The following is a 112,159-nucleotide window of genomic DNA, read 5'->3' on the forward strand; positions in this document are numbered from 1 at the left end:
ATAAGCATGACCGGGCAATCTTCGCCTTCAGCGAAAGATTGCGACATCTTTGTTTCAGCGGAGCATTCGCTAGTCAAGTTCATCGGAAGTAAGGCACGCAAAGCGCACGATCACTATTCGATGTTCATCGGAATCAATGCCCCGCCAGGACACATTTTTAGAATAGAGCCAAAGGTGACCACATATGCGGAGAGTTTTATGGTGCAACTTGCTGACATAGTTGCGTTTACCTGTAGCCATTCGGGTACGACCTTGCCGCAGAATGCCTTTTACCGTGGCCTGTTGCGCATCTACTCAAATGCAAGATGCTTACCGTACGACCTGCAGTATGACCCGTCGCTCGCGCATGACTAGGAATAATGCGCCGCATCCTTAAGAGGCGTTTCGTCGTCTAGCTGTTGCAACAGTCTCCACCCGCGTAGTCGGAAAGTCACACAATCATCAAGGAACACACATGAGTGACCCAGCATCCGAGAGTGCCAAAGCAGCGCAGGAAATAGCAAAAACATCTGCAAAGGTCATTGATGCTGCAAGGGAAGCTGGCGGTTTCATCGCCAAGTTCATTCAAGGCCCGTTAGAACAAGCAGCGGGCATCTGGACCGACAAGCTCAAATACGTCAGATGGGAGCAGCAAGTAGACCTGATGAGTCGAGCCAATGCCAAGATGGCTGAGGTGGGCCTCGACAATCCCTCCCGACCACTTCCGCTAAAGCTTGCCATCCCAATCCTCCAAGAGGGATCGATGGAGGATGAAGAGTTCTTGCGTGACCGATGGGCGAACTTGCTTGTGAACGCCGCTAACGGTAGCAGCGGCATAAAGGTCCAGCCGATGTTCGTGAGCATGTTGAAAGACATGACCAGTCTTGACATCCAGAATCTCATCGCGATTTTCGCAGTCCCTATACCTGCCGACGCGATACACGCGTATGTGTGGCCTGGAGACCTGCCGTCCTCCGCTCGTGTGATGGACACCGCTGTTGACAAGGCCGACGCCGCCGTCAATTCCATGAGTGAGGAGGTGATTTTGTCGCTTGCAAATCTGATGCGCCTTGGTTGCATCACGACTGGTCTGGCATATTCAGGCGGTCGCCTTGACGTGGGCTGCCTTGTTACCTTGCCGCTTGGACGTGCGTTCATAGATGCCTGCACGCTTCAAGGCAAGCGATCTGACGCGAAGTCCGGCGAATCATAGTTGTAATGCTGGCACGACAGTATCCCGCACCCTCATCACTGTCTGCCTACTCGTCTTCATATCTCAGGCAACTGCGGCAACGGCGTCACCCGCTTCCAGGCGAGCAATTGATAATTGGCACAAAACAAAGGGAGACGCTATGTCAGGAGCTCTGGGCCGCCGTTATGAACGACTTATGTTGTTGACCGCGCCAATGACGTTCGCAACAGGACTATTGCTGTTCGTTGCGTTAGCGTTAAACAATCAACAAGAAATGGTGCGTGCAAACTGCCTTAACGAAGGTGCTTATGCCCTTGAGAAGAGTGCTGATGTGAAAGCAAAATGGGAGGGAGCTAGGCCTGTCAGCAACAATTACGCGTGGGGAATTTACTACAAGATAGCGCTTTCCGCCGCCCTGATGGACGTGCCTAGAATCCCAAGCGGCGTATCAGAGCAGAACTGCAAAAAATACTTGGAAGGACTTGTCGAAACACGTTTCAGGGCCTCACCAGCAGAAATAATAGCGAAGCTCCGACAGGAGGCAAGGGGGGCCATAGATGCTCCTTTTGAGTTCTATGGAGTGGAGTTGCCAGAGAAGGCATCTGTGGGACTGCTAGGTACCACCATTAAGTTCAGGTGGTCGCAGCTATCTTTGCTTCTAGTTGCCGTGCTGGGTCCCCTAATGATGCTTTGGTATGCAAGCATCTACCAGACTCGCTATCGAGAAACACAGTTAATTGCAAGAGCTAAAAGCATCTGGGAGGTCTTTCCGCATAGCGTAAACAACTATCCAGTTATCGAGGTTCCCACGTTCAGGAAAAAAACGTTCGGAGCAAGATACATCCCTATATCCAATGCTGTTTTCGCATTTATTTACCGCAGCATGGTGGTATCAATGTGCACAGCCCCTCCCTCAGCAGCGTATCTTCTCAGTCTCTATTACTTAGGAAGTACTGAAAACTACAGCTTTGTGCTTTACGGAACAATTGGAATTCTTGTGGGCTTCTTCTCCCTAGGTCCTGTGTTCCTCGAGTTAATGCCCTGGCACTTTATGAAGTCCTTTCCCGCCAGGATGAAGTACGGGCAGTGACAGCTTCCCGGTATTCCTCGGTACGCAACACTAACAATGTGGCCGGGACACCTTAATGAGGCAGCGAAGTATCTGTATGTGCCTAAGGGGGCCTTGGAAGGGCCAAGGGGGAGCATTGCGCCGTTCAGCATCGAGGGAGTGCTGACAAATTCTTCCTAAAAAACTTCGGTCGCGGACTATGAAAAGGGGATGAGAAGATGGCGAAGATCAATTTTGTTGCAAAAGATGGCACGCGCTATTCATTCGTAAACGTAGTACAAGTTTTGGAGTTTGTGACTTCTGAACTTGCTGCGTGGAGTTGGCTTGTTCGTTTCGAGGGTCATGGGCTGGTCAGCCCTTACATGAATGGCGTCATCCATCCATTAAGAAATGCCCAGACTCAGCTTTCACAAGCCCCGCCTGACCTTGAGTCGGCGAAAAGTAATCTTCAGCTCTACCTAGACTTCACCCCTCAAGCCCACTCTAAGACAGCCTTGCGCGGGTGGATTCAGAAATTCTCGGAGGCTCATCCAATCCGAGCCGCGTATGCGTTGGCGTACCTTGTGCAAGATGCTGGTTTCATTCCAACCTTTCCGGACACCTTCGGCGGACAGTCTGATTGGGTCATAGGCATTGGGGAGGCAATGGCTTTTCAGAACAGCTGGAAACCCGGCGAACGGGCCTCTGTTGCAAGTGAGCAAGCTACGCAATCTTCTAAGGATGCCGCCGCCGCCCTAGCTGAGGCGCGGGATGCGCAAGTCGAGATCAATGACCTGGCGGAAGACATTAAGAAAATTGAAGAGATTCGAGAGGTCGAGCGTAAAGCGTCCGACACCGAATTAATTAGGAAAACGGAAGACCTAGTGAAGGAAATGGAAGCGAAGTTCAGTGAAAAATCTGAGGCCTTGGATAAAGAATGGACTCGTTTCACTGCAGAGTTCACGTCCCAACTCGCACTCAAAGCACCAGCCGGCTACTGGAAAGCAAAACATCGTAGTCACACGAAATGGGTATTGTGGCTTGGCATTGCACTTTCCATTAGTGCCGCGAGTGGTGCATGGGTCCTGCACGAGATGGCTTGGGAAATATTCGGTCCGTTACGGTTTAATCAAATCCCAAGCTGGTTCCAGGTCATCACTTTCTCTCTAGCCACGCTGGTTTACGTACTGATCCTGCGATCAACCCTACGCATCATGATGAGCCATATTCATTTGTCGCTCGATAGCGCTGAACGTCAAACGATGATTGTTTCTTACCTTGCGCTGGTTAGACGTGGCGGAATCAAGGAAGAATCGTTGGACAAAATCCTTAATTCAATCTTCCGACCTACCGGCGATGGGATAGTGAAGGACGAGGGCATCCCCCTTTCCGCTCTTGCAGAGTTGTTCAAGAGGAACTGACGAGGCCACTTAGATAGGCCTGAAGGGCTCCCATGCGATTCGTTTAGACCTCTTGCGCGTAGGACGCTCATGACCAAAGTTCTGGGCTTCATCCACTCCCAGCAAACTCCGTTCGGGAACAAGTCCATCCAAGCATGCGAGTAGCTTACTTACCGAGCGTTGCCCATCATTGGTTAGAAGCACCGCTTTGGTCCGGTCATCTTTTTCGAAGCCAGCGACTAGTAATGCTGGCACTCTGAGGTTTGCCACTCGCAAGGCCTTGTCGTGTCGCGATGTCGAGGCCGAAGGAGCCCCAGAAGACTCCGCGAGTTGGGTCACGCTGAGCCCTAGCTGAATCGCCACACGAAGCAAAGTTACCGCTCGCGCCGCTGCCAGAAACCGTTGGGTAAAGGCGCCATGCCAATGCTTTCATAAAACCCAACCGATTCCGGAACAGAACTGAGGATCAGGCTCACATTCGGTCCTAAGTGCTTGCGTGTTGCCTGAATCAAGCCAGCGCCTATGCCCTTGCCTTGTGCCTGACGGCTTACCGCCAGATCAGAGAGGTAACAACAAAACGCAAAGTCAGTGACCGACCTGGCAATGCCCACCAGAACGCCGTCTGTTCTGGCTGTCACCACCAGGTTGGCATTCCTGAGCATGGCCTGAAGTCGCTCGGGCTCATCCACGGGCCTGCGCACCCCCAGCCCCGACTCCGTCAGCAGCACGCGAAACTCTTCAACAGAAACCGTTGTTTCAACGGCGTAAATCGGAAGGCTTGATGTCACTACGTTGTTCCCTGGGTAAACAAGAAATTTTATGTTGAAGATAAGTGATCCAACTTATCCAAACATACTTCAACGCGTGAGCGTCTTTCAGAGGGTAACGCACATGCAAGCCAGCGCAGCAAAAGGACTAGATGACGAAAAGACTGGGGTTTTTCTGAGGCCTCTTGGGGCCTTATCCGCTACAGCTGCTGCTCGACGTGGCGCATCAGCCCCTCGCAAGCATCCTCCACCAGGTCCAGCACATGCTCAAAGCCGTCCTTGCCGCCATAGTAGGGATCGGGCACGACCGGGCTGTCATGCTTTAAACAAAACTCCGTGAGCCTGCGCACTTTATGGAGATGCGCAGCGGGACATTCGTCCTGGACCAAAGCCAGGTTGTCCCAGTCCATGGCCAGAATCAAGTCGTGGCGCTCAAAATCCGCCTCCGCTATCTGCCGGGCTCTGAGGCCTGAGAGGTCATAACCCCGCTTCGATGCATGGGCCTGGGAGCGTTCGTCGGGCGGGTTGCCGGGATGGTAGTTGTGGGTGCCGACCGAGTCGACCTGCACTTTTTCGCCAAGGCCACGCGCCATGACTTTGTGCAGAAACACACCATGGGCCGTAGGGCTGCGGCAGATATTGCCCATGCAGACAAAGAGGACGGAATAAGGTTTCATGTGAGGGGTGTGGGCCGAAAACTGCCCCGCGAGGCCGGCCCTGCGGCTAATCTACCAGAGCGGTTTCAGGTTTTCCGCCCTGCCCCGCGTTCACCCGAGCCGCCGGGCCTGCCGAAAGGGCCATAGCCACAGCCACCCCATGCGTATACAGTCCACTGAACAGAGGACAACAATGCCATGCTGATGACCTGCATAGGGGGCCCGCTTCACGGGCTGCAAGTGGGACTTGCCGACGACGCCCGGGTGTATGAGGTGCAGGACGGCAAGCCGCGTGCGCGTTATTTGCGGCAGGTGCCGTCGCAGCACTACGACCCGCAAACAGGCAACGCGGGCTCCACGGCCTTCTTTGCGCTAAGTTCACTGAGCGGGATGGAGGTGACGAACCTGATCATCACCCACCTGGAAGGCTTTCGGCCCCGGGTTTTGCCGGTCGCGTCAAAGCCCGTCTGACGCACCCGCGCCCACACCCGGCAAGAAAGATCCATCGAGCGCGGCCGGCCGGCTGGCCTGCATCCCCGGCACCACGGCCGCAGGGTGGTCGCGCTCGGCGCGTTCCTGCATCAGCGCCAGGTGCAGCTGGTGCAAGGCGTCCACGCACTCCAGCACGATGGACTGGACCATTTCCGCGGCCTCGCCGGCCTGCGACCTTTGCGGGGCCGCGAGCTTTTCACCGACGCTGAGCATGAGCCTGACCATGACGGCGCGAAACAGCAAATCCCAGTCGGTGATTGCGATGTCCAGCGGGTAGTCGGGCAGGAGCGCCTCAAACTGCCGCGCGCGGCGCGAAGCGAGAAGGGCATCGTGGCCGCGCTCGCCGTCGCCTGCGGCCCAGTCGCGCAGGACGTCCAGCACAGCGGCGCTGGCACCGGGCACCTCACGCCGGGACTCCGTCAGGAACCTGGTTGAATTCAGCATGGCCAAGGCCGAGCGTGCCAGCAGCTTGGGGTTGGGGGCGGGTGAGGAAGCAAGTCGGATCATGACAAACCTCGCGAAACAGGGCTGCCGCATGGCGCTGCGGCAAGGGGCGGGTGATGCGATGCGACCCGGCCCGGTTGGATTGGGCTGGGCGATCACCTTTGTCCTTTGTAGGAGGTCTAAACCTGCCCGTCGGTGCGCTGCCGCACATGTGGCGCAAAGGTTTTGAAGGCCGCGGCGGAAAGTGGCCTTTCCCAGTACAGGCGTCAGTGCAGCAGCTGGGCGTAAGTCTGGCGGTCCGTCGCGTAGCAGCTGCAGGTCGCGGCTTCCAGGCCGGGGCGGTCCAGCACCGTCACATCGCCGCGGTGGTATTCGATGAGGCCGCCGCGCTGCAAGGTATTGGCGGCAGCCGTGATGCCGACCCGGCGCATGCCCAGCATATAGGCCAGGAATTCGTGCGTCACGTGGAAGTGGTCGGAATGCGCGCGGTCCTGGCTCATCAGCAGCCAGCGGGCCAGGCGCTCGGTGGTCTGGTGAAAGCGCAGGCAGGCGGCCGAAGCGGCCTGCTGCGCCATCAGCACATAGAGATAACGGTTCATGCCGCGCTGCAGCGGCAGGCTGCGTGCCAGCTGGAGCCGGAAGGCCGGTGTGCCGATTCGCCAGGATGCCCCGGCCCCCTGCACCACCGCATGCAGCGGCGCGGTGACGACGCCCAGTGCGAGTTGCGCGCCCAGCATGCCTTCGCGGCCCACCATGCCGACTTCCACACCGGGGCTGCCTTCGACCAGGGCCACCAGCGAGATAAAGCTGTCGACGGGGAAGTAGACGTGGCGCGTGGGTTTGCCGGGCTCACAGAGCACCTCGGCCAGCACGAGTTCTACCGGCTCGCAGACGGCCAGCAGGCGCAGGCGGTCCTTGCGGGGAAGGAGCTCAATGAGGTGGTTTTCGACAGGGGCCAAAATGGCTCTCCAGTTAAGAACCTGTTCACGGCCTAAACGGCGCCGCGCAAGCACCTTCTCGGGATGGGATGCAAGGCGCGGTGCGCCAGCCCATAGCATCGCTATGGGCCAGCGCCGCAACGCCGCAGACCGCCCGAGAAGGCGCTTGCCCTCCGGGTTGGGGTGAAATCGGGCGATTGAGCCACCCAGGCCCTTGCATGGGCATTAGCCCATGCGGCGTTCCCGGCCGGCCCACTCATCCCGATTGCACCCTAACGCGGCTCCGTTTAGGCCGTGAACAGGTTCTAGGACATCCCGGATGTGCCGGGCCAATGACAAGGCCGCGCTACTGTCGTCAGTTCAATTCGGTTCCCCAGTATGCACGATGCACCGCACATCGCACCGTGTGCCAGCGAACACAGCCCGCAAGCAGGCCAGCTAGGCCGCGGGCAGCAGCCGGTCGTATTCCTTCTTGACCACGGCATAACATTCGCAGGTGCGTTGCTCCAGGCCCGGGCGGTCCAGCACGGTGATACGGCCGCGCGAATAGCGGATCAGCCCGAGGTTTTGCAGCTTGAGCGCGCCTTCGGTGACGCCCTCGCGGCGCACGCCCAGCATGTTGGCGATGAGCTCCTGCGTCATGACGAGTTCATTGCCCTGCAGGCGGTCAAGGCTCAGCAGCAGCCAGCGGCACAGCTGCTGGTCCAGCGAATGGTGGCGGTTGCACACGGCGGTTTGCGCCATCTGCGTGATCAAGGCCTGGGTGTAGCGCAGCAGCAGGTGCAGCACCGGCGCGCGTTTGAATTCTTCCTTGATGGCATCGGCCTTGAGGCGAAAGCCCTGGCCGGCGCTTTGCACCACGGCGCGGCTGGGGGTGGATTCGCCGCCCATGAAGAGCGAGATGCCGACCACGCCTTCATGGCCGACCACCGCGATCTCGGCCGAGGCGCCGTTTTCCATCACATAGAGCAGGGAGACGATGGCCGTGGTCGGAAAGTACACATGGTCCAGGGTGCTGCCCGATTCGTAGAGCACCTGGCCGAGCGGCATGTCGACCCACTCCAGTTGCGGCGCCCAGCGCTGCCACTCTGCATCCGGCAAGGCGGCCAGCAGCTCGTTCTTTTTGGGGTCGGGGGAAAGGCTGATTGCGAACTCCGGGCGGATCTGGCTTCGAGTCGGCCTCTGACAGAGGTCTCGCACCGTTTTCGGAGTATAGGCAATAAAGGACCCCCGGTATGTACGCTAGCGCACAAACGGAGGAAAACCGGCTCCGGGCTCCCGGGAGGTATCCCGGCCTACCTGGCGGCCTCTTCAATCGCCTCTGTCGTCTGCAGCGCATGCTGCGCAATCTGCGCCGATGCCAGGGCCAGCGAGGCCAGCGCATAGGTGCCGCTGATGATGCCCTTGTAGGCCACTTCCGCCCCAATAGCGTCCTGGCCCAGGCCTTCGGTGGCGGCGATGATGCAGGCCTCGACGCTGTCCAGTCCGGCGTCGCCAAACAGGTCTTCGCCTTCGTAGCTCACGCGGTATTCAAACTCGTCCTGCATCATGGGTTCGATGTGGAAACGGACAATCATGGCTTCTCCTTTTTCATCAGCTTTTTGATGACAAGCCGAAGTGTGCAAGAACGCCCTGCCCCGCTACGCGGCCGCTGGCAAAACAGGCGGTCAGCAGATAGCCACCAGTGGGCGCTTCCCAGTCCAGCATCTCGCCGGCGCAGAACACGGGCTGGCCTGGGCCTTTGAGGTTTTGCAATTGCAGTTGCAGGTTCATGGCTTCGAACATCACGCCGCCCGCGGTGCTGATGGCTTCGTCAATCGGCCGGGTGGCGGTCACGCGCACCGGCAAGGCCTTGATGCCGGCAGCCAGGCGCACCGGATCGGCAATCGCGTCCTTGCCCAGCAGTTCATACAGCATGGCGGCCTTGATGCCGTCCAGGTTGAGGCGGCTTTTCAGGTGGCTGGAGAGCGAGCGCGAGCCGCGCGGGTGGCGCACCTCGACCAGCACCTGTTCGGCGGATTTGTCCGGCAGCAGGTCCAGCATAAAGGTGGCGCTGCCGTGGGCGGCGATCTCGTCGCGCAGCAAATTGGAGGCGGCATACACCAGGCTGCCTTCGACACCGGTGGCGGTGGCGATGAATTCGCCCTTGCGGCTGAAGCTGCGGCCGCGCGAGTCGGTGAAATGGATGGCGACCGACTTGAAGGGCTGGCCGGCGAAGCGGCTGGCGAAATGTTCGGTCCAGCCGGTGTGGGGCCGCGGGCTTTTGCCTATCAGCTCCTGCAAAAATTCGCGGCGGGTTTCGCCGGCATCGGCGACAGCCTCCTGCAGTTGCGCGGGGCTGTCGGGCCGGGCCGCGACCTCAAAGCCGCAGTTGGAAGGCAGCAGCGGCGCAATCGCCACGCCGCGCGCGGCCAGCAGCGGCACCCAGGCGCCGTCGGAGCCCAGCCGCGCCCAGCTGCCGCCGCCCAGCGCCAGCACCACGGCATCGGCCTGTACCAGCACTTCGCCGGTGGGCGTTGCGAATTTCAGTGCGCCGTCTTCGGCCCAGCCCAGCCAGCGGTGCCGCATGGAAAACTTGACGCCGGCCTGGCGCAGGCGCTGCAGCCAGGCGCGCAGCAGCGGCGCGGCCTTCATGTCCTTGGGAAACACGCGGCCCGAGCTGCCGACAAAGGTTTCCACGCCCAGGGCTTCGGCCCAGGCGCGCAGCTCGGTAGGGCCGAAGGCGGCCAGCAACGGCTGCAATTGCGCGGCGCGCTCGCCGTAACGGCCCACAAAGGCCTGCGGCGCTTCGGAATGCGTGAGGTTGAGCCCGCCTATGCCGGCCAGCAAAAACTTGCGGCCCACCGAGGGCATGGCGTCATAGACCTCGACCCTCAGGGCCGCGCCGGCGCCGGCCAGCACCTCGGCGGCCATCAGGCCGGCGGGCCCGCCGCCTATGACGGCCACACGCAATGCGGCGGCCGGGGTGGAGTCAAGAGAGGATGCGCCAGATGTCAAGGAGGTTCCGCATGCAGCGGCCACAGGTTAAACAGGAAAATCGGAAGGTTCGCGGTCGCGAACACAAAGCGCCTCAAACGGGCGCGGCTCGGCGGAACAGGATGGCCTGATTATTACAGGGAGAGGCCGCTGGGATAGCGACCGGCCACCGGTCCTTACATGGGCGGCGCAAAACCATTGCGCCCGACGATCACGCGCAGCGCGGTCGGCTTGCCGCCCTGCTCCTGGGCGGTGATCATCACTTTGGCGCCGGGCACCAGCAGCGCGTTTTCATCGGCCTTGCCGGGCTTGAAGGACACCACGGGAGCATCGGGCGGCACGATGACGGTTTTTTCGCCGTCTTTGTACTTCAGCGTGAGCTTCTGCCCGCCGGGCACCGATGTGGGCGCGGCGGCCAGGTCGGCCACGGTGGCATTGGTCATGGTGCTTTCGGGCCGCAGGTCCCAGGGGCGGTGGCCTTCGCCGGTGCCGCGCGCGGCTTCGGGGAACACCACGACTTCGAGCGCCAGCTGGCTGCCGTCGGCCTGCGGCATGGCGGCCGTGCCTATATAGCTGCCGGGCTTGATGTCGGCCAGCGCGAGCGGAAAGACTTCCGAGACGTCCATCGCGGCGGGCCGCGCCAGCGTGATGACTTCGCCGCTGCGCTCCCTGACGGTGAGGCTGGTGGCATCGACTTTTTCAATTGTGGCGCGCAGGCGCACAGTGGGATTGGCCGGCGCCGGGCTTTGCGCCAGCGCCAGCGGCAAGGTGGCCGCCAGGGCCAGGGAGGCGAGGAATTGCTTGAGCATGGGAATCCTTTCGGCAGGCATGGAGTGGAAGGAGTAGGAATAGGAATAGGAATAGGCGCCGGACAGGCCCGGTGTGATCAGTCAACCAGGACCACAGTTCCCTGCCCCGTCAGAAAAGCCGCCTTGACCGGCGCGCCCGGGTAGATGCGCTGCACCGCCGCGCGGTAAGCCTGCAGCTGCACGACCAGCGCGGGCTGGCGCTGCGGGGCGCTGGCCGATTTGTAGTCCAGCACCCACCAGTGGCCTTCGTGGCCGGCGTCCTTGCGCTGCACCAGGCGGTCCAGCCGCAGCGCCTGGCCGGCGTAGACCAGGTCGACTTCATTGCCCTGCCAGGCCAGTACCTCGGGCCGCCAGGCCCAGCTGCCCTCGCCGGCCAGGATGCGGCCGGCCAGTGCGGCCGACTGCGCGGCCTGGGCCGGGCTCAGGCGGAACTCGCGCGCCGCGGCCGCCACTTGTTCGGGCAACAGGGCGCCACCCCATTCAAGCAAACGGTGCATGGCCTTACCTATGCGGGCCTTGAGGGAGTCTTCATCGAGGCTCTCCACGGCGGGCGGCTGGAGCATCAGGGCCTGGGGCAGCTCGGGCAATTCGGGCAGGTAGAACACGCCGGCATCCGCCGCGTCCGGGCGCCGGCCCGCCGTTTCATCGGCCACGGGCGCGGGCAGTTCGCCCAGCAGGCCCTGCAGGCGCTGCCACCAGCTTTCGGTGGTCACGCGGTGCGGCTCAATCGAAGAGATGACCAGCGTGTGGCGCGCGCGCGTGAGCGCCACATAAAGCGCATTGAGCTCTTCGCGCTTGCGGGCGGCCTGCTCGACGGCCAGGGTGTCGGCGGCGCAGGCCGGAGGCCGGCTTTCGCTGACCAGGAAGACAAACTTGCGCGGCTCGGTGGCCTCGCCGGGCCAATCGACCAGCACACCCATGCTGTCGGCATTGCGCTCGACGGTGTCGGTGTCCAGCAGCAGCACGGCCTCGGCCTCCAGGCCCTTGGCGCCGTGAATCGTCAGCAGGCGCACGGCTTCGCCGCTGACAGTGGCCGGCGCCTGCGTGCCGCCGGCCTTGAGGGCGCGCACAAAACCATAAGGCGTGGCGTAGCGGCCGCCGTCCAGCTCCAGCGAGACGCCCAGCAACGCGCGCAAATTGGCCAGCACCGCGCCGCGCTGGGCCGTGGGCGCCGCGGCGCCAAAACGCGCCAGCACGTCGCCGTCGTCGTAAATGCCTTGCAACGCGTCGTGCGGCGGCAGGCTGTCGAGCCAGCTTTTCCAGCGCGCCAGCGTTGCGCCCAGGCCTTGCAGTTCGGGCGCCAGCAGTTCTTCTTTCTGCAGCAGCTCGTACCAGGGCTTGCCGTGTTCGCGCTGCAGCAAAGCCAGATGCACCAGGCCGTCATCGGACAGACCGAACAGCGGCGAGCGCAGCGCGCGCGCCAGCGACAAGTCATGCTGCGGCGACACCAGCACGTCGAGCAGCGCCACCATGTCCAGCACCTCGCAGCAGTCAATCAGCTCGGTTTTTTCGCCAACCTGGGCGGGAATGTGCAGGGCGCGCAGCTCGTCCTGCAGCGGCAGCAGGCCGGCGCGCTTGCGCGAAAGCACCATGACGTCCTGGGGCCGCAGCCCGCCGGCGATCTGCTGGGATATCCAGGCGGCGGCCTGGCGGGCTTCGCGCGTGCGCAGGGTTTCCTCGGGCAGTTCGCGCGGCGTGGTCAGGCTGTCGCGCCAGCCGGCGGCCAGCGGCGAAGCCTCTTCCTCGTCCTTGTTGCGCGGGATGGGTGGCAAGCGGCCCACGGCACCGGCCAGGCCGGAGGCGGTGGTGTGCTCGCGAAAACCGTCGTACGCGTCGGCTTCGCGCGCCGTCACCATGGCAGCATTGACGGTGTCTATCACGGCCTCGGCATTGCGGCGCGTGTGGTCGCAGCTGAGCAGATCGCCGCCCAGGCCGTGCACCACAAAAGCCTGCGCGGCGCGAAAGACCTGCGGCTCGGCGCGGCGGAAGCGGTAAATGCTTTGTTTCGGGTCGCCCACCAGGAACACGCTGGGCGCCGTGCCCGCGCCCGAATAACCGATCAGCCACGAATACAAGGCCTGCCACTGCAGCGGGTTGGTGTCCTGGAACTCGTCGATCATCAGGTGGCGTATGCGCGCGTCCAGGCGCTCCTGCACCCAGCCCGAGAGCACGGGGTCGGCCAGCATCAGCAGCGCGGCGCGCTCGACGTCGTTCATGTCGACCCAGCCGCGTTCGCGCTTGAGGGCGGTGAACTGGGCGATCAGCACGCGGCTCAGGCGCGCCATGCGCTGCTGGTGCTGCCAGGCGTCGTGCTGCTGGCGCGCCGCCATCACACGCAGCACCAGGTCCTGGGCGATGCGCACCTGTTCGATGCCGATGATTTTTTCGCCGAACTTGCGCGGCGTGCCTTTTTCGGTCAGCAGGGCCGCGATGGCCGCCGGGAAGTCGCCGGCCGTCAGCGCCTGTTCGAGCTCCACGCCCTTGGCCGAAAAAGTCGGCGCGCTGGCGCGGCCCAGGGCCATGGCGGCGTCCCTCAGGGTCTGCCGGTGGAAGCGATTCGTGCTGAGAAGTTCTTCCGGTTCATCCAGCCCGCCGAATTCGGTGAACTGCGCCGCGAAGGGCTGGACCGAGGCAGCGATCACGCCTTTTTCGTCGGCCAGCGTGAATTCGGTGCGCTTGTCGAGCGCAGCCTGCAAGGCCTTGTCGGTCTGGAAGCGGCCGTGGGTGAGCACCACGGCCTCGAAGTCGGCCTTGAGCGCGGCGTCAAGCGCGACCGCCGCGTAAAAACGCCGCCAGACCAAAGCGCGCGCGGGCGCGTCGTCTTCAAGCAGCTCGTAGTTGACGGGCAGCTCCAGCCGCTGCAGCACCGCGACCGGCGCGCTGCGCAGCAAGGCCGCGAACCAGCTGTGGAAGGTGCGTATCTGCACGGATCGCCCGCTGGCCAGGATGGAACGGTAGAGATTGGACAGCTGCTCGCGCAGCTGCTGCGCGGCCTGCCGGCCCTTGGCGCCGGCCAGGTCCAGCTGTACACCGCGCATGTCCAGCTCGCGCTGCAGCGTGGCATCGTCGGCATGGGCAAAGGCCTTGAGCCAGTCGTCCAGGCGCTCGCGCATTTCGCCGGCGGCTTTTTTGGTGAAGGTGATGGCCAGGATTTCATGCGGCAAGACCTGCTGGCCGGGCGCGGCCGTGGCGCCGTCCAGCAGGGCGCGCACAATGCGCGAGACCAGCATCCAGGTCTTGCCGGCGCCGGCGCAGGCCTCGACCGCGACGCTGCGCCGCGGGTCGCAGGCAATCGCATAAAAGGCCTCGGCCGAAACCGGCTCGCCGTTGCATTCGTAGGCGGCGGTGTGGGCGACCAGCGTATTGGGCGGTGAGGTCATGCGCCCTCCTCCCCGGCCGTGGCGTCCTCGTCCAGACTCCAGAAGTCCTTGCGGCATAAACCACGCGCCGCGCAGTAATCGCAGGCTTTGCCTTCGCCCAGCGCCGGCAGCGCCGCGCCGCGCGCGATGCGGGCCATGTCGGTGAGGATGCTGTCTATCAGTTCGTCGCGCAGGCCGACGATCTCGGGTTGTTCGTAAGTTTTGGTCGGCTCTTTTTCACCGAGGTTGACATAGGCCGCGGCCAGGGTGTCATCGCTCATGAGCGCGGCGTAGAACGCCAGCTGGGTGTCTTCCTGGCCGCCCTTGATGCGTTCGGCCGTGGTGGCGCGCGGCTCGGTCTTGTAGTCGATCAGCAGCGCATGGCCATCGGCCTGGCGGTCTATGCGGTCCAGCTTGCCGAGCAAGGTCAGTTCGCCCAGCGGCATTTCGCGCCAGACCTCGGCTTCGTCAAAGCGGGCCCCCGTGGCTTCGTGTTCGGACAGCCAGGCCAGGTAGCCTTCGCGCACGCCGGGCCAGGCAGCGGCAAAGGGCAGGAATTCACTTTCAGTGAGCGCCAGTTCCTGGGCGGCGCGGTCGGCGGCCGTGTCCATCATGGTGGCGCGGACGGCCGGGTCGTCGGTAGGCTGCGCTTTCAGTGCTTCATGGAAATGCCGCAGCAGGCCGTGCAGCCAATTGCCGAAGTCGCGCTTGCCGAGTTCGCTTTCAAGCTCCTCGGGCTCCTGCAGCTTGAGCTGGCGCAACGCGAAGAAACGATAAGGGCAGCGGCGCAGGTCTTCATAGGCGCTGGCCGACAGGCGTGTGAGGGGCAAGGCCTCGCCGGTCGGGAAGGGGTGCGGTGTGGGCTGGATGTCCACGGCGCGCAGGCTGCGCGGATCGGCGGCGGCTTGCGTTTCTTGGAGGGCGTCGTCCTGCGCCAGCAGCAGTTCCTGCACAAAACCGCTGGGGATCAGGTGTTCGCCGGCTTCGCTGCTGCGCCACAGCACGTCGACCCGGGGCGCCTGCAGGGCGTAATGCCAGGCCTGGCGAGCCGCGGCGGCCAGGGTCTCGCGCGAGGGCAGGCCCAGCAGTTCGCGCTGGGCGGGCGTCCAGGGGCCGGCGGGCTCGGGCGAGACCGGCAGGCGGATCTCGTCGCAGCCGGGCAGCACCACGGCGCGCATGGGCCGGCCCAGCAGCTGCGGCAACGGCAGGATCACAACCTGCTCGGCCGCCGGGTGCGGCGGCGCGAACTTGCCGCCTTCGAGTGCCTGGTTGGCCCATTGGGTGAAATCATGCAGGCGCATGACCGGCGAGGCCTGGAATTCAATCTCGGCGCCCTCGTACAGGCGCAGCACCTCGAGCACGGCCTGGCCGGCTTCGTCTTCGGCCAGCGCGTCCCACTGGCCGGCCGCCTGCAGCGCGGCACGCAGGTCGCGCAGCCACACGGCCAGCGGGCGGGCACGGGCCAGGGGCGCGCGCAACGCATTGGCCTGCAGGGCCAGAGGCTGGGTGGCCATAAAGGCCGGCGGCACGACGTCTTCGGCGGCAAATTCCGGCAGGTCGCGCCAGGCGCGCACGCCGACGCGGCGCAGCTCGGTTTCGGCGGCGGTCACCAGCATGGGCTCAAAGGCGGGCGCGTTCTTGAGCCAGTCGAGCACGGCGTCGGTGGAGGCATCCCAGGGCAAGGCGCGCAGCAGGCTCATGAGGCCGGCGGCGGCGCGTGTGGTGGACAGCTTCCAGCCGGTTTCGTCGCGCATGGCGATGCCGCGCTCGGCCAGCATGGCGCCCACGCGGCGTGTCAGCTGGCGGTCCTGCGCGATCAGCGCGACCGGGCTGCGGCCTTGCGCCAGGTGGGCCAGCACGCAGGCGGCGGCGCGGCCGGCTTCGTCCTCGGCGTCCTGGGCGGCATGCAGCGCGGGCGGCGGGCCGGCTTGCAGGGGGATGCACAAGGGGATGGACAGGGACAGCTCGCCGAAATGGGCCTTGAGCGCCTCGGTCAGCGGGTCGGCCTGGAAGCCTTCGAGCATGGCGAACAGCAGGGGCCGGGCCTGGAACAGGCGGTCGGTTGGATAGGCCGAGGCCGCGGCCCAGGCCAGCGCGATGCGGCCCACGGCGGCTTCGAGCGCCAGCACCGGGGAATCCAGGCCCGCGCCCAGGGTCTGGGCCAGCCCTTCGCTCCAGGCGCGGCGACGTGCCGGCATGACGGCGGCGGCCACGCCGGCCAGGCTCCAGGCGGCCTCAACCAGGCGGCCGGCCAGCGCGTCCTGCTGGCTGCCCAGCCCGGCGCGCTCCAGCAGCGAGGCGGCGGTGAGCATGTCGACGGCCACATCCATGCGCAAATCGTCACCCGAGGGCGTGAACAGGCCCAGCGTGCCACCCAGGCCGCCGGCCCAGTTCATGGTGGTTTCAAAACGCGGCACAAAAAAGGTGTCGCCGGCCTGCGCGGCCCAGGCCTGGCGCGCCTGCTGGATCAGCTGGGCATAGGGCAGCAGCACGACGCATTCGGCCGGGTGCACGCCGCGCGCCTCGATGGCCGCGGCCAGCGCGGCCATGGCCTGGCGCCAGCACCGCGCATCAGGCGGGGCGGCGGTGTCGGCAAGGTCGGCGATGGAAGCTGGTGGCATGAATAGGGTTTGCGACGGGCGACAGGGGGCAACTTGGGACGGGCCGCGGACGGATTGAGCGGATGGCTATCAGGGTGATAGCCCCTGCCCGCCCGACCCAGCCACTTGCTTTCTGCCACAATGACTGCAACTTTAGCCCTACGTATCGTAACCATCCTAACCAAGACAAAGGAGCCGCCATGGCGAGCGAACTGATCAAACATACCACCGATGCCACCTTCGAAGCCGATGTGCTGCAATCCACCAAACCCGTGCTGGTGGATTACTGGGCCGAATGGTGCGGTCCGTGCAAGATGATCGCTCCCATCCTGGATGAAGTGGCGACCGGCTACGACGGCAAGCTGCAGATCGCCAAGATGAACGTGGACGAAAACCGCGACATCCCCGCCAAGTTCGGCATACGCGGCATCCCCACGCTGATGCTGTTCAAGGACGGCCAGTTGGCCGCCACCAAGGTCGGCGCCATGAGCAAGGCCCAATTGACCGCCTTCATCGACCAGCAACTGGCCTGAAGCTTCGCGCCGGAAAAGGAAGCACGGCGCCCTGCCGCTTCCTGACCGGCGCCCCTCCCCCGGGGCGCTCGCCCCGCACGCATGAAATTAGCCCCCGTTTCCCGCCTGAATTTCCTGTCATAATGTGCCTTATTCACCGGTACGGCCCGCGCCGCCCGGTTCGAGTTGCCGGTTTGTAAGCCACCTTCTGCGGCTTCTTTTCAAACCTCCCCCGTTTTCCATCAATGAACTCCGCAAGGAGTAATTCCATGCACTTAAACGAACTCAAGGCACTGCACGTGTCTGAAGTCCTCAAGCAGGCCGAAGCCCTTGAGATCGAAAACGTCGGCCGCATGCGCAAGCAGGAGCTGATGTTCGCCATCATCAAAAAACGTGCAAAAACCGGCGAGACCATCGTGGCCGACGGCGTGCTGGAAGTGCTGCCCGACGGTTTCGGCTTCCTGCGCGCCCCTGACTCTAGCTACACCGCGTCCACCGACGACATCTACATCAGCCCCAGCCAGATCCGCCGCTTCAACCTGCACACGGGCGACATGATCGAAGGCGAAGTGCGCACCCCCAAGGACGGCGAGCGCTACTTCGCGCTGAACAAGCTCGACAAGGTCAACGACGGCCTGCCCGAAGACAACAAACACAAGGTCATGTTCGAGAACTTGACCCCGCTGTTCCCGCGCGAGCAGTTCAAGCTCGAGCGCGACATCAAGGGCGAAGAGAACCTGACCAGCCGCATCATCGACATCGTCTCGCCCATCGGCAAAGGCCAGCGCGCCCTGCTGGTGGCGCCGCCCAAGTCCGGCAAGACCGTGATGATGCAGAACATCGCCCACGCCATCACCGCCAACTACCCCGAAGTGGTCATGATGGTGCTGCTGGTGGACGAACGCCCCGAGGAAGTGACCGAAATGCAGCGCAGCGTGCGCGGCGAGGTGATTTCTTCCACCTTCGACGAACCGGCCGCGCGCCACGTGCATGTGGCCGAAATGGTGATCGAACGCGCCAAGCGCCTGGTAGAGCTCGGCAAGGACGTGGTCATCCTGCTGGATTCCATCACCCGCCTGGCCCGCGCCTACAACAACGTGCTGCCCTCCTCCGGCAAGGTGCTGACCGGCGGCGTGGACGCCAATGCGCTGCAGCGCCCCAAGCGCTTTTTCGGCGCGGCCCGCAACATTGAAGAAGGCGGCAGCCTGACCATCATAGGCACGGCCCTGGTCGACACCGGCAGCCGCATGGACGAAGTGATCTTTGAGGAATTCAAGGGCACCGGCAACTGCGAAATCCACCTGGACCGCCGCCTCTACGAAAAACGCGTGTTCCCGGCCATCCACCTCAACCGCAGCGGCACCCGCAAGGAAGAACTGCTGCTTGCACCCGAAATCCTCCAAAAATCGCGGATTTTGCGTCAATTCATGTACAACATGGATGAAATCGAGTCCATGGAGCTCATGCTCAAGAACATGAAGGCCACCAAGAACAACCACGAATTCTTCGACATGATGAGAAGGGGTGGTTAGCCCCCACGCTTTTCACTTCGCCTTCGGCTCCGTGTAATGCGCTGCCCCCCGAGGGGGCGCTGCGCCTGCGGCCCGGCGAAGCCGGTTCCGCGGCCCCGGCTGGGTTAAAACCCGGTTCTTGACCCCTCACAGCGCTGTTTTAGGCACAAAGTCGCCTCTCATAAGGCCGAAATTGCGCTAAGTGCTTGATTTCATGCCATAATCTACGGCTTAGCGGAAAGTGCCCAGGACTGGCTTGTGTGGCTCCCGCATCGAACAAGGAAAGATCATGAAAGAAGGCATTCACCCCAACTACCGCGAAGTTTGTTTCCTGGACCTGTCCAACAACTTCAAGTTCGTCACCCGCTCCTGCGTCAACACCAAAGAAATGGTGACCATGGAAGACGGCCGCGAACTGCCCCTGTACAAGCTCGATACGTCCAGCGAATCGCACCCCTTCTACACCGGCACGCAAAAATCCGTGGACAACATGGGCGGCCGCGTCGAGAAATTCCGCAACCGTTTCGGCAAGACCACCGCCGCCGCCAAAGAGGCCGCGCCCGAAGCTGCGAAGTAAGCTGCGAATCCTTTCGCCAGCCTGCAAAAAGCAGCCTGAATTTCAGGCTGCTTTTTTTTCGGCAAAATTTGCCGGCAGCCGCAAAACCTCGCGGCCCGGTTTGACGCAAAATCACCGATGGCCCGGGATGGCGGCCCGGCAGTCTTGCCGGCCCTTCCCCGCACTTTCCCGACTCCAACCGTTTTGAACAAACCTTCACCCGCCATCATTGCCCAGTCCGCCGTGCGCCGCCTGCCCCGGCTTGCGCTGCTGCTGTTCTGCGCGGCCTATGTATTGCCGGGTTTCCTGGGGCGCGGGCCCTGGAAAAACGAGGATATCGCGGCCTTTGGCGTGATGCGCGAACTGGCCTCCACGGTGGCCAACTGGCTGCAGCCGCAGCTGCTGGGCCGGGCCACCGAATTTGACGCACTGGCACCCTACTGGCTGGGCGCGGTCGCGATCAAATGGCTGCCTTTCCTGGACCCGGCCCTGGCGGTGCGGGTGCCGTTTGTGGGGCTGCTGGTGCTGACCCTGCTGGCCACCTGGTATGCCGTCTATTACCTGGCGCGCAGCCCGCTGGCCCAGCCAGTCGCCTTCGCCTTTGGCGGCGAGGCCAGCCCGGTGGACTACGCCCGGGCCATCGCCGACGCCGGCCTGCTGGCGCTGATCGCCAGCCTGGGCCTGGCGCAGCTCTCCCACGAAACCACGCCGGCGCTGGCGCAGCTGGGCTTTACGGCGCTGGCTTTTTACGCCATGGCGGCCAGCCCTTACCGCCGCGCCACCAAAATCCTGGGGCCGGCCTTCGGCCTGCTGATCGGCCTGGCCGGGCTCACCCTGAGCGGCGCGCCCACGCTGGCCCTGCTGCTGGGCGCGGGCGGCGCGCTGGTGGAATGGACCCATATGCACTGGGGTGCGGACCGGACCGACCCCGCTGCCAGGCAGCAGTCCTGGCACTGGGTGCTGCTGATCACCGGCATCACGCTGGGGGTCGCGCTGCTGGCCTACAGCCTGGACCTCTGGCGCTGGCGCATCCACCTGCCCGGCAGCGACGACACTTCCGCCTGGAAGGACTGGCGCAGCCTGGGGCGTTTGCTGCTGTGGTTCACCTGGCCGGCCTGGCCGCTGGCAATGTGGACGCTTTACCGCTGGCGCCGCCAGCTGGCCAGCCGCCACGTCGCCCTGCCGCTGTGGTTTGCCGCCATGGCCGTGGCCGCCACGCTGACCACCACGGCCTCGGACCGCAGCCTGCTGCTGAGCCTGCCGCCGCTGGCCGCGCTGGCCGCCTTCGCGCTGCCCACGCTCAAGCGCAGCGTGGCTTCGCTGATCGACTGGTTCACGCTGCTGTTTTTCACCGGCTGCGGCATCATCATCTGGGTGGTCTGGATCGCCATGCAGACCGGCGTGCCGCGCCAGCCCGCCGCCAACGTGGCCAAGCTCGCGCCCGGCTTCGAGCCCAGCTTTTCCTGGCTGGCCTTTGTGTTTGCGCTGGCCGCCACCCTGGCCTGGACCTGGCTCGTCAAATGGCGGGCCGGCGCGCAGCGCGCGGCCGTCTGGAAATCGCTGGTGCTGCCGGCCGGCGGCGCCACCTTGTGCTGGCTGCTGCTGATGACACTCTGGCTGCCGCTGCTCGACTATGCGCGCAGCTTCGCGCCCATGTCGCGGCAGATCGCCAGCCTGGTGGACAAAACCGCTTGCGTCGAAATCTACGGCATAGGCAGCGCCCAGGCCGCCGCCCTGCAGTACCACGGCCGGCTTGAGCTGCGCCAGGCCGGCGCGCAGGCCAGCTGCCCCTACCTGATCGTCGACGTCGAAGCCCAGCCCACGCTCAGCAGCAGGGTTAACCTGCCCGACTGGGCCTTCCAGGCCACGGTGCGCCGCCCCACGGACAAGACCGAGAACGTGCTGCTCTACAAGCGGGTCAGCCAGGACGGCCCGGCCAAACCACCCACCCCGTCCCGCCGCGCCAACGGCAAAGCCAAGCCTTGAGCGAGCTCAAGGTCATCAGCCGGCACGCGGGCACGGTGCTGGTCGGGCAACTGGCCGTCATGGCCTTCGGCGTGGCCGACACCGTGATCGCGGGCCGCTACAGTGACGAGGCGCTGGCCGCGCTGTCGGTCGGCTCGGCCCTTTATGTCAGCGTGTATGTGGGGCTGATCGGCATCGTGCAGGCGCTGCTGCCGATCTGGTCAGAGATGCTGGGCGCGCGGCGCCATGAGGCGGTGGGCGCCTCGCTGAGGCAAAGCATGTACCTGTGCGGCTTCATCGTGGCGGCGGGCATGGCCGCCATGCTGTTTCCCGGCCCGCTGCTGCGCTGGGCCCAGGTACCCGAGCTGATGCGGGACGAGGTCCAGCATTACCTCGCGGTGCTGGCTTTTGCCTTCGCGCCCTCGCTGCTGTTTCGCATCTACAGCACCTTCAACCAGTCGCTGGGCAAACCGCTGCTGGTCACCTGGCTGCAGGTCGGCGCCCTGCTGGTCAAGATTCCGCTGTCCATCTGGCTGGTGGCCGGCGGTGCCGGCGTGGAGCCCATGGGCGCCGTGGGCTGCGCCTGGGCCACGCTGGTCGTGAACTACCTGCTGCTGGCGCTGGCCCTGCTGATGCTGCGCACCCGGCCCATGTACCTCCCTTACCGCATCTGGGAGCGCATGGAGCGGCCCGACTGGTCGCAGATCGGCAACTTCGCGCGCCTGGGCATCCCGGGCGGCCTGGCCTACCTGGTGGAGGTGACCTCGTTCACGCTGATGGCCCTTTTTATCGCCCGCCTGGGCACGGTCGCCTCGGCCAGCCACCAGATCGCCTCCAGCGTGGCGGCGGTGCTCTACATGATGCCGCTGTCGATGGCAATTGCCTGCAGCGCGCGCGTGTCCTTCTGGATGGGCGCCGGCCGGCCGGACTATGCCAGGCGCGTGGTGCTGCTGGGGCTCAAGCTGACCGGGTTGGCGGCGCTCACGCTAGGGGGTTTTGTGGCCATGGCCGGGCCCTTGCTGGCGCGCTGGTATTCGGGCAGCCCGGAAATCATCGCGCTGGCTTCCTCGCTGCTGGTGTGGGTGGCCTTCTACCATGTGGCCGACGCGACCCAGGCCCTGACCGCGTTTTTGCTGCGCTGCTACCGCATCACCATCATGCCGCTGGCGCTGTACGGCGTGCTGCTGTGGGGGCTGGGTTTGCTGGGCGGCTACCGCCTGGCCTACGGGGGCATCGCCGGCCATGCGGCCACCCAGTCGGCCGCCAGCTTCTGGGCCGCCAGCACGGTGGCCATCGCGCTGGTGGCGGCCTGCTTCCTGGGCCTGCTGTGGCACGCCGTGAGGCGCAGCCTGCGGGCACCGGCGGCTCAGGCAGTCTAGGCCGCCTGGGCCAGTTGCACCCGGCGCACACGCGCGGCCGGAAACACAATGGAAAAGCAGGAGCCCTGCCCCGGTTCGCTCTCGATGTGCAGTTCGGCGCCGTGGCGCTGCGCCACATGCTTGACGATGGCCAGGCCCAGGCCGGTGCCGCCGGTCTCGCGTGAGCGGCTGCGGTCTATGCGGTAAAAGCGCTCGGTCAGCCGCGGCAGGTGTTCGGGCGCGATACCGGGGCCAGTGTCCCTGACCTTGAACTCGCCGCGGCCGTCTTCCAGCAGCGTCCAGCTCACGCGCACCAGGCCGCCTTCGGGCGTGTAGCGCACCGCGTTGGTCACGAGGTTGGACATGGCGCTGTACAGCTCGGTCTGCACGCCGGCGATTTCCGACACCGGGCCGGACTCGAACTCCAGGCGGTGCCCCTGCGGCCCGATCACCGCCGACAGGGCCCTGGCCTCCTGCTCGCACTGGGCCAGCAGCGCGCCCAGCGTCATCCAGTCATTGGCGCCCGGGAAGGGGCTGCCTTCCAGGCGCGACAGGGTCAGCAAATCGCTGACCAGGGTCTGCATGCGCTGCGACTGCTGCGACATCAAGGCCAGGTAACGGGCACGCTCGGGCTCCTTGAGAGGCAAGGTCTGCAAGGTCTCGATAAAGCCGGACAGCACCGTCAGCGGCGTGCGGATCTCATGCGACACATTGGCCACGAAATCGCGGCGCATGGCTTCGGCCAGTTCCACGGCCGTGATGTCGCGCGACAGCAGCAGCTTGCGGTCCTTGCCGTAGGAGTGCACATGGACCGACAGCTTCACGGGCCGCGCCGGCGTGCTGGCGCTGCCCGGGATGACCACGTCGTGCGTGAAGTTGCCGGTCGCCATATAGGCTTTGAAGGCCGGGTCGCGCACCAGGTTGGCGATGTGCTGCATCACGTCGCGCTGGGCGTCGAAGCCGAAATGCTGGCTGGCCATCTGGTTGCACCATTCGATGCGGCCCTGCGCGTCCAGCAGCACCACGCCGCTGGGCGAGGCCTGCATGGCCGCCAGGAACTCGTCGAGGCGGGCCTGGCTTTCCTGGTACTGCTGGTCGCGGTTCTTGAGCAGCCGGCGGGTCCGGTCGGCGACCTCGCCCCAGACGCCGGGCAGGCTGGGCGCGCTGCCGGCCATCACGGCGGGCGTGTCGTTGTTTTGCTCGGCACGCAGCCAGCGCAGCAGCCGGTTGATGAAGAAGCTGTCGATCACCAGCCAGACCATGGCCGCCACCGCCAGCCCTATGCCCAGGCCGAAGCTCAGGCCGTTGACGGTGCGCGCCCAAAAGCCCAAACCGCCGCCCACAAGCATGCAGGCGGCGAAAACAATCCACCGGTTGATCATGCGCTGGATTGTGCAGCAGCCACCGGGCTGTTGGCGGCTACCGCGGCCATCGCGGTCAGCCGGTAACCGGCGCCGCGCACGGTTTCCACCATGGTGCCCGCCGAGCCCAGGGCCTCGCGCAGGCGTTTGACGTGGACGTCGACGGTGCGCTCTTCAATGAAGACGTGGTCGCCCCAGACCTTGTCGAGCAGGGAGCTGCGGCTGTGCACGCGCTCGGCATGCTTCATCAGGTAATGCAGCAGCTTGAACTCGGTCGGGCCCAGCTTGAGCTCCTGGCCCAGGTAGGCAATGCGGTGCGTCGCGGCGTCCAGCACCAGCCCGCCCACGGTCACGCTGTCGTTCACCGACTCAGGCGCGCGGCGGCGCAGCACGGCGCGTATGCGCGCCAGCAGCTCCTGGGTGGAAAAAGGCTTGGTGATGTAGTCGTCAGCGCCGGCGTCCAGGCCGGCGACCTTGTCGGGTTCGTCGCCGCGCGCCGTCAGCATCAGGATGGGAATGCTTTTGGTGCGCGCCTGCTTGCGCCAGTGGCGCGCCAGCGCCAGGCCGCTTTGCCCCGGCAGCATCCAGTCCAGCAGGATGGCGTCGGGCAGCACGGCGTCGAGTTCGCGCTGGGCCGACACACTGTCTTCCGCCACCACGGGGTCAAAGCCGCCATGCCGCAGGTTGACGGCAATCAACTCGGCGATGGCTGGCTCGTCTTCAACAATCAGTATGCGTGGCAGGTGTTTCATTCCGTCTTTACTTTACTGCAGACTCGATCTGTTCCATCGGGGTGTGCCGCACGTCGGCGCCCTTGACGATGTAAATGATGAATTCCGCGATGTTCTTGGCGTGGTCGCCCACGCGCTCTATGGCCTTGGCCACGAACAGCAGGTCCAGGCTGGGCGAAATCGTGCGCGGGTCTTCCATCATGTAAGTGATGAGCTTGCGCACAAAACCGTCGAATTCCTGGTCGATCTGGTCGTCTTCCTTGAGGATGGAAACTGCCACCGCGGTGTCCAGCCGGGCAAAAGCGTCCAGCGCCTTGCGCAGCAGGCCGGAGGCCAGCTCCGCGGCGATGCGCAGGTCGGAAGAAGGCAGGGCCCGGGCCGATCCGCTCTCGATAATGGACTTGACCATGCGCGCGATCTTCTCGGCTTCGTCACCGGCGCGCTCCAGGTTGGCCGTGGTCTTGGAAATGGCGATCAGCAGGCGCAGGTCGCGGGCCGTGGGCTGGCGCCGCGCGATGATGGACGACAGTTCGCGGTCGATGTCGATTTCCATCGCGTTGACGCGCGCTTCGGTTTCGATGACCTGGTTGGCGCTTTCGGCACTGAACTGGGACAAGGCGTAAATGGCCAGGCGGATCTGTGACTCAACGAGGCCGCCGAGTTCCATGACGCGCGAGGAGACGCCGTTGAGTTCGCTGTCAAACTGGGTTGAGAGGTGTTTATCAGGCATGTGTGCTCCCTAGTCCGTATCAGCCGAAACGGCCGGTGATGTAGTCTTCGGTTTCTTTACGTTTCGGCTTGAAGAACAGGTCTTCCGTCGCGCCGAATTCAACGAGGTCGCCCAGGTACATATAGGCCGTGTAATCGCTGCAGCGGGCGGCCTGCTGCATGTTGTGCGTCACGATGACCACCGTGTATTCGTTCTTCAGCTCGGCGATCAGCTCTTCCACCTTGGCGGTGGAGATCGGGTCCAGTGCCGAGCAGGGTTCGTCCAGCAGCAGCACCTCGGGCTTGATGGCGATACCGCGGGCGATGCACAGGCGCTGCTGCTGGCCGCCCGAGAGGCTGGAGCCGCTCTGGTTGAGCTTGTCCTTGACTTCGGTCCAGAGCGCTGCCTTGCGCAGCGCCCATTCCACGCGCTCGTCCATGTCGGAGGCGTTCAGGCTCTCGAACAACTTCACGCCGAAGGCGATGTTGTCGTAGATCGACATCGGAAACGGCGTCGGCTTCTGGAACACCATGCCGACCTTGGAGCGGATCAGCGCCACGTCTTTTTTGGACGTCAGCAGGTTCTCGCCGTCGAACATGATTTCGCCTTCGGCGCGCTGCTCGGGGTAGAGCTCATACATGCGGTTGAAAATGCGCAGCAGCGTGGACTTGCCGCAGCCCGAGGGGCCGATGAAAGCCGTGACCTTCTTTTCCGGAATTTCCAGGTTGATGCCCTTGAGGGCGTGGAACTTGCCGTAGTAGAAGTCGAGGTTCTTGACCGATATTTTCGATTGCTCGCGTTGTGCGGTGATGGTGTCCATCTTTGACCTTGTTGTGTTGTGTGGCTGTCAGTTTTTGGCGCGTGTCAGCACGCGCGCCAGGATGTTCAGGCCAAGCACGGCCATGGTGATCAGGAACACGCCCGCCCACGCCAGTTGCTGCCAGTTCTCGTAAGGGCTCAGCGCGAACTTGAAGATCGTCACCGGCAGGCTGGCCATGGGCTGGTTCAGGTCCGAGGTCCAGAACTGGTTGTTCAGCGCGGTGAACAGCAGCGGCGCCGTTTCGCCGGCAATCCGCGCCACGGCCAGCAGCACACCCGTCGTCACACCGGCGCGCGCGGCGCGCAGCGTGATGCTGGTGATGACCTTCCACTTGGGCGCGCCCAGGGCGTAGGCGGCTTCGCGCAGGCCGGGCGGCACCAGCTGCAGCATGTTTTCCGTGGTGCGTATGACCACCGGAATCACGATCAGCGCCAGCGCCAGGACACCGGCCCAGCCCGAGTAGGACTTGAACTGCGACACGACGACGGTGTAGACGAACAGGCCGATCACGATGGACGGCGCGGACAGCAGGATGTCGTTGACGAAGCGCGTCACCGAGGCCAGCATGCCCTTGGTGTTGTATTCGGCCAGGTAGATGCCCGCCATGATGCCGATAGGCGTGCCCACAAAGGTAGCCAGCAGCACCATCAGGAAGGACCCGTAGATCGCGTTGGCGATGCCGCCCGCTTCATTGGGCGCCGGCGTCATCTGGGTCAGGGTGGCCAGCGAAAGGCCGCCCACGCCCAGGCGTATGGTTTCCCACAGAATCCAGGCCAGCCAGAACAGGCCGAAGGACATGGCCGCCAGCGAGAGCACCAGCGCGATGGTGTTGATCCGCTTGCGGCGCGCGAACTTGGCCAGGCGTGCGTCTTGCATCATGGCGCTCATGTTTTCACCCCTTCACTCTTTCTCAATTGGGCCAGCAGCAGCTTGGACAGCGACAGCACGACAAAGGTGATGAAGAACAGCACCAGGCCCAGGTAGATCAGCGCCGCCTGGTGCAGGCCCTCGCCCGCCTCGGCGAACTCGTTGGCCAGCGCCGAGGTGATGCTGTTGGCCGCCTGGAACAGGCTCAGCGAGTCGAGCTGGTTGAAGTTGCCGATGACGAAGGTGACCGCCATGGTTTCGCCCAGCGCCCGCCCCAGTCCCAGCATGATGCCGCCGACCACACCGGCCTTGGTGTACGGCAGCACCACCTTGGAGACGACCTCCCAGGTGGTGGAGCCCAGGCCGTAGGCCGACTCTTTGAGCAGCACCGGCGTGACCTCGAATACGTCCCGCATCACCGAGGCGATAAAGGGAATGATCATGATGGCCAGGATGATGCCGGCCGACAAAATGCCTATGCCCACGGGCGGGCCGGACACCAGCGCGCCCAGGTAGGGCACGCCGGTCAAAAGGCTTTGCAGCGGCTGCTGCACATAGGTGGCCAGGATGGGACCGAACACCAGCAGGCCCCACATGCCGTAAACAATGGACGGCACGGCGGCGAGCAGCTCGATGGCCGTGCCCAGCGGCCTTTTGAGCCATGCGGGCGACAGCTCGGTCAGGAACAGCGCTATGCCGAAGCTCACCGGCACCGCGATGACCAGGGCGATCAGCGAGGTGGCGATGGTGCCGTAAATCATGACCAGGCCGCCGTACTCGTTCTTGACGGGGTCCCAGACGCTGCTGGCCAGGAAGCCGAGGCCGTATTTGCTGATGGCGGGCCAGGCCCCTATCACCAGGGATACCAGGATGCCGGCCAGCAGGGCCAGCGTCAGCCAGGCCGCGCCCTGCGCAGCCCAGCCGAAAAGCCGGTCTGCCACGGGGCTTCTGCGCACGGCATTGCCGGGAGGAGGATTGGTCATGTCGCGTCCGGTCGCTTTGGCCGGGAGGTCAAAAGCGGCCCGGCTAGCCGGAAGTGTAGAGGACACGTGAGAAACCCCTATGGTTTGTAAAGACTGCGGAAAACAGCAGGATGCGGTTCAGGCTGTGCTTACTTGTAGGCAACCGTCTTGCCGGACGCGTCCTTGATGTCGCCCCAGGCTTTTTCGATGATGGTCTTCACCGCGGCAGGCATGGGCACGTAGTCCAGGTCGTCGGCGGTCTTGTCGCCGTTTTTGTAAGCCCACTCAAAGAACTTGAGCGAAGCGGCGGCCTGGGCGGGCTTGTCCTGGACTTTTTGCATCAGGATGAAGGTCGCGCCGGTGATGGGCCAGGAATCCTTGCCGGGCTGCTCAGTCAGGATCTGGTAGAAGCTCTTGGACCATTCGGCACCCGCTGCGGCGGCCTTGAAAGCGCCGTCTTCAGGCGACACGAAGTTGCCGGCCGCGTTTTTCAGTTGGGCATAGGTCATCTTGTTCTGCTTGACGTAGGCGTATTCCACGTAGCCGATCGAGTTGGGCAAGCGGCCGACGAATGCCGCCACGCCTTCATTGCCCTTGCCGCCCGCGCCCACGGGCCAGTTGACGGCCGTGCCCTCGCCCACTTTGGACTTCCACTCGGCGTTGACCTTGCTCAGGTAGTTGGTGAAGATGAAGCTGGTGCCGGAGCCGTCGGCGCGGCGCACCGGTGCGATGGCCGCATCAGGCAGGGCCAGCGTGGGGTTCAGCGCCTTGATGGCGGGGTCGGTCCACTTGGTGATCTTGCCCAGGTAGATATCGCCCAGAACCTGGCCGCTCAGCTTGAGCTGGCCGGGGGCGATGCCCTTGATGTTGACCACGGGAATCACGCCGCCGATCACGGTGGGGAATTGCATCAGGCCTTTTTTCGCCAGCTCGTCGTCCTTCAGGGGAGCGTCGGAGGCGCCGAAATCGACGGTCTTGGCTTCAATCTGGCGCAGGCCGGCGCCGGAGCCCACGGACTGGTAGTTGATCTTGACGCTGGTGGCCTTGTTGTAATCAGCAGCCCACTTGGAATACAGGGGAGCGGGGAAGCTGGCGCCGGCGCCGGTCACGTCCTGGGCGGTGGCCAGGGTGGCAAAAGAGGCGAAGGCAAGGCCCATCGCGGCTGTCAGGGAAGCTTTGAAAGTCAGATTCATCAGAACACCTCTGGGTTGGAAATAGTCGAAATTGGTTGGAGTCGGTTGGAATCAGCTGGGTTTGCCAGGGAAGATGCGTTGACTGTAGGAAGCTTGTGTGACAAGGCTGTGACAAATATGACAGCCTTCCGGGAGGCTTTCGCCCCTCTGGGCGTCACAAAAGCTTCAAATTTCCGTCACGAATCTGTCACCGGGCGCTCCTACGCTTGGCCCTGTCTTAATCAGGAGAAATTCCCATGCTGAACCGCCGTTTTCTGGTCTTTGCCGCCGCTGTCGCCGCCCTCGCCGGCTGCGCCACTTCCCCCACCCCGGTGTCCGTAGCCGACACCATTGCCGCCCAATCCCAGCTGAGCACGCTCAACGGGCTGGTGGCCAAGGCCGGACTGACCGACACGCTCAAGGGCACCGGCCCCTACACCGTGTTCGCCCCCACCAACGAAGCGTTCGCCAAAGTGCCCGCCAAGACCATGGACGAGCTGGCCAGGGACCCGGCCAAACTCAAGGCCGTGCTGAGCTACCACCTGATCCCCGGCAAGCTCATGGCCGCCGACGTGAAGAACGGCAACAGCAAAACCGTCAACGGCGCCAATGTGGCGCTCTCCAAGGCCGGCGAATTCGTCACCATTGAGGACGCCATGGTCCAGACCGCCGACATCTCCGCCACCAACGGCGTGGTGCATGTCGTGGACTCCGTCCTGATCCCACCAGCCCGCTGATCCCGCGCAAGGCCGCGCGCCTTGCTTTGCCACCCTTCAGGCCCCTGCCTTTCCCCGGAAAGCAGGGGCCTTCACAATTTCGCCGCATCTCATCTGACAACTGAGGACGGACACAGCGCCAGGAATCCCGCCATGCCTCTGCCCAAATCCCTCCCCCTCCTCCCTCGCCTGCCCCGCCGCCGCCTGTTGCAGCACGCCGGCCTGCTGGCGGCCGGCATTGCCGCGCCCGCATGGGCACAAAGCGGAAAATCCGCATCGCGCAGCCTTATCGTGGCGCAGGTGGTGGATTTTTCGCAGGCGCAGCAGGACGTCTCCAAAGATTTTCTGATTGGTTCGCGCGCCGCCTGGCAGGACATCAATGCCAAAGGCGGCATTCGCGGCCGCCGCATCGAGCACCAGACCCTGGAAACCGACGGCACGCCGGCCGGCCTCAAGACGGCCCTCGATTCGGTCAAGGACAACCCCGCCTGTGTGGCCCTTTCCGGCAGCGTCGGCGACATCCTGGCCAGCCAGGTGGTGGAAATGTCCCAAAAAGGCGGGCTGGCCATGGCGCATGTGGCGCCCTGGCTGCAGAACTCCAGCCTCGAGATCGACGACAAGACCTTCCCGATTTTTGCGGCGCGCCAGGAACAGATCGCCTACGCGCTCAAAACCCTTTCCACCATGGGCCTGAAGGAGCTGGGCGCGGTTTACGCCACGGCGCAGGACTACAGCGCTTACCGCGCCGACGTCGAACGCGTCACCGCGTCCCTGCAACTCAAGTTGCAGTCCTTCAAAGGCGCGGACGACCTGCGCGCGCTGGGCCAGAAGCTCACGCCGCGCACGCCCGCCGTGCTGCTGTTCGTGGGCGGAACGCCCGAACTGGCCGAATTCACCCAGGGCCTGGAAAAGCAGGCCCGCCAGCGCTACATCGTGGCCCTGGCGGACGTCAACCTGACGACCATGCTGCAGATGGGCGCGGCGCGCAACACCCCGGTGATCGCCACCCAGCCCGTACCCCTGGTCAACGCCAGCCTGCCGATCGTCAGGAGCTACCGTGAAACCCTGGCGCGCCTGTTTGACGAGCCGCCCGCGGCCCTGAGCCTGGCAGGGTTTATCGCCGCGCGCTACACCTATGAAGTGCTCAGCGAGGTCGACGGCCCGCTGAACCGCCAGAATGTGCTGGCCGCCTTCCAGCGCCGCGGCGCCATGAACATGGGCGGCTTCAGCGTGAGCTTCAACCCCCAGCGCCGCAGCAGCACCTATGTCACCCAGAGCATGATGACGGTCGACGGCCGGCTCATCGGTTAGGCCGAAATGCTCATGCGGATCCCACGCGATAGCTATGCAGAGCCCTTAAACTCAGGCATGCAAAATGGAACGCTGCTCGCGGCTGTGGATCTCGGGTCCAACAGCTTTCGCCTCGAAATCGGCCGCTTTGACCACGGCCGCATACACCGCACCGAATACCTCAAGGAAACCGTCCGCCAGGGCAACGGGCTGGACGCCGACCGCAACCTGACGCCGGAAGCCATGCAGCGCGGCTGGGACTGCCTGGCGCGTTTCGGCGAACGGCTGGCGGGCTTCAAGAAACACCAGGTCCGCGCGGTCGCCACCCAGACCCTGCGCGAGGCGCGCAACCGGGAGGAATTCCTGGCGCGCGCCCACAAGATCCTCGGCTTTCCCATCGACGTCATCCCCGGCCGCGAGGAGGCCCGTTTGATTTACCAGGGCGTGGCGCATTTGCTGCCGCAATCCAACGAGCGCCGGCTGGTGGTCGACATAGGCGGTCGCTCCACCGAGATGATCCTCGGCAGGGGCCTGGATGCGCGCACCATGGAGTCCTACCGCGTCGGCAGCGTGGCCTGGTCCATGAAGTATTTTCCCGAGGGGCAGTTCACCGCGCGCGCCTTCACGAGCGCCGAAGTGGCCGCCAAGGCGGTGCTCGATGAAGCCGTCAATGCCTACCGCGCCGACACCTGGGACACCGCCTACGGCTCCTCGGGCACCATAGGCGCCGTCAGCGACGTGCTTACCGCCGCGGGCTGGCCCGCGGGCCAGGTCACGCGCGAGGGCCTCGATTGGCTGCTGGACCGCCTGCTCAAAGCCCAAAGCGCCGAGCGCCTGAAACTGGACGGCATGAAGGACGACAGGCGCGCCGTCATAGGCGGCGGCGTCAGCGTGCTGCGCGCGGTGTTCGAGCTGCTGGGCATTTCGCACATGGAAGCCGCCCAGGGCGCCCTGCGCCACGGCGTGCTGTACGACCTGCTGGACCGCGAACACGACCTGACGGACCTGCGCTCCACCACCGTGCAGCGCCTGGCCAATAAATTCAGTGCCGACCCGGTGCAGGCCCAGCGCGTGAGCAAGGTGGCGCGCCACCTGTTCGCGATGGCCGGCGCCGGCATGCCCGCCGCCGATTCCGCGCGTTTTCAGCGCAAGCTCGAGTGGGCCGCGCAGTTGCATGAAATCGGCAGCCAGATCTCGCACAGCGACTACCACAAGCACGGCGCCTACATCCTGGACAACGCCGACGCGCCGGGTTTTGCCCTGCCCGAGCTGCACCGCATCAGCCTCTTGGTGCTGGGCCACCGCGGCAAGCTGCGCAAGCTCGAGGTCGACTTCGAGGACAGAGTGTTCATCCAGCAGCTGCTGTGCCTGCGCCTGGCGGTCATCCTGTGCCACGCGCGCCGCGACCCCGACCTCAAAGGCCTGCAGCTCGAGTGCGGCGACCAGCCCGGCCGGATTTTTGTGCTGAACTGCCGCGCCGGCTGGGCGCAGGCCTTTCCGCAGTCGGCCCACCTGCTGCAGGAAGAAGTGCTGGCCTGGCAGAAGACGCCGTGGACGCTGGTCGTCCCGAATCCCTGATCCATCCCCTGCCGCCCCACCCCACAGGCACATGAGCGCCGCCGGGCGCGGCTTGACCGTTTWCGAATAAACCGTATAAACTGTATATACGGTTTATTTGACCGCACCCAAAAAGGATCAATCCATGGCTACCAGCAAAAAAGCAACTGCGAAACCTGCCGCACCGGCAACGCCCAAGGCACTCGTGAAACCCGCCGCCAAGCCCGCCCCGAAAAAAGCGACCACCGCCAAGGCCCCTGCCGGCAAAGGCGCGGTCAAAAAAGCCATCGTGAAAAAGGCCGGCGCCAAGAAGCCCGCCGCCAAACCCCAGGCAAGCGCCAAACCCGTGAAGGCCGCCAAGCCAGAGAAAACCAAAAAGCCAAAACTGGTGCGCGACAGCTTCACCATTCCCAAGGCCGAATACGTGGTGCTCGACGAGCTCAAACAGCGCGCCGCCAGGCTGACCCGCCCGGCCAAGAAAAGCGAATTGCTGCGAGCCGGCATCAAGCTGCTGGCTGGCCTCTCTGATGCCGCTTTCCTGACGGCGCTTGAGCAGGTTCCCGCGATCAAGACCGGCCGGCCTATGCTCGGTTCTTAAGCCACGCAAAGGCTACTTCCAGCGCTCGCGAGAGCGCTGGGTTGTGCATCGCCTCCTTTGCAAGCGTTGCGCAAGGACTCAAGCGTGGGCGGTTAAGACGATTGCTCCATCCGTCACGAGAAAGATGCGAAATCTGGTTTACGCCTGCGCTGCCGGCGGCCAGCCGATTTGGGCAGCACGACGAAGACTGGATTGAACGACCAGGCGATGGAACGGGGCGATGACAAAAATATAGAGACGGCCTAAGCGGTTGTGGCAATGGACCACGGTTGATAAAGTCAGGTGGCGTTTGCCTTCCGGCAAGGGCTGGCTGGAGCAGAGGACAGAAAGCCTGAAGTCCAGGTGCTTGTCGTCTTCTCCAAAGACAACTTCGGTCGGACTTGCGCCGTAGATCTTGAAGATGCCGAGACGGCCTGGCTTGACTTGCGCGTCAAGTGACGCGAGTTGCCTCGCAGTTTTGAGGCCGACCCCGCCGACGATCGCATCTCGGACGGCCATGAGGGTGCCAACCCACGGTGCCTGGTTGGCGAAAATGAACCTCGCCAACAATTCGGGATTGGCCGACGCTCCGGGTGGAAGCTCGATCGAATAGGCATCCGCGAGATTCGTCGATGCGTAGGCTCTGGTAACTGCCGACTCCGGAGGAAGCGATACAGGCCTTACGCGGTGCTGTTGGGTTGACATGTGTTCGAGCCAGTAGTTGGGTTCTGAGGTCTAACGTTGAAGACGACCGGCACGCTATTCACGTCGCACTCTTGACCAAGCCAAGACTGCGCAAATTCGCATCCAACTCAGCGATGGTGCTCCAAGGCAAGATGGGAGAGTTTTCCCGCTCGTCGGGAGGATGGGACGGCAGTTCGTCAGACCACCCACCGCAGCCGACCAGGGGAAGTAACGGCCGTTTGTGCAGCCAGGCCAGGTGAACCTCGGATTTGGTACCCGCGCGCCCACCGATGACGATGCAGGCATCGCCCGCAAGCGCCATCAGGAGGTTACGGGCATCTCCCATCCCGCAGGGCAATACAACCGTGGCGGGCCAATCCGGCGCGGGCATGTGGTCTGGCGGCACGATGCTGAGCACCAGGCCTTTTGCCTCAATGGCGCGCTCGGCAGCAACCCTGGTTGCGGGACTGCCGCATCCGCTCACAACCGTGATACCCAGTCTGGCCAGCGCCTCACCCGCCTCACCGGCGAGTTCATAGGCGCGGGAACCGGGCTCGGCGCTGCCGAGTACGCAAACCTGGGGTTTTCGACGAGAAATAGTCATGGGAGGATTGAGTCTACGGTGGTGCAGCTTTTGCGCACGCAAACGCCGGATAGGGCAAATGCGTCCGTTCGGAACGCCTTGTCATTCCGCATTTTGTTTCATCACTTTAATACTCGCTTTCACCAGTTTCTTTATCAACGCCTTTGGTATTGGCTCATCAACCGGGAAACTGACAATCGCCTTGGTCTTGGTATAGACACCAATTTCTTTGCTGTGGTCTTCGAGCACCGGTGGGCGCACATGGAGGCGGACAAATGGCTTCTTATAGCTAAACCAGGCAAACATCCCGTTGTAGTCGTAGCCTTCATAGTAATAGCCCGGCATTTGAAAATAACTGACCGTTTCTGCACTGCCGGGAGAAGCGCCTTGAATAGCATCGCGCATGTCCTCCAGTTGGGGGCGTACCTCTTGCGGGCTGGCTTTGATGTACTCGTCAACGCCACCAGGTACGACGACCTTCGTTGCGCTGCTGGATTTCTTCGCCATAACTCGTCTCCACGTGTGGTTGTGCGGCATAACGTTTGACATGAGGGGCCGCTGGAAGCAAGCGAAGCTCGGTGGAAGACGCCCGCTCGATGGAAAGGTGAGACGCCATTTTCACAGCTACGCCGACTTCTCAAGCTCGAGGTTGCCTTCGACGAACTTGAGCTTGAAGACAAGTCGAGAGATGCGCCATCTTTCGAGGAAGGGCTGCAACTGCAGTTCGTACGTTCCCACGAAGATGCGGGTCTTGAGGCCGATTGCATTGCCCCGGTGGTGGAAGGCCACGCCGTGGCATCTGACAAGCGCTTGATTACCACTGATCTCAGTTCGAAGGTTGCCAACCTGATGGTGAACGTGGTCGAGCGGTTTGAATCCGGCAGCCCACGCCTGAGCCACCTGGTTTGGAGTCATTTCGGTCGGCGTTCCACCGACCATGGAGGTCATGTCGAGCGTAAAGGGACTGGTAAAACAACTCTCCAGCACTGGCCAGTCTCGTTCATCGGTGGCAACGAACATCTGGACGACGGCGTCCTCGACCGCCAGGCGTGTAGCCAAGTCAGATGGAGAAAAAGTGAGAGACATTTAGAACCCCCGAATGAATGCGCCGTATCTTGCGACGCCTAACGTAAAAATGACCGGCTCACAACAACTCGCGGCGAAGCCGCCTCCTGGGGTTGTGGGGCCGTGTCGACCGACAAGTTAGATGCTCTGGCAGAAGCATGCCTATTCATTGAGATTTCAAGACAACGCGCTGCAAATAAATACAGTTATAAATTCCGTGAAACCCCGCTATTCCCCGTTGCAGTCTGCCCGCTTGCTGGACCAGGTTCGGGAACGGATTCGGTACTTGCATCGAGTGATTAAGCGCCTGCATTTGTGCCAGCGCCTATGAATAATCTCAGCTTGCCGCGGGCACGCGCATGGCGAAGAGGATACACAAGCAGAAGGCGACCTCGCCAAGGCCGACGAGGATCGCAGGAAGCCCTTCAACGACACGATGTTTGTCGCTATCTTCATGCCATGTGAATTTGGCTTCCCGACGCAGGACACTCTTCACGCCCGAGGCGATGAATGCGAGGCCGAACAGCAGGAGGGCTATTTTTAAAAAACAGTGCCATGGGCACCTGACGTAATGTGTGGCGCGGAATCCGAAGGTTCAGTACTTGCACTATAGCCTTGGCATCCAAAAAACCGGGCTGTACCGGGTCCGTTTTTGTCCGCCGGCATGGCCGCAACGGCCACATGACGCATCCGCGCGACAGGGACGCACACGCAATAGCCGCTTTCCTCGCGATACAGGCCACACGCCAGCTCAAAGCACCTCAGGCGACTGCACCGTCACCACCACGGTCTGGTTATGGCCTTCGCGATCCCGGCTGCGCAGCCACCAGAGCGCGCCCTTCTTGACGGGGCAATCGCTGGCTTGCAGGCCCAGCAGCTGGGCGATGGTTTCGCCGAGGATGGGCTGGTGGCCCACCACCAGGATGGGCGACTTGGCCGAGGGCCATTGCACCAGTTCCAGCAGCTGCGCAGCCGTGGCATCGGGTGCCAGCTCGTTCCTGATCTTGTACTTGCGGCCCAGCGCGAGCGCGGTCTGCTCGCAGCGGCGTGCCGGGCTCACAAAAATGCGCGCGCCCTCGGGCAGCTGGCGGTCCAGCCAGTTGGCCATACGGGCCGCCTGCTTTTCGCCGCGCGCCGTGAGCGAGCGCTCCAGGTCGCTGCTCCCTTGTGGATCACCTTCTGGCCAGTCTTCCGCTTCCGCATGACGCCACAAGATGAGGTCCATGTCATTTGTCCTGGTGTTGGGGGGCCGAATAGCGGGCCATCAGGGCCGCCTGCGCGCCATGCCGCGGCAGCTCGCCCTGCGAACTCACACGAAGGTAGCTGCCGTCGGGCTGCAAGTCCCAGGCGTCGTGCCCGTCGTGCAGGTAGGCCACCAGGCATTCGTCGATGATGCGCTGGCGAATCACCGGGTCGGTCACCGGCCAGGCCAATTCAACCCGGCGCAGCATGTTGCGGTTCATCCAGTCGGCACTGGAGAGCAGCAGGGTCTCCTCTTCAGCGCAGCGGAAGTAGAAGACGCGCGAATGCTCCAGAAAGCGGCCGATGATGGAGCGCACGCGGATGTTGTCGGTCACGCCCGGCACCTGGGCCGGCAGCATGCAGGCGCCGCGCACGATCAGGTCGATCTTCACACCGCAGCGCCCTGCCCTCACCAGCGCCAGCATCAGGTCCTCATCGGTCAGCGCATTCATCTTGGCCACCAGGCGCGTGTCCTTGCCCTGCAGGGCGGCCGCACCCAGCGCATCGATTTTTTCGATCAGCTTGTGGTGCAGCTGGAAAGGCGCGAGCAACAGATGGTGCAGCTTGGGCAGGCGGCTCTGGCTGGCCAGGTGCACAAAGACGTTGTCGATGTCGGCCGTCATCAGCGGATCCGCCGTGAGGTAGCTGATGTCGGTATAGAGCCGCGCCGTGCGCGGGTTGTAGTTGCCGGTGGACAGGTGGGCGTATCGCGCCAGCTGCCGGCCTTCGCGGCGCGTCACCAGCAGCATCTTGGCATGGGTCTTCAGGCCCACCACGCCGTACACCACCTGCGCGCCTATCGATTCCAGCATTTCCGCCCAGTTGATGTTGGCCTCTTCGTCAAAGCGCGCCTTGAGCTCCACCACCACGGTGACTTCCTTGCCGCGCCGCACGGCCTCGCGCAACAGCACCATCAGCTCCGAATCGGCGCCGGTGCGGTAAATCGTCTGCTTGATCGCCAGCACCTGCGGATCGTTGACGGCCTCGCGCAGGAAGGCGAGCACGCCGTCAAAACTCTCGAAGGGCTGGTGGATGGACACGTCACCCTCCTTGAGCCGCTCGAAGAAGGATTGGCCGGGCTGCAGCTGCGTCGGGTAGCAGGGGCGGTAGCTGGGAAACAGCAGCTTGGGGTCGTTGACCAGGTCCACCAGCTGCGTGAGGCGCACCAGGTTCACCGGGCCGTGAACGCGGTACAGCGACGGCGCCGGCAGGTTGAACTGCTTGAGCAGGAAGTTGGCCAGATATTCCGAGCAGCCGGCCGACACCTCCAGCCGCACGGCCTGGCCGTAGTGGCGCTGCTCCAGCCCCTGGCGCAAGGCGGTGCGCAGGTTTTTGACGTCGTCCTCGTCCACCGCGAGGTCCGAATGCCGGGTGACGCGGAACTGCGAAAACTGCCCGACTTCGCGGCCGGGAAACAGCTCGGCCAGGTGGGCGCGTATCACGCTGGAGAGCGAGACGAACAGCCTGTCTTCCTTGTGGTGGCCGCGCGAGGGCATGTGGATCAGCCGCGGCAGCACGCGCGGCACCTTGACGATGGCGATGTCGTTCTCGCGGCCGAAGGCGTCATGGCCGCCTAGCCGCACGATGAAGTTGAGCGACTTGTTGGCCACCTGCGGAAAGGGGTGGGACGGGTCCAGCCCGACCGGGATCAGCAGTGGCCGCACTTCCCGCTCGAAATACTCCTTGACCCAGCGCCGCTGGGCGGTGTTGCGCTCGCCGTGCGAGACGATGCGTATGCCCTGCCGCTCAAAGGCCGGCAGCAGGTCGTCGTTGTAGAGCGAATACTGGCGCGCCACCATGTCGTGCGCGGCGGACGACAAGGCCTTGAAGGACTGCACCGAATACGGCGCCTTTTGCTCATTGGCCTGGGCCGCCGTCAGGTGGGGCGCGGTGCGGACCTCAAAAAACTCGTCCAGGTTGGACGACACAATGCACAAAAACCTCAGCCGTTCCAGCAGCGGCACGTCCGGGCGCTTGGCCCAGTCCAGCACCCGCTCATTAAAGGCAAGAATGCTGTGGTCGCGGTCCAGGAACTGGACGGGGGGCGCGGCGGCGGCCACCGAAGCGGGTGAAGTGGGCATCAACAAGGCATTTACGTGTCATTAGTAACAAGTCACAGTGTTGACGTGTTTCATGACAATGGCGTGACAGTACTTTTGACTGATGTTGCACCGGCCTGAAAAGGCTGGCAAGTGCTGTCCCTGGCCTTGTTGTGTGCAGCGGCTACGAGGAAAGACTCAAAAAGCTGGGCCGCATGGCCCCAGCTGAAGTCCAGCGCGCGTTGGCGCGCTTCATGGCGCGGCACGGCCAGCGCACCGTAACAAGCCTGTTGCAAATCTTCATTCATGACACCGCCGTGACAGCTTCCGTCGGCTTTTCCGAGAACTTCCAGCGGGCCGTCGACCGGATAAGCCGCCACCGGCGTGCCGGCGGCCATGGCTTCAAGCATCACCAGGCCGAAGGTTTCCGAGCGGCTCGGGAACACAAAGACGTCGGCCGCGGCATAGACCTTGGCCAGCTCGTCGCGGGCCAGCACGCCCATCCAGCGGACCTGGGGGTAACGCTGCTTGAGCGACTCTTCCAGAGGCCCCACGCCACAGACCACCTTGGTGCCCGGAATGTCCAGCTTGAGGAAGGACTCGATGTTTTTCTCGTAAGACACCCGGCCCACAAACAGCGACACCGGGCGCAGCAGCGTGCCCATGGGCGGATGCGGGCGCGGCTGCGGCTCAAAACCAAAAAGCCCGGTGTCTACGCCATGCGCCCAGCCGCGCAGGTTCTGGAAGCCGCGCTGCTCCAGCATGCGCAGCACGCCCTGGGTAGGCACCATCACGCCCGACGAAGGCCTGTGGAAGTGGCGGAACAGCGCATAACCCCAGGACAGCGGGATCTTGAGCGCCGCATGCAGGATTTCGGGAAACTTGGTGTGAAAGGCCGTGGTAAAGCGCAGGCCGCGCTTGAGGCAGTAGCCGCGCGCCGCCCAGCCCAGCGGGCCTTCGGTGGCGATGTGGATGGCTTCGGGCTGGAAGGCGTCCAGCTTATCGGTCAGCCCGCGCTTGGGGCGCACCGCCAGGTCTATGCCGGCATAACCGGGGCAAGGCCGGGTCTTGAAGAGGTTCGGGTGGATGACTTCCACCTGGTGGCCCAGTTCCGCGAGTTCGCGCACCAGCTCGACCAGCGTGGTAACCACACCGTTGACCTGCGGCTGCCAGGCATCGGTAACCAGGGCGATCCTCATGCGACCACCGTGGAGGCGGCGTGGCCGCGGCCCTGGGTCTCATGGGCCGGCGCCCAATGCACCAGCTCCAGCGTGCCGTCGAAGTTTTCCACCAGCGCGGTGCGGCTTTCCACCCAGTCGCCGTCATTGCAGTACAGCACGCCGTTGATCTCGCGCATCTCGGCGCGGTGGATGTGGCCGCAGACCACGCCCTGGTGGCCGCGCCGGCGCGCCTCGTTGGCCACCGCCACCTCGAAGTCGGTGACGTAGTTGAGGGCGCTCTTGACCTTTTGCTTCAGGTAGGCCGACAGCGACCAGTAAGGCAGGCCCATGCGGGCGCGCAGGCCGTTCAGGTAGCGGTTGAGTTTGAGCGTGAATTCATACAGGTTGTCGCCCACATAGGCGAGCCATTTGGCGCACTGCACCACCGCATCGAAATAGTCGCCATGGATGATCCACAACTGGCGGCCGTCGGCGGTGGTGTGCACGGCTTCATCGATGACCTCGATGCCGCCGAACTGGTTGCCGATAAATTCACGCGCAAACTCATCATGGTTGCCTGGTACATACACCACGCGGCAGCCCTTGCGGGCGCGGCGCAGCAGCTTTTGCACCACGTCGTTGTGCGACTGCGGCCAGTACCAGCGGCGGCGCAACTGCCAGCCGTCCACGATGTCGCCGACCAGGTACAGGTTGTCGCTGGGGTGGGCCTTGAGGAAATCCAGCAGGGCCGCCGCCTGGCAGCCCGGCGTGCCCAGGTGGATGTCGGAGATGAAGATGGTGCGGTAGCGCTTGCGCAGCGAATCGTCATCGTCGTGGTCGCCCTCCCCCCCGCCGAAGCCGTTGCCCAGCGCCCCCATGGCGTCAAACATGTTCCGCATCAGGCCTCCGTGGCGTTGCCCGGCACCGGTTTGCCGGAAAAATGCTTGAGGTAGCGCGGCGGCAGGTCAGCGATGCGCATCATCATGGGAAGGTCGGCCGAGTTGAAATCCGGGTCCCAGGCCGGTGCGCCCAGCACCTTGGCGCCCAGGCGCAAATAGCCTTTGATCAGCGCGGGCGGCTCCACGTCCAGTGTGTCGTCGAGCTTCTCGACGGGCAGCGCCAGGCGCGGCGTGACGCGGTATTCGATGGGGGCCAGGTGCGTCTGGCGCACCTGGCGCCAGATGCTGGCGGCCGCGTGGCCGTTGGACACGCCGTTGTGCTGCATCGGGATGCTGGCGCAGCCAATCATGGTGTCGAGCTGGTTGCGCGACATGAATTCGGCCAGCGCCCCCCACAGCGCCAGGATGACGCCGCCGTGGCGGTGGTCGGCATGCACGCAGCTGCGGCCCAGCTCGACCATGCGCTCGCGCAGCGCGCGCAGGCGGGTCAGGTCGAACTCGGTGTCGCTGTAGGTGCTGCCCACGCGCTTGGCCTGGGTGGGCGTGAGCACGCGGTAGGTGCCAATCACTTCCTGGCTGTCGGCGTCGCGCACCAGCAGGTGCTCGCAATAATCGTCAAACAGGTCCACGTCATGGCCGGGCAGCGTCTTGGACAGCGTGGCGCCCATCTCGAGCGCGAAGACCTGGTACCTCAGGCGTTGCGCCTGCCGGACCTCGTCCTGGTGCCGGGCCCAGCTGACCGAGATTTTCCCCACGGGAGCCCTTTGAACAGGGGCTGGACTGACAGCATGACCGCTTTGATGAAGTGACCCCCGTGGCATTGCGACTGGCGACAATGCAAAGGTGGGATTGGGCAGTTCTTTCATGGCTAACTCCTTGTTCCTTGTGTCTCAACAACTTCGGTTTTGACCAACTTCAGCAAGCTCACTCACTCGGACTCGCGGTTTTTCGGCCGCCTGTAAAAAAGCCCCAAAAAGGGGCTTCGACACTCAATCACCGGTGGCCAGCGAAACCGCCTTGCCGCGCCGCCCCAGGCCGGCAATCAGCGCCGGCCGCGCGTTCGACAAACCCTCCAGCCAAGGCCGGGTGCCGGCCTTGAAGCGCAGGCCGCCAGGACTGTTGGCCAGGGCCTGGGCCGTGCAGCGCAAAATGCGCAGGCACTGCTTGTTCAGGTCCTGTATGCCGGCGCCCAGGCCGCGCGCGGCGCCTGCGTCCTGCCTGTCATGTGAATGGAGTCCCATCGGGTGCTCAGTCATGCTGGTCATGACGTGATTCTGGGAGTGGGGGGTGACGCGTTCGTGTCAGTTCAATGGCAGTTGTGTGACACGGTACGGTGGGCCTGCAGACGTGGCTGGGAAGCCACAGGCCGGGAGACGGCGGAGGAGAAATCCGCGGGGAGACCGCGGCGCGCGAGGTCGCGCCGGGATAAGGCAAGACGGAAGGACTTAAGGCTTGGTCACGCGCTCGCCACGCTCATTGACGACCTGTTCGCCGTCTTCCTTGCTGAAAGCGCCGCGCTGCGGCAAAGGCAGGATGTCCAGCACGGCTTCCGACGGCCGGCACAGGCGCGTGGCCAGGGGCGTGACCACGATGGGCCGGTTGATCAACACGGGATGGGCCAGCATGGCATCCAGCAGCGCCTCGTCGCCGAGCGCGCCCAGGCCCAGTTCCTGGTAGATGGCTTCCTTTTGCCGGACCACGTCACTCACGGGCACGGCCATCTGCGCAATCAGTTCCTGCAGCTTTTCGCGCGTGGGCGGCGTCTTGAGGTATTCGATGATTTCGGGCTCTATGCCGGCATTGCGTATCAGCCCCAGCACATTGCGCGAAGTGCCGCATTTGGGGTTGTGGTAAATCGTGACCTTGGGGACGGCTGGCATGCGGTTTCGCTCCTGGAAGTGGACGGATTGAGAAAAGGGGATGAAAAGAGAGGGCTGAGAATACGGCAACTTGCCTCGATTCAATAATTCAATTATATTTGAATTATGGAATCTTTAATACAAAACCAGCCATCGACCGTTCTCGATGAAAGCGCCGCCGTCAAGGCACTGGCCGCCCTGGCCCAGGCCCAGCGCCTGCGCGCTTTTCGCGCCCTGGTGGTGGCCGGCCCCGAGGGCCTGACGCCGGGCGCCATCGCCGAGCAGCTGGGCATCGCCGCCAGTGCGCTGTCTTTCCACCTCAAAGAACTGTCGCATTCGGGCCTGGTTAACAGCGAGGCGCGCGGCCGCAACCTGATCTACCGCGCCAATTTCGGCCAGATGAACGCCCTGCTCGGCTATTTGACCGAGCACTGCTGCGAAGGCGGCGCCTGCGAAGTCGACCCCAAGGCCGGTTGCGCCACCTGCTGATCCATCCCCCTCACCGCAACCACCCCAGGAGAGCCCCATGAAACGCTTCCATGTCCACGTCCATGTCAAAGACCTTGAAAAAAACATCGCCTTTTATTCAGCCATGTTCGACCAACAGCCCGCTCGCACCGAAGCCGACTATGCCAAATGGATGCTCAGCGACCCGCCGGTCAACTTTGCGATCTCCACGCGCGGTGATGCGCCCGGTGTGGACCACCTGGGCATACAGGTCGACCAGGCCGAAGAGCTGGAGGCGCTGAAAGCCCACGCGACCCGCGCCGACATGACACTGCTCGATGAGGGCCCCACCACCTGCTGCTACGCCCGCAGCGACAAATACTGGCTCACCGACCCGCAAGGCATTGCCTGGGAACAGTTCCACACGCTGGGCAGCATCCCGGTGTTCAGCGAAGCCAAGCCGGCCGCCGCTTCGGCCTGCTGCGCCGCGGCGGAGAGCAAAACATCGGGCGCGGCTGCGGCGTGCTGTTAAAGCCTGCAGGGGCCGCCCAAGGCCAGGAGCCCCGCCTTACACACCAGCTTGTCGCCGAGTTCGTGGGCACAGCCGCCCTGCTCTGCGCCGTCATAGGCTCGGGCATCATGGCCGAGCGGCTTTCGGCCGGCAACATGGGTGTGGCCCTGCTGGCCAATACCCTGGCCACGGTGTTTGCGCTTTATGTGCTGATTGAATTGCTGGGCCCGGTCAGCGGCGCGCACTTCAACCCGCTGGTGACCTTGGTGCTCGGGCCCAAAACCGCGGCCTCCGGCAAGCGCACGCGAAGAACCCTTCTGTTGATCACCAGCCAGCTGCTGGGCGCAGTCGCGGGTGCCTGGCTGGCCCATGCGATGTTTGACACGAGCCTGCTGCAGTTCAGCGCCAAGATTCGCAGCGGCACAGGCCAGTGGCTGGCCGAGGCCGTCGCGACCGCCGGGCTGATCCTTGTCGTGCTGCGCGCGCCCGCGGCCAAGGCACCGGCCATGGTCGCCTGCTACATAGGCGCCGCCTACTGGTTTACCGCGAGCACCTCGTTTGCCAACCCGGCGGCCGTGCTGGGTCGCATGCTCTCGGACAGCTTTGCCGGCATCGCACCGGCCAGCGCCCCCGGCTTTGTGCTGGCCCAGGCGGCGGGTGCGTTGGCGGGCGTGGCGCTGCATCGTGCGCTGGGCGTATGGCAGGTGGCCGGCCAGGACTGAGCGCCAGGCGCTTTCTTGTACCCTTGTGCCTGTGACTTCACAGAGCCGCGCCGCCACCATCGTCCAGCTGGGCATTGCCCAAACCCTGGCCTGGGCCTCCAGCTACTACCTGCCCGCCATCCTGGCCGTGCCCATGGCGCGCGAGCTGGGCGTCAGCACACCCACGGTGTTCGCCGCTTTCTCGGCCGCGCTGGTGGTCTCTGCCCTGCTGGGGCCGGCCGCGGGCAAGGCCATAGACCGCCATGGCGGCCGGCCGGTGCTGGCCGCCAACAGCTTTGTGTTTGCCGCCGGCCTCGTTGTCCTGGCACTGGCGCAGGGGCCGGTAGGCCTCATTGCCGGCTGGGTGATCCTGGGCGTGGCCATGGCCGCGGGCCTGTACGAAGCGGGCTTTGCCGCGCTGGTGCACCTGTACGGCAAGGATGCACGCGGTGCCATCACCGGCATCACGCTGTTCGCCGGCTTTGCCAGCACCGTGGGCTGGCCGCTGTCGGCCTGGCTGGAGCTTGAATGGGGCTGGCGCGCCACCTGCCTGGCCTGGGCGGCGCTGCATCTGCTGCTGGGCCTGCCGCTCAACTGGCGCTTGCCGGCTTCACCTGCCGCAGCCCTTCCCACTGAAGTCCATGCAGACAAGGCCCAAACCGAAGCGGCTGCGCCCACCCCATCTCGCAGTGCCACCCGCACGGCGGTGCTGCTGGCACTGGTGTTTGCCTTGACCTGGTTTATCAGCACGGCTATGGCCTCGCATTTGCCGCGCCTCTTGCAAGCCCATGGCGTGCCGCTGGCCACCGCGCTGGTGTTTGCCGGCCTGGTCGGCCCCGCGCAGGTGGCCGGCCGGCTGCTCGAATACGGCTTGCTGCGCAACATCCACCCGCTGGTCTCGGCGCGCGTGGCCGGCAGCCTGCACACGCTGGGCGCGGCGGCTTTCCTGTTTTTCGGCGTGCCGGCCGGGGCGGTGTTTACGGTACTGCACGGCGCCGGCAACGGCGTGCTGACGATTGCCAAAGGCACGCTGCCGCTGGTGCTGTTCGGCGTGCGTGATTACGGCGCGCGCCAGGGCCTCTTGATGGTGCCGGCGCGCTTTGCGCAGGCGACGGCGCCCTGGCTGTTCGGCCTGGCGATTGATCGCTTTGGTGCGGGTGCGCTGTGGTTTTCAGCGGCGCTGGGGCTGGTGGCGTTTGCGGCGTTGATGCTGCTGCGGGATCCTGCTGCCGCGACAGCTCGGCACGGGGATTGAGCTAGGATGCCCGCTATCGGCCATAAACAGACGCGCGTCGGCGCCCCAATGTGATCGCGCTGTTAACAAGCATTTACACCAACCTTATGAATAAAGGAACAAGCATGAAAAAAATGGCCATCGTCATGGTTGTCGCGTCCCTGTGTGGCTGCGCTGCGACTTATGTTCCACCGACACCATCGGAACCTCAGGCATCTGTGACGGTCCGGAATCCAAGTCCTCAATACAGCGTCTTCCTCTCGGCTCATAAGGAACCTGCAAGCTGTGGTGGCCTCGCTTCCGTGCGAACTGGTCAAGGAAGCTCAATCTACAAGAATGAAGTATTGGAAAATTCCGAGTTCACCTTCCAGGTGAAAGCGGAACAACTCTTTGGGTTGAATGCCGGCAGTACTCGTCCCGACCCGTCAAATTTCAATCGAAAGTTTGATTGCTCCAGAGTTGCTACGTTTACTCCACATCGGGGCTCGCGCTACTTGGTCGAGTTTTCGTATGAACCCCCAACGTGCCGTATGACGGTTAGAGAAATGCAAACGGACGGTTCCCTCGTCGCAACGCCTGTTCGATACAGGACACAGATGAACACATCCCTTTCTCAGCCGAACTCGCACTGCGCTGACATTTTGAGTGAGAGACAATGAGAGCATCCGCCACGCTGCGGTTTCTCCGCGAGGGTTGTATCCCGGTTGTCCCCAACGCGCCGCCTGTGCTCGCTTGCGCCGCTGCCGGTAATGCCCGAACAGAAAAAAATTACGGTGATGACTGAATTCCGGCGAGGATTTTCTGCCTGACCGCTGCGTCGTGGATCGGAAACAGCCTGGTGTACTTTCCATCATTCAGTGTTGCAAACGCAGATGCGACAGCAAAGCCAATTGCGCCTCCGGCAATTTGGGCACCGGTAACTGGACCGTTGCTCGGCAGGGCGATGTTCTGCACCGTCTGTTGCAGCTCGTAGTCGTTGATGCTGCCGGCGAGCGGCGCAGTGGACTCCACCACAAAGATGAAGTGCGGCGGCACGGTGCGGTTATGAGGCACATAGATGCCGCCTTGCCGGACAAAGGTGCTCACACTCTTGTTGCCGGGGATCGAAAACCAAATAGGTTTGCCGCTGCCGATAAAGTAAACGCCCTCCGGGTCTTCGCGCTCCGCCTTGTAGATACCAGGCATGGCGCCTTCGACCACTTTCAGGCCGGTGTCCCAAGTGCTAGAGTAGGAGATGCGCTCGGTCAGCACGAGCTGCTCCTTGCGCTGAGTCACGGTCCACTTGTCCGCCTCGATGATCCTGGACGGTGAATGGCATGCGGAAAGTGTGATTGCCAATGCGATTGCGGCAGCGACGGATTTGAGCATAGGAGTGCGCCCTCGAAATATTGATCTTCTGAGCCGCTAACGAAGTTCGTTTCCGGCGGATGGCAGACATCTTAGCAACGGTCCAACAGCTCCGATCAGCAACAACATCAACAACTTAAGCGCGGCGGGCAAACTACGAGCCTGGGGATGGCGCGTGCAGTTTCCGGTGCGCTCACTCCAGCCACTTCTGAAAAAACCGCGCCTGGCCCATGGCCGGGTCCAACTGGTAGCCCGCAAAGCCCACGCGCTCGTACAGCTTGACCGCGCCCAGGTTGCCCTGCAGCACTTCCAGCGTCAGCTTGCAGGCCCCGCGCTCGCGCGAGATCTCGTCCACCAGCGCCAACATTTTTTCGGCGATGCGCCGGCCGCGGTGGCCGGGCAGCACGGCCACGTCGTGGATATTGACCAGCGGGCGGCAGGCAAACGTGGAAAAGCCCTCGATGCAGTTGACCAGGCCCACGGCTTGGTCGCCGTCAAACGCGAGCACGCTGAAGGCCTGCGGGCGGGCCGCGAGTTCCTTGACAAGATGGGTTTTGGCGAAGTCGCTAAGCGGCTTGCCGCCGCCGGCCGGGTCCTGCGCATAACTGTCCAGCAGTTGCACCAGGGCGCGCGCGTGCACCGGGTCGGCATAGTCGGCGCGGCAGACGCGCAGGGAAGAAGAAAAAGAAGAGGCTGCGGCTTCGGTCATACGGCGATTTTAGGGACGCCGCTTTTTTGGGGAATGTGAAGCCCATAAAGCCTTATCGCGTTGCCGCCCATCACCGCCGCCTGGCTTTCCATGTCCAGGCCTTCCAGCAATTGCCGCGACACTGCCCACCACAGCGCATAGGGAGCGGCCAGCTCCAGTACCGGCCAGTCGCTGCCCCAGACCACACGGTCCGTGCCAAAGCTTTGCAACACATGCTCGGCCCAGCGCCGCACCGCGCCCGGCGCGGGGCGTGGACCGGCTTCGGTCAGCAGGCCCGAGAGTTTGCACATGGCCTGGGTCTCTTTCGCGATGCGCGCAATGCCCTCGGCCCAGGGCTGCCACTGGCCTGCCGCGATATCGGGCTTGGCGCCGTGGTCTATCACCATGCGCAGCTCGGGGTGGCGGCCGGCCAGGGCCAGGATGTGCGGCAGGTGCACGGGCTTGACCAGCGCGTCGAACACCAGGCCGCAATCCGCCATGGCATGCAGGGCCGGGGCGAGCGCGGGCTGCAATATCCATTCAGGGTCGGCGATATCCTGCAGCATGGGCCGCAAGCCCTTGAGCCGTGGGTGCCGCGCCAGCGCCTCTATGCGGCGCGGCGCGTCGGCCGCCAGCATGTCGACCCAGCCCACCACACCCAGCACCGCCGGGTTGGCGTCGGCCTGCTCCAGCAGGAAGTGTGTTTCCGCCTCGGTGGGCGCGGCCTGCACCAGCACACCGCCGCGCACGCCGTGCGACCGCGACTGCGCCCGCCAGTCGGCCACGGCCACGTCGCGGTAAAGGGGCGCCAGCGCCGGCGTGAGCCAGCCGTAGTCGCCGCGCGCCAGTTCCCAGCAGTGAAAGTGCGCATCGATGATCTTCATGGTGTGGGCGCCTCCACGGGCAGCAGGCCCAGGGCGCGCAGATCCGCCCAGAAAGCCGCGGGAATCGGGTGCCGCATCATGGCCACCGCATCGGCCCACTCGGCGACCCGGCGCGCGCCCAGCATCACGATGTCGACGGCCGGGTGGGCCAGCGGAAACTGCAGGGCCGCCGCGCGCAGCGGCACGCCGTGCGCCGCGCAAACCGACTCGATGCGGGCCGTGCGCTCCAGCCATTCGCGGGCGGCCGGCGCATAGTTGAAGCTGGCCGTGCCGCGCGCGCCGGTCGCCAGGATGCCCGAATTGAACACGCCGCCCAGCGCAATGCGCACGCCGCGCGCCGCGCACTGCGGCAGCAGCGCCGGCAGCGCGCTGTGGTCCAGCAGGCTGTAGCGCCCGGCCAGCATCAGCACATCCAGCCCGGCTTCGCGCAGCACCTGCAGCACCACTTCCACATCATTGGTGCCCAGGCCGATGGCGCGTATCAGCCCTTCGTGTTTCATCGCGCGCAGCGTGGGCAGGGTTTCATCCAGCAGCTGGCGCAGCACAGCCGGCGCGCGCTCGCCGTGTGAGGCCGCATCCGGGTCGTGCACATAGACCACGTCCAGGCGCGGCAGGCCCAGGCGCTGCAAGCTGTCTTCCACGCTGCGGCGAGTGCCCGCGGCGCTGAAGTCCCACACCTGGTTAAAGGGCAGGATGTCCACATAACCGTGCTGGGCACGCGCCGCGTTCGCGTCGGGCAACAGCAGCCGCCCCACCTTGCTCGACAGCACATAGCTGTCCCGCGGGTGGCCGCGCAGCGCATCGCCCAGCCGCCGCTCCGACAGGCCGTGGCCGTAATGCGGGGCGGTGTCGAAAGTGCGGCAGCCGTCGGCCCAGGCCGCGTCGACCAGCGCCCTGGCCTCGGCATCGCTCACGGCGGCAAACAGGTTACCCAGCGGCGCGCCGCCCAGGCCCAGCCGCAGGCCGCTTTCTTTGCAGGCGGAAAACACAGGGGCCATGTCCAAAGTCGTCATGTTGAAACCGGTTTCAGGGTTAATCCTAATAAAAGTTCAGTTATGTTATGACTAACATGTCAGTCATTGACAGCGGGAAATCCCGAGGTTTTCACAAAAACCGGGTTCCCAGCCAAGAACACTTTCTCCCATGCTCAAGAACATTCCACCGCTGCTCACGCCCGACGCCCTGCATGCCCTGGCCAGCATGGGCCACGGCGATGACCTGGCGATTGTGGATGCCAATTTCCCGGCCGCCCAAGTGGCGCGTAAAAGCGGCGCCCGGCTGGTAGCACTGGCGGGCGTGACCGCGCCGCAGGCGCTGGCCGCGGTGCTGCGCCTGCTGCCGCTGGACGACTATGTGCCCGAAGCCGCCTGGACCATGCAGGTGGTGGGCGACCCCGAAGCGGTTCCCCCGCCGGTGGCCGAATTTACCACCGTGCTGCACCAGGCCGGCGAGCGCCCGGCCGCCTCGCTGGAGCGTTTTGCGTTTTACGAGCGCGCCCAATCGGCCTTCCTGATCCTGCAGACCGGCGAGCAGCGCAAGTACGGCAACATCCTGCTGCGCAAGGGCGTCATCGCGAGCGACCACGGCTGAGCTGATGAGCAACCCCACACCCCCCGCGCCCATCAGCCTGCGTGCCCAGGCCTATGAGAGCTTCCAGCAGCAAATCGTCGACGCCAACATACGGCCCGGGCAGTTCGTCTCGCAGCGCGAACTCATGCAGCTGCTGGGCATGCCGCTGGGCGCGGTGCGCGAGCTGATCCCGCGACTGGAAGCCGAGGGCCTGGTCAAGACCGTGCCGCAGCGCGGCCTGCAGGTGGCCCATGTGGACCTCAAGCTGATCAACAACGCCTTCCAGCTGCGCGGCCTGCTCGAGCGCGAGGCCGCCAGCCGCTTCGTCACCACGGTGTCCGACGCCGACCTCGCCGCGATTGAGCAGGCGCACCTCAACATCGTGAAGCGCGCGCGCAAAAAGGCCATCGACGACGCGCTGCTCGAAGACGCCACCACGGTGGACTGGGGCCTGCACGACCTCATGATAGACACGCTGGGCAACGAGCTGATTTCCGAGGTCTACCGCATCAACAGCCTGCGGGTGCGCCTGATCAAACTCGAAGCCTCCTCCCTTTCCCCGGATGTGCTGATTCCCGCGATGGAAGAGCACCTCTGGTTCATCGATGCCCTCAAGCGGCGCGACCCGCAAGCCGTGGTCGACCGCCTGGGCCATCACATCGAGAGTGCGCACCGCCGCGTGCTCGGCCTGCCGCGGCCCGCAATGCCGTGGTCTCTGGAGATCCCTGAATGACGAGTTCCTTTCCCGCCGCCGAAAATTCCTTTCGCGGCATCTGGCCCGCCCTGCTGACGCCGCTCACGGCCGGCCTGGACATAGACCACGCCAAGTTCGCCGCCCACTGCAAGGCGCTGATTGCCAGCGGTTGCCCCGGGGTGACGGCTTTCGGCACCACGGGCGAAGGCCCGTCCTTTTCGCTGGCCGAACGCAAGGAGGCGATAGAGCAGCTCATCAAGAACGGCATTCCCGCCAGGCAGATCATGGTCTCGACCAGCTGCGCCGCCCTGCCCGAGACGCTGGAGCTCACGCGCCACGCCGTGAAAGCCGGCGTGCACGGCTGCCTGATGCTGCCGCCGTTTTTCCTCAAGGGCGTGTCCGACCAGGGCATCATCGACAGCTACCGCTACGTCATCGACGGCATGGCCGGCACGCCCTTCAAGCTCTACCTGTACCACATCCCCCAGGTCACGGGCGTGCCGTTGTCGCACCACGTGATCGCCACGCTCAAGAAGCAATACCCGGACACCATCGTCGGCATCAAGGACAGCGCCTGCAGCACCGAACACTCGGTGGGCCTGGCCAATGCCTTCATGAAGGACATGACGGTTTACGTCGGTTTTGAACCCGACCTGCCCGAGATGGGCAAGCGCGGCAGCACCGGCGCCATCAGCGGCGTGGCCAACTTCATGCCGCGCCTCGTCAAGCGCCTGGTGACCGAGCCTGCGGCGCCGGCGACGCCCGCCGAGCGCGAGCGCGTGATCAAGCTGATAGGCCTGCTGGACGGCTATTCGCTGATGCCCGCGCTCAAGGGCATCATGGCCATGCTGAGCGGCGATGCCGCCTGGCTGCGCGTGCGCGCGCCGCTGGTGGCCTTGACCGCTGACGAATACAAGGCGCTGGAAAAAACCATCAGCGCTTTCGGGATTGATACAAAATCCGAGTGACTGCCGAACGCCGACCCGGGGCCTGAGCCCAACAACGATTGACCTAAAAAAGGAGACAACCATGAAGACTTCCCTCTCGTCCACCCTTCGCCGCACCCTTTTAGCCGCGGCTTCCGCCACCTTGCTGATGGGCACGCTGCTGCCCGCGGCCCAGGCCCAGAACAAGATGGTGCTGCGCGTCTCCACCCCGGCCGTGCCCGACGACTGGCACGCCAAGATGTGGACGGTCTTCAAGGACAACCTCGAAAAAAGCGCGCCCGGCGAATTCGACGTGCAGATCAACCTGAACGCCTCGCTGTTCAAACAGGGCACGGAGCCGACCGCCATGGCACGCGGCAACCTCGAGCTCTCCTCGATCTCGGCCTTCGACATCGCCAAGCTGGTGCCCGAGTTCTCCATCTTCACCGCCGGCTACATCGTGCGCGACCCGGACCACCAGCAAAAGGTGTTTTCCGGCCCCATAGGCACCGAGATGTTCAAGACCGTCTCGGAGAAGATGGAAGTGACCCCGCTGTCCACCGTCTACCTCGGCACGCGCCAGGTCAACCTGCGCGAAGCCCACAACGTCAAGGTGCCGGCCGACCTCAAGGGCATCAAGCTGCGCATGCCGGGCTCCAAGGAATGGCTGTTCCTCGGCGAGGCGCTGGGCGCCACGCCCACGCCGCTGGCTTTCGGCGAGGTCTACCTGGGCCTGAAGACCGGCACCATAGACGGCCAGGACAATCCCCTGCCCTCGGTGCGCGCCGCCAAGTTCTATGAAGTCACCAAACAGATCGTCATGACCAGCCACCTGGTGGACGGCATCTTCATCTCGATTTCCAACAAGGCCTGGAACGCCATGAGCCCGGCGCAAAAGACCAAGGTCAAGGCGGCGGCCCAGGCGGCAGCCGTCTACAACAACGAAAACCGCATCAAGGAAGAAGGCCAGCTGGTCGACTTCTTCAAGAAGGAAGGCCTGCAGGTCACCACACCGGACGTGGACGCCTTCCGAAAGACCGTGCAGACGACTTACCTGAACTCCGAATACGCCAAGGTCTGGCCCAAGGGCCTGCTTGAGCGCATCAACGCGACCAAATAAGTCCCGCGGCAAACACCACAACGCCCATGAAAAGCTGGCCCCAAAAAGCCGCCAACCTGATTGGCGGCGGACTCTTCCTGACCCTGTTCATCGTGTTCGTGATCCAGATCACGGCGCGTTTTTTCTTCGGCAAGCCCCTGGCCTGGACCGACGAGGCGGCCGTGATCCTGTATGTCTGGGTCATCCTGTGGGCCGCCGCCGTGGTCGTGCCTGAGCGTGAGCACGTGGTGTTCGACCTGCTGTGGAACAACGCGCCCTACCGTGTCCGCCAGGCCATGGCCATTGTCGGCAACCTGCTGATCGGCGGCCTCGCGGCCTGGGGCATCCCCGGCTGCTGGGACTATGTGCACTTCATGGCCCGCGAGGGAACGCCCGTGCTGGGCGTGTCCTTCCAATGGGTCTTCATGCCTTTTGTGCTGCTGCTCGCCGCCCTGGCGGTGCGCTCGGCCTGGGCGATCTGGAATGCGATCCGTGGCAAGGGTCTTGAAGCGGAGCTGCGCATATGACAAGCGGAATCTGGATATTGGTTGGGGTGCTGGCGGGCGGCATGCTGCTGCGCATGCCCATCGGTTTTTCGATGATCGCGGCCGGCATAGGTTATCTCGTGGCCAAGGGCCAGGACGTGGGCCTGGTGGCCGAGCAGATCGGCAACGGCCTGTACAACAGCTACGTGCTGCTGGCCGTTCCGCTGTTTGTGTTCGCCGCCAACATCATGAACGCGGGCACGGTCAGTGAACGGATCTTCGACTTCTGCCGCATCCTGGTGGGCCGCATGCGCGGCGGTCTGGCGCAGGTGGACATCCTGGTCAGCGTGATCTTCTCGGGCATGAGCGGCAGCGCGATCGCCGACGCCGCCGGCCCCGGCCTGGTCACGATTCGCCAGATGCTCAAGAAACCCGAGTACACGCGCGGCTTTGCCGGCGCCGTGGTGGTGGCCAGCGCCACGCTGGGCCCCATCATCCCGCCGTCCATCCCCATGGTGATTTATGCGCTGGTCTCGGGCGCCTCGGTAGGCGCATTGTTCCTGGGCGGTGTGGTGCCGGGCTTTCTGATGGCCGGCCTCATGATGGGCGTGGTCGCGGTCATCGCCAAGAAGCGCAACATGCCGCGCGACGAGCCCGTGCCGCGCTCGGAATGGGCCGGCTTGATCTTTCGCGGCGCGCTGCCGCTGTCCATGCCCATCGTGCTGCTGGGCGGTATTTACTCGGGCATCTTCACGCCGACCGAAGCGGCCGCCGTGGCGGCGCTGCATGCGCTCATCCTCGCGGCCCTGGTGTTCCGGGCTCTCACCTGGCGCAGCTTCTGGGGCGTGGTGATGGAATCCACACGTGCCAGCGCGGTGATCACCATGATCCTGGCCGGCTCCTTCATGCTCAACTACGCCTTCACCGCCGAAGGCGTGCCGCAGTCCATGGCCGTGTGGGTCGATAGCATGCATTTCTCGCAGATCGGCTTTTTGCTGATGGTGAACGTCATGTTCCTGGTGCTGGGCTGCTTCCTGGACGTCTCGGTGCTGCTGCTGGTCTTTGTGCCCATGCTGCTGCCCGCGGCCAAGCTGCTGGGCGTGGACCTGGTGCACTTCGGCGTGCTGGTGGTGCTCAACATGATGATCGGCCTGATCCACCCGCCCTTTGGCATGCTGCTGTTCGTGACCAAGGCGCTGACCGGCATTCCCATCGGCGAGATGATGAAGGAAGGCTGGCCTTTCCTGGTCATGCTGCTGCTGCTCTTGCTGGCCATGACCTGCTTTCCACAGATCGTCTTGTGGCTCCCACAAACCATGGGCTACGGAGCCAAGTAAATGACTGTGGCAGATGTCGTCTGCGTCGCCAGCTGGAACGCCGACCTGATCTCCAAGGTGGCGCGGCCGATTGCCCGCGGCGAGACGCTGATGGCCAGCGACTTCAGCATCAGCCCGGGCGGCAAGGGCAGCAATGCCGCGGTGGCCGCCGCGCGCCAGGGCGCGCGCGTGGCGCTGCTGGCCCGCATAGGCGAGGACGACTTCGGCCGCATGGGCATGGATCTCTGGCATGCCGAAGGCATAGACACCTCGCATGTCGAGCAGGTAGCCGGCGAGCGCAGCGGCGTCGCGCAAATCCTGGTCTATGAAGACGGCGACAACAGCATTGCCGTCTACCCCGGCGCCGGCAGCGGCCTGGGCGCGCGCCATGCGCAGGCCGCGGCCGCGCTGCTGGCGGGCTGCCGCGTCGTGATGGCTTCCTGCGAAGTGCCGGCCGAGGCCGCGCTGCAGGCCTTTGCCCTGGCCCGCGCGGCCGGCGCCCTGACCGTGCTCAATCCCGCACCCGCGCGGCCGCTGAGTGATGAGATGCTCGCGCTGGTCGACGTGCTCACGCCCAACGAGAGCGAACTCCTTCTATTGGCCGGCCAGGCGCACGCCGGCTCGACCGACAAGGCCGCCGCGCGCCTGCTGGAGCGCGGCGCCCGCGCCGTGCTGGTCACGCTGGGCGCGGCCGGCTGCCGCCTCTACCAGGCCGGCCAGGCGCCGCATTCGATACCGGGCCGCCCCATGGCCGTGCGCGACACCATTGGCGCGGGCGACACCTTCACCGGCGCGCTCGCGGCCGCGCTGGCGCGCGGCGAAGCACTGCCCGTAGCCATGCAATGGGCCAACGCGGCGGCAGCGCTCTCGGTGACGCGCCACGGCGCCATAGACGGCATTCCGCGCCTGGTCGATGTGGCTGCGCTGCTGGGCTGAAACCACCACGACCTTTTCACGGCCTTGTTTCCCGCCGCGCTGTAGGCGCAAGGCCGCTTTACCGGATATTTACGCGCCTCTTTCGGGGCGTATACCTGCGCCCTCGGGCTTGCAGTGATAATTCCTGAGCGCTGTTCGAGCAGGCCCTCGGGGCTTGGCCAACGGCCTCATCCAACACAAAAAAATGCCGCATCCACCCGTGGGCGCGGCGGGCACCCAAGGACAGCCGATGGACCCGAAAGCCGAAACGCCGCAGACCAGCGCCGCAACCCCTCCCCGCAAGCGCATCAGCCGCCGCGCGTCCATCATAGGCAGCGTCATCGCCGTGATCGCCCTGGCCAGCATAGGCTGGCTGGCCTGGCATTTGACCCACCCTTCCGCCGACGCCGCTGGTGGTGGTTTTGCCGGCGGCCGGCGCGGCGCGCCGGCCACCACGGTCGGCGTGGCCACCGCCGAACGCGCCAGCATCCCGATTGTTCTGGAAGCCCTGGGCACCGTCACGCCGCAGGCCAGCGTCAGGGTCACGCCCCAGGTCTCGGGCGTGATGCAGAAAGTGCTGTTCAAGGAAGGCCAGATGGTCAAGGCCGGCGAGCTGCTGGCCACCATAGACCCGCGCCAGTTTGAAATGGCGCTGATGCAGGCCACCGGCCAGCGCCAGCGCGACGAGGCCCAGCTCGACAGCGCGCGCGTGCAGCTGCAGCGCTACAAGACCCTGCTGGAGCAGGACTCCATCGCCCGCCAGGACGTCGACACCCAGGCCGCGCTGGTCAAGCAGCTCGAAGGCACGGTGGTCGTCGACAAGGCCAATGAGGGCACGGCCCGGCTTAACCTCGGCTACACGCGTGTGGTCGCGCCGGTGAGCGGCCGCGTCGGCCTGCGCGCCGTGGACGTGGGCAATGTGGTGAGCAGCGGCGACGCCAACGGCATCGCGCTGATCACCCAGATCACGCCCATAGACGTCGTCTTCGCGATTCCGCAGGACCAGGTCGGCGAGCTGCAGCAAAATGCCGCCAAGGGCATCGCCATGCAGGTCACCGCGCTCGACAGGACACGAGCCGTCACGCTGGACACCGGCAGCTTCGCCTCGCTCGACAACCAGGTCGACATCACCACCGGCACCGTGAAGGCCAAGGCCCGCTTTGCCAACAGCGAGTTCAAGCTCTACCCCAGCCAGTTCGTCAACGTGCGCCTGCAGGTGCGCACCATCGACAACGCCATCGTGGTGCCGGTGACGGCCGTGCGCATGGGCAGCAGCGGCGAATATGTTTATGTGGTCAACGCCAAGGAGCGCACCGTCTCGCTCAGGCCCATCAAGCGCGGCCAGGCCACCGTCGACAAGGTCGTGATCGCCTCCGGCCTGGAGGTGGGCGAGCGAGTCATCACCGAAGGCGCGGACCGGCTCAAGGACGGCGCCTCCGTGGTCCTGCCCGGCGATCCGCCCGGTGGCGGGGGGCGCGGCCCCGGGGGCGGCGGCGGCAAGCGCCAGCGCGGCGCGGCCTCCGCACCGGGTTCGGGCGCTTCCGCACCGGCGCCTTCCGCAGCAGCATCCGCCGCGCCCGCCTCTTCGTCATCTGCGGCCAGCGCCCCGGCTGCGGCCTCCGCTTCGGCTGAAGGCCCGACCCCCGAACAGCGCAAGCGCATGCTGGACCAGGTCAAGGACGACCCGGCGGCCCTGGAGCGTCGCCAACGCTTTCTCGCGGCCATAGACGCCGGCGACCCCGCCGCGCTCGAACGCTGGCGCAGCATGAGGGAAAAACGCCAGGGCGGCGAACGGCCGGCGCAATGACGCCTTCCCGTCAGGATTTCCCCGCATGAGCCCATCACGTCCCTTTATCCTGCGCCCGGTCGCCACCTCGCTGCTGATGGTGGCCATCGTGCTGGCCGGCCTCGTGGGTTTCAAGTTCTTGCCGCTCTCGGCCCTGCCGCAGGTCGACTACCCGACCATCCAGGTGCAGACGCTTTACCCCGGCGCCAGCCCCGAAGTCATGGCCCAGACGGTCACCGCGCCGCTGGAGCGCCAGTTCGGCCAGATGTCCGGCCTCCAGCGTTTGAGCTCCACCAGCGCGGCCGGCGTCTCCATCGTCACGCTGCAGTTCGGCCTGGGGCTGACGCTGGACGTGGCCGAGCAGGAAGTGCAGGCCGCCATCAACGCCGGCGGCTCGCTGCTGCCCGCCGACCTGCCCGCCCCGCCCGTGTACGCCAAGGTGAATCCGGCCGATGCGCCGGTGCTCACGCTGGCGATTACCTCCGACACGCTGCCGCTCACCGAGGTGCAGAACATTGTCAACACGCGGCTGGCGCTCAAGATCAGCCAGGTCAACGGCGTGGGCCTGGTCTCGCTGAGCGGCGGGCAGCGCCCCGCCGTGCGCATACAGGCCGACACGCGCGCCCTGGCTTCCTACGGCCTGGGCCTGGATTCGCTGCGCACCGCCATCAGCGCCGCCAACGCCAACGGCGCCAAGGGCAGCATTGACGGGCCCACACGCTCCTATTCCATCAATTCCAACGACCAGCTGGTCGCCGCCAGCGACTACCAGCGCCTGGTCATCGCCTACCGCAACGGTGCGGCGATTCGCGTTTCCGACGTCGCGCAAGTAGTCGACAGCGCAGAAAACATCAAGCTGGGCGCCTGGTCAGGCATGAAGCCGGCCATTATCCTCAACGTGCAGCGCCAGCCCGGCGCCAATGTGATCGCCACGGTGGACGCCATCAAGGCGCGCCTGCCCGAACTGCAGGCCGGCCTGCCCACCGCGCTCAATGTCGAGGTACTCAGCGACCGCACCACCGGCATACGCGCCTCGGTGCTGCATGTCGAAATCGAACTGGTGCTGGCCGTGCTGCTGGTGGTGCTGGTGATTTTTGCGTTTTTGCACAGCCTGCGCGCCACCGTGATCGCCAGCCTGGCCGTGCCGATCTCGCTGGTCGGCACCTGCGGCGCCATGTACCTGCTGGGCTACAGCCTGAACAACCTGAGCCTGATGGCCTTGACCATCGCCACCGGCTTTGTGGTCGACGACGCCATCGTGATGATAGAAAACATCTCGCGTTACATCGAGGAAGGTGAGGCGCCCATGGCCGCCGCCCTCAAAGGCGCGACGCAGATCGGCTTCACCATCATCTCGCTGACGGTCTCGCTGATCGCGGTGCTGATCCCGCTGCTCTTCATGGGCGACGTGGTGGGCCGGCTGTTCCGCGAGTTCGCCGTCACGCTGGCCATCACCATCCTGATTTCCGCGGTGGTCTCGCTGACCCTGGTGCCCATGATGTCGGCACGCTGGCTCACGCGCCACCCCGAGGGCGAGCCGGAAGGCGGCCGCTTCGGCCAGGCCATGCAGCGCTTCTTCGACAAGGTCATCCACCACTACGACCGCTGGCTCACCTGGGTGCTCAGGCGCCAGGGCCTGACCCTGCTGGTGGCGCTGGCCACGCTGCTGCTCACGGTGCTGCTGTATGTGCTGATCCCCAAGGGCCTGTTCCCCACGCAGGACACCGGCCAGCTGCAGGCCCGCATCGAGACCGCGCAGTCGGTGTCCTATGCCCGCATGGCCGGACTTCAGCAGGCGGCGGCCAAGGCCATTCTCGAGGACCCGGACGTTGAAACACTGAGCTCCTTCATAGGCGTGGACGCGGCCAACAACACCATGCTGCACACCGGCCGCATGCTAATCAACCTCAAGTCCAGCCGCAGCGGCAGCCAGCAGGAGACCATGGACAGGCTCAAGGAGCGCGTTGGCCAGGTGGCCGGCGTGACGCTGTACTTGCAACCGACGCAGGACTTGACGATTGACGCCGAGACCGGCCCCACGCAGTTCCGCGTCTCGCTCGAGGGCTCGGACAACGCCACCGTGGTGCTCTGGGCCAACAAGCTCGCCGAGCGCATGCGCCAGCTGCCCGGCGTGCGCAACGTGGCCTCCGACGCCGGCTCCAGCGGCGCCTCGGCCTACATCAACGTGGACCGCGACACCGCCTCGCGCCTGGCGGTCACCACCTCGTCGATTGACGACGCGCTCTACAGCGCCTTCGGCCAGCGCATCGTCTCCACCATCTTCACCGAGACCAACCAGTACCGCGTGATCCTCGAAGCCATGCCGGACCCGCTGGCCACGCCCGCCTCACTGGGCGCGCTGCGGCTCAAGACCGGCTCGGGCAGCACCACGCCGCTCTCGGCGATCGCCACCATACGCGAGCAGCCCGCGCCGCTGCAGATCACCCGCGTGGCCCAGTACCCGGCCACCACGCTGGGCTTTGACACCGCGCCCGGCACCTCCCTGGGCCGCGCCGTCGACGAGATCCGCCAGGCCGCCAAAGACGTGGGCCTGCCCGGCAGCGTGACCCTGAGCTTCCTGGGCGCGGCCGGCGCCTACCAGGCCTCGCTGTCCAACCAGCTGTGGCTGATCCTGGCCGCCGTGATCTGCGTCTACATCGTGCTCGGCGTTCTGTATGAAAGCTACATCCACCCGCTGACGATTCTCTCCACCCTGCCCTCGGCCGGCGTGGGCGCCCTGCTGGCCCTCATGCTCAGCGGCTCCGACCTCGGGGTCATAGGCATCATAGGCATCATCCTGCTGATAGGCATCGTGAAGAAAAACGCCATCATGATGATCGACTTCGCGATTGACGCCGAACGCAACGAAGGCAAGTCCCCCCAAGAAGCGATTCACCAGGCGGCGCTGCTGCGCTTTCGCCCCATCCTCATGACCACACTGGCCGCCCTCTTCGCCGCCGTGCCGCTGATGCTGGGGTTTGGTGAGGGCGCCGAGCTGCGGCAGCCGCTGGGGTTGTCGATTTTTGGCGGGCTGATTGTGAGCCAGATGCTCACGCTGTTTACCACGCCCGTCATCTATCTAGGCTTTGACCGCCTGGGGCGGAGGTTTGGACGCAAGAAAGAGGTTCTTGCATGAGGGCCTTTCCCTCATTCTCCCGTTTTCAAGGTTTTTGTTCTTTGCAAAGGCCTGCTGGCCGGGGGTTGCCCGGCGGCAACTCACTTTTCTTTGCTTCGCCAAAGAAAAGTAAGCAAAAGAAAGGCGACCCTGGTTCCTGCGTCCCCTGCGCTTCGCTCCGGGGCAACCTGCGGTGCTCGGTCCAGCCGGGGTCAAAAACAACTCGCTTCGCTCAAACAAGTTTTTGCCCTGATCCGTCTGGCCCTGCGCTCCTCGGCGCATCCACAAGGGGTGGGGACAAAAATACCAAACAGCCGAAAACCAATACCGAATACCTGAAGAAACAAGGACACGCCATGGCGTGTCCTTGTCGGTATTTGTCCCCGCTCCCGCTTTCCCCGTCCTGGCTGGGCCGAGGAGCGCAGACGGAGGCGGATCAGGGATCGCGCTTGTTTGAGCCGAAGGCGAGTTTGCGCGAGACCCCGCCGGAGTCGAGCACCGCAGGTTGCCCGAAGCGAAGCGGAGGGACCCAGACTGCGGGTCGCCTTTTCTTTGGTGACTTTCTTTTGGCGAAGCAAAAGAAAGTTACTTGCCGCCGGGCAACCCCCGGCCAGCAAGCCTCAGCAAAAAGCACAAAGGCCGGAGCAAGACCCGGCCAGAGCAAGCTCGGCAAGGGTTGGGGAGGAAGCCCATGAACCTCTCCGAACCTTTTGTCCGCCGCCCGGTAGCAACAGTCCTACTAACAATAGGCCTGGCCCTCGCCGGCATAGGCGCCTTCTTCGTATTGCCGGTCTCCCCCCTGCCGCAGGTCGACTTCCCGGTGATCTCGGTCAGCGCCACCTTGCCGGGCGCCAGCCCCTCGACCATGGCCAGCAGCGTGGCGACGCCGCTGGAGCGGCGGCTGGGCATCATCGCGGGGGTCAATGAAATGACCTCCTCGAGCGGCAGCGGCTCGACGCGCATCAGCCTGCAGTTCGACCTCAACCGCAAAATCGATTCAGCCGCGCGCGAGGTGCAGGCCGCCATCAATGCCTCGCGGGCCGACCTGCCGGCCAGCCTGCGCAGCAACCCGACCTACCGCAAGGCCAACCCGGCCTCGGCGCCCGTCATCATCCTGGCGCTGACCTCCAAGACGCGTTCGCCGGGCCAGATCTACGACGAGGTCTCCAACCTGGTACAGCAAAAAATCGCCCAGGTACCGGGCGTGGGTGACGTGGAGCTGGGCGGCGGTTCGCTGCCCGCGGTGCGGGTGGAGCTCAACCCCTTCGCGCTGAACCGCTATGGCGTGGCCGCCGAAGACGTGCGCGCGGCGCTGCAGGCCTCCAACGCCAACCGGCCGCGCGGCGCCATCGAGGGCAACGGCCAGCGCTTCCAGATCTACACCGGCGCCAGCACCGCCAGCGGCGGGCGCCGCGCCGCCGACTACCAGGACCTGGTCGTGGCCTGGCGCAACAACGCGGCCATACGCCTGCGCGACGTGGCCGAGGTGCAGGACGGCGTGGAGAACACCAACACCCTGGGCCTGTTCAACGGCGAGCCGGCCGTGATCGTGCTGGTCACGCGCCAGCCGGCCGCCAACGTCATCGAAACCGTGGACGGCGTGCGCGACCTGCTGCCCGAGCTGCAGGCCCAGCTGCCGCAGGACGTGCGCCTGCAGGTCGCCTCCGACAGCACCAACTCGATACGCTCCTCGCTGCATGAAATCGAACTCACGCTGATCATCTCCATCGTGCTGGTGGTGCTGGTCGTCAGCGCTTTTCTGCGCAGCGCCCGCGCCACCATCATTCCGGCGGTGGCCACGGTGGCTTCGCTGCTGGGCACCTTCGGCGTGATGTACCTGATGGGTTTTTCCCTCAACAACCTGAGCCTGATGGCGCTCACGGTGGCCACCGGTTTTGTGGTCGACGACGCCATCGTGGTGCTGGAGAACACCAGCCGCCACATCGAGGCCGGCATGGACCGCTTCAAGGCCGCGTTGCTGGGCGCGCGCGAGGTGGGCTTTACCGTGCTGTCCATCAGCCTGTCGCTGGTGGCGGTGTTCATCCCCCTGCTCTTCATGGGCGGGCAGATAGGCCGGCTGTTCCGCGAATTCGCCGTCACGCTGTCGGCAGCGGTGCTGATCTCGCTGCTGATCTCGTTGACCACCACACCCATGATGTGCGCCTGGCTGCTCAAGCCCGACGCGCACAGCAAGCCGCCGGGCCGTATTGCGCGCTGGTTTGAACGCGCCTTCAACCGTGTGCACCGCAGCTATGAGACCAGCCTGGACTGGGCGCTGCACAGCAAGCTGCTGGTGATGCTGATCCTGGCGGCCGTGGTGGGCCTGAATGTCTACCTTTATGTCAAAGCGCCCAAAGGCTTTTTCCCGCAGCAGGACACCGGCCAGATCAACGGCGGCCTGCGCGCCGACCGCAGCATCTCCTTCCAGGCGTTGCAAGCCAAGCTCAAGCAACTCGTGGACATCATTCGCGCCGATCCGGCGGTGGACACCGTGGTCGGTTTTACCGGCGGCTCGCGCGCCGGCGGCGGCTTCATGTTCATCAACCTCAAGCCGGTCGGCCAACGCAAGGAAGGCGGCCAGGCCGTGATCACGCGGCTGCGCCCGCAGCTCGCGCAGGTGACGGGCGTGAGCCTTTTCCTCAACACCGTGCAGGACCTGCGCGGCGGCGGGCGCCAGACCAACTCCACCTACCAGTACACCCTCAAGAGCGACAACGCGGCCGACCTGAGCCAGTGGGCCACGCGCCTGGCCGAGCGCATGAAGACCCAGGAAGCGCTGACCGACGTGGACACCGACCAGCAGGAAAACGGCGTAGAGACCATGGTCACCGTCGACAAGGAAAGCGCCGCGCGCCTGGGCATCAGCTCGCGCGACGTGGACAACGCGCTCTACGACGGCTTCGGCCAGCGCCAGGTCGCCACGATTTACGCCGAGCTCAACCAGTACCACGTGATCATGGAGGTCGCGCCGCGCTACACGCGCAGCCCCGAGTCGCTCAAGGACATCTATGTGCCGGCCAAAAATGCCGGGGGCGGCACGGGCACAACCGCCACCACAGCCACGACTACCAGCACCGCGGCAGCCTCCACCAGGTCCACTTCAGCCACGGCCGCAAGCACGGGCACATCCAGCACCTCGGCCGCCTCCACAAGCGGCAGCACAACCACAAGCAGCACGCCCAGCATCAGCGCCAACCCGGGCCTGCGCGACGCCTCCAGCGGCAATGTGCTGAGCACCGCGCCCAGCACCATGGTGCCGCTGTCGGCGATCGCACGTTTCAGCGAGAACCCGACGGCCGCCTCCATCAGCCATGAGGACGGCGAACTCTCGACCACCATCTCCTACAACCTGGCCGAGGGCTTCACGCTGAGCGACGCCGAGGCGGCGGTGCGCCAGTCCGAAGCCGACATACGCCTGCCCACCAATGTGCGCGGCAGTTTTGCGGGCACGGCGCTCAGCGCCCAGCAATCGCAGGGCCAGCAGCCGCTGCTGATCCTGGCCGCGCTGGTGGTGATCTACATCGTGCTGGGCATCCTGTACGAAAGCCTGATCCATCCCATCACCGTGCTCTCCACCCTGCCCTCGGCTGGCGTGGGTGCGGTGCTCGCGCTGCTGCTGTTCAAGCTGGACTTTTCCATCATCGCGCTGATAGGCATCTTCCTGCTGATAGGCATCGTCAAGAAAAACGCCATCCTGATCATCGACTTCGCGCTGGAGGCCGAGCGCGCGCGCGGCATTTCAGCGCTGGAGGCGGTGCGCGAAGCCTGTTTGCTGCGTTTTCGCCCCATCCTGATGACCACGCTGGCCGCCATCCTGGGCGCGCTGCCGCTGGCCATAGGCTTCGGCGAAGGCGCCGAGCTGCGCCGGCCGCTGGGCATCGCCATCATAGGCGGGCTGATCGCGAGCCAGCTACTCACGCTGCTGACCACGCCGGTGGTCTATGTGCTGATGGACAAGCTGCGCCGCCGCAGCCCTCTTGAGCGCCAGCTCAGCCGCCACCCCGGCGAAACCGATGCGGCGCCGCAAGTGCCATGATGGACAAGACCATGAAGAACTTTCCCCACACCCCTCGCTTTGAACGCCGGCTCATCGCCGCAGTCTTGCTGGCCCTGCTCGCCACCGGCTGCGCCGTCGGCCCCGACTACAAGCGGCCCACCACCGCCGAAGTGAGCAATTTCAAGGAAGCCGAAGGCTGGGTGCCGGCCGCGCCGGCCGATGCGCTGGAGCGCGGCCCGTGGTGGAGCCTCTTCAAGGACCCGGTGCTGGACCAGCTGCAGTCGCGCGTGGACGTCTCCAACCAGAACGTTGCGCTGGCCGTGGCCGCTTATGCCCAGGCGCGCGCGCTGGTGCGCGAGCAGCGGGCCTCGTTGTTTCCCACGGTCACGCTGGACGCCGGCGCCACGCGTTCGCGCGCCAGCGGCAATGTCGCGACCAACAGCACCGGCCGCGTCGGCAACAACTACCAGCTCAGCATAGGCGGCAGCTGGGAGCCCGACGTCTGGGGCCGGCTGGGCCGCGCGGTGGACAGCGCCACGGCCGGCGAACAGGCCAGCGCCGCCGACCTGGCCTCGGCCAAGCTCTCGGCCCAGGGCGAACTCGCCGCCAATTATTTTTCGCTGCGCCAGACCGACGCGCAAAAGGCCTTGCTGGAAACCACGCTGGCCGGCTACCAGCGCGCGCTCGAAATCACGCAAAACCGCTACAAGGCCGGCATCGCCGCCAAGACCGACGTGCTGCAGGCACAAACCACGCTGGCCAACGCCCAGGCCGACAATGCCGGCCTGCAGCGTACGCGCGCGCAGCTTGAACACGCGATCGCCGTGCTGGTCGGCGAAGCGCCCGCCAATTTCAGACTGCCGCCGGCCGCCTGGAACCCGCTGGTGCCCGAAGTGCCGCTGGGCGTGCCCTCGGCCCTGCTGCAGCGCCGGCCTGACATCGCCGCCGCCGAGCGCCGAGTGGCTTCGGCCAATGAACAGATAGGCATCGCCAAAAGCGCCTACTTCCCCAGCCTGTCGCTGAGCGCCTCGGCCGGCACCGGTGCCAGCCGCGTGGCCGATTTGTTCAAGGCCTCAAGCAGCGTCTGGTCCCTGGGCCTGTCGGCCGCGCAGCTGATTTTTGACGCCGGCGCCACGGGTGCACGCGTGGACGGCGCGCGGGCCGCGCATGAACAAGCCGTGGCCCGCTACCGCCAGACCGTGCTGGTCGCCTTCCAGGACGTGGAAGACCAGCTCTCGGCCACCCGTGTGCTGCAAACCCAACAGGATTTGCGCCGCCAGGCCTCGGAAGCGGCCGACCAGGTCGAGCAGCAAGTACTGAATCGCTACCGCAGCGGCCAGGTCGGCTACACCGAAGTCATCACCGCCCAGGCCACGGCCCTGAGCGCGCGCCGCGCCCTGGTGCAGGCCATGGCCGACCGCCAGACCACGGCTGTGGCGCTGATCCAGTCATTGGGGGGCGGCTGGCAGGTGGCGAAGTAGTTCTCAGCTCAATGCCAGCTGGCCGCCAGCACAGGCGCCGGCGCCGTTGGCTGCTGGCTCATCAGCGTGGTCTGGTCCACGGGCGGCGGCGCAAAAGCGGCCATGGCCTGCACCAGGCTTTGCACCTGCGGGTCCAGCGGCAACTTGCCGTCGCCAGCCTTGAACGGCTCGGCACTATTGCCGGTCCCACCGTTCAGGGCCACACCACCCGGGTTGAGGCTGCCGGCCTCCGGCAAGCTGCCGGTGGGCCGCCAGGGGGTGGGATAAACGGTGTAAGCCTGGTTCACCGTGCTGTCACCCTGGCTGAGCGAGGTCACGAACACATTCGTGCCCCCGCCAGGCCACGGCGGACCGAAGACAAACATCGACATAAACAGCTTCATGTTGCCGGACGCATCATTGATCACTGAGAGCGACGCATTGCCGATGCCTTGCCCCTCTGTCGGAGTCTGGATTGAAAGCGGAGTAAGGGTCTCCGCAACCTCGTCGTACAGGTAGAGCCGGAAACTCGAAAAGTCGAACTGATTGGTTTGTGCCTCAACGATGGTGTAAGGCCGCTTCTTATAGACTATGAACGTGCGATCGCCCATGTTTCCATCCGCATAGACATCCAGCAGCTGGTTGAGCTTGGTGTTCTCCTCAAAACCCCACTGCTTGAAACCCGTCACGACGCCAATGGCGTTGTAGTCGCGGGCAGCGCGGCCGTCGCCGCGGTAGAAGTGGAAGCCCAGCTCTATCTTCATGGTGTCGGGGTTCCCGTCGTACTGGATCCAGCGGAAGTTCGGGGTTCCCTGCGCATGGCTGTCTGGGACCCATGGCGTATCAAAGGTCTTCATTGGGTTGTTCCCGAGCAGCGCCGCGAGGTTGTCGTAAAGCCGTACCTCGATAGTGGCGTGGTGAAACGGGTACGGTGGTTGGTCGTTCCGCTCGAACGCCAGCAGGTAGCGTCCGTCGTACAGGCGCCTCAGGGTGCCCTGGCTCGCGAAGCTGCAATTCAGAGTCGTCTGGCGGGTCCAGCCGCCTAGCAGGTCGGAGCTGGTTGCAATATGGAGGGCGGCCTGATCTGGTCTGTTTGGTACCGGTGTGTGATAGACGCCCACGTAAGAGCCGTCACTCTCCTGCTGGACCTCGAGTGCGTCCATGAAGGTGCCGGTATTATCTTTGATCCCGCTCCTGGAGTTCGCGGACGTACGGGCCTTGGTTATTCGAGTCTTTCGCGAAGGCTAACAACGATTGTCCGGAAGCGGCCAATTTTTGTAGGATTTTCTGGTGATGGCTACGCTTGGCTCTCAAGCGTGCCTGCCCAAGAAACTGGGTGAATCGGCTATGGGCGGGGTCTACCCGCCGTGCAAGGCTGCCAGAAAAAACCGCGCCGCCTCGCTCAGCGGCCTGTCCTTGCGCGTGATGCTGCCGAAGGCTTCCATCTTGTGGCGGATAAAGCAGGGCAGGATGACCAGCAGGCCGTGGCGCGCATAGGTGTCGGCAATCGACTGCGGCATCACGCCGACCATGTCAGTCTCAGCGATCAGGTTGGTGGTGGTCAGGATGGAGGCCGTCTCTATCAGGCCCTTGGGTGAAGGCGCTTGCAGCATGCGGAACTCCTGCTCGAGCACCTCGCGCATGGGGCTGCCGGTGGGCTGCAGAATCCAGCCGTAGCCCAGTAAGTCGGCGAACTTCACGGCTTTCTTTTTGGCCAGCGGGTGCCGCACACCGACAACCAGGGCCAGGGCCTCGTTCTCCAGCGGCGTGAAACTGTAGTCGGCGCGGTGCTCGTCGCGTATGCGGCCTATGGCGACGTCGAGCACGCCCTCGCGCAGCAATTCAAACAATCGGTCGCTGGTGTCCATGGTGATGTCGACCGACAGCAGCGGATAGGCTTTTTTGAGCGCGATGATGGCCTGCGTGAGCAGGTTGGGCGAAGGCGCCATGATACTGCCGACCGAGACGCGGCCCGTTCCGCCCAGTTCCAGCTCGGCCAGCTCGCGCGTCATTGACTCCACCGAGCCGCGCATGCCGCGGAAGTAGCGCAGCACGCTGGCGCCGGCCGGCGTGAGTTTTTGCCCGCGGCCCACACGCTCGAACAGGCGCTGGCCCAGCGCGGACTCAAGCTCCTGGATCATCTTGGTCGCGGCCGGCTGCGTCATGCCGAGTTCGGCCGAGGCCTTGCGCAGCGTGCCGTGCTCGCCCACGGCCAGGATCAGCGCAACCTGGCGCATGCGCAGGCGATTCAGCAGTTGGGGAATCGATGAGGAGCTACGGGGCGTGGCGAGCATGGCGGGCCTCCAGGGGGGCGTTAATTTCAATTGATCACCTTAGGTTATCAAATAATCAGGGATTTTCAATTTACGTTAAGTGTCGCCATCCCTACCATCAGGGCATTCGTTCCAGCTTTCCCGCGCCTTTCCCACAACAATGACCCGGAGACAAAGACAATGCCCCGCCTGAAAGCCCTCAAACTCTTCCCTGCCCTGCTGGGAGCCGCCTGCGCCTTCAGTGCGGCCCCGTCCGCCCTGGCACAGGAATGGCCCGCCAAGCCGGTGCGCATCCTCGTGGGCTCGGCCCCCGGCGGCGGCACCGACGCCATGGCGCGCGCCGTGGCCGACCGGCTGGGCCCGCTGCTCAAGCAACCCGTGGTGGTCGAGAACCGCCCCGGCGCCTCCAACACCCTGGCGGCCGACCTCACGGCCAAGTCCACCGACGGCCACACCCTGCTGATGGGTGTCTCGACCGCGCATGCGATCGCGCCGCACCTGCTCAAGCTCAGCTACGACAACAACAAGGACCTGGTACCCGTGGTGTTTGTGGGCGCGGTGCCCAATGTGCTGGTGGTCAACAATGCCTTGCCGGTCGACTCGGTGCAGTCGCTGATCAAGCTGGCCAAGAGCAAGCCGGGCCAGCTCAATTACGCGACCAGCGGCTCGGGCAGCACCCAGCACATCGCGGCAGAGCTCTTCAAGGACCAGGCCGGCGTCTTCATCACCCACATCCCCTACCGCGGCAGCGGTCCGGCGCTGATCGACCTGGTGGCCGGCCAGGTGCAGCTGAGCTTTGACACCATGCCCTCGGTCATAGGCCAGATCAAGAACGGCCGCATCAAGCCGCTGGCCGTGGCCAGCGCCAAACGCAACCCGCAACTGCCCAATGTGCCCACCATGGCCGAAGCCGGCCTCAAGGGCGTGGAGATGAGCGCCTGGTATGGCATCTACATGCCGGCCTCCACGCCCAAGGCTGTGCAGGAGCGCGTCTATAACGAGGTCACCAAGGTGCTGGCCATGCCGGAAACGCAAACCCGTTTGAGCGCCATAGGCGCCGACCTCACGCCCATGACGCAGGCCCAGTTCGCGCAGTTCCATATCGATGAAAACAAGCGTTATGGTGAGCTGATCGCACGGAAAAACATCAAACTCGACTGACGGAATCAAACCATGAGCAACACGCAAACGCCGCCTGTGATCGCCCTCACGCTGGGCGACGCGGCCGGCATAGGCCCGGAACTGGTCGCCCGGCTGCTGGCCCAGCCCGGCATCACGGCAGGCGCCAACATCGTGCTGGTGGGTGACGACTGGCTCTGGCAACAGGGCCAGGCCACGGCCAAAGAGGCTGTGGCGACCCAGGCCGTCACCAGCCTGGCCGAAGTGCGCGACCGCGCCGACACCCGCCTGCCGGCCTTTCTGGCAACCCACACGATTCAGTCCACCCAGGTGCAGCGCGGCCAGGCGCAGGCCGCCTGCGGCGCGGCCGTGCTGCAGGTGCTTAACCTTTGCATGGACGGCGCCAAACGCGGCGAGGTCGACGCGATCTGCTTCGCCCCGTTGAACAAACAGGCCATGAAGCTGGGCGGCCTCAAGCATGAAGACGAACTTCACCACTTCGCCGAATACCTGGGCGTGACCGGCTACTTTTGCGAGTTCAACACCCTGGGCGACTTGTGGACCTCGCGTGTCTCGTCCCACATTCCGCTCAAAGACGCGGCGGCCATGCTGAGCAAACAACGCATCGTGGACGCAGCAAAGCTGATTTATGCCTCGCTGCAGGCCAGCGGCAACGCCCATCCCAAAGTCGCGGTGGCGGCCTTTAACCCGCATGGCGGCGACGGCGGCGTCTGCGGGCGCGAAGAGATCGACATCATCGAGCCGGCTGTGGCCGAGCTGCGCGCAGCTGGCATTCCGGTGGACGGCCCCTTCCCGGCCGACACCATCTTTTTGAAAGCGCGCGACGGCCTCTACCAGGCCATCGTCACCATGTACCACGACCAGGGCCAGATCGCGATCAAGCTCATGGGCTTTAGCAAAGGTGTCACTGTGCAAGGCGGCCTGCCGGTGCCTATCACCACGCCGGCCCATGGCACGGCCTATGACATTGCGGGCCGAGGTGTGGCTGACGTCAATGCCACGCTCAATGCATTTCGCATTGCCCAGCGCATGGGTGCGGCGCGTTTGTTGGCAAACGCCTGAACTTTTTCTTTTTTTACCTTAGAGAACTCTTATGAAAATCAAATCAGTCCGCGCCCGCGTCTTCGAATGGAAAGGCAAGACCGTTCCACCCCAGGGCAATTTCTGCTCCAACGCCATGGACCTGGTTTACTCCAACACCGAGACCATGAGCACCTTCCGTTTCCATTCCTGGACGGTGGTCGAGATCGAAACCGACGACGGCATCGTCGGCCTGGGCAACGTCGCGCTGGCGCCGCACATCGCCAAAGCCATCATCGACCAGTACCTCACGCCGCTGGTGCTGGGCCAGGACCCCTGGGACTATGAATACCTGTGGCAGCGCATGTACCGCGCCACCCATGCCTGGGGCCGCAAGGGCGTGGCCATGGCCGCGATCTCGGCGGTGGACATCGCGATCTGGGACATCCTGGGCAAGTCAGTGGGCAAGCCGGTGTTCAAGCTGCTGGGCGGCCGTACCAAGGAAAAGATTCCCTGCTACTACTCCAAGCTCTACCGCACCGACATCAAGGCCATGCAGGACGAAGCGCAGAAATACCTGGACCAGGGTTTCACCATGTTCAAGTCGCGCTTCGGCTACGGACCGGCGCATGGCACCAAAGGCGTGGCGGAAAATTTGAAGGCCGTCGAGGCGCTGCGCGAAGTGATCGGCTACGACAACGACTTGATGCTCGAGTGCTACATGGGCTGGAACCTCGAATACGCCAAGCGCATGCTGCCCAAGCTCGAGAAATTCCAGCCGCGCTGGGTCGAGGAGCCCGTGATCGCCGACGACATCGACGGTTATGCCGAATTGAACCAACTGACCAGCATCCCGATTTCGGGCGGCGAGCATGAGTTCAGCCTCTACGGCTTCAAGCAGCTGCTCGACAAAAAAGCCGTGTCCGTCGTGCAGTACGACACCAACCGCGTGGGCGGCATCACGGCCGCGCACAAGATCAACGCGCTGTGCGAAGCCTATAGCGTGCCGGTAGTGCCGCATGCCGGCCAGATGCACAACTACCACCTGACCATGAGCACCCTCGCCTCCCCGATGAGCGAATACTTCCCGATGTTCGATGTGGAAGTCGGCAACGAGCTGTTTTATTACATCTTCGACGGCGAGCCCGTGGCCGAAAACGGCTTTTTGCAGCTCGACGACAACAAGCCCGGCCTGGGCCTGACCATGAAGACCGAGTTCCTCAAAGACTTCAACATCGTCGAATGAGCGCCATGGCCGCCAGATACCAGGGCGTGTTTCCGGTGGTGCCCACCACCTTCACCGACGCGGGCGAGCTGGACCTTGCCAGCCAGAAGCGCTGCGTCGATTTCATGATTGACGCGGGATCGACCGGCCTGTGCATACTCGCCAACTTTTCGGAGCAATTCGTGCTGTCGGACGAGGAGCGCGAAGTGCTGACCAGCACCATCCTCCAGCATGTGGCGGGCCGCGTGCCGGTGATTGTGACCACCACCCACTTCGGCACCAGGGTCTGCGCCGAACGCAGCCGCCGCGCGCAGGACCAGGGCGCAGCCATGGTCATGGTGATGCCGCCCTACCATGGGGCCACCATCCGCGTGCCGGAAGAAAAGATCTACGAATTCTTCGCCACGCTGTCGGCCGCGATAGACATTCCCATCATGATCCAGGACGCGCCTGTCAGCGGCACGCCGCTTTCGGCCACCTTCCTGGCGCGCATGGCCAAGGAGATTCGCAACGTCGCCTACTTCAAGATCGAAACGCCGGGCGCCGCCTCCAAACTGCGCGAGCTGCTGCGCCTGGGCGGCGACGCGATTGAAGGCCCCTGGGACGGCGAAGAAGCCATCACCCTGCTGCCCGACCTGGAGGCCGGCGCGACTGGCGCGATGACAGGCGGCGGCTACCCCGACGGCATACGCAGGATCATGGACGCCTGGACGGCCGGCAAGCGCGAAGAGGCCGTGGCCGAATACGCGCGCTGGCTGCCGCTGATCAATTACGAGAACCGCCAGGGCGGCATCCTCACGGCCAAGGCACTGATGAAGGAAGGCGGCGTGATCGCCTGCGAGGCGCCACGCCATCCCTTTCCCGCCATGCATCCCGAGGTGCGCAGGGGCTTGCTGGCGACTGCGCGCCGGCTGGACCCGCTGGTGCTGCGCTGGGGCAAATAGGCGCTTCAGCCGCCTGCCGGCGCAGGCCTCGTTTCCTTTCTGGCTCCCCATTTTCAGGACATCCATGCCGCTTCGGGAAACACTCTTGCTGGTGCAAAAATGCGCCCATACCTTCAGCTTTTACGACCTGGCCACGGGCCTGGCGCAAAAACACATCGTGCTGCCGAATTTCCCGCATGAGTTCACGGTGGACGCGGCGCGCGGCCTGGCCTATGTGGGCCACTACGGCATAGAGACGGCCAGCCACCTGGGTGACATGGGCGGGCACTCGGTGTTTGTGATCGACCTCGCGCGGCAGGAACACGTGGCCACGCTGAACCTCTGGCCTTACTACCGGCCGCACGGCCTGACGGTGGATGGCCAGGGGCGGCTGTTTGTGATGTCGGAGGCGCACAATGTGCTGCTGCGTTTTTCGGATCCGGCGAAGGTGTTTGTGCCCGACCTGGCGGTGCCCTCGGGCGGCTACAAGACACACCTTTTCGCACTGACCAAGGACGCGCAGACCGCATACGCGCTCAACCTGCTGTCCAACACCGTGACCAAGATCAAACCCAACGACCCGACCTTCACGCCGGTGGCCATGGTGCCGGGCCCGGTGCCCGAGGGCAATGTGCTGTCGGCCGACGAGTCCCTGCTGTATGTGGCCAACCGCGGCGACGACAGCATTGTGGCCGTGGACACGGCGACCATGAAGGTCGTGGCCCGGGGCAAGACGCGGCGCGACCCCAACCGCGTCTACCGCTTCCGCGGCGCGCAGGGCGATGAGCTGCTGCTCACCACCAACTCGGGCGAACATTCGCTCTCGGTCTTCGGCACCGACCTGCAGGAGCAGCGCTGCTTCGCCCTGCCCAGCAATCCGCTGGCCCTGTCCTTCCACCCGGTGGAGCGCGCGGTGTATATCTCTTTCCAGGACGACACGGTGCGCCGGCTGGATCTCGACAGCTTTGAGTTCGGCCAGCAGATCAAGACCCTGCGCGAACCCGATTCATCTTACGTCTGGCGGCATTGAGGCCATGACGCCGGCGCGGCCCATCGTCGATGCTCACCACCACCTGTGGGACCTGTCGCGCGGCCACTACCCCTGGCTGCAGGAGGCCTACGACCCCAAGGCCTTTTTCCTGGGCGACTACCGCGCCATCTGCCGGGACTTTCTCGCGACCGACTACCGCGCCGCCACGGGGCCTTGCGAGGTGGTCGCGACCGTGCATGTGGAGGCCGAGCGCAGCCGCGACCAGCAGTTGGCCGAAACCGCCTGGCTGCACGAGGTGCACGCGCAGCACGGCTTCCCGAATGCCGTGGTCGCCCATGCCTGGTTTGATCGCCCCGACAGCGAGGAACACCTGTTCGCACAGTCTCGCTTTCCGCTGGTGCGCGGCATACGCAGCAAGCCGCTGACCTCGGCCTCGCCGGCGCACGGCGTCAAAGGCCAGCCCGGCAGCATGCAGGACGAGGCCTGGCTGCGCGGCTTCTCGCTGCTGGAGAAATACGGCCTGCGCTGGGACCTGCGCGTGCCGGCCTGGCATCTGCCCGAGGCGGCCGAAGTGGCGGCGCTGTTTCCCAAGGTACCCATGGTCCTGAACCACCACGGCTTTGCCTGGGACCGCAGCGAAGAAGGCCTCAAGCGCTGGCGCGGCTGGATGGAGACCCTGGCCCGGCAGGAGAATGTGCACGTCAAGCTCTCGGAGTTCGGCCTGCGCGACCGGCCCTGGGATCTCCAGGAGAATGCGCGAATTGTGTATGAAACGATTGCAATTTTTGGATGGCAGCGCTGCATGTTCGCCAGCAACTTTCCGGTGGCCGGCCTGCGTATCAGCTACCCGGACCTGGTTGGCAGTGTGGCCGGTATGCTGGCCCGCCTGCCGGGTCACCAGCAACATGCGATGATGTGCGCCAACGCCCTGCGTTTTTATGCGATTGATGTGACGCCGCCCTTGTGAGACCGCTTTTGTGAAACGGCCTGCGCGCCCACCTCGTCCTTTCGTCATTCCTGAATCAAGTTCAACTCCTGGAAGCACACCCATGACCACAAAACACGACAACCTCATCAACGGCCAATGGCTGGCCGGTAACAGCTACAGCCCCAACCTGAACCCCAGCAACCTGGCCGACGTGATCGGCGAGTACACGCAGGCCGACGCAGCCGGCCTGGACGCGGCCGTGCAGGCCGCGCAGGCGGCTTTCCCGGCCTGGTCGACCTCGGGCATACAGGCGCGCTCGGACGCGCTGGACAAGATAGGCACGGAGATCCTCGCGCGCCGCGAAGAGCTGGGCACCCTGCTCTCGCGCGAAGAAGGCAAGACCAAGCCCGAAGGCATAGGCGAGGCCACGCGCGCCGGCCATATCTTCAAGTTCTTCGCCGGTGAATGCCTGCGCCTGTCGGGCGAAACCATTCCCTCGGTGCGCCCCGGCATTGGCGTGGAGATCACGCGCGAGCCGGTCGGCGTGGTCGGCCTGATCACCCCCTGGAACTTCCCCATCGCCATCCCGGCCTGGAAGATCGCGCCGGCGCTGGCCTTCGGCAACTGCGTGGTCCTGAAGCCCGCCGACCTGGTGCCCGGCAGCGCCTGGGCGCTGGCCGAGATCATCTCGCGCTCCGGCATCCCGGCCGGCGTGTTCAACCTGGTCATGGGCCCGGGCCGCGTGATCGGCGATGCGCTGGTCAACCACCCCGGCGTCAACGCCATCAGCTTCACCGGCTCGGTCGGCGTGGGCAGCCGCATCGCCGAGGCCTGCGCGAAAAATCTCAAGAAGGTGCAGCTCGAAATGGGCGGCAAGAACCCGCAAGTCATCCTCGACGACGCCGACCTCGCGCAGGCGGTGGAGCTCAGCGCGCAGAGCGCCTTCTACTCCACCGGCCAGCGCTGCACGGCGTCGAGCCGCCTGATCGTGACCGAAGGCATTTACCCGGCTTTTGTCAAAGCCCTGCAGGAACGCATGGCCCGCATCAAGGTCGGCGACGCCCTCACGGCCGGCACCGACGTGGGCCCGGTGTCCTCGCAAGCACAGCTTGAGCAGGACTTGAGCTACATCGAAATCGGCAAGGCCGAAGGCGCGACCCTGGCCTTCGGCGGCGCGCGCATCCCCTGCCACACCGGCAGCGGCGCCGAAGGTTATTACATGCAACCGGCCCTCTTCAGCGAAAGCACGGCCGGCATGCGCATCAACCGCGAGGAAATTTTCGGCCCGGTCGCCAGCATCATCCGCGTGAAAGACTACGAAGCGGCCCTGGCCACCGCCAACGACACGCCTTTCGGCCTGTCAGCCGGCATCGCCACCACCAGCCTCAAATACGCGACCCACTTCAAGCGCCACAGCCAGGCCGGCATGGTCATGGTCAACCTGCCTACCGCGGGCGTGGACTACCACGTCCCCTTCGGCGGCCRCAAGGGCTCCAGCTACGGCCCGCGCGAACAGGGCAAGTACGCGCAGGAGTTTTTCACGACGGTGAAGACGGCTTACACGCTGGCTTGATCCTGCCTCGCAGCCTGTTCGACCAGCGCCAGCAGGTCGGGCAGGCAGCGGGTGGCGAGATCAAAACGCGCCACCACGGCCTGGCGCGCCGCCTGCCCCAGGTGTGCATGGGCGGCCGGATCGGCCAGAACGGCCACCACGGTTTCGGCCAATGCCCGCACGTCAAAAAAATCAAACAGCAAACCGTTGACCCCGTGTTCCATGACTTCCTCGACAGGGGCGGTGCGGCTACCAACCACCACGCAACCTGCGCTCATGGCTTCCAGGCAGCTCCATGACAGGACAAAGGGATAGCTCAGGTACACATGGCAGCGTGAGACCTGCAGCAACTGGAGGTAGCGGGCGTAAGGCAGTGTTTCGACAAAATGGACGCGCTGCATCGGCAGCCGATCGCCGACTTCCCTGAGCAGGACTTCACGCCATGTGCCGCCACCCGCGGGTTTGGGGCCGTAGCTCACCTCGTCCCCCCCTACCAGCACACAATGAGCATGGGGCCGGGCTTTGAGGATGGCGGGCAAGGCCCGCATGAAGATATGGAAGCCCCGGTAAGGCTCGAGGTTGCGGTTGATGAAAGTCAGGACTTCGTCGCCGGGCTTGAATTGCAGGCCTTTGCCCGCCAGGGAAAAACAGGCGCCGGGATCGGGCCTGGCCAGGCCTGTGTCTATGCCGTCGTGAATGACCCGCACTTTGCCGCGGTATTCCCCCGGCACTTGCCGGCGCTGCCATTCGGTGGGTGCATAAGCCGCATCCGCCGCGCTCAGCGCATGCAGCAGCGTGGTGTTTTTCAGCCGCAAGGCGGAACGCGCCAACAGGCTTTCGCGGTAGAACTCCGGGTCAAAATCGTAATCACTGCCCTGCGCGGAATAGTAGAACTCGGAAAACACCATGAGCCTGGCGCCCGGCCACACGTCCTTGCAAAAAAGCGCTTCGCCCCAGCCTGGGTGCGCGACGATGAGGTCGGGGATAAAGCCGTGGTCACCAAGCCTTTGCATGGCCTGCGCGCATGCCTGGCCATACAAGGCCTTGACCTCAAAATTGCGGGCCATCGCCAGCTGGCTGGGCGCTTTGAGGGTGGGGAGCTGGTAGCGCACGAGCTGCACCCCCTCCACCGGCCGCGGCGTGATGCCCAGCCCCAGGACCTCGTGTCCCTGCGCCGCCAGGGCCCTGGCCACATGGACAAACTGCCCCGGGAAGTTCTGGTGGATAAACAGGTAACGGCGCCGCGGGGGTGTTGACGCTTCATCGGGTTTGGTGCCGGCACCTTCGGAAACGGGAGTCTTGGGCTTCATACATCAACGGCGTGGAGGCTTTCCAGCGGAAAGCCGGGTGGTTGCATGCGGCAGGAACTGGGACACGGGTACCTCGCTCGAGCCTCGAACAAACCACTCTAGGCACCATACATTTAGAAACAACTACCCCAATCGGACCCTGCGCCGACGGTGGTGCCGCTCGCTACCAGCAGGAGAGACAACGCCCTCGCCTTGGGCGGCGCGTGGTTAGACTACTTACCCGGCACAAGGCAAAACGCCTGCGGTATCTCCGTCTTTTCAACTCCTGGCCCAAACCCATGTCCACTCGTCACTCCACCAGAGACCTTCGCACGCTGCTGTTGGCCCTGACGGCCACCTACTTCCTCACCAGCCTGGGCCACTTCAGCCACAACGCCGAATTCATCTGCGAATACCCCAACTTGCCGGCCTGGCTTACCCGCGCGCAGGTCTATGCGGTGTGGGCGGCCATTACCGCCGTGGGCGCGCTGGGTTTGCTGTTGATGCACAGGAAATTCATGGCCACGGGCCTGCTGCTGGTGGCCGTTTATGCGGCGCTGGGTTTTGACGGCCTGGGCCACTATGCGGTGGCGCCCCTGGAACTGCACCCCTTGATGGCCAATGTCACGATTCTTTCGGAAGTTGTTGCCGCCGCAGTTTTGTTGCCGGTAACGCTTTGGCTACTGGTATCGCATATGCTTTGTCATCAAGTGGGAGGACCCCGGACATGAACCATCCCCTGCGCTGCCAATGCGGCACCCTGCAAGGCCTCGTCAGCCATACCGAATCCGTATGCCGCGGCATTTGCTACTGCAAGGACTGCCAGGCCTATGCGCATTTCCTGGGCAAGGCGGACGAGATTCTCGACGAGATGGGCGGCTCGGACGTGGTCGCCACGCTTCCCCAGCATGTCACTTTCACGCAAGGTGTGGAGAAGCTGAGCTGCATGTCCCTGAGCGATAAAGGCATGCTGCGCTGGTATGCGAGCTGCTGCGACACGCCTATCGGCAACACCTCGCGCGACTTCAAGGTTTCGCATGTCGGGCTGCTGCACAACTGCCTGCGGGAATCTTCGACCAGCCTGGACAGCGCTTTTGGCCCGGTGCGCATGCGGGTCGGCATGAAGAGCGCCAAGGGCACGCCCAAGGCCATGGCGCTCAGCACCACGGTGGCCATCCTCCAGTTCATGGCCAAGCTGGTACGCGCAAGGCTGGACGGCAGCTACAAGCGCACGCCCTTCTTTGACCCGGAGACGGGAACGCCGCGGGTCTCGCCCAAGGTGCTCACGCCGGATGAACGGGCCCGCCTGATGCAGGCCGTTTAAAAACCTGTTCAGGGTCTAAACGGGGCCGCGCAAGCACCTTCTCGGGATGGGATGCTAGGCGTGGTGCGACGCCCATAGTTCATCTATGGGCTAGCGCCGCAACGCCGCAGACCGCCCGAGAAGGYRCTTGCCCTYCGGGTTGGGGTGACGCAAACGCGGTCGCGTTTGCATCCCCGTTGGGGCAGCCGCACGACGCCCAGCCGGCCGGCTGGGCGGTCGGGCGATTGAGCCACCCAGGCCCTTGCATGGGCATTAGCCCATGCGGCGTGCCCGGCCGGCCCACTCATCCCGATTGCACCCCAACGCGGCCCCGTTTAGACCGTGAACAGGTTCTAAGACCGCACCGTATCCGCCACGCGCTCGGCGCAGCGTTTGGCCTGGGCCGCGTCGCGCGCCTCGACCATCACGCGCAACAGCGGCTCGGTGCCGCTGGCGCGTATCAGCACGCGGCCGGTGTCGCCAAGTTCGGTTTCCACGGTTTTGGTCATATCGGCCAGTGGCTTGCTGCTTTTCCAGTCCTGACCGGGCTTGAGGCGCACGTTGATCAAAGTCTGCGGGAACAGCTGGACCTCGCTAAGCAGTTGGGCAATGGTCTTGCCGCTGCGCACGCAGGCCTGCAGCACCTGCAGCGCGCTGATCAGGCCATCGCCGGTGGTGTGTTTGTCGAGCGCCAGCAAATGGCCCGAGCCCTCGCCGCCCAGCAGCCAGCCGCGCTTGTCGAGCTCTTCGAGCACATAGCGGTCGCCGACCTTGGCGCGCACGAACTCCACGCCCTTCTTCCTGAGCGCGACCTCGACGGCCATATTGGTCATCAGGGTGCCGACGGTACCGGGGACTTTTTCGCCGCGCGCCAGGCGCTCGTTGACCATCAGAAAGAGCACTTCGTCGCCGTTGAAGAGGCGGCCGTCGGCGTCCACCATCTGCAGCCGGTCGGCATCGCCGTCGAGTGCGATGCCGTAGTGGGCCTTGTTGGCCTTCACGGCCTTGATCAGCGCGTCGGGATGCGTGGCGCCGACTTCGTGGTTGATGTTCAGGCCGTCAGGCGCGCAGCCTATGGCGATGACCTCGGCGCCCAGTTCATGGAACACCATGGGCGCGATGTGATAGGCCGCGCCGTGGGCGCCGTCGACGACGATCTTCAGGCCCTTGAGCGTGAGGTCGTTGGCAAAGGTGCTTTTGCAGAATTCGATGTAGCGGCCTGCGGCATCATCGAGGCGGCGCGCCTTGCCCAGGGTGGCCGAGTCGGCCCAGACGGGCGGCTCGTCGAGTGCGGCTTCCACCGCGAGCTCCCAGGCGTCGTCGAGCTTGGTGCCCTGGGCGCTGAAGAACTTGATGCCGTTGTCGGGGTAGGCGTTGTGGCTGGCGCTGATGACCACGCCCAGGCTGGCGCGCTGCGCGCGTGTGAGGTAAGCCACGCCCGGCGTGGGCAGCGGGCCCAGCAGCACCACGTCGACGCCGGCCGAGTTAAAGCCCGATTCGAGCGCGCTTTCGAGCATATAGCCCGAGATGCGCGTGTCCTTGCCGATCAGCACCGTGGGGCGGGTCTCTTTCTTGCGCAGCACGCGGCCCACGGCGTGGGCCAGGCGCAGCACGAAGTCGGGAGTGATGGGCGGCTGGCCCACCGTGCCGCGAATGCCGTCGGTGCCGAAGTATTTTCTGGTCATGGAGTTTTGTCCCTGTGGAGCTTGTTGTTCTGCAAATGTGAGGCTATTTTAGGCGGGCCCGCCCTGCCCGCCTGTCAGCCAAAAGCTGAAGAATCAGCTGGCGGCCATCCAGACTTTCAGGGCCTGAACCGTCTCCTTGACGTCATGCACACGCACGATGCGCGCGCCGCGGTCCACAGCCAGCAGGGCCGCCGCAACGCTGGGCACCATGCGGTCGGCCACGTCGAGCTGGGCCACGGCAGCCAGCGAGGTGCTGGTGGCGGCGGCCAGGGACGACTTGCGCGACCAGGCGGCCAGCAACGGGTAGCCGGCGGCGAGAAACTCCTGCTGACGCGCCAGCAGCGCGAAGTTCTGCGCCACGGTCTTGCCGAAACCTATGCCCACGTCGAGCACGATGCGCGACCTGGCGACACCGGCGGCCAGCAGGCCGGCCGCGGCGGCTTCGAGAAAATCGCGCACCTGCGGCACCACGTCGCCCTCCATGGGCGCGACCTGCATGGTTTGCGGCTCGCGGTGCATGTGCATGAGGCAGACGCCGCAATTCGGGTGTTTGGCGACGGCCTCCATTGCGCCGGGCTTGCGCAGGGCCCAGATGTCATTGATGACGTCGGCGCCCAGGTCCAGCACGGCCTGCATGACCTCGGGCTTGTAGGTGTCCACGGACAGCGGCACGCCCAGCGTGGCCGCATGGCGCACCACGGGCAGCACGCGCGCGAGCTCTTCCTCCAGCGGCACGGGCGGCGCGCCGGGGCGCGTGGATTCACCGCCTATGTCCAGCAGCTCGGCGCCGTCCTTGAGCAGTTTTTCGCAATGGGCGAACACGCCGGCAAAGCCGCTGCCTTCGCTGAAGTACTTGCCGCCGTCCGAAAACGAGTCGGGCGTGACGTTGACGATGCCCATGACGCGCGGCTTGGCGAGGTCGATTTGGAAGCGGGAGGTTTGCCAGATCATGGTTTGTCCTCGGAAATAAAAAACCGGGGACTGGCCCCGGTTGTGGTGACGGCTGCCCGGCAGCCCGTCATGCTGTGTCCGCCGCGGGCCTCAGGCCACCGTGGGCGCCGGGTCGGCGCTGACGGCCGGCGTGCCACCCGAGGGACCACCGCCACCGCCGACAGAGGAGTTGCGCGGCGTCCAGTCCTTGGGCGGGCGCGGCTCCTTGCCGGCCATGATGTCGTCGAGCTGGTCGCCGTCTATGGTTTCCCATTCGAGCAAGGCCTTGGCCATGGCATGCATCTTGTCCTGGTTGTCCTCGATCAGCTTGCGCGCCAGGGCGTATTGCTGGTCGATGATGCGGCGGACTTCGCCGTCGACCTTTTGCAGGGTCGACTCGCTCATGTTGTTGGTCTTGGTGACCGAGCGGCCCAGGAAGACTTCGCCTTCGTTCTCGGCGTAGACCATGGGGCCCAGGGCCTCGGTCATGCCGTAGCGCGTGACCATGTCGCGGGCCAGCGCGGTGGCGCGCTCAAAGTCGTTGCTGGCGCCGGTCGTCATCTGGTTCATGAAGACTTCCTCGGCGATGCGGCCGCCGAACAGCATGCTGATCTGGCTCAGCATGTATTCGCGGTCGTAGCTGTAGCGATCCTGCGCGGGCAGGCTCATGGTCACGCCCAGCGCGCGGCCGCGCGGGATGATGGTGACCTTGTGGACCGGGTCGCACTTGGGCAGCATCTTGCCGAGCAGCGCGTGGCCGGACTCGTGGTAGGCCGTGTTGCGGCGCTCTTCCTCGGGCATGACCATGCTCTTGCGCTCGGGGCCCATGAGGATCTTGTCCTTGGCTTTTTCGAAGTCCTGCATCTCGACGGTGCGCGCGTTGCGGCGCGCGGCCATCAGGGCGGCTTCGTTGCAAAGGTTGGCGAGGTCGGCGCCGGACATGCCGGGCGTGCCGCGCGCGATCACGCTGGCATTCACGTCCTGGCCCAGCGGCACCTTGCGCATGTGCACATTGAGGATCTGCTCGCGGCCGCGGATGTCGGGCAGCGTCACATAGACCTGGCGGTCGAAGCGGCCGGGGCGCAGCAAGGCGGCGTCCAGGATGTCGGGGCGGTTGGTGGCGGCCACCACGATCACGCCGACATTGGTTTCGAAGCCGTCCATCTCGACCAGCATCTGGTTCAGGGTCTGCTCGCGTTCGTCGTTGCCGCCGCCCAGGCCGGCGCCGCGCTGGCGGCCGACCGCGTCGATTTCATCGATGAAGATGATGCAGGGGGCGTTTTTCTTGGCGTTTTCGAACATGTCGCGCACGCGGGCCGCGCCCACGCCGACGAACATTTCAACGAAATCGGAGCCGGAAATCGAGAAGAAAGGCACTTTGGCCTCGCCGGCGATGCCCTTGGCCAGCAGGGTCTTGCCGGTGCCCGGGGGGCCGACCAGCAGCAGGCCGCGCGGAATGCGGCCGCCCAGTTTCTGGAATTTCTGCGGGTCTTTGAGGAAGTCGACGACTTCCTTGACCTCTTCCTTGGCCTCGTCGCAGCCCGCGACGTCGGCGAAGGTGACCGGATTGGTGGACTCGTCCAGCATGCGCGCCTTGGACTTGCCGAAGCTGAAAGCCCCGCCCTTGCCGCCGCCCTGCATCTGCCGCATGAAGTAGATCCACACGCCTATCAGCAGCAGCATGGGCCCCCAGCTGATCAGCAGCGAGGTGAGGAGGGAGGTTTCTTCGCGGGGCTTGACGTCGAACTTGACGTCGTTGGCGATCAGGTCGCCGACCAGGCCGCGGTCCAGGTAGGTGGCCGTGGTACGGACCTTGCGGTCGTCCACGGTGGTGGCCGAGATCTCGGTGCCGCCCTGGCCTTCGGCGATGGTCGCCTGCTTGATGCGCTTGCCGCGCACTTCTTCCAGGAACTCGGAGTAACCCAGGTAGTTGGAACCGGCGCTGCCACGTGTATCAAATTGCTTGAATACGGTGAACAGCACCATGGCGATCACCAGCCAGATTGCAATTTTGGAAAACCACTGATTGTTCAAGGACTACTCCGGTGTAAGAACAAAAGTCACATGCGCCTGATTTTAGGCCTTTCAAGGGCCAAAACAGCTTAACCCGGTCCCGGCCCCTGGTTTAAAGCGGGATTAAGTCCGCTACCGCTGGCAAGCCCTAGGGGAAAGCCCGTGGTTTCAGGCCCGCTTTTTCAGCCCCCGGCCTATCAAAAAGGTTTCCGACGAGCCCGGGCGCGAGGCTTTGGGCTTGAGCGGCTTGACGACCTTGAAGGTGTCGCGGAACAGCTTGACCAGCTGGTCGTAGCCGCTGCCGTGGAACAGCTTGACCACCAGCGTGCCGTCCGGTTTCATGCGGTTCTGGGCGAATTCCACGGCCAGCTCGATCAAATGGGCGATGCGGGCCGCATCGGCCGACTCGATGCCCGAGAGGTTGGGCGCCATGTCCGAGATTACCAGGTCCACCTGGACCTGGCCCTCGGGGCCGGCCAGGGTGTCCTCCAGCTGCTGCAGCACCTCGGCCTCGCGGAAATCGCCCTGGATAAAGGTCACGCCCTCAATCGGCTCCATGGGCAGCAGGTCCAGCCCGATGATGCGGCCGTTGAGCGTGCCGGCCGCCGCGCCCGCGGGAGACAGCTTGCGCCGCACGTACTGGCTCCAGGCGCCGGGCGTGCTGCCCAGGTCGACCACACAATCGCCCGGCTTCACCAGGCCGAAGGTTTCGTCGATTTCCTTCAATTTGTAAGCAGCGCGGGCCCGGTAGCCCTCTTTCTGGGCGAGCTTCACATAAGGATCGTTGATGTGCTCGTGCAGCCAGGCCTTGTTGACTTTTCCCTTGCCGCCGGCCTTCACGGCGGTTTTGCCGGCCGCCTTGGCGGCGGCCTTGGCATCGGTCTGGACGCCGGGTTTGAAACCGGTCTTGGCATTTACTTTCATGGGGCCTATTGTCCTCTCCCGGACTCGCCCGATAATTGGGCCATGGCTCAAATACAACTTACCCCCGCCCAGCGCAAGGACCACCGCGCCGATGCCCACCACCTGAACGCAGTCGTGATGATAGGTTCCGACGGGCTGACCCCCGCCGTCAAGAAGGAAACCGACGCGGCGCTCAAGGCCCACGGGCTCATCAAGGTGCGGGTGCTGTCGGACGACCGCGCCGGCCGCGAGGAGATCTTCCAGACCCTGGCCGACGAACTCAATGCCGCGCCCATCCAGCACATCGGCAAGCTGCTGGTGCTCTGGCGCCCCATGCCACCCAAGGAAAAAAAGGTCAACGAAGACCGCATGCCCGGCCCGCGCGACGTCAAGGTGCTCAAGAACAGCTCGCGCCACGGCCAGCGGCCCGAGGTCAAAACCCTGCGCGTGCTGGGCAACCAGCGCCTTACGCCGGGCGGCACCGTCAAGCGGGCCAAGAAACCCCAGCTCAAGAGCGTCAAGAAAAGCGCGCAAGGCTGAGCCCCGCCGCGGGCCGGCAATCGGCCCCGGCAATCGCTTCCATAGCGACATTCTTCCCGGCCCGGCGGCCCCCGGCCTTTAGATTCGAGACTTCCGCCCACAGCTACATGCCATGACCAATCCGCTCCTCGATTTCTCCGACCTCCCCCTGTTTGACCGTATCCAGCCCGAACATGTGGGCCCCGCCGTTGACGAACTGATGGCCAAGGCCGATACGGCCCTGGCAACCGTCACCGCGGCGGATTTCCCGGCCACCTGGACCGGCATCGCCCGCGTGCTGGACGTCGCCACCGAGAACCTGGGCCGCGCCTGGGGCGCCGTGAGCCACCTCAACAGCGTGGCCGACACGCCCGAGCTGCGCGCCGCCTACAACGCCGCCCTGCCGCGCGTGACCGAGTTCTGGACCCGCCTGGGCGCCGACGAGCGCCTCTACGCCAAATACAAGGCCATCGACGCGGCCACCCTGAACGCCGAACAGCGCCAGGCCCACAAGAATGCGATCCGCAACTTTGTGCTCTCGGGCGCCGAACTGCAGGGCGCGGCCCGCGAGCGCTTCGCGCAAATCCAGGAGCGCCAGGCCGAGCTGAGCCAGAAGTTCAGTGAAAACGCCCTGGATGCGACCGACGCATTCGCCTACTACGCCAGCGAAGCCGAAGTCGCCGGCATCCCGGCCGACGTGCTGCAGGCCGCGCGTGCCCAGGCCGAGGCCGAAGGCAAGGCCGGCTACCGCCTGAGCCTGAAGATGCCGAGCTACCTGCCCGTCATGCAGTTCGCCACCAGCGGCAAGCTGCGCGAGACCCTTTACAAGGCCTACACCACACGCGCCAGCGACCAGGCCGCGCCCGAGTTCAGTAAATTCGACAACAGCGCCATCATGAAAGAGATCCTCGCGCTGCGCCTGGAAGAAGCCCAGCTGCTGGGCTACCGCAATTTCGGCGAAGTCTCGGTGGTGGCCAAGATGGCCCAGTCGCCCGAGGAAGTGGTCAGCTTTTTGCGCGACCTCGCGCGCCGCGCCCGTCCCTATGCCGAAAAAGACGTGGCCGACCTGCGCGCCTTCGCCGCGAGCCAGCTGGGCATGGCCGAACTCCAGCCCTGGGACTACGCCTACGTCGGCGAAAAACTCAAGGAAGCGCGCTACGCCTTCAGCGAGCAGCAGGTCAAGCAATACTTCACCGCGCCCAAGGTGCTGGCGGGCCTGTTCAAGATCGTCGAGACCCTGTTTGAAGTCGCCATCCGCAAGGACTCGGCCCCGGTCTGGAAGCCCGGCGTTGAGTTTTACCGCATTGAACGCAATGGCGAACTCGTCGGCCAGTTCTACCTCGACCAGCCGGCCCGCACCGGCAAACGCGGCGGCGCCTGGATGGACGACGTGCGCGCGCGCTGGCTGCGCCCCGACACCGGCAAGCTGCAAACCCCGGTGGCGCACCTGGTCTGCAACTTCGCCGAGGGCGTGGGCGGCAAACCCGCGCTGCTCACGCACGACGACGTGACCACGCTGTTCCACGAATTCGGCCACGGCCTGCACCACATGCTGACCCAGGTCAACGAGCGCGACGTCTCCGGCATCAGCGGCGTCGAGTGGGACGCGGTCGAGCTGCCCAGCCAGTTCATGGAAAACTTCTGCTGGGAATGGGACGTGCTCAAGCACATGACGGCGCATGCCGAGACCGGCGCGCCGTTGCCGCGCGCGCTGTTCGACAAGATGCTGGCCGCCAAGAACTTCCAGAGCGGCATGCAGACCCTGCGCCAGGTCGAGTTCTCGCTGTTCGACATGCTGTTGCACACCTCGCACAAACCGGCCGATGACCTTATGAGCCTGTTGAACGAGGTGCGCCGCGAAGTGGCGGTGATCCCCTCGCCGCCTTACAGCCGCACCGCGCATACTTTCAGCCACATATTTTCGGGTGGTTACGCCGCCGGGTACTACAGCTACAAATGGGCGGAAGTTCTGTCGGCCGACGCCTATGCCGCCTTCGAGGAAACGGCTACAGCCGCGTCCTCGCCGTCGGGCGACGATGGCGGCAAGACCACGGTCACGGTGGAAACCGGCCGCAAGTACCGCAAAGCCATCCTGGAGGCTGGCGGAAGCCGGCCGGCCATGGAGTCTTTCAAGGCCTTCCGGGGCCGGGAACCCTCGATTGATGCTTTGCTGCGTCATCAGGGTATGGCCTGACACCTTCAAAACGCCTAAAACGTTGTGAGACTTACAGGGCCTGCGTTAAGCTTGCCTTTTGAGTTTGCTCTTTCCGCCACCCCGTACCTGAGACGACTGGAATACCCATGAACACAAAAGCCGTGAAATCCCTCGCGCCCCATGCCCTGCTGGCCCTGGCACTCGCCGCTGGCGGTCTTTTTTCGCCCCTGGCGCAAGCCCAGCAGGTCTACCGCATCGTCGGGCCTGACGGCAAGGTGACCTTCTCCGACAAGCCGCCGCCCGCAGCCGCCGGCGCCAAGGTCAGCGCAGCCACCCCCGGCGGAGGCGGCTCGGCCCCCACCGGACTGCCCTTCGAACTGCGGCAGGTTGCCAGCAAATACCCGGTGACTCTGTATTCCGGCGAAAATTGCGGCCCCTGCGGCGCCGCCCGCGCCATGCTGACCAACCGCGGTGTTCCGTTTTCCGAGCGGACCGTCAGCAGCAACGAGGACATCAAGGCGCTGCAGCGGCTCAGCGGCGACACCTCTCTGCCCTTCGCCACCATAGGCAGCCAGCAGCTCAAAGGCTTTTCCGACGTGGAATGGACCCAGTTCCTGAATGCCGCCGGCTATCCCGCCACATCGGTGCTGCCGGCCAGCTACCGACCGCCGGCTGCCACGCCCTTGGTGGCCGTCACCGCGCCGCCCGCGGCCAACAACGGCGCCGCCCGCAGTGCAGCGGCCCCTGCGGCCGCACCGACAGCCCCGCCGCCGCTCAGCGCGGACAACCCGGCCGGCATCAAGTTCTAGGCAAGCCTGTCTGATCTGAAACAAAAACGCCGGGTTCCCACTCGGCGTTTTGCTTTCCGGCGGGGCCGGAAGCTCAGAACACCAGCGTCTTCACGCCGCCAGGCGTGCCCAGCAGGCAGACATGGGCTTTCTGGAAGGCGAAAACCCCCACCGTCACCACGCCGGGCCACTGGCTGACCTGGGATTCAAAGATCAGGGGGTCGCTGATCTTCAGGCCGGTCACGTCCAGGATATGCTGGCCGTTGTCGGTCACCAGCGGCTTGCCGTCCTTCAGGCGCAGCGCCGCCGTGCCGCCCAGCGCCGCGAACTGCCGCGCGATGCGTTTGGCGGCCATGGGAATCACCTCGAGCGGCAGAGGGAAGCTGCCCAGGGCCGCCACCAACTTGGACTCGTCGGCGATGCAGACGAACTTGCGCGACTGCGCGGCCACGATTTTTTCGCGCGTGAGCGCCGCGCCGCCACCCTTGACCATATAACCGGCGTGATCGATTTCATCAGCGCCGTCGATGTAGACGCCCAGTTCCTCGACCTCGGTCGCGTCGAAGACCTTGATGCCCAGCGCCTGCAGGCGCTCGGTGGAGGCGAGCGAGCTGGACACCGCGCCCGCGATGCGGTCCTTCATGGTGGCCAGCGCGTCTATGAATTTGTTGACGGTGGAGCCGGTGCCGACACCGACAATGCTGCCTTCTTCCACGTAGTGCAGGGCCGCCTGGCCGACCAGGGTTTTGAGTTCGTCTTGGGTCATGGGAATGTTCGGAGGGATGAATCGGGAGGGTGAAACGGGTTTTGCGACAATCGGGGCTCTTGCCCGGGCATACCGGGCCATTCACAGCCATCAGCACCGAATTATCCAATGTCCCTGCTCCCCTACGCCCTGGCCCGTCCCTTTTTATTTGGGCTGGATCCCGAAACCGCCCACGAGCTGACCATGGCCTCGCTGGCGCGCACCCAGGGCACACCGCTGGCCCTGGCCTACCTGTCCAGCCGGGTCAGCGACCCGATCGAGCTGGCCGGCCTCAAATTTCCCAACCGCGTCGGCTTGGCCGCCGGCCTGGACAAAAACGCGCGCTGCATAGACGGGCTGGCCGCCATGGGCTTTGGTTTTGTCGAGGTCGGCACTGTCACACCCAAGGGCCAGCCCGGCAACCCCAAGCCGCGCATGTTCCGCCTGCCCGAGGCCAACGCACTGATCAACCGCCTGGGTTTTAACAACGAGGGGCTGGACGCCTTTTTGGCCAATGTGCGGCGCTCCAGCGTGCGCAAGCCCGGCGCGCAGGGCGGCCTGCTGCTGGGCCTGAACATCGGCAAGAACGCCGCCACGCCGATCGAGAACGCGGTCGACGACTACCTCATCTGTCTGGACGGCGTCTACCCGCATGCCGACTACGTCACCGTCAACATCTCCAGCCCCAACACCAAAAACCTGCGCGCATTGCAAAGCGACGAGGCGCTGGACGCCCTGCTGGGCCGTATCGCCGAGCGCCGCGAAATACTCGCCAAACAGCATGGCAAACGCGTACCCATCTTCGTGAAAATTGCGCCCGACCTCGATGAAGCCCAGGTGGCCGTCATCGCCGCCACGCTCAAACGCCACGCCATGGACGGCGTGGTCGCCACCAACACCACGCTCAGCCGCGAGGCTGTCAAGGGTCTGCGCCATGCCGAGGAAGCCGGCGGCCTGAGCGGCGCGCCCGTGCTCGAAGCCAGCAACCGCGTCATCGGCCAGCTGCGCGCGGCACTGGGCAAGGGCTTTCCCATCATCGGGGTGGGCGGCATCCTGAGCGGCGCCGACGCCGTCTCCAAGATCAAGGCCGGTGCCGACGTGGTGCAGATCTACACAGGGCTGATCTACAAAGGCCCGGAACTCGTCACCCAGGCCGCGCTGGCGATCAAAAAGAGCCGCTAAGCCGACAGCCAGACACAGGCCAAACGCCCGTTAACCACCGGTTAAACACCCGGCGAAGGCTTGCCCCGACCTGCCTTGCGCCGAAAGGCCTCGGCCCCGCCGCTGCCGCCGCCGTCGGGGAAATCGTGCTGCTTGAGCGTCCCATCGGGGCCGGGCTTCATGGGCCTTTCAATCAAGGCACCGGCATCGTTGCCGTCGGCCGCGTCGTCAGGCTCGCTGCGCGGCGGGTGCGGCACGGTCGCGCCTTCACCGGTCTTGGCGCGTGTGGGGCTGGTGTTTTTTGGCATGGTTCCAAGGTAGCAGTCCCGCCGCGCGCGCCGTGTCGGACAAGGCCGCGAGGCTTCAGGGTAAGCACCGAGTGCCGATAGAGCCTGTCCCCTAGACTACCCGGCGGGCTTTCGGCGGCCCCACCTTGCGACTACGATGCAGGCAGTTTTGACAGGAGACCTGCTTGTGGCCGCGACCCCATCTTCCCCTTCCCCATCCCCTTCCTCCCCCTATCCCCACCTGCTCGCCCCGCTGGACCTGGGTTTCACCACGCTGAAAAACCGCGTGCTCATGGGTAGCATGCACACCGGCCTGGAAGACGGGCGCAAGCATTTCCCCGCCATGGCCGCCTACTTCGCCGAACGCGCGCGCGGCGGCGTAGGCCTGATGGTCACCGGCGGTTTTTCACCCAACATCGCCGGCTGGACCAAACCCTTCGCCGGCATGCTGGCGAGTTCAGGCGCGGCGCGGCGCCACAAGCAGGTCACCGACGCGGTGCATGCCGAAGGCGGCAAGATCGCGCTGCAAATCCTGCACACCGGCCGCTACGGCTACCACCCTCTGTGCGTCGCGCCCTCGCGCATCCAGAGCCCGATCTCGCCCTTCGCCCCGCGCGAACTGAGCGCGGGCGGCATTGAGCGGCAGATACGCGCCTTCATACGCTGCGCGCTGCTGGCGCGCGAGGCCGGCTACGACGGCGTCGAGATCATGGGCAGCGAAGGCTATTTCATCAACCAGTTCCTCGTCACCCACACCAACCAGCGCACCGACGACTGGGGCGGCAGCTACGCCAACCGCATGCGCCTGGCCGTCGAGATCGTGCGCCGCACCCGCGAAGCCGTGGGCCGCGACTTCATCATCATCTACCGCCTCTCGATGATTGACCTGATCCCCGGCGGCAGCAGCTGGGAGGAAGTCGTGCTGCTGGCCAAGGCCGTGGAGGCCGCCGGCGCCACCCTCATCAACAGCGGCATAGGCTGGCACGAAGCCCGCGTGCCGACGATTGCCACCTCGGTGCCGCGCGGCGCCTTCACCTGGGTCACCAAAAAACTGCGCACCGACCTGCGCGCCGCGGGCCTGACCATCCCGCTGGTCACCAGCAACCGGCTGAACATGCCCGAAGTCGCCGAGCAGGTGCTGGCCGAGGGCTGCGCCGACATGGTCAGCATGGCCCGCCCCTTCCTGGCCGACCCGGAATTCGTCAACAAGGCCGCCCAGGGCCGCCGCGATGAGATCAACACCTGCATCGCCTGCAACCAGGCCTGCCTGGACCACGCCTTCAAGGCCCAGCTGGCCAGTTGCCTGGTCAACCCGCGCGCCGGCCATGAGACCGAGCTCGTCATCCGCATCGCTCCCGCGCAAAAGCGCGTCGCCGTCATCGGCGCGGGCCCGGCGGGCCTGGCCGCCGCCACCACGCTGGCCCTGCGCGGCCACAGCGTGGACCTGTACGACGCGGCTGACAAGATAGGCGGCCAGTTCAACCTGGCCAAGCGTGTGCCCGGCAAGGAGGAGTTCGAGGAAACCCTGCGCTACTTCGGCAACCGTATCAGCGGCACAGGCGTGCGCCTGCACCTGAACACCCGCGTCAGCGCCCAGGACCTGATCGCCGGAAAGTTCGACGAAGTCATACTCGCCACCGGCGTCACGCCGCGCAACCCGCGCATCCCGGGCCAGGAGCATCCCAAGGTGCTCAGCTACATCGACGTACTGCTGGGCCGCCAGCCCGTGGGAAAACGCGTGGCCCTGATAGGTGCGGGCGGCATCGGTTTTGACGTGGCCGAATTCCTGGTCACGCCCCCCGGCCATTCCACCGCACTTGATTTACCGGCCTGGCTGGCCGAATGGGGCGTGGCCGATCCCGGCCAAGTGCGCGGCGGCGTGGTGCGCCCGCAAGTGGCGCCGCCCGCGCGCCAGGTCACGCTGCTGCAGCGCAAGCCCGGCAAGCTGGGCGCCGGCCTGGGCAAGACCACCGGCTGGATACACCGCGCCGCGCTCAAGATGAGGAATGTGGAAATGCTCTCGGGCGTCAACTACGAACGCATAGGCGAACAGGGTTCGGACCTGGGCCTGTTCATCACCTTCGGCGAAAAGCGCACGGACGGCACCGTGCTTGCCGTCGACAACATCGTGCTGTGTGCCGGCCAGGAGCCGCTGCGCGAACTGCTGGAGCCGCTGCGCGCGGCCGGCGTCAAGACCCACCTGATAGGCGGCGCCCACGAAGCCGGCGAACTCGATGCCAAGCGGGCGATTAACCAGGGAACCAGGGTCGCGGCCGCCCTTTAAAGGCCGCCCTAAACACGCACCAGGCTGAACACCAGCAGCCCCAGCGCCATCCCGAAACTCAGCGCATGCACATTGGCCGCCATGGCGATGCGTTTCATGAGCCTCAGGCCCTGCTGGTCCTGCGAGCCCAGCAGGAACAGCAGGCACATCTCGCGCCGCAGCTGCGGGTCCACCACGCTGTGTTGTTTGAGCGCCTTGTGCATGGACGCCGACAGATAGAGTGCGGCCACCGAGGCCAGCACGATGATGGGGAAAAACCAGCCATGCACCATCCACACCGGAAGCTGCGGCGCCCACCAGGCGCGCAGCAGGTCGGCGGCGGCAAAGATCAGGAAACCCGCGGCGAGGCCCAGCCATTCCTGGGTGCGGAACTTTGCCATCATTTGCCTGACCCTGGCTTCCAGGGACAGTTCGTAGCTCATGCGGGTTACCTCGGAGAATGTTGCGCCTTGCGCAGGCAGGGGCGGCACGATGCCGGCTTGCCGCCGGCCAACGCGGGTGCTGGGATTCTGCGCAGTAACGCCCCGCTGGGCAATACTGCAAATGTAGGAGGCGACGCGCGGCAGGGCTGCGGTGCTCAACGGCGCAAGGGGTCCAGCAGCGGCTTCAGGCCGTTGTGGTCGATTTCCTGCATCAGCGCCAGCAGGCGGCCGATTTCCCCCTTGGGAAAGCCCTCGCGCGCAAACCAGTTCAGGTAATTGCCCGGCAGGTCGGCGATCAGTGTGCCCTTGTGCTTGCCGAAAGGCATTTCGCGGGTCACCAGCAGCAACAAATCTTCTGGGTTCATGGATACAAATAGAGAGGCCTAGCCGCCGGCCCGCTTGGGCGCATAGCCTTGTTTCTGCAGCGCCGCCATCACGGTGTCGCAATGGTCGCCCTGCACCTCGATCACGCCGTCCTTGGCCGTGCCGCCCGATCCGCAGGCCGTGCGCAGCTGCTTGCCCAGCAGCGCCAGGGCCATGGCGTCCAGCGGCAGGCCCTTGACCACGGTCACCGTCTTGCCGCCCCGGCCCTTGCTCTCGCGGCTCACGCGCACCGGGCCGCCCGGCGCAGGGACCGCCGCCTGCTTGCAGCTGCAGGCCGCCACCGGCCGGCGGCAGACCGGGCACATTCTTCCAGCCTCGGTGGAATACACCAGGCCGCCTGCGGGAGTTTGTTTCATGAAAGAGGAACCAGGAAGAAGGGATGGCCGCCGGACAGCGCGCCAGGTTTTAGAACGATCGTTCGTAAAAAATTGTGAAGTAGTTCACAGAAAACCAAAAATGTACCTGATATCCCTTATAAACAGGGCCGGGATAGGCGCTACGCCCTTCTTCTTCAGCATGACCTCCGGGCGATTTCAGGGCGCGAACATGACGGGCAGCAGTTTTCTGATCGGGTTTTTCCTCTTTGTCGGCAGTGTGGCCTTGGGCGCCCTGGCTTATGAGCGCTGGTTGTCCCATGTGGTGGCCACCCGCAAAAAAGTGGCGCGCAACCACACCCTGCGCGCCAAGCCCCTGGCCAGCCGCGACGAGCTCCAGGTCTGGCGCTGGCTGGAGGAGGTGTTCCCCGAGCACCGCATCCTGCCCAAAGTCCCCTTCACCGGTTTTATCGAACCCAACCAGCGCGGCGGCGACGCCCACTGGCAGACGCTGCTGAGCACCGTGAATTTTTCCTGCGCCCTGGCCGACCAGAAAGGCACGGTGCTGGGCTGCATCGACGTGCTGGGCCGCGGCGAGGTCACCGGCCGCAACCATGGCTTCAAACGCGAACTGCTGGCCCGCGCCGGCCTTCCCTACTGGATTGTTGAAAGCCAGCGGCGGCCCAGCGCCGCGCTGCTGCGCGAAAAATTCCTGGGCGCCGCCACCAGCGAAGCCGCCAAACTCGCCCCGGCCGAACGCGCCCGCCGCCCCGCGCCCGCCAAACTGGAACAGCCGAAACTCTCGCGCGTGTCCAGCAATGCCTCGGACCTCACCAAGGCCGGCATGACGCCGCTGCACCTGAAGTCCACGCTCAAGCTGCAGGCCTTGGCCCGCGCCTTCGCGCTGCGCCTGGCCGGCGAAGGCCCGCCGCGCAGGCCCATCAATTACTCGAGTACCAACCCGAGCAGTTCCATCATCTAGCTTCCTGCGGGCCTGGGCGGTGATCAAACGGCCCCCGGCCGTTTGGATTTCTGGCCAAACAACAGGCCCAGCGCCAGGCCGGCCGCGATGAGCACGCCACCCATGGCCATGGCGCCGCTTTTCCATAGCGCGCCGGATAGCACCCGCTGCTGCACGGCCTGCAGTTCGCCGCTGAAAGCGGCGTCACCAAACTCACCGAGGTCGCGGCCTTGCGCGTCGACCCGGTTCAGCCTGATGAAGCTGTAGTCGCCAACCAGCGCGGTGTCGCCCAGCGCGTCGATCAGCAGCGGGTCGGAATCATCGGCCAATGCCGCGCGCGCCACGGGCCGCCGCTGGGCGTCGAACACCAGCACGTCGCCATCCTTCTGGCCCTGCATCACGGCCAGCATCCACAGCGTGCCGTCCGGGCCCAGGGCCACGTCGGTGACCTTGCCGCGGCCCTGGCGGGCCTGGCCGTGCGCGGCCGAGCCCAGGCTGCGCATCAGCTCGGTGGGCTGGCCGGGGGCGACGCGCAGCCAGATCAGCCGGCGGTGGTCGTTGTCGGCCACCACCAGGGTGTCATTGCCCAGGTAGCGCAGGCGGTTGGGGAACAGCAGCGGCACCACCTGCGGGTCGGTGCCGGCCAAGGCCTTGCCGTTCAGGTCAAACAACTGTACGCGGGTCCCCTTGGCATCGGCGATGAAGACGCGCTCGCCCAGGCGGTCCACGGCCAGGTGCACGGTCAGGGACAGTGCATTGTTCTTGAGCTGCGGGCCTTCCATGGCCGCGCGGCAGTCCACCAGTTGCACCTGCGCATCGCTCCAGGCGCAACGCAGCACGCGGGGCACGGCGGCGCCGTCAAAGAACCAGGCCTCGACCCGCTGCCGGGCGTCCACCGTCCAGTCCATGTCGCCGGGGCTTTCGCCCAGGCCCAGCGCCTTCAGGTCCTGGCGCGCAATGCGGCGCCCCTGGGCGTCAAGCACATGCAAGGCATTGTTGGCGACGACGGCGACGCGCTCACCCTGCGGCGCCTTGAACACCCGCAGCGCCACCATGCCCGCATCCGGGTTGGCCATGTTCTGGCCACGCACAAAGGCCGCCGCGCACAGCGCAAGGCCGATCAGGATGGGGATGGCCAATTGCCATTCGCGTCTGGTCATGATGGGTGCGCCCTCGCCGCCGGTGTTGTTATTGATGGAGCCCAAGCGCCCCCAAGCGGCGGCGCATCTTCTCAGTCCCCTCTCCCCCTGTGAGACGGACCCAGGCTCACTTCAGCAAGAACTCCATCTCCGTCCCCGCCAGGTTCAGCACGTCCTGGTGTGACAGCGGAGTGGCCTTGGGGCCTATGGCCTTGCCGTTGAGGGTGGACGGCGTCTCCCCGTCCATATGGGCCACGTAGTAACCGTCGCGCCGGTGCGAGATCGACACCACCGCCACGCCCGGCTGGCCGAAGGTGGTGACCGCCTTGACGACCGGCACTTCCAGCCCCGCCGACGAGCCAGACAGCACACGCAGGCTGGCCTGCCGCGCCCCTGCGGTGCCGGGCAGCCCTATCGCGTCCAGCGACATCGCCGTGGTTTCCTGGCTCTCGGCGGGCTCCTCGTGCGCGGACGTCGCCAGGTACTGGATCTTGAAGTGGCCGATGTTGATGATGTCGTTGTCGTGCAGCAGCTCGCGCGCCTTGACCATGTGGCCGTTGAGGTAGGTGCCGTTGGTGCTGCCCAGGTCGCGCAGGTAGACGTCGGCGATGCCCTTGAGTTCAAACACGCAGTGCTCGCCGCTGACCACCAGGTTGTCGAACACGATGTCGTTGTACGGCCGCCGCCCCAGCGTCGTGCGGTCGTTCTTCAGGTAGACATGCTTGATTTCGACGCCTTCGACCGATGCAATGAGTTGCGGCATGAGGAGAAGCCTTTCTTCTGGAGGTGTCGCTGCCACTCCCAACATGGCGGCGTCCGCCCATCGTAGCGCCGGCCCCGCCAAGGCACAAGGGCGGCGCCACCGCTAGTTTTTCTCCGCCGGGCGACAGGCCGCGCGTATCAGCCGCTGCGTCGGGTTGGGTGCCACGTCGCGAAACGCCATGTGCCTGACCACGCCCTCAGGGTAGGTCGAGGTCTGGTGCGGCGCGCCCTGCCATAGAGGCTCCTTGTAGAACTCCAGCGAGAGGTAGCGCGCGTTTTTGTTCGCGCAGTCGAACCGCACGGTGGAGGTGTAGGAGCGGTAGGGCACGCCGTCCCAGCTGGTGCGCGGCTGGGAGCGGCTCACGCGTATCTTCATCGTACGCAGCCCGCCCTGCACGCTCACCGGGACTGGATCGACCTCTATGGTGTTGAGCGCCGGGTCCTGCGGGTCGCCGAGCACGGTGAACCACGCGGCCTGCGCGTGCAGCACGGAGGCGCCTCCCAGCAAGCCCCAAAACAGCATGTTCTTTTTCATGGCAGCTCTTCGATGTTGTCCATCCTCAGGCGGCGCCGCAGCCGATGATGCGGGACCTAAGAATGTTTCCCCCACTTGCAGCATTTGCACAATGTCGCATTCAAAACCAGTCTAACCGGGGGCAAGCGGCCTTGTCACATGAAAAGACATATTCCTGCAGGTGAAACTGAGGGTGCAACAACACCTTGTAGTCCGCAGCCGACACCCAGCCGCGCCCCCTCCCTGCGTGCGCCGCCCCAGCCAGCCCTTAACTTGAAGGCATGGAGTTTTTCCATGTCCCCCAACCACCCGAAAGGTATCCCTATGAACAAGGACCAGGTCAAAGGCAAGATCAAGGAAGTCGCCGGCGAAGTGCAGGAGCACACCGGCAAGATGGTCGGCAGCGCCGAGCAGCAGGCCAAGGGCCATGCCCGCGAGTTTGAAGGCAAGGCCCAGAAGGCCTACGGCGATGTGAAGGAAGACATCAAGGACACCGCCAAGGAAATCAGGAAGGACCTGGAGCGCGATCCGCTCAAGCCTTGATCACGCTTTCCCTTTCCAATGAAAAACGGCCGCTTTCGAGCGGCCGTTTTTTTGGGGTGCAAGAAGCTAGCGCGGCGCAATAGGCGGCCCCACCACCACGCCCGGAAACACCGGCAGCTTCTCGGCCGCCACCGGCGCCGGCGGCTGCAGCACCACACCGGGCATGCCGCCCGAATCCCCGCCCTGCGCCGACGTTGGCTGGTTTTCAGCTGGCGCCTGGATGGTCACGTACTTGATCACGGGCGCGGGCTGCCAGCGCGGCGCGCCGCCCTGGCTGGGTGGTGATGCCCCCGCCGCCATGCCCACGCCGGCCGGCAGCTCGCCCGGCTGGCCTTCCTGCGGCGGCTCGGCGCCGTTGAGCAAGGCTTCCACGCGCTGCTGCTCCTGGTCCGTCACGCCGCCGCCCTGCGGCGCCGCAAAGCGCTGCTCGGCGTCCACCACCTTGGCCTTGATCGCCTGCTGGAAAAACTCGCCCACGATGGGCAGCGCGCTGCGCGCGCCCTGGCCCCAGCTGTCGCCCATGGTCACGCGGTTGTCGTTAAAGCCCACCCAGGCGCCCGCCACCAGCTGCGGGTGCATCATCACAAACCAGCCGTCGGTATTGCCCTGCGTCGTGCCGGTCTTGCCGGCCAGGTCGGCGCGCAGGCCGTAGCGGCTGCGTATCGCCGCACCCGTGCCCTGGTCGATCACGCCGCGCATCACATCCAGCAGCGTCTGCGCCACCGTGGCCGACATCACCGTCTCCGGCGCCTTGGCTTCGAATTGTTCCAGCACCTTGCCGTTGCGGTCTTCCACGCGCGTGACGATGATGGGCTCTATGTAGCGGCCGTCATTGGCCAGCGTGCCGTAGGCCGTGACCATTTCCTTGAGCGTCACCGGGCTGGTGCCCAGCGCGAGCGAGGGCACTTCCTCGAGCTTGCTTTGCCGCACGCCCATGGCTTTCGCCAGCTTGGCCACATGGGCCGGGCCCACCACCTGCATCACCTGCGCCGTAATCGTGTTCTTGGAGAACATCAACCCCTGGCGCAGGCTCATGAACTCGCCGCTGGGCCCGCCGCCGTCGGTGGGCCGCCAGAAGGCACCGTTGCCCAGCGGGATTTCCACCACGCCGTCGACAAAACCGTCGCTCTGCCGGGCGCCCTCCTCAAAGGCCGCGCCATACACAAAAGGCTTGAAGGTCGAGCCCGGCTGGCGCCGCGCCTGCTGCACATGGTCGAACTGGTCGTCCGAAAAATCCCGGCTGCCCACCCAGGCCCGCACCTGGCCGTTCGTCGGGTCCAGCGCCATAAAGCCGGCCTGCAGCCGCGTCTTCTCGTCCTTGAGGGCCTGCATGAAATTGGCATTGGCCAGCAGGGTTTTGAGCGCCTGCTCGTCGGTCTGGCCCGCGGCGCGCGCGGCCTTGTACTCGGGGGTGTCGCGCACAAAGGCCAGGGCCAGTTCGCGCTGCGCCCCGCTTTTGGCCTTCCAGCCCGAGTTAAAGCGCCAGTCACCCGCGACGATTTTTTGCAGCCGCTCGCCCTGCGCCACCAGCGCCTTGTTGGCCATGGCCTGCAGGCGCGAGTCGATGGTGGTGCGCACCACCAGGCCGTCGGCGTAAATGTTGTAGTCGTTGCGGTCCGCCCAGTCGATCAGCCAGCGCCGCAGCTGCTGCGCCAGGTGCGGCATTTCGCCGAGTTCCGGGTCCAGGCGCTCAAAGTCGATCTTCAGCGGCTTCTTCTTGAGCGCCGCGAGTTTGTCTTCGGGCAGCTTGCCGTGCTTGACCATCTGCATCAGCACGATGTTGCGGCGCTGCAGCGCGCGGTCGGGGTTGACCACCGGGTTGTAATAACTCGCACCCTTGAGCATGCCCACCAGCGTCGCGCTTTGCAGCACGTCCAGCTCGCTGGCCGATTTGTCGAAATAGGTGCGCGCCGCCATCTCTATGCCGTAGGCGTTGTAGAGAAAGGGCACGGTGTTCAGGTAGCTCTCGAGGATCTCGTCCTTGCTGTAGACCGCCTCAATCTTGAAGGCCGTGATCGCCTCCTTGAGCTTGCGCGTCAGCGTGGCCGAGCGGCCGATTTCCTCGGGGTACATATTGCGCGCCAGCTGCTGCGTCAGCGTCGAGCCGCCCTGCTTGCGGCCCACAAGCGTCAGCAGCACCGAGGACACCGTGCGCCGGAAGTCCATGCCGTGGTGATCGTAAAAGCGGTGGTCCTCGGTCGCGATCAATGCGGCCACCACATTCGGCGAAATCGCATCGAGCTTGACCCAGTCGCGGTTGGCGCGCTGGAAGCTCGCCAGCTCCTGGCCGTCCACCGACATCAGCACCGAGGGCTTGGCCGTCTTGGCCTTGAGCAAATCGCTGATGCTGGGCGTAAACGGCAGCAGCAGCACCGTGTAGAGCAGCAGCAGCACCGGGACCATGGCCAGCGCCAGGGCCACATCACGTTTGGTCAGGTTGCGCAGCCGGCCGGGAATCGAGGCCGCGAATGCGCGCAGGCGCGGGCCCAGGGGGGCCTGGAAAAGGGTCTGGAAGGGGTTCTTCATTGCCTGCAAGTTTACTGGGGCGCTGTAAACCCCTTTTGTAGGACGGCGGCGCGGTGGCGCAAGGGTGACGCAAGGATGGTGAAAAGCCGGCAAAGCCGGGGAAAACACATGTGTTCAGGGCCGCAGCCCCTGCTGCCGCCCCGCCCAAATATCGGCGGCGGCCTACAAAGGCCAGGCCCGCTTGGCGCTAAGGTAGTTCTATAGACATACAGACGCCTAGGAGACCTCCATCCATGAGCTTTCTCCCGCACCGCCCCCTTGCGCATGCTGTGCAACCTGACCGCATCAACCTCCACAACCCCCAGGCCGCCGCCGTGTGGGAACAAAAGCTGCACGCCGACCGCGAACAGCTCAGGCGCGCCATTGCCGCCGTTGGCGACAAGGCCAGCAAGGTCGAGAAATACCTCCAGGACGGCACCAAAGAGGACAGGGACAAGCCCCATTGATGGCCGCCGCTGTAGCCGCCACAATGGGTTGAGCACCCCGCTCTCTCCGTTTCGCCCGTCCATCCACCGTGTTCCGCGCAGCGGCCAAGCCGCCCTGCGCCGCAGGAGGTATTGCCATGGCAATGCAGCAGCTCGCCTTTACCTTCGACCTCAAGCGCCGTACCACGCTGGCGGCCCTGCCGGCCCTGGGCGCCGCCCTGCTCTCGCCCCGCGGCGCGCAAGCCCAGGCGCCCAGCGCAACGGCGCATACACAGCGATTGCAATCCTGGCCGCTCAACACCCGCTCCGCCACCGGCATCCACGACATCGCGCCCGCACCCGACGGCGGCGTGTGGTTTTCGGCCCAGCGCAGCGGCCACCTGGGCTGGTTTGACCCGCGCAACGGCAAGACCGAACTGATCGCCCTGGGCGGCGGCTCATCACCCCACGGCGTGATCGCCGGCCCCGACGGCGCGGCCTGGCTGACCGACGGCGGGCAAAACGCCATTGCCCGCGTCGCCTGGCCCTCGCGCCAGGTCAAAGTCTTCCCCCTGCCCGCCGGCACACCGTACGCCAACCTCAACACCTGCGCCTTCGACGGCGAAGGCAACCTGTGGTTCACCGGCCAGAGCGGCTACGTCGGCAAGGTCGATGTGCGCAGCGGCACCGTCACCGTCAAGGACTCCCCGCGCGGCCGCGGCCCCTACGGCATCTGCGCCACACCCAAGGGCGATATCTGGTGGTGCTCCTTGGCCGGCTCCTTTATCGCCCATATGGATACCAAAACCGGCGAATCCCGCATCGTCGAGCCATCCACGCCACGCCAGGGCGCAAGACGGGTGTGGTCGGACAGCAAGGGCCGCATCTGGGTCTCGGAATGGAGCAGCGGCAACCTCTCCATGCACGACCCGGCCCTGGGCACAGGCGCCAGCAGCTGGAAAACCTACAAAGCCCCAGGCGCCGACCCGCATGTCTATGCGGTCTATGTCGACAACAAGGACATCATCTGGGCCTCGGAGTGGAGCAACAACGCTATGCTGCGTTTTGACCCGGCCAGCGAGAAGTTTGACGTCATCCCCCTGCCCCGCGCCAATGCCGCGGTGCGGCAGATTTTGGGCCGGCCCGGGGAAGTCTGGTTGCCTGAGAGTGGGACGGAGTTTGTGACGGTGATCAGGACGGGGTGAGCATCCGGCAGCATCCGGCAATGGAAAGCCCCCAACGCGCCGTGCATGACGGCGATCTTCAGGCTCTCGCCGCAGCCTTGCTTCGCGTCGCGCCTGTTTCCCGCACCGGCGGCAAGCCGAACATGCGGCCGTACTCCCTCGTGAACTGCGGCACGCTTTCATAGCCCACCGCAAACGCCGCGCTGCTCGCGCTCAAGCCTTCCGACAGCATCAAACGCCGCGCCTCGATCAGCCGCAATTGTTTCTGGAACTGCAGCGGCGACAGCGAGGTCACGCTGCGAAAGTGCTGGTGAAATGAAGACGGGCTCATGCCCGCCACGCCCGCGAGCCGCTCCACCGGCAAAGGCCGCGCAAAATCCGCCCGCAGCACAGATACCGCGCGCGCCACACGCTGCGCATGGCCGTCAGGCCAGCCCAGTCGCCTTATCGCGGCGCCCAGCCGGCCCGCCAGCAGCCAGTAGTGCATCTCGCGCACCCGCTGCGCCTGCAGCACCGGCAAGGCCGCCGGTCGATCGAGCAGCTGCATCAACCGCAACGCCGCCTCGGCCACCTCGGCTTCGGTGGCGCCCACCCGCACAGCCGCGGTGTCGGGCGCGGGCCCATCCTTCATCTGCAGCACCAGGTCCGCGATCACCGCCAGGTCCAGTTCCAGCACCAGCGAGAGGTAAGGCCGGGCGAGGCTTGCGCGCGTGATTTGGTTGACCGTCGGCACGTCCGCCGTGATCAGCAGGGTTTCACCCGCGCTGAACGCGAAGGATTGTGTGCCCATGGCCACCTGCTTGCTGCCCTGCAACAAGAGGCAGACCAGCGGCTGCGATATGGCATGGACCAGGCCGCTGGGCGAAGGCGCGCGCACCAGGCTGAGACCCGGGATGGCCGTCTGCGCCAGACCCGCCTTGTCGGCATGGGCTTCGGCATAACGGCCGACAACATCCAGAAGAAAAGGGAGCGTGCTCATGCCGCAAGCCTAACCGCTGGCGGTCAGTTGCCGCGAGCCCGGTGCCGAAATTTGGAGGATCAGGCAAGAAGCACCGAATTTCCGGCAACCCGCGCCGGCCCACCCGCCGGACACTGGAATCCTCATTCACCAAGCCTGCAGACAAGAAACCCGATCATGAGCAACATCACCCCAATCACCCTGATCACCGGCGCCAGCCGCGGCCTGGGCCGCAACACCGCCCTCAGCATCGCCCGCCGCGGCGGCGACCTCGTCCTCACTTACCAGAGCCGGGCCGAAGACGCACAAGCCGTTGTCGCCGAAATCCAGGCCATGGGCCGCAAGGCTGTGGCCCTGCAGTTGGATACCGGCAAGGTCGCCACCTTCGCGCCCTTCGCCGACCGCTTGCGTTCCGCGCTGCAGGGCAGCTGGCAGCGGGGCACCTTCGACCACCTCGTCAACAACGCCGGCCACGGTGACTACGCCCTGATAGGCGACACGACCGAAGCGCAATTCGACGGCCTCGTCAACGTGCACTTCAAGGGCGTCTACTTTCTGACCCAAACCCTGCTGCCCCTGATTGCCGACGGCGGCCGCGTCGTCAACCTGTCCTCAGGCCTGACCAGAACCTCCTACCCCGGCTACGCCGCCTACGCGGCGGTCAAGGGCGCAGTAGAAGTGCTGACCCGCTACATGGCCAAGGAACTGGGCGCACGCGGCATCGCCGTCAACACGGTGGCGCCGGGCGCAATAGAAACCGACTTCGGCGGCGGCGCCGTGCGCGACAACCCCGAGATCAACAAAATCTTCGCCGGCATCACGGCTCTGGGCCGCGCCGGCTTGCCCGACGACATAGGCCCCATGATCGCGAGCTTGTTGACCGAAGACAACCGTTGGGTGAATGCGCAGCGGATTGAGGTATCCGGGGGCCAGGGGATTTGAGGAGGCTCGTTGCTACCGCAGACCCGCATGCTTATGGGCTCCACATCGACAGCAAGGACATCGTCCGGGCTTCGGAGTGGAGCAACAACGCCATACTGCGTTTTGACCCGGGCAGCCAGAAGTTTGACGTGATCCCCTGCCCCGCGCCAATGCCGCGGTGCGGCAGATTCTGGGCCGGCCCGGCGAGGTGTGGTTGCCTGGGAGGGGGACGGAGTTTGTGACGGTGATCAGGACGGGGTGAGCCTGCTGAAGCGTTCATGTACTCACATACCGACCAGGCCGCCCAGGCAGCTCGCACGCTGACAAACACTTACGCGAGAGTACTTTTAGCCGCAAAAAAATCGCACACCTTCTTGCTAGACTCGGCCGCATCTTTTTCACGCGAGACCGCAAACGATGAAGGCACCCACGGCCTCCCTGGCCCTGCTGTTCTTTTCTGCGCTGGGCGCGTCGCTTGCCCACGCGGCGCCGCCCCCTGGCGAATACCGCATTGATGGCGAAGCCAGCGTACGCAGCGGCAGCGGGCCCACCGCCACGGAGCGCATCGAGCGCTGGGACGGCGCCACCGGGCGCCGCACCGTCACAGCGCACGCCGGGCCGCCCGGCAACCCGGGCAGCCAGCAGACCTATGCCGGCAATGGCCCGGTGACCTGGTGCGTGCCTTCGCCGGCCGCAGCGCCGGCCAATCTTCCAGGCCGCTGCGATGCGCGCTGGTGGCCCTCCAGCGGCGGCGCCACGCTTCAGGCCGAATGCAAGGCGGGCCGCATGCAGGAGCAATGGAAGCAGCTCGCCCCGCAGACCTGGGAGAGGCAGATGACTTTCACCAGTTCAGCAGGCGCGGGCGGCAATGATCCCGCCGCCGCACTGGCCCTGGCGCAACGCGGCATGTCGCCCGCCGAGGCCGCACGCGCCAAAGCCGAACTGGCCGCCCTGCCCACCGCCCAGGACACGGCGTCGGCCATGGCCCCCGTCTATGCGCAGATCGAGGAAACCATTCGCAAGGGCCCGCCGCAGGAAGCCGCCGCGGCACGCGAACAATTGGCCGCGCTGAAGGCGGCCCAGGGCGGCGGTGGCGCTATGACAACGACCACGCGCCTGACCGAGCGCTGGACGCGCATCGCCGGCGCCTGCGGGGCCCGCCCATGATCGCGTTCACCCGATTCGCCGGCATCGCCGCACTGGCGGCCGCATTGGCATCGGCCCCCATCGCGCAGGCGCAGAAGGCCCCGACCGAGTGGCGCGGCGCAAGCGACCACCCTCTGGTGTCGCGCTATGCCGGCGCCGTGCTGCAGAACGCCGCCCAGGAGGGCTTCGCCGCCGTCAAGGTGCCCACGGCGCAGCAAGCGCCCGACAAGTCGCCCGTGGTCGAAGGCCGCGTCAACGCCTACTTCTACATCGCACCCAAGGAGCGCAGCGCACTGGAGGTCTTCCGCAACTACCAGGTCGCGCTGGCCAAGCCCGGCTTCACCGTGCTGTACAGCTGCGAAATGAGCGCCTGCGACAAATCCGGCATCAAGGAGCGCTTTGCCAATGAAGTTGTCTCGCCGCGCAAATGGCAGGCCAAGGGCGTGGACCCCGCGGGCTCCATAGACCGCGACGTGCGCTTCCTCAGCGCCAAGGCCAGCCGCAACGGGCAGGACAGCTATATCCTGGTATTCGTTGCCGAGCCCAATTCCATCTGGGGCGCACCGGCCGTTGTGCAGCTCGTCGTCGAGCCTGCCGCCATGGAAGGCGACAAGGTTGTCGTCAACGGCGACGCACTGCAAAAAGCCCTGGGCGCCGACGGCAAGGTGGCGCTGTACGGCATCTACTTCGACACCGGCAAGGCAATCCTCAAGCCCGAGTCCAGGCCGCAACTGGCCGAGATGGCCAAGCTGCTGAAGGCACACCCCGCGCTGAAGGTGCACATCGTCGGCCACACCGACAACCAGGGCGGCGTACCCGCCAACCTGGCCCTGTCCCAGCAGCGCGCCGACGCCGTGGTCGCCGCACTCGTGCAGGAGCACCAGGTGGACCCCAAGCGCATGACCGCGCGCGGCTTGGGCAGCTTCGCGCCGGTGGCCAGCAACAGCGCCGAAGCCGGTCGTGTGAAAAACCGGCGGGTCGAACTGGTGGAGCAATAGACCCGGACGGGCCGGACGGGCCGGCGGTGATAGTCTTGGACCTATGACTGAAGACCTGACATTCACCGAACTGGGCAGCGACATCTACGAGGACTTTGAAGGCTGCACGGAGCCCGTGTGCGTTGCGCACGGCGACATCTACAGTGCGGGCGCTCCACTGGCCACCTACCTCGCCCGCTGGTTTGAAGGCGACCGGCAGCGCGGGCTTGACCTGCAAATCACGGTGGGTGAATGGGGTACGGGCACCACATGGCAAAACCGGCACATCATTGCATTTCATGCCTCTTTTTCCCAGTCGGTCCCCGAGTTGGTCCTGGTGGATTCCGACGCCGTCTGGGGCGCCGAACTCGGCAACAAATATTCGGCTGCTGAGGCTCAACAATATTCCGTCAGCGCCCAGGCGCGCGAGTTGGCGCAGGCCATTTTTCTTCGTGACCCGGCAGTTGTGGAGTTTGCCTCACGGAGTGTTGGGCTTTGATTGAGATGTCAGATATTCGCCTCTGACAACGCTCCCGAAGGAGTAACAACGCGATGCTGCGTTTTGATCCGGCCAGCGAGAAGTTTGAAGTGATACCCCAGCCCCGCGCCAATGCCGTGTTGCGGAAGATTCTGGGGCGGCCTGGGGAGGTGTGGTTGCCTGAGAGTGGGACGGAGTTTGTGACGGTGATCAGGACGGGGTGAGGGGCGAGGGGTCAGAAATTGCGAATTTTCTTGAAGGCTGTCATCCATGATGAGCGTTTGAGAGGCAGAGATCCCGGGTCTGCTCAACAACCACCGGAAAAATTCCAAACAAGTCTGCCGGCTAATTTGTGCTTAACAGGCTCATGGAGCCCAAACGTATAGCCGCGGGTAAATTCCGCAGCTCCAACCGCACATGACCTGCCGGCAATGTGACTGCATAGATTTGCGTTTCCCATTGGTCCTGGGCAGTCATTGGGAAATTAAAGTTGGCAATCCACTCCTCGCCGTTCTCGCCGCTCGCAAAAAATGGCACAGGCGCCTGAATTCCACCGCTGTTGGAATACTTGATAAGAAGCACCTTTTTTTTCGAATCAGGGTTATTGACAGTGATAACCCCCTGATTCCACAACTTTCCAGGATAGGTGGCAATTAATTTGCCGGCAGACGACAGTCGACGCGCCAGCTGCGCGCTGTAAAGATTGGGCTGGGACAAACGAGGCAGGTTCTCAACCCACTGATTGCCCCTTGGGTCGGTGCTTTCCTGGTAGTCATGGCCCACGCCAATCAGGTTGATATAGGGAAATTCCGGGCTTCCCCCAGGCGTTCCGCGGGTCACCCTCGGAGGCGCGGAAAAAGTGCCCCTTTCCCCCCTGATGTTCCAGAAGGTGGCATTGCGTCCGGCATGAGGGCCTCCCAAGCCGTCGTCATAGGGCGGCGTCGTCTTGTCACTTCCCCTGCCGCCACTGGAATGGTAAATAGTTGAACCGTTGCCGACGTCGATATCGGTAAACACATTTCTGTAAGGCCACTTTCTATGGTGGTCAAAATTCATCATGACACCACGGCCATTGGCAATGGCATTCCCATTGGAAAACTGGTCTATCGAGATGTCATGCACACAATAGATGTCCTTAAACTCAAAGTTGCGCAATAAAAGATTTTGCGTTCCGCCTTGGCCATTGGCTCCGCTCAATCGAAAACCCGCGTGACAAAAACCATTGCGCTCCTTGATCGTTTGGTAATTCGAATCCTTATCTTTCAACTCGTCTGTTGTAACTTCCTTGCTTTTCCTTTTGCTGCGAGTGAAAACGATATTTTCGAAGCTGGCAAACCGCACAGTTGCGTTCCGAATGCCCTCGTCAAAATCCTTTATCACCAGGTCCTGCCCCCACACATTGGTGGCGGTATTGATATTTATTCCGGTGTAAGCCACTTCCCGGTAGTGGGGTTTCTTCGCCACGCCGCTGAACTCCAGGCTCAGGCCTTCGATGCCCACTTCATCCACCGTCGGGGCATGGCGGTAAATCTGCGGCTTCCACTCCGTTTTCACATTGATTTGCAAGGGCTGTTCGAAATACACCTTTTGGCCCATGACCGATTTGACGTCAAAGACCCAGTCCACGGGAAGGGTCCAGGGGTGAATCGTATCGCCCCACAAGTGCGGCTCTTGAACAGGCGCCAGTTCCATGGCCAGCCTGTAATTTGAGTTGTTGCCTCCTGTGGCCGGGCGTGTATCAGGTATGACAGGGGGCGGCTTGATCACCAGTCGCAGCCGATCACCAGCCTTGACACCGGTGATCGAACTCAACTCCAGGAAGTTGCTTCCCTGAGGAGCGAAAGCCGTCACATCGGCAATCTTGTTTGCCGCGGTGAGGGGAACATCCGTGCCCCTGATGGAGATAAATTCCTTGGGTTCGCCTGATACCAGTGGGTCCGGGCCCGGCGCGGGCAGCAAACAATGGCACAAACTTGTTTTATCCGAACCTGCTCCTCGCAACATGATGCGGCTCGTATCAATGGTTAGTGAGCTTGTAAGGGCGTACCGGCCGGGGGGGATGTACACGGCACCGCGCCGCCTGGGCGCGGCCGTTATCGCCTTGACCGCATCTATCGCTCGTTCAAAAGCCAAGGTGTCGTCGGCAACTCCGTCTCCGACCGCCCCAAAATCTTTGACATTCTTGAGATCTGGAAAATCCCTGGAGGTCGGCAAAGGGATCGCGCCCCCCTGGAAACCTGCATATGACACGTCAGGCAAGCGACCTTCCTTGACCCAAAGCTCTCCAGCCGATCCCCACAATTTGGAAACTTGCAGATTTCCGGAATCTGGCTCTACCACCAAGTCACCAGCCCGGGAAGCCCATGCACCACCTCCATCGCTTACACCTATCCAGATAGAGATGGGCAACACAATAAATAGCCAAGCTATTGCTTTTGAGAGCCTCATGATCATTCCCCCAAAATGAAACGGAATTGGTGCCGAAATTCCGAACAACTTCAGGTGGAAGCATTGGACATGCCGGCCCGAGGGCTAACCGCCCTGTTGTCCGCATCCCATGCTGCGGTTCATTATGCGGACTTCCTGTCTGATTTTCCAGTGCCCGAGGTAGCGACCAGTACCGACCTTGCGCTCTCTACCGGGCAAACAGCTTCAAGACAGGGTTTGCGGCGCTACAAAGACCTGTGCGGGTTTAAAGCCCCGCGCTCCCTTTGCCTCAGGGCCCAGGCAAAGTAGATGCCCTCCACCGCCATCACCCCTCCCCCCAGCGCCACCACGGTTTAAAAGCAGAGGAGAAACTGAGGGGGGCGGCAGATTTCAGAATTCATGGCCCGGCCAGACCGTGGCGATGACACGCCTCTGCTCAAGCCGGTATTGCTCCAGAAACTTCGAATCGCCAGTTTTCAGGTATTGGCATTTCAATTCGTCCAGCAAACCAATTTCAAAGCGCAGCGGAGGGAACCCACGCCCCACCGGCAAGAGACGCGGGGGATAACTGGTACTGGAAAACCGGCTCGAACTCCCCAGCAAATAGGACGCGACGCACTCCATGACAAAAACTTTGGCCTCAACAATTTTGACAAGACCGTCCTCCCTGCCGTAGTTGCATTTCGAATTCAGGTAATGCTGACCATCCTTGGTATCCTCATGAAGCTTGTCGCAGATTCGCAGCCATTCGCGCCAGAATTTTGGTTTTGCGAAGAAGAAGTTAGCGAAGATGAGATTTCCCGAAGGGTTCACCATCTGGACCAAATCAACGGGCGGGTCGAACTGGGCAAAAAAATCAGCCGCATGACCCCGAATGCCACCGAAATAGAACTCCATGTGCTCGAAGATATTCAGGAATGTCGCGCGGTTACAGGGGAACGGAGAAAACGAGTACACGTCGACATCTTCGGATGACTGGATGAACCGATGCACCTCGGTCGCCGACAGCCTAGTCTTCTCGAAGAATCCGGGCGAGACAAACCCGTACAGGGCGGATTCATCCAGCGGTGTGGTGTGCAGGTAAGTGCGGATAGGCCAATACTCAAACCAGCCGGGTTGTTCGCTGTTGGCGTTTTCCAGTGGTTCGAATCCTGGGTCTCTGCTTGCGCGTGTGGCGTCGTCATAGACGATTTGATGCCCGCAGATACGCCGGAGGCTTTGCGCCGGCGCCGCCTGGTCCAGTGCTGTCTTTTTGCTGAAGAGTTTGCCTAGTACGCTCACATGGACCCCTTTTGGTGGAAATTCGTGGCCGGGATTAGCTTTGGCCAGTGTCTGAGGCATTTTAGGGTGCGCCCCGCGAACGCCGCCTCAACACCCAAGCAAAATAAGCCCCCTCCACCGCCATCACCCCTCCCCCCAGCGCCACCACGGCGCTGCTGCCGATGCGGCCTATCAAAGCGGCGGCCAGCACCACGCCCAGGGACTGGCCCAGGAATAAAAAAGACGCAAACAGCGAAACCGCCGTGCCGCGCGCCTCGGGCACCATTTGCGTGGCGTTGGCCTGCATGACGTTGTGGAACATAAAGAAGCCAAAGCCGCCGACCAGGCTGGCCGGGATGGCCGGGCCCCAGTGCGGGATGTAGGCGATGGCCAGCGCGCTGATGCCGAGCAGCCCACCGCCCAGCAACACCAGGCCGTGCTGGCCCAGGCGCGGGATCAGCGCGCGGCCCGCGGCCATATAGCCGACGCCGCCCAGGCCAAAGAGCGCGACGATGGCGCCTGCGGCCGAGAGCGACAAGCCCAGGGCATGGTGCAGGTGCGAAGCCCACATGGCCAGCACCCCAAAACCCATGGCGCCTTCAATCACCGCCAGCAGCAGGATGGTGCGGGGCCAGGGGCGGCTGGCGATGAGCAAAGCCTGCTTCAAGAAATGCGGGCGCGCCGCGGGTGCTCCAGGGGCTCCGTGTGCAGGAGTCGCCTCTGCCTCGGCCACAGCTTTTGGCAGCGCCTGCTGCCGGCGCAAATCGCCCCATAGCAGCGAGCCGACAGCACCAAACAGCAGCACCAAAAACGCAAACGCCCAGCGCCAGCCGAGCGCATCAGTCAGCAGCCCGCCCAGCAGCTGGCCGCAGACGATGCCCAGGGTGCTGCCCAGGCCGGTGCGCGTGAGCATTTCCTGCAGCTCGTGGGCCGGCACGGTGTCGCCTATCCAGGCCATGGCCAGCGGAATCAGCGCGGCGGCACCCAGGGCCATCATGATGCGGGCCAGCAGCAGCATGTCCAGGCTGCCCGCGAACACGGCGACCGCGCTGCCCACGCTGCAGCCCAGCGCGGCAAAGGTCACGATGCGAAACTTGCCCAGCCTGTCGCCCAGCGGGCCATAGAAAAGCTGCGAGATGCCGTAAGTTACGGCAAACACCGACACCACTTGCGCCGCCTGCGCCAGGCTGACGGCAAACACGCGCGACAGCTCAGGCAACATGGCGTCGCAAATGCGCTGCGCCACCATGCTCGAGAAAGTGGCGCAGGACAGCAGCAGGATGGAGCGGCGGGTGGCGGAGGATATCGGCGAAGAGGCGGAACGGGTGGCGCTGTGCGCGGCGGCGGAAGTCATGAAGGTGAACAGGCCCGAATCAGGTGCCGCGGGCGACACACCCACGCTGTATCGGATTGTAGGCAAACACCCGCGAAACGTATGGGCAAGGGGCATGGCACCCTGCCCCCTGTGCAAAATGGCAGGTCGATTGAGAACCAACCCCTGGAGACACCATGCCCGCCACACCCGAGAACTGCCGCATCAATTATGTGGAGCTGAACGTCAGCGACATCGCCAAAGCCAAAGCCTTTTACGGCAAGGCGTTTGGCTGGACGTTTACCGACTACGGCCCGCAGTACACCGAGTTCTCAGACGGGGCGATGAAAGGCGGCTTCACGACGCAGGCAGCGCCTTCGCCCGTGGGCGGGCCGCTGGTGATTTTGTATGCCGACAAGCTGGAGGCCGCGCGCGACAGCGTGCTGGCTGCGGGCGGCACCATCAAGCTGGAGATTTTTGCCTTCCCCGGCGGGCGGCGCTTTCATTTCCTGGACACGGATGGGTATGAGCTTGCGGTTTGGTCCCGGGAATGAAGCGGGACCGGACAGAAAATATTCAAGATTTTTCAAACACCATGTCGATTCCGCCACGGGCCGTTCGTCGTACAGGTAGAGGGCCGTCCCCGCCTTCTCTCTTTTGTCTCTGTCATTAACCAAGGAAACACGCCATGACTACCAATACCGTCAAGCTTCACCGGGTTCTGCAATCCACCCCTGACCGGGTGTACCGCGCCTTCCTCAGCCCCGCCGCCATGAGCAAATGGCTGCCGCCCAACGGTTTTACCGGCACCGTCCACGAAATGGACGCCAAGGTCGGCGGCAGCTACAAGATGTCATTCACCAACCACACAAACGGCCACAGCCACTCCTTCGGCGGCAGGTACCTGGAGCTCAAGCCCGGCGAGCGCCTGCGCTACACCGCCAAGTTCGACGACCCCAACCTACCAGGCGAGATGACCACCACCATCGCGCTGGCCAAAGTCTCGGCCGGCGTGGAAATGCAGGTGGTGCAGGAAGGTATTCCCGCGGTGATCCCCGCGGACCAGTGTTATGTGGGCTGGCAGCAGTCGCTGGTGCTGCTGGGCAAGCTGGTGGAGGTGGAGATCAACGAGTAAGGGCCCCAACACTGTGGCTGGTCATCAAGCCAGCATCAGGGCGTGGCGGCGGCCGGCGCACGCTGTGTGGGCCGCTGGGTACGCACGTAATTAAGTTCGTTCTGGGCACGCCTGTCGTTCTTGTCGAGTTCCAGGCACTGGAGGTAGACCTTTTCGGCATCGTCCCAGCGGCCTTGCTCGACATACACATAAGCGATGCCGCGCCAGGCGCGGGACAGCTCCTTGTTCTTCACCTCGGGCGGGGAAAAC

General features: G+C 64.5%; 106 protein-coding genes (2 of these 106 running past the window's edge). 53 read left to right on the plus strand and 53 right to left on the minus strand.

Translation table 11 applies throughout. The annotated features are described in order from the left end of the window. The 4 genes from AC1DUN_RS06405 to AC1DUN_RS06420 all read left to right on the plus strand — a co-directional run. Window positions 1–354: the 3' end of a DUF3800 domain-containing protein gene (locus AC1DUN_RS06405; RefSeq protein ID WP_477713235.1), read on the plus strand. 495 nt of this gene lie to the left of the window's left edge; only the last 354 of its 849 coding nucleotides appear in the window; its start codon lies beyond the left edge, outside the window; it ends in the stop codon at window positions 352–354. A gap of 100 nt (window positions 355–454) precedes the next feature. Then, a complete protein-coding gene (locus AC1DUN_RS06410) occupies window positions 455–1,192 on the plus strand; it encodes an Abi-alpha family protein (protein ID WP_477713236.1) in 738 nt (245 codons plus the stop codon). Between the two features lie 139 nt (window positions 1,193–1,331). Further along, on the plus strand, window positions 1,332–2,261 hold the full coding sequence (locus AC1DUN_RS06415; protein WP_477713237.1) for a hypothetical protein: 930 nt from the start codon (window positions 1,332–1,334) through the stop codon (window positions 2,259–2,261). A 197-nt stretch (window positions 2,262–2,458) separates the two neighbouring features. Beyond that, window positions 2,459–3,640, plus strand: a complete 1,182-nt coding sequence (locus tag AC1DUN_RS06420; protein WP_477713238.1) for a DUF6161 domain-containing protein — start codon at window positions 2,459–2,461, stop codon at window positions 3,638–3,640. A 353-nt stretch (window positions 3,641–3,993) separates the two neighbouring features. Here the strand turns inward: AC1DUN_RS06420 and AC1DUN_RS06425 are convergent, their stop codons facing one another. Continuing rightward, window positions 3,994–4,407, minus strand: a complete 414-nt coding sequence (locus AC1DUN_RS06425) for a GNAT family N-acetyltransferase (protein ID WP_477713239.1) — start codon at window positions 4,405–4,407, stop codon at window positions 3,994–3,996. Window positions 4,408–4,586: 179 nt separating this feature from the next. Beyond that, window positions 4,587–5,063 (minus strand): low molecular weight protein-tyrosine-phosphatase, encoded by a 477-nt coding sequence (locus tag AC1DUN_RS06430; RefSeq protein WP_477713240.1) that lies wholly within the window; start codon window positions 5,061–5,063, stop codon window positions 4,587–4,589. A 177-nt stretch (window positions 5,064–5,240) separates the two neighbouring features. Between AC1DUN_RS06430 and AC1DUN_RS06435 the strand changes: the two genes are divergently transcribed. Next, a complete protein-coding gene (locus AC1DUN_RS06435) occupies window positions 5,241–5,513 on the plus strand; it encodes a hypothetical protein (RefSeq protein ID WP_477713241.1) in 273 nt (90 codons plus the stop codon). Here the strand turns inward: AC1DUN_RS06435 and AC1DUN_RS06440 are convergent. The 8 genes from AC1DUN_RS06440 to AC1DUN_RS06475 all read right to left on the minus strand — a co-directional run bounded on the left by AC1DUN_RS06440 (window position 5,499) and on the right by AC1DUN_RS06475 (window position 16,681). Continuing rightward, window positions 5,499–6,041 (minus strand): hypothetical protein, encoded by a 543-nt coding sequence (locus tag AC1DUN_RS06440; protein WP_477713242.1) that lies wholly within the window; start codon window positions 6,039–6,041, stop codon window positions 5,499–5,501. The genes AC1DUN_RS06435 and AC1DUN_RS06440 overlap by 15 nt on opposite strands. Window positions 6,042–6,244: 203 nt before the next feature. After that, window positions 6,245–6,937 (minus strand): Crp/Fnr family transcriptional regulator, encoded by a 693-nt coding sequence (locus tag AC1DUN_RS06445; RefSeq protein WP_477713243.1) that lies wholly within the window; start codon window positions 6,935–6,937, stop codon window positions 6,245–6,247. Between the two features lie 417 nt (window positions 6,938–7,354). Next, window positions 7,355–8,062: a Crp/Fnr family transcriptional regulator gene (locus AC1DUN_RS06450; protein WP_477713715.1), complete on the minus strand. Its 708-nt coding sequence runs from the start codon at window positions 8,060–8,062 to the stop codon at window positions 7,355–7,357. Window positions 8,063–8,211: 149 nt separating this feature from the next. Further along, window positions 8,212–8,493 carry a hypothetical protein gene (locus AC1DUN_RS06455; RefSeq protein WP_477713244.1) on the minus strand — a complete coding sequence of 94 codons (282 nt, stop codon included), beginning with the start codon at window positions 8,491–8,493 and terminating at the stop codon, window positions 8,212–8,214. 16 nt (window positions 8,494–8,509) lie between these two features. Beyond that, window positions 8,510–9,913, minus strand: a complete 1,404-nt coding sequence (locus AC1DUN_RS06460) for a TIGR03862 family flavoprotein (RefSeq protein ID WP_477713245.1) — start codon at window positions 9,911–9,913, stop codon at window positions 8,510–8,512. Between the two features lie 155 nt (window positions 9,914–10,068). After that, window positions 10,069–10,701, minus strand: a complete 633-nt coding sequence (locus AC1DUN_RS06465; RefSeq protein ID WP_477713246.1) for a hypothetical protein — start codon at window positions 10,699–10,701, stop codon at window positions 10,069–10,071. Between the two features lie 77 nt (window positions 10,702–10,778). Further along, the gene (locus AC1DUN_RS06470) at window positions 10,779–14,081 is read right to left on the minus strand and encodes a UvrD-helicase domain-containing protein (protein WP_477713247.1); all 3,303 of its coding nucleotides are present in this window, start codon (window positions 14,079–14,081) and stop codon (window positions 10,779–10,781) included. Further along, window positions 14,078–16,681 carry a PD-(D/E)XK nuclease family protein gene (locus AC1DUN_RS06475; protein ID WP_477713248.1) on the minus strand — a complete coding sequence of 868 codons (2,604 nt, stop codon included), beginning with the start codon at window positions 16,679–16,681 and terminating at the stop codon, window positions 14,078–14,080. Before AC1DUN_RS06475 ends, AC1DUN_RS06470 begins: the two co-directional genes overlap by 4 nt. A 179-nt stretch (window positions 16,682–16,860) precedes the next feature. Between AC1DUN_RS06475 and trxA the strand changes: the two genes are divergently transcribed. From trxA to AC1DUN_RS06500, 5 genes are all read left to right on the plus strand, one after another. After that, on the plus strand, window positions 16,861–17,193 hold the full coding sequence (gene trxA, locus AC1DUN_RS06480) for a thioredoxin TrxA (protein ID WP_477664432.1): 333 nt from the start codon (window positions 16,861–16,863) through the stop codon (window positions 17,191–17,193). Between the two features lie 248 nt (window positions 17,194–17,441). Beyond that, entirely contained in the window at window positions 17,442–18,704 is a 1,263-nt protein-coding gene (gene rho, locus AC1DUN_RS06485; RefSeq protein ID WP_007875125.1) for a transcription termination factor Rho, read from the plus strand. Between the two features lie 268 nt (window positions 18,705–18,972). Then, complete coding sequence (locus AC1DUN_RS06490; RefSeq protein WP_074574709.1) at window positions 18,973–19,260, plus strand: type B 50S ribosomal protein L31; 288 nt, start codon at window positions 18,973–18,975, stop codon at window positions 19,258–19,260. Window positions 19,261–19,443: 183 nt separating this feature from the next. Continuing rightward, a complete protein-coding gene (locus AC1DUN_RS06495) occupies window positions 19,444–21,225 on the plus strand; it encodes a hypothetical protein (RefSeq protein WP_477713249.1) in 1,782 nt (593 codons plus the stop codon). Beyond that, window positions 21,222–22,583, plus strand: coding sequence for an MATE family efflux transporter (locus AC1DUN_RS06500; RefSeq protein WP_477713250.1), 1,362 nt, complete (start codon window positions 21,222–21,224; stop codon window positions 22,581–22,583). Before AC1DUN_RS06495 ends, AC1DUN_RS06500 begins: the two co-directional genes overlap by 4 nt. Here AC1DUN_RS06500 and phoR read toward each other — a convergent pair. From phoR to pstS, 7 genes are all read right to left on the minus strand, one after another. After that, window positions 22,580–23,944, minus strand: a complete 1,365-nt coding sequence (gene phoR / locus AC1DUN_RS06505; RefSeq protein WP_477713251.1) for a phosphate regulon sensor histidine kinase PhoR — start codon at window positions 23,942–23,944, stop codon at window positions 22,580–22,582. The two genes, AC1DUN_RS06500 and phoR, sit on opposite strands and share 4 nt — an antisense overlap. Further along, a complete protein-coding gene (phoB, locus tag AC1DUN_RS06510) occupies window positions 23,941–24,675 on the minus strand; it encodes a phosphate regulon transcriptional regulator PhoB (protein ID WP_477664436.1) in 735 nt (244 codons plus the stop codon). The genes phoR and phoB overlap by 4 nt, the downstream gene beginning before the upstream one ends. A gap of 7 nt (window positions 24,676–24,682) precedes the next feature. Then, on the minus strand, window positions 24,683–25,384 hold the full coding sequence (phoU, locus tag AC1DUN_RS06515) for a phosphate signaling complex protein PhoU (RefSeq protein WP_413331142.1): 702 nt from the start codon (window positions 25,382–25,384) through the stop codon (window positions 24,683–24,685). Between the two features lie 19 nt (window positions 25,385–25,403). Continuing rightward, window positions 25,404–26,183 carry a phosphate ABC transporter ATP-binding protein PstB gene (gene pstB / locus AC1DUN_RS06520; RefSeq protein ID WP_007871927.1) on the minus strand — a complete coding sequence of 260 codons (780 nt, stop codon included), beginning with the start codon at window positions 26,181–26,183 and terminating at the stop codon, window positions 25,404–25,406. A gap of 27 nt (window positions 26,184–26,210) precedes the next feature. Continuing rightward, entirely contained in the window at window positions 26,211–27,071 is an 861-nt protein-coding gene (gene pstA, locus AC1DUN_RS06525; protein WP_477713252.1) for a phosphate ABC transporter permease PstA, read from the minus strand. Further along, window positions 27,068–28,033, minus strand: a complete 966-nt coding sequence (pstC, locus tag AC1DUN_RS06530) for a phosphate ABC transporter permease subunit PstC (RefSeq protein WP_413331144.1) — start codon at window positions 28,031–28,033, stop codon at window positions 27,068–27,070. Before pstC ends, pstA begins: the two co-directional genes overlap by 4 nt. Window positions 28,034–28,161: 128 nt before the next feature. Then, on the minus strand, window positions 28,162–29,205 hold the full coding sequence (gene pstS, locus AC1DUN_RS06535) for a phosphate ABC transporter substrate-binding protein PstS (RefSeq protein WP_477713253.1): 1,044 nt from the start codon (window positions 29,203–29,205) through the stop codon (window positions 28,162–28,164). A 236-nt stretch (window positions 29,206–29,441) separates the two neighbouring features. On the opposite strand from pstS, the gene AC1DUN_RS06540 reads away from it, so the two are divergent. The 4 genes from AC1DUN_RS06540 to AC1DUN_RS06555 all read left to right on the plus strand — a co-directional run bounded on the left by AC1DUN_RS06540 (window position 29,442) and on the right by AC1DUN_RS06555 (window position 33,345). Continuing rightward, on the plus strand, window positions 29,442–29,921 hold the full coding sequence (locus AC1DUN_RS06540; protein WP_477713254.1) for a fasciclin domain-containing protein: 480 nt from the start codon (window positions 29,442–29,444) through the stop codon (window positions 29,919–29,921). A 132-nt stretch (window positions 29,922–30,053) separates the two neighbouring features. Continuing rightward, entirely contained in the window at window positions 30,054–31,211 is a 1,158-nt protein-coding gene (locus AC1DUN_RS06545; RefSeq protein ID WP_477713255.1) for an ABC transporter substrate-binding protein, read from the plus strand. A gap of 57 nt (window positions 31,212–31,268) precedes the next feature. Continuing rightward, window positions 31,269–32,768 carry an exopolyphosphatase gene (gene ppx / locus AC1DUN_RS06550; protein ID WP_477713256.1) on the plus strand — a complete coding sequence of 500 codons (1,500 nt, stop codon included), beginning with the start codon at window positions 31,269–31,271 and terminating at the stop codon, window positions 32,766–32,768. Window positions 32,769–32,892: 124 nt separating this feature from the next. Then, complete coding sequence (locus tag AC1DUN_RS06555) at window positions 32,893–33,345, plus strand: hypothetical protein (RefSeq protein ID WP_477713257.1); 453 nt, start codon at window positions 32,893–32,895, stop codon at window positions 33,343–33,345. 138 nt (window positions 33,346–33,483) lie between these two features. On the opposite strand, the gene AC1DUN_RS06560 is transcribed toward AC1DUN_RS06555, so the two are convergent. The 11 genes from AC1DUN_RS06560 to arsC all read right to left on the minus strand — a co-directional run bounded on the left by AC1DUN_RS06560 (window position 33,484) and on the right by arsC (window position 42,876). Further along, window positions 33,484–34,029: a DUF2867 domain-containing protein gene (locus AC1DUN_RS06560; RefSeq protein WP_477713258.1), complete on the minus strand. Its 546-nt coding sequence runs from the start codon at window positions 34,027–34,029 to the stop codon at window positions 33,484–33,486. Window positions 34,030–34,087: 58 nt separating this feature from the next. After that, entirely contained in the window at window positions 34,088–34,612 is a 525-nt protein-coding gene (locus AC1DUN_RS06565; RefSeq protein WP_477713259.1) for an SLOG cluster 4 domain-containing protein, read from the minus strand. Between the two features lie 81 nt (window positions 34,613–34,693). After that, window positions 34,694–35,098, minus strand: a complete 405-nt coding sequence (locus AC1DUN_RS06570) for an iron chaperone (RefSeq protein WP_477713260.1) — start codon at window positions 35,096–35,098, stop codon at window positions 34,694–34,696. Window positions 35,099–35,215: 117 nt separating this feature from the next. Beyond that, entirely contained in the window at window positions 35,216–35,650 is a 435-nt protein-coding gene (locus tag AC1DUN_RS06575) for a nuclear transport factor 2 family protein (protein ID WP_477713261.1), read from the minus strand. 757 nt (window positions 35,651–36,407) lie between these two features. Then, window positions 36,408–36,881 carry a SixA phosphatase family protein gene (locus AC1DUN_RS06580; RefSeq protein WP_477713262.1) on the minus strand — a complete coding sequence of 158 codons (474 nt, stop codon included), beginning with the start codon at window positions 36,879–36,881 and terminating at the stop codon, window positions 36,408–36,410. A gap of 1 nt (window position 36,882) precedes the next feature. After that, the gene (gene ppk1, locus AC1DUN_RS06585; protein WP_477713263.1) at window positions 36,883–38,979 is read right to left on the minus strand and encodes a polyphosphate kinase 1; all 2,097 of its coding nucleotides are present in this window, start codon (window positions 38,977–38,979) and stop codon (window positions 36,883–36,885) included. A 50-nt stretch (window positions 38,980–39,029) separates the two neighbouring features. Then, window positions 39,030–40,136: a glycosyltransferase family 4 protein gene (locus AC1DUN_RS06590; protein WP_477713264.1), complete on the minus strand. Its 1,107-nt coding sequence runs from the start codon at window positions 40,134–40,136 to the stop codon at window positions 39,030–39,032. Continuing rightward, window positions 40,133–40,996 (minus strand): UDP-2,3-diacylglucosamine diphosphatase, encoded by an 864-nt coding sequence (locus AC1DUN_RS06595; protein ID WP_477664795.1) that lies wholly within the window; start codon window positions 40,994–40,996, stop codon window positions 40,133–40,135. The genes AC1DUN_RS06590 and AC1DUN_RS06595 overlap by 4 nt, the downstream gene beginning before the upstream one ends. Continuing rightward, a complete protein-coding gene (locus AC1DUN_RS06600; protein ID WP_477713265.1) occupies window positions 40,996–41,862 on the minus strand; it encodes a GNAT family N-acetyltransferase in 867 nt (288 codons plus the stop codon). The genes AC1DUN_RS06595 and AC1DUN_RS06600 overlap by 1 nt, the downstream gene beginning before the upstream one ends. A 123-nt stretch (window positions 41,863–41,985) precedes the next feature. Then, the gene (locus AC1DUN_RS06605; RefSeq protein ID WP_477713266.1) at window positions 41,986–42,261 is read right to left on the minus strand and encodes a hypothetical protein; all 276 of its coding nucleotides are present in this window, start codon (window positions 42,259–42,261) and stop codon (window positions 41,986–41,988) included. Between the two features lie 180 nt (window positions 42,262–42,441). Continuing rightward, window positions 42,442–42,876: an arsenate reductase (glutaredoxin) gene (gene arsC, locus AC1DUN_RS06610; protein WP_477713267.1), complete on the minus strand. Its 435-nt coding sequence runs from the start codon at window positions 42,874–42,876 to the stop codon at window positions 42,442–42,444. A 105-nt stretch (window positions 42,877–42,981) separates the two neighbouring features. Here arsC and AC1DUN_RS06615 point away from each other — a divergent pair, with 105 nt between their 5' ends. From AC1DUN_RS06615 to AC1DUN_RS06630, 4 genes are all read left to right on the plus strand, one after another. Further along, complete coding sequence (locus AC1DUN_RS06615; RefSeq protein ID WP_477713268.1) at window positions 42,982–43,344, plus strand: ArsR/SmtB family transcription factor; 363 nt, start codon at window positions 42,982–42,984, stop codon at window positions 43,342–43,344. Between the two features lie 37 nt (window positions 43,345–43,381). Further along, the gene (locus AC1DUN_RS06620; protein WP_477713269.1) at window positions 43,382–43,834 is read left to right on the plus strand and encodes an ArsI/CadI family heavy metal resistance metalloenzyme; all 453 of its coding nucleotides are present in this window, start codon (window positions 43,382–43,384) and stop codon (window positions 43,832–43,834) included. A 62-nt stretch (window positions 43,835–43,896) separates the two neighbouring features. After that, window positions 43,897–44,535: an aquaporin gene (locus tag AC1DUN_RS06625; protein ID WP_477713270.1), complete on the plus strand. Its 639-nt coding sequence runs from the start codon at window positions 43,897–43,899 to the stop codon at window positions 44,533–44,535. A 31-nt stretch (window positions 44,536–44,566) separates the two neighbouring features. After that, on the plus strand, window positions 44,567–45,769 hold the full coding sequence (locus AC1DUN_RS06630) for an MFS transporter (protein ID WP_477713271.1): 1,203 nt from the start codon (window positions 44,567–44,569) through the stop codon (window positions 45,767–45,769). A 747-nt stretch (window positions 45,770–46,516) separates the two neighbouring features. Here AC1DUN_RS06630 and AC1DUN_RS06635 read toward each other — a convergent pair. From AC1DUN_RS06635 to AC1DUN_RS06650, 4 genes are all read right to left on the minus strand, one after another. Further along, window positions 46,517–47,116, minus strand: a complete 600-nt coding sequence (locus tag AC1DUN_RS06635) for a hypothetical protein (RefSeq protein WP_477713272.1) — start codon at window positions 47,114–47,116, stop codon at window positions 46,517–46,519. 172 nt (window positions 47,117–47,288) lie between these two features. Continuing rightward, complete coding sequence (locus AC1DUN_RS06640) at window positions 47,289–47,804, minus strand: GNAT family N-acetyltransferase (protein WP_477713273.1); 516 nt, start codon at window positions 47,802–47,804, stop codon at window positions 47,289–47,291. Continuing rightward, window positions 47,801–48,667, minus strand: coding sequence for an amidohydrolase family protein (locus AC1DUN_RS06645; RefSeq protein WP_477713274.1), 867 nt, complete (start codon window positions 48,665–48,667; stop codon window positions 47,801–47,803). Before AC1DUN_RS06645 ends, AC1DUN_RS06640 begins: the two co-directional genes overlap by 4 nt. Beyond that, window positions 48,664–49,680: an aldo/keto reductase gene (locus AC1DUN_RS06650; RefSeq protein WP_477713275.1), complete on the minus strand. Its 1,017-nt coding sequence runs from the start codon at window positions 49,678–49,680 to the stop codon at window positions 48,664–48,666. The genes AC1DUN_RS06645 and AC1DUN_RS06650 overlap by 4 nt, the downstream gene beginning before the upstream one ends. Before the next feature lie 130 nt (window positions 49,681–49,810). Between AC1DUN_RS06650 and AC1DUN_RS06655 the strand changes: the two genes are divergently transcribed. The 11 genes from AC1DUN_RS06655 (at window position 49,811) to AC1DUN_RS06705 (ending at window position 66,050) form a co-directional block, all read left to right on the plus strand. Further along, complete coding sequence (locus AC1DUN_RS06655) at window positions 49,811–50,257, plus strand: RbsD/FucU family protein (protein WP_477713276.1); 447 nt, start codon at window positions 49,811–49,813, stop codon at window positions 50,255–50,257. Window positions 50,258–50,261: 4 nt separating this feature from the next. After that, window positions 50,262–50,969 (plus strand): GntR family transcriptional regulator, encoded by a 708-nt coding sequence (locus AC1DUN_RS06660; protein ID WP_074574767.1) that lies wholly within the window; start codon window positions 50,262–50,264, stop codon window positions 50,967–50,969. Then, window positions 50,966–51,898 (plus strand): dihydrodipicolinate synthase family protein, encoded by a 933-nt coding sequence (locus tag AC1DUN_RS06665; RefSeq protein WP_074574773.1) that lies wholly within the window; start codon window positions 50,966–50,968, stop codon window positions 51,896–51,898. The genes AC1DUN_RS06660 and AC1DUN_RS06665 overlap by 4 nt, the downstream gene beginning before the upstream one ends. Window positions 51,899–51,959: 61 nt before the next feature. Then, window positions 51,960–52,976: a sialic acid TRAP transporter substrate-binding protein SiaP gene (locus tag AC1DUN_RS06670; RefSeq protein WP_477664765.1), complete on the plus strand. Its 1,017-nt coding sequence runs from the start codon at window positions 51,960–51,962 to the stop codon at window positions 52,974–52,976. A 26-nt stretch (window positions 52,977–53,002) separates the two neighbouring features. Beyond that, window positions 53,003–53,482 carry a TRAP transporter small permease gene (locus AC1DUN_RS06675; RefSeq protein WP_477713277.1) on the plus strand — a complete coding sequence of 160 codons (480 nt, stop codon included), beginning with the start codon at window positions 53,003–53,005 and terminating at the stop codon, window positions 53,480–53,482. After that, a complete protein-coding gene (locus tag AC1DUN_RS06680; protein WP_477713278.1) occupies window positions 53,479–54,777 on the plus strand; it encodes a TRAP transporter large permease in 1,299 nt (432 codons plus the stop codon). The genes AC1DUN_RS06675 and AC1DUN_RS06680 overlap by 4 nt, the downstream gene beginning before the upstream one ends. Continuing rightward, the gene (locus tag AC1DUN_RS06685; RefSeq protein ID WP_477713279.1) at window positions 54,778–55,692 is read left to right on the plus strand and encodes a ribokinase; all 915 of its coding nucleotides are present in this window, start codon (window positions 54,778–54,780) and stop codon (window positions 55,690–55,692) included. It begins immediately after the preceding gene. Between the two features lie 229 nt (window positions 55,693–55,921). After that, window positions 55,922–57,478: an efflux RND transporter periplasmic adaptor subunit gene (locus AC1DUN_RS06690; RefSeq protein ID WP_477713716.1), complete on the plus strand. Its 1,557-nt coding sequence runs from the start codon at window positions 55,922–55,924 to the stop codon at window positions 57,476–57,478. 25 nt (window positions 57,479–57,503) lie between these two features. Then, the gene (locus AC1DUN_RS06695; protein ID WP_477713280.1) at window positions 57,504–60,593 is read left to right on the plus strand and encodes an efflux RND transporter permease subunit; all 3,090 of its coding nucleotides are present in this window, start codon (window positions 57,504–57,506) and stop codon (window positions 60,591–60,593) included. A 670-nt stretch (window positions 60,594–61,263) separates the two neighbouring features. Beyond that, window positions 61,264–64,608, plus strand: a complete 3,345-nt coding sequence (locus AC1DUN_RS06700; protein WP_477713281.1) for an efflux RND transporter permease subunit — start codon at window positions 61,264–61,266, stop codon at window positions 64,606–64,608. A gap of 11 nt (window positions 64,609–64,619) precedes the next feature. Beyond that, window positions 64,620–66,050: an efflux transporter outer membrane subunit gene (locus AC1DUN_RS06705; protein WP_477713282.1), complete on the plus strand. Its 1,431-nt coding sequence runs from the start codon at window positions 64,620–64,622 to the stop codon at window positions 66,048–66,050. An 8-nt stretch (window positions 66,051–66,058) separates the two neighbouring features. On the opposite strand, the gene AC1DUN_RS06710 is transcribed toward AC1DUN_RS06705, so the two are convergent. Then, window positions 66,059–67,192 (minus strand): hypothetical protein, encoded by a 1,134-nt coding sequence (locus tag AC1DUN_RS06710; protein WP_477713283.1) that lies wholly within the window; start codon window positions 67,190–67,192, stop codon window positions 66,059–66,061. A 195-nt stretch (window positions 67,193–67,387) separates the two neighbouring features. Continuing rightward, window positions 67,388–68,323: a LysR family transcriptional regulator gene (locus AC1DUN_RS06715; protein WP_477713284.1), complete on the minus strand. Its 936-nt coding sequence runs from the start codon at window positions 68,321–68,323 to the stop codon at window positions 67,388–67,390. A gap of 159 nt (window positions 68,324–68,482) precedes the next feature. Between AC1DUN_RS06715 and AC1DUN_RS06720 the strand changes: the two genes are divergently transcribed. The 7 genes from AC1DUN_RS06720 to AC1DUN_RS06750 all read left to right on the plus strand — a co-directional run bounded on the left by AC1DUN_RS06720 (window position 68,483) and on the right by AC1DUN_RS06750 (window position 76,102). Further along, the gene (locus tag AC1DUN_RS06720; protein ID WP_477713285.1) at window positions 68,483–69,463 is read left to right on the plus strand and encodes a Bug family tripartite tricarboxylate transporter substrate binding protein; all 981 of its coding nucleotides are present in this window, start codon (window positions 68,483–68,485) and stop codon (window positions 69,461–69,463) included. Between the two features lie 12 nt (window positions 69,464–69,475). Beyond that, entirely contained in the window at window positions 69,476–70,504 is a 1,029-nt protein-coding gene (locus AC1DUN_RS06725) for a 4-hydroxythreonine-4-phosphate dehydrogenase PdxA (protein ID WP_477713286.1), read from the plus strand. 31 nt (window positions 70,505–70,535) lie between these two features. Next, a complete protein-coding gene (locus AC1DUN_RS06730) occupies window positions 70,536–71,708 on the plus strand; it encodes an L-rhamnonate dehydratase (RefSeq protein WP_477662056.1) in 1,173 nt (390 codons plus the stop codon). A 5-nt stretch (window positions 71,709–71,713) separates the two neighbouring features. Next, on the plus strand, window positions 71,714–72,631 hold the full coding sequence (locus tag AC1DUN_RS06735) for a dihydrodipicolinate synthase family protein (protein ID WP_477713287.1): 918 nt from the start codon (window positions 71,714–71,716) through the stop codon (window positions 72,629–72,631). Window positions 72,632–72,695: 64 nt separating this feature from the next. Then, window positions 72,696–73,640, plus strand: a complete 945-nt coding sequence (locus AC1DUN_RS06740; RefSeq protein ID WP_477713288.1) for a YncE family protein — start codon at window positions 72,696–72,698, stop codon at window positions 73,638–73,640. A gap of 4 nt (window positions 73,641–73,644) precedes the next feature. Further along, window positions 73,645–74,568, plus strand: coding sequence for an amidohydrolase family protein (locus tag AC1DUN_RS06745; protein ID WP_477713289.1), 924 nt, complete (start codon window positions 73,645–73,647; stop codon window positions 74,566–74,568). 82 nt (window positions 74,569–74,650) lie between these two features. Next, window positions 74,651–76,102, plus strand: coding sequence for an aldehyde dehydrogenase family protein (locus AC1DUN_RS06750; RefSeq protein ID WP_477713290.1), 1,452 nt, complete (start codon window positions 74,651–74,653; stop codon window positions 76,100–76,102). Here the strand turns inward: AC1DUN_RS06750 and AC1DUN_RS06755 are convergent. Beyond that, window positions 76,087–77,391: a glycosyltransferase gene (locus AC1DUN_RS06755; protein ID WP_477713291.1), complete on the minus strand. Its 1,305-nt coding sequence runs from the start codon at window positions 77,389–77,391 to the stop codon at window positions 76,087–76,089. The genes AC1DUN_RS06750 and AC1DUN_RS06755 overlap by 16 nt on opposite strands. 278 nt (window positions 77,392–77,669) lie before the next feature. Between AC1DUN_RS06755 and AC1DUN_RS06760 the strand changes: the two genes are divergently transcribed. Together AC1DUN_RS06760 and AC1DUN_RS06765 are read left to right on the plus strand one after the other, a co-directional pair. After that, window positions 77,670–78,101 (plus strand): hypothetical protein, encoded by a 432-nt coding sequence (locus tag AC1DUN_RS06760; protein ID WP_477713292.1) that lies wholly within the window; start codon window positions 77,670–77,672, stop codon window positions 78,099–78,101. After that, window positions 78,098–78,694, plus strand: a complete 597-nt coding sequence (locus AC1DUN_RS06765; protein WP_477713293.1) for a DUF6151 family protein — start codon at window positions 78,098–78,100, stop codon at window positions 78,692–78,694. The genes AC1DUN_RS06760 and AC1DUN_RS06765 overlap by 4 nt, the downstream gene beginning before the upstream one ends. 332 nt (window positions 78,695–79,026) lie before the next feature. Here AC1DUN_RS06765 and glmM read toward each other — a convergent pair whose 3' ends face one another. The 4 genes from glmM to AC1DUN_RS06785 form a co-directional block, all read right to left on the minus strand. After that, window positions 79,027–80,358, minus strand: a complete 1,332-nt coding sequence (glmM, locus tag AC1DUN_RS06770) for a phosphoglucosamine mutase (RefSeq protein WP_477713294.1) — start codon at window positions 80,356–80,358, stop codon at window positions 79,027–79,029. A 93-nt stretch (window positions 80,359–80,451) separates the two neighbouring features. Continuing rightward, window positions 80,452–81,309 carry a dihydropteroate synthase gene (folP, locus tag AC1DUN_RS06775; protein WP_477713295.1) on the minus strand — a complete coding sequence of 286 codons (858 nt, stop codon included), beginning with the start codon at window positions 81,307–81,309 and terminating at the stop codon, window positions 80,452–80,454. Window positions 81,310–81,399: 90 nt separating this feature from the next. After that, window positions 81,400–83,322: an ATP-dependent zinc metalloprotease FtsH gene (gene ftsH, locus AC1DUN_RS06780; RefSeq protein WP_477713296.1), complete on the minus strand. Its 1,923-nt coding sequence runs from the start codon at window positions 83,320–83,322 to the stop codon at window positions 81,400–81,402. Between the two features lie 147 nt (window positions 83,323–83,469). Next, complete coding sequence (locus AC1DUN_RS06785; RefSeq protein ID WP_477713297.1) at window positions 83,470–84,225, minus strand: RlmE family RNA methyltransferase; 756 nt, start codon at window positions 84,223–84,225, stop codon at window positions 83,470–83,472. Between the two features lie 42 nt (window positions 84,226–84,267). Here AC1DUN_RS06785 and AC1DUN_RS06790 point away from each other — a divergent pair, with 42 nt between their 5' ends. The 3 genes from AC1DUN_RS06790 to AC1DUN_RS06800 all read left to right on the plus strand — a co-directional run bounded on the left by AC1DUN_RS06790 (window position 84,268) and on the right by AC1DUN_RS06800 (window position 87,687). Next, complete coding sequence (locus AC1DUN_RS06790) at window positions 84,268–84,744, plus strand: YhbY family RNA-binding protein (protein WP_007873983.1); 477 nt, start codon at window positions 84,268–84,270, stop codon at window positions 84,742–84,744. A 112-nt stretch (window positions 84,745–84,856) separates the two neighbouring features. Continuing rightward, on the plus strand, window positions 84,857–86,917 hold the full coding sequence (locus tag AC1DUN_RS06795) for a M3 family metallopeptidase (RefSeq protein WP_477713298.1): 2,061 nt from the start codon (window positions 84,857–84,859) through the stop codon (window positions 86,915–86,917). A 107-nt stretch (window positions 86,918–87,024) separates the two neighbouring features. Then, on the plus strand, window positions 87,025–87,687 hold the full coding sequence (locus AC1DUN_RS06800; protein ID WP_477713299.1) for a glutaredoxin family protein: 663 nt from the start codon (window positions 87,025–87,027) through the stop codon (window positions 87,685–87,687). Window positions 87,688–87,760: 73 nt separating this feature from the next. Here AC1DUN_RS06800 and rpiA read toward each other — a convergent pair whose 3' ends face one another. Continuing rightward, a complete protein-coding gene (gene rpiA / locus AC1DUN_RS06805; RefSeq protein ID WP_477713300.1) occupies window positions 87,761–88,432 on the minus strand; it encodes a ribose-5-phosphate isomerase RpiA in 672 nt (223 codons plus the stop codon). A gap of 108 nt (window positions 88,433–88,540) precedes the next feature. Here rpiA and AC1DUN_RS06810 point away from each other — a divergent pair, with 108 nt between their 5' ends. Next, window positions 88,541–89,593, plus strand: a complete 1,053-nt coding sequence (locus AC1DUN_RS06810) for a quinone-dependent dihydroorotate dehydrogenase (protein ID WP_477713301.1) — start codon at window positions 88,541–88,543, stop codon at window positions 89,591–89,593. Between the two features lie 41 nt (window positions 89,594–89,634). On the opposite strand, the gene AC1DUN_RS06815 is transcribed toward AC1DUN_RS06810, so the two are convergent. After that, window positions 89,635–89,880, minus strand: coding sequence for a hypothetical protein (locus AC1DUN_RS06815; RefSeq protein WP_477713302.1), 246 nt, complete (start codon window positions 89,878–89,880; stop codon window positions 89,635–89,637). A gap of 136 nt (window positions 89,881–90,016) precedes the next feature. Here AC1DUN_RS06815 and AC1DUN_RS06820 point away from each other — a divergent pair, with 136 nt between their 5' ends. After that, window positions 90,017–92,143 (plus strand): oxidoreductase, encoded by a 2,127-nt coding sequence (locus AC1DUN_RS06820; protein WP_477713303.1) that lies wholly within the window; start codon window positions 90,017–90,019, stop codon window positions 92,141–92,143. A gap of 8 nt (window positions 92,144–92,151) precedes the next feature. On the opposite strand, the gene AC1DUN_RS06825 is transcribed toward AC1DUN_RS06820, so the two are convergent. The 3 genes from AC1DUN_RS06825 to AC1DUN_RS06835 form a co-directional block, all read right to left on the minus strand. Continuing rightward, window positions 92,152–92,565 carry a hypothetical protein gene (locus tag AC1DUN_RS06825; protein WP_477713304.1) on the minus strand — a complete coding sequence of 138 codons (414 nt, stop codon included), beginning with the start codon at window positions 92,563–92,565 and terminating at the stop codon, window positions 92,152–92,154. 155 nt (window positions 92,566–92,720) lie between these two features. Next, entirely contained in the window at window positions 92,721–92,930 is a 210-nt protein-coding gene (locus AC1DUN_RS06830) for a DUF3820 family protein (RefSeq protein ID WP_007873974.1), read from the minus strand. 18 nt (window positions 92,931–92,948) lie between these two features. Next, the gene (locus AC1DUN_RS06835) at window positions 92,949–93,305 is read right to left on the minus strand and encodes a translation initiation factor Sui1 (protein WP_477713305.1); all 357 of its coding nucleotides are present in this window, start codon (window positions 93,303–93,305) and stop codon (window positions 92,949–92,951) included. Between the two features lie 190 nt (window positions 93,306–93,495). Here AC1DUN_RS06835 and AC1DUN_RS06840 point away from each other — a divergent pair, with 190 nt between their 5' ends. Beyond that, entirely contained in the window at window positions 93,496–94,245 is a 750-nt protein-coding gene (locus AC1DUN_RS06840) for a DUF2726 domain-containing protein (protein ID WP_477713306.1), read from the plus strand. A 23-nt stretch (window positions 94,246–94,268) separates the two neighbouring features. On the opposite strand, the gene AC1DUN_RS06845 is transcribed toward AC1DUN_RS06840, so the two are convergent. From AC1DUN_RS06845 to AC1DUN_RS06855, 3 genes are all read right to left on the minus strand, one after another. Then, a complete protein-coding gene (locus AC1DUN_RS06845; protein WP_477713307.1) occupies window positions 94,269–95,384 on the minus strand; it encodes an NHL repeat-containing protein in 1,116 nt (371 codons plus the stop codon). 106 nt (window positions 95,385–95,490) lie between these two features. Then, on the minus strand, window positions 95,491–96,126 hold the full coding sequence (locus AC1DUN_RS06850; protein WP_477713308.1) for an FHA domain-containing protein: 636 nt from the start codon (window positions 96,124–96,126) through the stop codon (window positions 95,491–95,493). 102 nt (window positions 96,127–96,228) lie between these two features. Then, window positions 96,229–96,660 carry a surface-adhesin E family protein gene (locus tag AC1DUN_RS06855; protein WP_477713309.1) on the minus strand — a complete coding sequence of 144 codons (432 nt, stop codon included), beginning with the start codon at window positions 96,658–96,660 and terminating at the stop codon, window positions 96,229–96,231. A gap of 303 nt (window positions 96,661–96,963) precedes the next feature. On the opposite strand from AC1DUN_RS06855, the gene AC1DUN_RS06860 reads away from it, so the two are divergent. Next, a complete protein-coding gene (locus AC1DUN_RS06860; protein WP_477713310.1) occupies window positions 96,964–97,182 on the plus strand; it encodes a CsbD family protein in 219 nt (72 codons plus the stop codon). Between the two features lie 66 nt (window positions 97,183–97,248). On the opposite strand, the gene AC1DUN_RS06865 is transcribed toward AC1DUN_RS06860, so the two are convergent. Continuing rightward, a complete protein-coding gene (locus tag AC1DUN_RS06865; RefSeq protein ID WP_477713311.1) occupies window positions 97,249–99,708 on the minus strand; it encodes a penicillin-binding protein 1A in 2,460 nt (819 codons plus the stop codon). 233 nt (window positions 99,709–99,941) lie between these two features. Here AC1DUN_RS06865 and AC1DUN_RS06870 point away from each other — a divergent pair, with 233 nt between their 5' ends. Then, complete coding sequence (locus AC1DUN_RS06870) at window positions 99,942–100,154, plus strand: DUF3606 domain-containing protein (RefSeq protein ID WP_477662032.1); 213 nt, start codon at window positions 99,942–99,944, stop codon at window positions 100,152–100,154. Between the two features lie 116 nt (window positions 100,155–100,270). Further along, window positions 100,271–101,317 (plus strand): Vgb family protein, encoded by a 1,047-nt coding sequence (locus tag AC1DUN_RS06875; RefSeq protein WP_477713312.1) that lies wholly within the window; start codon window positions 100,271–100,273, stop codon window positions 101,315–101,317. Window positions 101,318–101,375: 58 nt separating this feature from the next. Here AC1DUN_RS06875 and AC1DUN_RS06880 read toward each other — a convergent pair whose 3' ends face one another. Continuing rightward, window positions 101,376–102,275 (minus strand): AraC family transcriptional regulator, encoded by a 900-nt coding sequence (locus AC1DUN_RS06880; RefSeq protein ID WP_477713313.1) that lies wholly within the window; start codon window positions 102,273–102,275, stop codon window positions 101,376–101,378. Window positions 102,276–102,431: 156 nt separating this feature from the next. Between AC1DUN_RS06880 and AC1DUN_RS06885 the strand changes: the two genes are divergently transcribed. From AC1DUN_RS06885 to AC1DUN_RS06900, 4 genes are all read left to right on the plus strand, one after another. Continuing rightward, entirely contained in the window at window positions 102,432–103,196 is a 765-nt protein-coding gene (locus AC1DUN_RS06885) for an SDR family NAD(P)-dependent oxidoreductase (protein WP_477713314.1), read from the plus strand. Window positions 103,197–103,592: 396 nt separating this feature from the next. Continuing rightward, complete coding sequence (locus AC1DUN_RS06890; RefSeq protein ID WP_477713315.1) at window positions 103,593–104,342, plus strand: hypothetical protein; 750 nt, start codon at window positions 103,593–103,595, stop codon at window positions 104,340–104,342. Continuing rightward, a complete protein-coding gene (locus tag AC1DUN_RS06895; RefSeq protein ID WP_477713316.1) occupies window positions 104,339–105,319 on the plus strand; it encodes an OmpA family protein in 981 nt (326 codons plus the stop codon). Before AC1DUN_RS06890 ends, AC1DUN_RS06895 begins: the two co-directional genes overlap by 4 nt. Window positions 105,320–105,362: 43 nt before the next feature. After that, entirely contained in the window at window positions 105,363–105,797 is a 435-nt protein-coding gene (locus AC1DUN_RS06900; protein WP_477713317.1) for a hypothetical protein, read from the plus strand. 324 nt (window positions 105,798–106,121) lie between these two features. Here the strand turns inward: AC1DUN_RS06900 and AC1DUN_RS06905 are convergent, their stop codons facing one another. The 3 genes from AC1DUN_RS06905 to AC1DUN_RS06915 all read right to left on the minus strand — a co-directional run bounded on the left by AC1DUN_RS06905 (window position 106,122) and on the right by AC1DUN_RS06915 (window position 110,817). Beyond that, on the minus strand, window positions 106,122–108,224 hold the full coding sequence (locus AC1DUN_RS06905) for a glycosyl hydrolase family 28-related protein (protein ID WP_477713318.1): 2,103 nt from the start codon (window positions 108,222–108,224) through the stop codon (window positions 106,122–106,124). A gap of 369 nt (window positions 108,225–108,593) precedes the next feature. Then, a complete protein-coding gene (locus AC1DUN_RS06910) occupies window positions 108,594–109,544 on the minus strand; it encodes a hypothetical protein (RefSeq protein ID WP_477713319.1) in 951 nt (316 codons plus the stop codon). 1 nt (window position 109,545) lies between these two features. Next, entirely contained in the window at window positions 109,546–110,817 is a 1,272-nt protein-coding gene (locus tag AC1DUN_RS06915) for an MFS transporter (RefSeq protein ID WP_477713320.1), read from the minus strand. A gap of 155 nt (window positions 110,818–110,972) precedes the next feature. On the opposite strand from AC1DUN_RS06915, the gene AC1DUN_RS06920 reads away from it, so the two are divergent. Then, a complete protein-coding gene (locus tag AC1DUN_RS06920) occupies window positions 110,973–111,329 on the plus strand; it encodes a VOC family protein (RefSeq protein WP_477713321.1) in 357 nt (118 codons plus the stop codon). Between the two features lie 134 nt (window positions 111,330–111,463). Next, a complete protein-coding gene (locus AC1DUN_RS06925; protein ID WP_477713322.1) occupies window positions 111,464–111,910 on the plus strand; it encodes an SRPBCC family protein in 447 nt (148 codons plus the stop codon). A 35-nt stretch (window positions 111,911–111,945) separates the two neighbouring features. Here AC1DUN_RS06925 and AC1DUN_RS06930 read toward each other — a convergent pair whose 3' ends face one another. Then, window positions 111,946–112,159 carry the 3' end of a tetratricopeptide repeat protein gene (locus tag AC1DUN_RS06930; protein WP_477713323.1) on the minus strand. Its footprint extends 581 nt past the window's final position, so the window shows 214 of its 795 coding nt (coding positions 582–795); its start codon lies off the right edge, out of view; its stop codon occupies window positions 111,946–111,948.

The organism is Polaromonas sp. P4_F6, assembly GCF_056401275.1.

Bases quoted from the DNA above. Each gene is read 5' to 3' on its own strand.
- AC1DUN_RS06410 (WP_477713236.1), top strand. From the start codon at position 455: ATGAGTGACCCAGCATCCGAGAGTGCCAAAGCAGCGCAGGAAATAGCA.
- AC1DUN_RS06415 (WP_477713237.1), top strand. From the start codon at position 1,332: ATGTCAGGAGCTCTGGGCCGCCGTTATGAACGACTTATGTTGTTGACC.
- AC1DUN_RS06420 (WP_477713238.1), top strand. From the start codon at position 2,459: ATGGCGAAGATCAATTTTGTTGCAAAAGATGGCACGCGCTATTCATTC.
- AC1DUN_RS06430 (WP_477713240.1), bottom strand. From the start codon at position 5,063: ATGAAACCTTATTCCGTCCTCTTTGTCTGCATGGGCAATATCTGCCGC.
- AC1DUN_RS06435 (WP_477713241.1), top strand. From the start codon at position 5,241: ATGCTGATGACCTGCATAGGGGGCCCGCTTCACGGGCTGCAAGTGGGA.
- AC1DUN_RS06440 (WP_477713242.1), bottom strand. From the start codon at position 6,041: ATGATCCGACTTGCTTCCTCACCCGCCCCCAACCCCAAGCTGCTGGCA.
- AC1DUN_RS06455 (WP_477713244.1), bottom strand. From the start codon at position 8,493: ATGATTGTCCGTTTCCACATCGAACCCATGATGCAGGACGAGTTTGAA.
- AC1DUN_RS06465 (WP_477713246.1), bottom strand. From the start codon at position 10,701: ATGCTCAAGCAATTCCTCGCCTCCCTGGCCCTGGCGGCCACCTTGCCG.
- AC1DUN_RS06470 (WP_477713247.1), bottom strand. From the start codon at position 14,081: ATGACCTCACCGCCCAATACGCTGGTCGCCCACACCGCCGCCTACGAA.
- AC1DUN_RS06475 (WP_477713248.1), bottom strand. From the start codon at position 16,681: ATGCCACCAGCTTCCATCGCCGACCTTGCCGACACCGCCGCCCCGCCT.
- trxA (WP_477664432.1), top strand. From the start codon at position 16,861: ATGGCGAGCGAACTGATCAAACATACCACCGATGCCACCTTCGAAGCC.
- rho (WP_007875125.1), top strand. From the start codon at position 17,442: ATGCACTTAAACGAACTCAAGGCACTGCACGTGTCTGAAGTCCTCAAG.
- AC1DUN_RS06490 (WP_074574709.1), top strand. From the start codon at position 18,973: ATGAAAGAAGGCATTCACCCCAACTACCGCGAAGTTTGTTTCCTGGAC.
- phoR (WP_477713251.1), bottom strand. From the start codon at position 23,944: ATGATCAACCGGTGGATTGTTTTCGCCGCCTGCATGCTTGTGGGCGGC.
- phoB (WP_477664436.1), bottom strand. From the start codon at position 24,675: ATGAAACACCTGCCACGCATACTGATTGTTGAAGACGAGCCAGCCATC.
- phoU (WP_413331142.1), bottom strand. From the start codon at position 25,384: ATGCCTGATAAACACCTCTCAACCCAGTTTGACAGCGAACTCAACGGC.
- pstB (WP_007871927.1), bottom strand. From the start codon at position 26,183: ATGGACACCATCACCGCACAACGCGAGCAATCGAAAATATCGGTCAAG.
- pstA (WP_477713252.1), bottom strand. From the start codon at position 27,071: ATGAGCGCCATGATGCAAGACGCACGCCTGGCCAAGTTCGCGCGCCGC.
- pstC (WP_413331144.1), bottom strand. From the start codon at position 28,033: ATGACCAATCCTCCTCCCGGCAATGCCGTGCGCAGAAGCCCCGTGGCA.
- pstS (WP_477713253.1), bottom strand. From the start codon at position 29,205: ATGAATCTGACTTTCAAAGCTTCCCTGACAGCCGCGATGGGCCTTGCC.
- AC1DUN_RS06540 (WP_477713254.1), top strand. From the start codon at position 29,442: ATGCTGAACCGCCGTTTTCTGGTCTTTGCCGCCGCTGTCGCCGCCCTC.
- AC1DUN_RS06545 (WP_477713255.1), top strand. From the start codon at position 30,054: ATGCCTCTGCCCAAATCCCTCCCCCTCCTCCCTCGCCTGCCCCGCCGC.
- ppx (WP_477713256.1), top strand. From the start codon at position 31,269: ATGCAAAATGGAACGCTGCTCGCGGCTGTGGATCTCGGGTCCAACAGC.
- AC1DUN_RS06555 (WP_477713257.1), top strand. From the start codon at position 32,893: ATGGCTACCAGCAAAAAAGCAACTGCGAAACCTGCCGCACCGGCAACG.
- AC1DUN_RS06560 (WP_477713258.1), bottom strand. From the start codon at position 34,029: ATGTCAACCCAACAGCACCGCGTAAGGCCTGTATCGCTTCCTCCGGAG.
- AC1DUN_RS06565 (WP_477713259.1), bottom strand. From the start codon at position 34,612: ATGACTATTTCTCGTCGAAAACCCCAGGTTTGCGTACTCGGCAGCGCC.
- AC1DUN_RS06570 (WP_477713260.1), bottom strand. From the start codon at position 35,098: ATGGCGAAGAAATCCAGCAGCGCAACGAAGGTCGTCGTACCTGGTGGC.
- AC1DUN_RS06580 (WP_477713262.1), bottom strand. From the start codon at position 36,881: ATGGACCTCATCTTGTGGCGTCATGCGGAAGCGGAAGACTGGCCAGAA.
- ppk1 (WP_477713263.1), bottom strand. From the start codon at position 38,979: ATGCCCACTTCACCCGCTTCGGTGGCCGCCGCCGCGCCCCCCGTCCAG.
- AC1DUN_RS06590 (WP_477713264.1), bottom strand. From the start codon at position 40,136: ATGAGGATCGCCCTGGTTACCGATGCCTGGCAGCCGCAGGTCAACGGT.
- AC1DUN_RS06595 (WP_477664795.1), bottom strand. From the start codon at position 40,996: ATGCGGAACATGTTTGACGCCATGGGGGCGCTGGGCAACGGCTTCGGC.
- AC1DUN_RS06600 (WP_477713265.1), bottom strand. From the start codon at position 41,862: ATGAAAGAACTGCCCAATCCCACCTTTGCATTGTCGCCAGTCGCAATG.
- AC1DUN_RS06605 (WP_477713266.1), bottom strand. From the start codon at position 42,261: ATGACCAGCATGACTGAGCACCCGATGGGACTCCATTCACATGACAGG.
- arsC (WP_477713267.1), bottom strand. From the start codon at position 42,876: ATGCCAGCCGTCCCCAAGGTCACGATTTACCACAACCCCAAATGCGGC.
- AC1DUN_RS06615 (WP_477713268.1), top strand. From the start codon at position 42,982: ATGGAATCTTTAATACAAAACCAGCCATCGACCGTTCTCGATGAAAGC.
- AC1DUN_RS06620 (WP_477713269.1), top strand. From the start codon at position 43,382: ATGAAACGCTTCCATGTCCACGTCCATGTCAAAGACCTTGAAAAAAAC.
- AC1DUN_RS06635 (WP_477713272.1), bottom strand. From the start codon at position 47,116: ATGCTCAAATCCGTCGCTGCCGCAATCGCATTGGCAATCACACTTTCC.
- AC1DUN_RS06640 (WP_477713273.1), bottom strand. From the start codon at position 47,804: ATGACCGAAGCCGCAGCCTCTTCTTTTTCTTCTTCCCTGCGCGTCTGC.
- AC1DUN_RS06645 (WP_477713274.1), bottom strand. From the start codon at position 48,667: ATGAAGATCATCGATGCGCACTTTCACTGCTGGGAACTGGCGCGCGGC.
- AC1DUN_RS06650 (WP_477713275.1), bottom strand. From the start codon at position 49,680: ATGACGACTTTGGACATGGCCCCTGTGTTTTCCGCCTGCAAAGAAAGC.
- AC1DUN_RS06655 (WP_477713276.1), top strand. From the start codon at position 49,811: ATGCTCAAGAACATTCCACCGCTGCTCACGCCCGACGCCCTGCATGCC.
- AC1DUN_RS06660 (WP_074574767.1), top strand. From the start codon at position 50,262: ATGAGCAACCCCACACCCCCCGCGCCCATCAGCCTGCGTGCCCAGGCC.
- AC1DUN_RS06665 (WP_074574773.1), top strand. From the start codon at position 50,966: ATGACGAGTTCCTTTCCCGCCGCCGAAAATTCCTTTCGCGGCATCTGG.
- AC1DUN_RS06670 (WP_477664765.1), top strand. From the start codon at position 51,960: ATGAAGACTTCCCTCTCGTCCACCCTTCGCCGCACCCTTTTAGCCGCG.
- AC1DUN_RS06675 (WP_477713277.1), top strand. From the start codon at position 53,003: ATGAAAAGCTGGCCCCAAAAAGCCGCCAACCTGATTGGCGGCGGACTC.
- AC1DUN_RS06680 (WP_477713278.1), top strand. From the start codon at position 53,479: ATGACAAGCGGAATCTGGATATTGGTTGGGGTGCTGGCGGGCGGCATG.
- AC1DUN_RS06685 (WP_477713279.1), top strand. From the start codon at position 54,778: ATGACTGTGGCAGATGTCGTCTGCGTCGCCAGCTGGAACGCCGACCTG.
- AC1DUN_RS06690 (WP_477713716.1), top strand. From the start codon at position 55,922: ATGGACCCGAAAGCCGAAACGCCGCAGACCAGCGCCGCAACCCCTCCC.
- AC1DUN_RS06695 (WP_477713280.1), top strand. From the start codon at position 57,504: ATGAGCCCATCACGTCCCTTTATCCTGCGCCCGGTCGCCACCTCGCTG.
- AC1DUN_RS06700 (WP_477713281.1), top strand. From the start codon at position 61,264: ATGAACCTCTCCGAACCTTTTGTCCGCCGCCCGGTAGCAACAGTCCTA.
- AC1DUN_RS06705 (WP_477713282.1), top strand. From the start codon at position 64,620: ATGAAGAACTTTCCCCACACCCCTCGCTTTGAACGCCGGCTCATCGCC.
- AC1DUN_RS06710 (WP_477713283.1), bottom strand. From the start codon at position 67,192: ATGGACGCACTCGAGGTCCAGCAGGAGAGTGACGGCTCTTACGTGGGC.
- AC1DUN_RS06715 (WP_477713284.1), bottom strand. From the start codon at position 68,323: ATGCTCGCCACGCCCCGTAGCTCCTCATCGATTCCCCAACTGCTGAAT.
- AC1DUN_RS06720 (WP_477713285.1), top strand. From the start codon at position 68,483: ATGCCCCGCCTGAAAGCCCTCAAACTCTTCCCTGCCCTGCTGGGAGCC.
- AC1DUN_RS06725 (WP_477713286.1), top strand. From the start codon at position 69,476: ATGAGCAACACGCAAACGCCGCCTGTGATCGCCCTCACGCTGGGCGAC.
- AC1DUN_RS06730 (WP_477662056.1), top strand. From the start codon at position 70,536: ATGAAAATCAAATCAGTCCGCGCCCGCGTCTTCGAATGGAAAGGCAAG.
- AC1DUN_RS06735 (WP_477713287.1), top strand. From the start codon at position 71,714: ATGGCCGCCAGATACCAGGGCGTGTTTCCGGTGGTGCCCACCACCTTC.
- AC1DUN_RS06740 (WP_477713288.1), top strand. From the start codon at position 72,696: ATGCCGCTTCGGGAAACACTCTTGCTGGTGCAAAAATGCGCCCATACC.
- AC1DUN_RS06745 (WP_477713289.1), top strand. From the start codon at position 73,645: ATGACGCCGGCGCGGCCCATCGTCGATGCTCACCACCACCTGTGGGAC.
- AC1DUN_RS06755 (WP_477713291.1), bottom strand. From the start codon at position 77,391: ATGAAGCCCAAGACTCCCGTTTCCGAAGGTGCCGGCACCAAACCCGAT.
- AC1DUN_RS06760 (WP_477713292.1), top strand. From the start codon at position 77,670: ATGTCCACTCGTCACTCCACCAGAGACCTTCGCACGCTGCTGTTGGCC.
- AC1DUN_RS06765 (WP_477713293.1), top strand. From the start codon at position 78,098: ATGAACCATCCCCTGCGCTGCCAATGCGGCACCCTGCAAGGCCTCGTC.
- glmM (WP_477713294.1), bottom strand. From the start codon at position 80,358: ATGACCAGAAAATACTTCGGCACCGACGGCATTCGCGGCACGGTGGGC.
- folP (WP_477713295.1), bottom strand. From the start codon at position 81,309: ATGATCTGGCAAACCTCCCGCTTCCAAATCGACCTCGCCAAGCCGCGC.
- AC1DUN_RS06785 (WP_477713297.1), bottom strand. From the start codon at position 84,225: ATGAAAGTAAATGCCAAGACCGGTTTCAAACCCGGCGTCCAGACCGAT.
- AC1DUN_RS06790 (WP_007873983.1), top strand. From the start codon at position 84,268: ATGGCTCAAATACAACTTACCCCCGCCCAGCGCAAGGACCACCGCGCC.
- AC1DUN_RS06795 (WP_477713298.1), top strand. From the start codon at position 84,857: ATGACCAATCCGCTCCTCGATTTCTCCGACCTCCCCCTGTTTGACCGT.
- AC1DUN_RS06800 (WP_477713299.1), top strand. From the start codon at position 87,025: ATGAACACAAAAGCCGTGAAATCCCTCGCGCCCCATGCCCTGCTGGCC.
- rpiA (WP_477713300.1), bottom strand. From the start codon at position 88,432: ATGACCCAAGACGAACTCAAAACCCTGGTCGGCCAGGCGGCCCTGCAC.
- AC1DUN_RS06810 (WP_477713301.1), top strand. From the start codon at position 88,541: ATGTCCCTGCTCCCCTACGCCCTGGCCCGTCCCTTTTTATTTGGGCTG.
- AC1DUN_RS06815 (WP_477713302.1), bottom strand. From the start codon at position 89,880: ATGCCAAAAAACACCAGCCCCACACGCGCCAAGACCGGTGAAGGCGCG.
- AC1DUN_RS06820 (WP_477713303.1), top strand. From the start codon at position 90,017: ATGCAGGCAGTTTTGACAGGAGACCTGCTTGTGGCCGCGACCCCATCT.
- AC1DUN_RS06825 (WP_477713304.1), bottom strand. From the start codon at position 92,565: ATGAGCTACGAACTGTCCCTGGAAGCCAGGGTCAGGCAAATGATGGCA.
- AC1DUN_RS06830 (WP_007873974.1), bottom strand. From the start codon at position 92,930: ATGAACCCAGAAGATTTGTTGCTGCTGGTGACCCGCGAAATGCCTTTC.
- AC1DUN_RS06835 (WP_477713305.1), bottom strand. From the start codon at position 93,305: ATGAAACAAACTCCCGCAGGCGGCCTGGTGTATTCCACCGAGGCTGGA.
- AC1DUN_RS06840 (WP_477713306.1), top strand. From the start codon at position 93,496: ATGACGGGCAGCAGTTTTCTGATCGGGTTTTTCCTCTTTGTCGGCAGT.
- AC1DUN_RS06845 (WP_477713307.1), bottom strand. From the start codon at position 95,384: ATGACCAGACGCGAATGGCAATTGGCCATCCCCATCCTGATCGGCCTT.
- AC1DUN_RS06850 (WP_477713308.1), bottom strand. From the start codon at position 96,126: ATGCCGCAACTCATTGCATCGGTCGAAGGCGTCGAAATCAAGCATGTC.
- AC1DUN_RS06855 (WP_477713309.1), bottom strand. From the start codon at position 96,660: ATGAAAAAGAACATGCTGTTTTGGGGCTTGCTGGGAGGCGCCTCCGTG.
- AC1DUN_RS06860 (WP_477713310.1), top strand. From the start codon at position 96,964: ATGAACAAGGACCAGGTCAAAGGCAAGATCAAGGAAGTCGCCGGCGAA.
- AC1DUN_RS06865 (WP_477713311.1), bottom strand. From the start codon at position 99,708: ATGAAGAACCCCTTCCAGACCCTTTTCCAGGCCCCCCTGGGCCCGCGC.
- AC1DUN_RS06870 (WP_477662032.1), top strand. From the start codon at position 99,942: ATGAGCTTTCTCCCGCACCGCCCCCTTGCGCATGCTGTGCAACCTGAC.
- AC1DUN_RS06875 (WP_477713312.1), top strand. From the start codon at position 100,271: ATGGCAATGCAGCAGCTCGCCTTTACCTTCGACCTCAAGCGCCGTACC.
- AC1DUN_RS06880 (WP_477713313.1), bottom strand. From the start codon at position 102,275: ATGAGCACGCTCCCTTTTCTTCTGGATGTTGTCGGCCGTTATGCCGAA.
- AC1DUN_RS06885 (WP_477713314.1), top strand. From the start codon at position 102,432: ATGAGCAACATCACCCCAATCACCCTGATCACCGGCGCCAGCCGCGGC.
- AC1DUN_RS06890 (WP_477713315.1), top strand. From the start codon at position 103,593: ATGAAGGCACCCACGGCCTCCCTGGCCCTGCTGTTCTTTTCTGCGCTG.
- AC1DUN_RS06895 (WP_477713316.1), top strand. From the start codon at position 104,339: ATGATCGCGTTCACCCGATTCGCCGGCATCGCCGCACTGGCGGCCGCA.
- AC1DUN_RS06900 (WP_477713317.1), top strand. From the start codon at position 105,363: ATGACTGAAGACCTGACATTCACCGAACTGGGCAGCGACATCTACGAG.
- AC1DUN_RS06905 (WP_477713318.1), bottom strand. From the start codon at position 108,224: ATGAGGCTCTCAAAAGCAATAGCTTGGCTATTTATTGTGTTGCCCATC.
- AC1DUN_RS06910 (WP_477713319.1), bottom strand. From the start codon at position 109,544: ATGCCTCAGACACTGGCCAAAGCTAATCCCGGCCACGAATTTCCACCA.
- AC1DUN_RS06915 (WP_477713320.1), bottom strand. From the start codon at position 110,817: ATGACTTCCGCCGCCGCGCACAGCGCCACCCGTTCCGCCTCTTCGCCG.
- AC1DUN_RS06920 (WP_477713321.1), top strand. From the start codon at position 110,973: ATGCCCGCCACACCCGAGAACTGCCGCATCAATTATGTGGAGCTGAAC.
- AC1DUN_RS06925 (WP_477713322.1), top strand. From the start codon at position 111,464: ATGACTACCAATACCGTCAAGCTTCACCGGGTTCTGCAATCCACCCCT.